At 54.0% G+C, this 114,347-nt stretch carries 110 protein-coding genes and 7 pseudogenes (1 of these 117 running past the window's edge); 58 read left to right on the top strand and 59 right to left on the bottom strand.

Annotation, left to right across the window (positions count from 1 at the left end):
* A pseudogene (locus tag D3261_RS03090) lies at window positions 1-617 on the top strand (integrase); the annotation flags it as partial.
* Between the two features lie 69 nt (window positions 618-686).
* Here the strand turns inward: D3261_RS03090 and D3261_RS21010 are convergent.
* Window positions 687-1,175: a halocyanin domain-containing protein gene (locus D3261_RS21010; protein ID WP_120068804.1), complete on the bottom strand. Its 489-nt coding sequence runs from the start codon at window positions 1,173-1,175 to the stop codon at window positions 687-689.
* 1,398 nt (window positions 1,176-2,573) lie between these two features.
* On the opposite strand from D3261_RS21010, the gene D3261_RS03100 reads away from it, so the two are divergent.
* From D3261_RS03100 to D3261_RS03110, 3 genes are all read left to right on the top strand, one after another.
* Window positions 2,574-3,311: a DNA-directed RNA polymerase subunit epsilon gene (locus tag D3261_RS03100; protein ID WP_120068807.1), complete on the top strand. Its 738-nt coding sequence runs from the start codon at window positions 2,574-2,576 to the stop codon at window positions 3,309-3,311.
* Between the two features lie 88 nt (window positions 3,312-3,399).
* Entirely contained in the window at window positions 3,400-3,798 is a 399-nt protein-coding gene (locus tag D3261_RS03105; protein ID WP_120069236.1) for a type II toxin-antitoxin system death-on-curing family toxin, read from the top strand.
* A 516-nt stretch (window positions 3,799-4,314) separates the two neighbouring features.
* Window positions 4,315-4,518 carry a DUF4177 domain-containing protein gene (locus D3261_RS03110; protein WP_120068810.1) on the top strand — a complete coding sequence of 68 codons (204 nt, stop codon included), beginning with the start codon at window positions 4,315-4,317 and terminating at the stop codon, window positions 4,516-4,518.
* Between the two features lie 1,751 nt (window positions 4,519-6,269).
* On the opposite strand, the gene D3261_RS03120 is transcribed toward D3261_RS03110, so the two are convergent.
* A complete protein-coding gene (locus D3261_RS03120) occupies window positions 6,270-6,584 on the bottom strand; it encodes a hypothetical protein (protein WP_120068816.1) in 315 nt (104 codons plus the stop codon).
* A gap of 131 nt (window positions 6,585-6,715) precedes the next feature.
* Between D3261_RS03120 and D3261_RS03125 the strand changes: the two genes are divergently transcribed.
* From D3261_RS03125 to D3261_RS03135, 3 genes are all read left to right on the top strand, one after another.
* Window positions 6,716-7,555, top strand: a complete 840-nt coding sequence (locus D3261_RS03125; RefSeq protein ID WP_120068819.1) for a bifunctional 2-polyprenyl-6-hydroxyphenol methylase/3-demethylubiquinol 3-O-methyltransferase UbiG — start codon at window positions 6,716-6,718, stop codon at window positions 7,553-7,555.
* 128 nt (window positions 7,556-7,683) lie between these two features.
* Entirely contained in the window at window positions 7,684-8,112 is a 429-nt protein-coding gene (locus D3261_RS03130; RefSeq protein ID WP_120068822.1) for a hypothetical protein, read from the top strand.
* A 378-nt stretch (window positions 8,113-8,490) separates the two neighbouring features.
* On the top strand, window positions 8,491-9,054 hold the full coding sequence (locus tag D3261_RS03135; RefSeq protein WP_120068825.1) for a GNAT family N-acetyltransferase: 564 nt from the start codon (window positions 8,491-8,493) through the stop codon (window positions 9,052-9,054).
* Window positions 9,055-9,207: 153 nt separating this feature from the next.
* Here the strand turns inward: D3261_RS03135 and D3261_RS03140 are convergent, their stop codons facing one another.
* The gene (locus D3261_RS03140) at window positions 9,208-9,801 is read right to left on the bottom strand and encodes a hypothetical protein (protein WP_147464903.1); all 594 of its coding nucleotides are present in this window, start codon (window positions 9,799-9,801) and stop codon (window positions 9,208-9,210) included.
* 902 nt (window positions 9,802-10,703) lie between these two features.
* Window positions 10,704-11,108, bottom strand: a complete 405-nt coding sequence (locus D3261_RS03145) for a hypothetical protein (RefSeq protein WP_147464904.1) — start codon at window positions 11,106-11,108, stop codon at window positions 10,704-10,706.
* A 142-nt stretch (window positions 11,109-11,250) separates the two neighbouring features.
* On the opposite strand from D3261_RS03145, the gene D3261_RS03150 reads away from it, so the two are divergent.
* Window positions 11,251-11,697: a hypothetical protein gene (locus D3261_RS03150; RefSeq protein ID WP_120068832.1), complete on the top strand. Its 447-nt coding sequence runs from the start codon at window positions 11,251-11,253 to the stop codon at window positions 11,695-11,697.
* A gap of 42 nt (window positions 11,698-11,739) precedes the next feature.
* Here D3261_RS03150 and D3261_RS03155 read toward each other — a convergent pair whose 3' ends face one another.
* From D3261_RS03155 to D3261_RS19615, 3 genes are all read right to left on the bottom strand, one after another.
* Window positions 11,740-12,195 (bottom strand): transcriptional regulator, encoded by a 456-nt coding sequence (locus tag D3261_RS03155; RefSeq protein ID WP_120068835.1) that lies wholly within the window; start codon window positions 12,193-12,195, stop codon window positions 11,740-11,742.
* Entirely contained in the window at window positions 12,192-12,566 is a 375-nt protein-coding gene (locus D3261_RS03160; RefSeq protein WP_120068838.1) for a DUF6516 family protein, read from the bottom strand. Before D3261_RS03160 ends, D3261_RS03155 begins: the two co-directional genes overlap by 4 nt.
* A gap of 225 nt (window positions 12,567-12,791) precedes the next feature.
* Window positions 12,792-13,226 (bottom strand): hypothetical protein, encoded by a 435-nt coding sequence (locus D3261_RS19615; RefSeq protein WP_147464905.1) that lies wholly within the window; start codon window positions 13,224-13,226, stop codon window positions 12,792-12,794.
* A 717-nt stretch (window positions 13,227-13,943) separates the two neighbouring features.
* Between D3261_RS19615 and D3261_RS03165 the strand changes: the two genes are divergently transcribed.
* Window positions 13,944-16,634, top strand: coding sequence for a DUF4367 domain-containing protein (locus D3261_RS03165; RefSeq protein WP_158589336.1), 2,691 nt, complete (start codon window positions 13,944-13,946; stop codon window positions 16,632-16,634).
* A gap of 154 nt (window positions 16,635-16,788) precedes the next feature.
* On the opposite strand, the gene D3261_RS19910 is transcribed toward D3261_RS03165, so the two are convergent.
* On the bottom strand, window positions 16,789-16,959 hold the full coding sequence (locus D3261_RS19910; protein ID WP_158589337.1) for a hypothetical protein: 171 nt from the start codon (window positions 16,957-16,959) through the stop codon (window positions 16,789-16,791).
* Between the two features lie 54 nt (window positions 16,960-17,013).
* Between D3261_RS19910 and D3261_RS20595 the strand changes: the two genes are divergently transcribed.
* Complete coding sequence (locus D3261_RS20595) at window positions 17,014-17,310, top strand: hypothetical protein (RefSeq protein WP_233553856.1); 297 nt, start codon at window positions 17,014-17,016, stop codon at window positions 17,308-17,310.
* Between the two features lie 168 nt (window positions 17,311-17,478).
* Here D3261_RS20595 and D3261_RS19620 read toward each other — a convergent pair whose 3' ends face one another.
* The 3 genes from D3261_RS19620 to D3261_RS03175 form a co-directional block, all read right to left on the bottom strand.
* A complete protein-coding gene (locus D3261_RS19620; RefSeq protein ID WP_147464906.1) occupies window positions 17,479-17,700 on the bottom strand; it encodes a hypothetical protein in 222 nt (73 codons plus the stop codon).
* Window positions 17,701-18,086: 386 nt separating this feature from the next.
* Window positions 18,087-18,833: an ABC transporter ATP-binding protein gene (locus D3261_RS03170; RefSeq protein ID WP_120068843.1), complete on the bottom strand. Its 747-nt coding sequence runs from the start codon at window positions 18,831-18,833 to the stop codon at window positions 18,087-18,089.
* The gene (locus D3261_RS03175) at window positions 18,827-19,708 is read right to left on the bottom strand and encodes an ABC transporter permease subunit (protein ID WP_120068846.1); all 882 of its coding nucleotides are present in this window, start codon (window positions 19,706-19,708) and stop codon (window positions 18,827-18,829) included. Before D3261_RS03175 ends, D3261_RS03170 begins: the two co-directional genes overlap by 7 nt.
* A 245-nt stretch (window positions 19,709-19,953) precedes the next feature.
* Here D3261_RS03175 and D3261_RS19625 point away from each other — a divergent pair, with 245 nt between their 5' ends.
* Window positions 19,954-20,499, top strand: a complete 546-nt coding sequence (locus D3261_RS19625; protein ID WP_147464907.1) for a hypothetical protein — start codon at window positions 19,954-19,956, stop codon at window positions 20,497-20,499.
* A gap of 422 nt (window positions 20,500-20,921) precedes the next feature.
* Here D3261_RS19625 and D3261_RS03185 read toward each other — a convergent pair whose 3' ends face one another.
* Both D3261_RS03185 and D3261_RS03190 read right to left on the bottom strand, forming a co-directional pair.
* Window positions 20,922-21,161 (bottom strand): amphi-Trp domain-containing protein, encoded by a 240-nt coding sequence (locus D3261_RS03185; RefSeq protein WP_120068851.1) that lies wholly within the window; start codon window positions 21,159-21,161, stop codon window positions 20,922-20,924.
* 83 nt (window positions 21,162-21,244) lie between these two features.
* On the bottom strand, window positions 21,245-21,481 hold the full coding sequence (locus tag D3261_RS03190) for a hypothetical protein (protein WP_147464908.1): 237 nt from the start codon (window positions 21,479-21,481) through the stop codon (window positions 21,245-21,247).
* Window positions 21,482-21,735: 254 nt separating this feature from the next.
* Between D3261_RS03190 and D3261_RS03195 the strand changes: the two genes are divergently transcribed.
* From D3261_RS03195 to D3261_RS03205, 3 genes are all read left to right on the top strand, one after another.
* Window positions 21,736-22,407: an RNA polymerase subunit sigma-70 gene (locus tag D3261_RS03195; protein ID WP_120068856.1), complete on the top strand. Its 672-nt coding sequence runs from the start codon at window positions 21,736-21,738 to the stop codon at window positions 22,405-22,407.
* The gene (locus D3261_RS03200; RefSeq protein WP_120068858.1) at window positions 22,404-23,096 is read left to right on the top strand and encodes a nucleotidyltransferase family protein; all 693 of its coding nucleotides are present in this window, start codon (window positions 22,404-22,406) and stop codon (window positions 23,094-23,096) included. Before D3261_RS03195 ends, D3261_RS03200 begins: the two co-directional genes overlap by 4 nt.
* 289 nt (window positions 23,097-23,385) lie before the next feature.
* Window positions 23,386-23,625 carry a hypothetical protein gene (locus tag D3261_RS03205; protein ID WP_120068861.1) on the top strand — a complete coding sequence of 80 codons (240 nt, stop codon included), beginning with the start codon at window positions 23,386-23,388 and terminating at the stop codon, window positions 23,623-23,625.
* A 1,291-nt stretch (window positions 23,626-24,916) separates the two neighbouring features.
* Here D3261_RS03205 and D3261_RS19915 read toward each other — a convergent pair.
* The gene (locus D3261_RS19915; RefSeq protein ID WP_158589338.1) at window positions 24,917-25,489 is read right to left on the bottom strand and encodes a hypothetical protein; all 573 of its coding nucleotides are present in this window, start codon (window positions 25,487-25,489) and stop codon (window positions 24,917-24,919) included.
* A 993-nt stretch (window positions 25,490-26,482) separates the two neighbouring features.
* Here D3261_RS19915 and D3261_RS03230 point away from each other — a divergent pair.
* Both D3261_RS03230 and D3261_RS03235 read left to right on the top strand, forming a co-directional pair.
* On the top strand, window positions 26,483-26,857 hold the full coding sequence (locus D3261_RS03230; protein WP_120068872.1) for a hypothetical protein: 375 nt from the start codon (window positions 26,483-26,485) through the stop codon (window positions 26,855-26,857).
* Window positions 26,858-26,886: 29 nt separating this feature from the next.
* Entirely contained in the window at window positions 26,887-27,438 is a 552-nt protein-coding gene (locus D3261_RS03235; RefSeq protein ID WP_120068875.1) for a hypothetical protein, read from the top strand.
* Between the two features lie 363 nt (window positions 27,439-27,801).
* On the opposite strand, the gene D3261_RS03245 is transcribed toward D3261_RS03235, so the two are convergent.
* From D3261_RS03245 to D3261_RS19920, 5 genes are all read right to left on the bottom strand, one after another.
* Window positions 27,802-28,176, bottom strand: a complete 375-nt coding sequence (locus tag D3261_RS03245) for a tautomerase (RefSeq protein ID WP_120068878.1) — start codon at window positions 28,174-28,176, stop codon at window positions 27,802-27,804.
* Between the two features lie 76 nt (window positions 28,177-28,252).
* Complete coding sequence (locus tag D3261_RS03250) at window positions 28,253-29,890, bottom strand: SLC13 family permease (RefSeq protein ID WP_120069238.1); 1,638 nt, start codon at window positions 29,888-29,890, stop codon at window positions 28,253-28,255.
* A 47-nt stretch (window positions 29,891-29,937) separates the two neighbouring features.
* Complete coding sequence (locus D3261_RS03255; RefSeq protein ID WP_120068881.1) at window positions 29,938-30,180, bottom strand: hypothetical protein; 243 nt, start codon at window positions 30,178-30,180, stop codon at window positions 29,938-29,940.
* Window positions 30,181-30,379: 199 nt separating this feature from the next.
* Entirely contained in the window at window positions 30,380-30,901 is a 522-nt protein-coding gene (locus D3261_RS03260; protein WP_120068883.1) for an Rrf2 family transcriptional regulator, read from the bottom strand.
* 159 nt (window positions 30,902-31,060) lie between these two features.
* Entirely contained in the window at window positions 31,061-31,237 is a 177-nt protein-coding gene (locus D3261_RS19920) for a hypothetical protein (RefSeq protein WP_158589339.1), read from the bottom strand.
* Window positions 31,238-31,329: 92 nt separating this feature from the next.
* On the opposite strand from D3261_RS19920, the gene D3261_RS19925 reads away from it, so the two are divergent.
* From D3261_RS19925 to D3261_RS03285, 7 genes and pseudogenes are all read left to right on the top strand, one after another.
* Window positions 31,330-31,479: a hypothetical protein gene (locus tag D3261_RS19925; RefSeq protein ID WP_158589340.1), complete on the top strand. Its 150-nt coding sequence runs from the start codon at window positions 31,330-31,332 to the stop codon at window positions 31,477-31,479.
* A 358-nt stretch (window positions 31,480-31,837) separates the two neighbouring features.
* Window positions 31,838-32,809: a DMT family transporter gene (locus tag D3261_RS03265; protein ID WP_120068885.1), complete on the top strand. Its 972-nt coding sequence runs from the start codon at window positions 31,838-31,840 to the stop codon at window positions 32,807-32,809.
* 218 nt (window positions 32,810-33,027) lie between these two features.
* Window positions 33,028-33,861 carry an antibiotic biosynthesis monooxygenase gene (locus D3261_RS03270; protein ID WP_120068888.1) on the top strand — a complete coding sequence of 278 codons (834 nt, stop codon included), beginning with the start codon at window positions 33,028-33,030 and terminating at the stop codon, window positions 33,859-33,861.
* 61 nt (window positions 33,862-33,922) lie between these two features.
* Window positions 33,923-34,267, top strand: a complete 345-nt coding sequence (locus tag D3261_RS03275; RefSeq protein WP_120068891.1) for an EthD domain-containing protein — start codon at window positions 33,923-33,925, stop codon at window positions 34,265-34,267.
* A gap of 1,248 nt (window positions 34,268-35,515) precedes the next feature.
* On the top strand, window positions 35,516-36,712 hold the full coding sequence (locus D3261_RS03280) for an ABC transporter substrate-binding protein (RefSeq protein ID WP_158589341.1): 1,197 nt from the start codon (window positions 35,516-35,518) through the stop codon (window positions 36,710-36,712).
* Window positions 36,713-37,446: 734 nt separating this feature from the next.
* Complete coding sequence (locus D3261_RS19930) at window positions 37,447-37,635, top strand: hypothetical protein (protein ID WP_158589342.1); 189 nt, start codon at window positions 37,447-37,449, stop codon at window positions 37,633-37,635.
* Window positions 37,636-37,712: 77 nt separating this feature from the next.
* Window positions 37,713-38,124: pseudogene (locus tag D3261_RS03285) on the top strand (CopG family ribbon-helix-helix protein).
* Here the strand turns inward: D3261_RS03285 and D3261_RS20290 are convergent.
* From D3261_RS20290 to D3261_RS03295, 3 genes and pseudogenes are all read right to left on the bottom strand, one after another.
* On the bottom strand, window positions 38,087-38,341 hold the full coding sequence (locus D3261_RS20290; RefSeq protein ID WP_199693916.1) for a hypothetical protein: 255 nt from the start codon (window positions 38,339-38,341) through the stop codon (window positions 38,087-38,089). The pseudogene D3261_RS03285 and the gene D3261_RS20290 sit on opposite strands and share 38 nt — an antisense overlap.
* Before the next feature lie 70 nt (window positions 38,342-38,411).
* Window positions 38,412-38,894: pseudogene (locus D3261_RS21015) on the bottom strand (putative manganese transporter); the annotation flags it as partial.
* A 311-nt stretch (window positions 38,895-39,205) separates the two neighbouring features.
* On the bottom strand, window positions 39,206-40,156 hold the full coding sequence (locus D3261_RS03295) for a metal ABC transporter permease (protein WP_120068896.1): 951 nt from the start codon (window positions 40,154-40,156) through the stop codon (window positions 39,206-39,208).
* Between the two features lie 92 nt (window positions 40,157-40,248).
* Between D3261_RS03295 and D3261_RS03300 the strand changes: the two genes are divergently transcribed.
* Window positions 40,249-41,082, top strand: coding sequence for an SDR family NAD(P)-dependent oxidoreductase (locus D3261_RS03300; RefSeq protein ID WP_120068899.1), 834 nt, complete (start codon window positions 40,249-40,251; stop codon window positions 41,080-41,082).
* A gap of 421 nt (window positions 41,083-41,503) precedes the next feature.
* Here the strand turns inward: D3261_RS03300 and D3261_RS03305 are convergent, their stop codons facing one another.
* Together D3261_RS03305 and D3261_RS03310 are read right to left on the bottom strand one after the other, a co-directional pair.
* Window positions 41,504-41,902, bottom strand: a complete 399-nt coding sequence (locus tag D3261_RS03305) for a HEPN domain-containing protein (protein WP_233553858.1) — start codon at window positions 41,900-41,902, stop codon at window positions 41,504-41,506.
* Window positions 41,895-42,257 carry a nucleotidyltransferase domain-containing protein gene (locus tag D3261_RS03310; RefSeq protein WP_120068902.1) on the bottom strand — a complete coding sequence of 121 codons (363 nt, stop codon included), beginning with the start codon at window positions 42,255-42,257 and terminating at the stop codon, window positions 41,895-41,897. The genes D3261_RS03305 and D3261_RS03310 overlap by 8 nt, the downstream gene beginning before the upstream one ends.
* A 712-nt stretch (window positions 42,258-42,969) precedes the next feature.
* On the opposite strand from D3261_RS03310, the gene D3261_RS03315 reads away from it, so the two are divergent.
* Both D3261_RS03315 and D3261_RS03320 read left to right on the top strand, forming a co-directional pair.
* A complete protein-coding gene (locus D3261_RS03315; RefSeq protein WP_120068904.1) occupies window positions 42,970-43,707 on the top strand; it encodes a DNA-directed RNA polymerase subunit epsilon in 738 nt (245 codons plus the stop codon).
* A gap of 705 nt (window positions 43,708-44,412) precedes the next feature.
* Complete coding sequence (locus D3261_RS03320) at window positions 44,413-45,282, top strand: alpha/beta fold hydrolase (protein WP_120068907.1); 870 nt, start codon at window positions 44,413-44,415, stop codon at window positions 45,280-45,282.
* Window positions 45,283-45,879: 597 nt separating this feature from the next.
* Here D3261_RS03320 and D3261_RS03325 read toward each other — a convergent pair.
* Together D3261_RS03325 and D3261_RS19935 are read right to left on the bottom strand one after the other, a co-directional pair.
* On the bottom strand, window positions 45,880-46,614 hold the full coding sequence (locus D3261_RS03325; protein ID WP_147464909.1) for a hypothetical protein: 735 nt from the start codon (window positions 46,612-46,614) through the stop codon (window positions 45,880-45,882).
* A gap of 83 nt (window positions 46,615-46,697) precedes the next feature.
* On the bottom strand, window positions 46,698-48,014 hold the full coding sequence (locus D3261_RS19935; protein ID WP_342764739.1) for a DUF4897 domain-containing protein: 1,317 nt from the start codon (window positions 48,012-48,014) through the stop codon (window positions 46,698-46,700).
* 407 nt (window positions 48,015-48,421) lie between these two features.
* Between D3261_RS19935 and D3261_RS03335 the strand changes: the two genes are divergently transcribed.
* Both D3261_RS03335 and D3261_RS03340 read left to right on the top strand, forming a co-directional pair.
* Window positions 48,422-48,988 carry a hypothetical protein gene (locus D3261_RS03335; RefSeq protein WP_120068913.1) on the top strand — a complete coding sequence of 189 codons (567 nt, stop codon included), beginning with the start codon at window positions 48,422-48,424 and terminating at the stop codon, window positions 48,986-48,988.
* Between the two features lie 359 nt (window positions 48,989-49,347).
* Window positions 49,348-50,385 (top strand): FkbM family methyltransferase, encoded by a 1,038-nt coding sequence (locus D3261_RS03340; protein WP_158589344.1) that lies wholly within the window; start codon window positions 49,348-49,350, stop codon window positions 50,383-50,385.
* A 112-nt stretch (window positions 50,386-50,497) separates the two neighbouring features.
* On the opposite strand, the gene D3261_RS03345 is transcribed toward D3261_RS03340, so the two are convergent.
* Complete coding sequence (locus D3261_RS03345; RefSeq protein ID WP_233553859.1) at window positions 50,498-51,757, bottom strand: flippase; 1,260 nt, start codon at window positions 51,755-51,757, stop codon at window positions 50,498-50,500.
* Window positions 51,758-52,136: 379 nt separating this feature from the next.
* Between D3261_RS03345 and D3261_RS03350 the strand changes: the two genes are divergently transcribed.
* Entirely contained in the window at window positions 52,137-52,364 is a 228-nt protein-coding gene (locus D3261_RS03350; protein ID WP_199693898.1) for a helix-turn-helix transcriptional regulator, read from the top strand.
* 212 nt (window positions 52,365-52,576) lie between these two features.
* On the opposite strand, the gene D3261_RS03355 is transcribed toward D3261_RS03350, so the two are convergent.
* From D3261_RS03355 to D3261_RS03365, 3 genes are all read right to left on the bottom strand, one after another.
* A complete protein-coding gene (locus D3261_RS03355) occupies window positions 52,577-53,083 on the bottom strand; it encodes a twitching motility protein PilT (RefSeq protein WP_120068918.1) in 507 nt (168 codons plus the stop codon).
* Window positions 53,080-53,448, bottom strand: coding sequence for a UPF0175 family protein (locus tag D3261_RS03360; protein ID WP_120068921.1), 369 nt, complete (start codon window positions 53,446-53,448; stop codon window positions 53,080-53,082). Before D3261_RS03360 ends, D3261_RS03355 begins: the two co-directional genes overlap by 4 nt.
* Before the next feature lie 300 nt (window positions 53,449-53,748).
* The gene (locus D3261_RS03365) at window positions 53,749-54,618 is read right to left on the bottom strand and encodes a universal stress protein (RefSeq protein WP_120069241.1); all 870 of its coding nucleotides are present in this window, start codon (window positions 54,616-54,618) and stop codon (window positions 53,749-53,751) included.
* Window positions 54,619-55,141: 523 nt separating this feature from the next.
* Here D3261_RS03365 and D3261_RS19630 point away from each other — a divergent pair.
* Window positions 55,142-55,438 (top strand): hypothetical protein, encoded by a 297-nt coding sequence (locus D3261_RS19630; protein WP_147464910.1) that lies wholly within the window; start codon window positions 55,142-55,144, stop codon window positions 55,436-55,438.
* A 56-nt stretch (window positions 55,439-55,494) separates the two neighbouring features.
* Here D3261_RS19630 and D3261_RS03370 read toward each other — a convergent pair whose 3' ends face one another.
* Window positions 55,495-56,661 carry an inorganic phosphate transporter gene (locus D3261_RS03370; RefSeq protein WP_120068924.1) on the bottom strand — a complete coding sequence of 389 codons (1,167 nt, stop codon included), beginning with the start codon at window positions 56,659-56,661 and terminating at the stop codon, window positions 55,495-55,497.
* A 230-nt stretch (window positions 56,662-56,891) separates the two neighbouring features.
* On the opposite strand from D3261_RS03370, the gene D3261_RS20950 reads away from it, so the two are divergent.
* From D3261_RS20950 to D3261_RS03390, 4 genes are all read left to right on the top strand, one after another.
* A complete protein-coding gene (locus tag D3261_RS20950; RefSeq protein WP_342764740.1) occupies window positions 56,892-57,029 on the top strand; it encodes a hypothetical protein in 138 nt (45 codons plus the stop codon).
* Window positions 57,030-57,417: 388 nt separating this feature from the next.
* Window positions 57,418-58,686: an inorganic phosphate transporter gene (locus D3261_RS03380; RefSeq protein ID WP_120068926.1), complete on the top strand. Its 1,269-nt coding sequence runs from the start codon at window positions 57,418-57,420 to the stop codon at window positions 58,684-58,686.
* A 435-nt stretch (window positions 58,687-59,121) separates the two neighbouring features.
* On the top strand, window positions 59,122-60,063 hold the full coding sequence (locus D3261_RS03385; protein ID WP_199693899.1) for a glutamate--cysteine ligase: 942 nt from the start codon (window positions 59,122-59,124) through the stop codon (window positions 60,061-60,063).
* Window positions 60,064-60,264: 201 nt separating this feature from the next.
* Window positions 60,265-62,187 carry an SLC13 family permease gene (locus D3261_RS03390; RefSeq protein ID WP_120068929.1) on the top strand — a complete coding sequence of 641 codons (1,923 nt, stop codon included), beginning with the start codon at window positions 60,265-60,267 and terminating at the stop codon, window positions 62,185-62,187.
* A 469-nt stretch (window positions 62,188-62,656) separates the two neighbouring features.
* On the opposite strand, the gene D3261_RS03395 is transcribed toward D3261_RS03390, so the two are convergent.
* A complete protein-coding gene (locus D3261_RS03395) occupies window positions 62,657-62,854 on the bottom strand; it encodes a hypothetical protein (RefSeq protein ID WP_120068931.1) in 198 nt (65 codons plus the stop codon).
* Between the two features lie 286 nt (window positions 62,855-63,140).
* On the opposite strand from D3261_RS03395, the gene D3261_RS03400 reads away from it, so the two are divergent.
* Together D3261_RS03400 and D3261_RS03405 are read left to right on the top strand one after the other, a co-directional pair.
* Window positions 63,141-63,608, top strand: a complete 468-nt coding sequence (locus tag D3261_RS03400) for a universal stress protein (protein WP_120068934.1) — start codon at window positions 63,141-63,143, stop codon at window positions 63,606-63,608.
* A 104-nt stretch (window positions 63,609-63,712) separates the two neighbouring features.
* Complete coding sequence (locus tag D3261_RS03405; protein WP_120068936.1) at window positions 63,713-64,132, top strand: universal stress protein; 420 nt, start codon at window positions 63,713-63,715, stop codon at window positions 64,130-64,132.
* Between the two features lie 178 nt (window positions 64,133-64,310).
* Here the strand turns inward: D3261_RS03405 and D3261_RS03410 are convergent, their stop codons facing one another.
* Both D3261_RS03410 and D3261_RS03415 read right to left on the bottom strand, forming a co-directional pair.
* Window positions 64,311-64,607: a hypothetical protein gene (locus D3261_RS03410; protein ID WP_120068939.1), complete on the bottom strand. Its 297-nt coding sequence runs from the start codon at window positions 64,605-64,607 to the stop codon at window positions 64,311-64,313.
* Window positions 64,604-65,320, bottom strand: coding sequence for a hypothetical protein (locus D3261_RS03415; protein WP_147464911.1), 717 nt, complete (start codon window positions 65,318-65,320; stop codon window positions 64,604-64,606). The genes D3261_RS03410 and D3261_RS03415 overlap by 4 nt, the downstream gene beginning before the upstream one ends.
* Before the next feature lie 453 nt (window positions 65,321-65,773).
* Between D3261_RS03415 and D3261_RS03420 the strand changes: the two genes are divergently transcribed.
* Window positions 65,774-67,045: an MgtC/SapB family protein gene (locus D3261_RS03420; protein WP_199693914.1), complete on the top strand. Its 1,272-nt coding sequence runs from the start codon at window positions 65,774-65,776 to the stop codon at window positions 67,043-67,045.
* Between the two features lie 30 nt (window positions 67,046-67,075).
* Here the strand turns inward: D3261_RS03420 and D3261_RS03425 are convergent.
* Window positions 67,076-67,806: pseudogene (locus D3261_RS03425) on the bottom strand (IS6 family transposase).
* 280 nt (window positions 67,807-68,086) lie between these two features.
* On the opposite strand from D3261_RS03425, the gene D3261_RS19635 reads away from it, so the two are divergent.
* The 4 genes and pseudogenes from D3261_RS19635 (at window position 68,087) to D3261_RS03445 (ending at window position 71,215) form a co-directional block, all read left to right on the top strand.
* Entirely contained in the window at window positions 68,087-68,593 is a 507-nt protein-coding gene (locus D3261_RS19635) for a hypothetical protein (protein ID WP_147464912.1), read from the top strand.
* A gap of 43 nt (window positions 68,594-68,636) precedes the next feature.
* A pseudogene (locus D3261_RS03435) lies at window positions 68,637-69,634 on the top strand (IS110 family transposase).
* A 501-nt stretch (window positions 69,635-70,135) separates the two neighbouring features.
* Complete coding sequence (locus D3261_RS03440) at window positions 70,136-70,735, top strand: winged helix-turn-helix domain-containing protein (RefSeq protein WP_120068947.1); 600 nt, start codon at window positions 70,136-70,138, stop codon at window positions 70,733-70,735.
* A 3-nt stretch (window positions 70,736-70,738) separates the two neighbouring features.
* On the top strand, window positions 70,739-71,215 hold the full coding sequence (locus D3261_RS03445) for a hypothetical protein (protein WP_233553860.1): 477 nt from the start codon (window positions 70,739-70,741) through the stop codon (window positions 71,213-71,215).
* Window positions 71,216-71,331: 116 nt separating this feature from the next.
* On the opposite strand, the gene D3261_RS03450 is transcribed toward D3261_RS03445, so the two are convergent.
* The gene (locus tag D3261_RS03450) at window positions 71,332-72,099 is read right to left on the bottom strand and encodes an aldo/keto reductase (RefSeq protein ID WP_199693901.1); all 768 of its coding nucleotides are present in this window, start codon (window positions 72,097-72,099) and stop codon (window positions 71,332-71,334) included.
* 482 nt (window positions 72,100-72,581) lie between these two features.
* Window positions 72,582-73,007 (bottom strand): helix-turn-helix domain-containing protein, encoded by a 426-nt coding sequence (locus tag D3261_RS03455; RefSeq protein ID WP_233553861.1) that lies wholly within the window; start codon window positions 73,005-73,007, stop codon window positions 72,582-72,584.
* 41 nt (window positions 73,008-73,048) lie between these two features.
* Between D3261_RS03455 and D3261_RS03460 the strand changes: the two genes are divergently transcribed.
* Entirely contained in the window at window positions 73,049-73,936 is an 888-nt protein-coding gene (locus tag D3261_RS03460) for an SDR family oxidoreductase (RefSeq protein WP_233553862.1), read from the top strand.
* An 842-nt stretch (window positions 73,937-74,778) separates the two neighbouring features.
* Window positions 74,779-77,400, top strand: coding sequence for a PAS domain-containing protein (locus tag D3261_RS03465; protein ID WP_147464913.1), 2,622 nt, complete (start codon window positions 74,779-74,781; stop codon window positions 77,398-77,400).
* A gap of 171 nt (window positions 77,401-77,571) precedes the next feature.
* Here the strand turns inward: D3261_RS03465 and D3261_RS19640 are convergent, their stop codons facing one another.
* The 4 genes from D3261_RS19640 to D3261_RS03485 all read right to left on the bottom strand — a co-directional run bounded on the left by D3261_RS19640 (window position 77,572) and on the right by D3261_RS03485 (window position 80,056).
* Entirely contained in the window at window positions 77,572-78,078 is a 507-nt protein-coding gene (locus tag D3261_RS19640) for a hypothetical protein (RefSeq protein WP_147464914.1), read from the bottom strand.
* 2 nt (window positions 78,079-78,080) lie between these two features.
* A complete protein-coding gene (locus D3261_RS03475; protein ID WP_120068963.1) occupies window positions 78,081-78,644 on the bottom strand; it encodes a signal peptidase I in 564 nt (187 codons plus the stop codon).
* A 118-nt stretch (window positions 78,645-78,762) separates the two neighbouring features.
* On the bottom strand, window positions 78,763-79,389 hold the full coding sequence (locus tag D3261_RS03480; protein WP_120068966.1) for a hypothetical protein: 627 nt from the start codon (window positions 79,387-79,389) through the stop codon (window positions 78,763-78,765).
* Window positions 79,390-79,426: 37 nt separating this feature from the next.
* On the bottom strand, window positions 79,427-80,056 hold the full coding sequence (locus tag D3261_RS03485) for a hypothetical protein (RefSeq protein WP_120068968.1): 630 nt from the start codon (window positions 80,054-80,056) through the stop codon (window positions 79,427-79,429).
* A 407-nt stretch (window positions 80,057-80,463) separates the two neighbouring features.
* Here D3261_RS03485 and D3261_RS19645 point away from each other — a divergent pair, with 407 nt between their 5' ends.
* Entirely contained in the window at window positions 80,464-80,760 is a 297-nt protein-coding gene (locus D3261_RS19645; RefSeq protein WP_147464915.1) for a hypothetical protein, read from the top strand.
* Window positions 80,761-80,955: 195 nt separating this feature from the next.
* Here the strand turns inward: D3261_RS19645 and D3261_RS19650 are convergent, their stop codons facing one another.
* From D3261_RS19650 to D3261_RS20600, 4 genes and pseudogenes are all read right to left on the bottom strand, one after another.
* A complete protein-coding gene (locus D3261_RS19650) occupies window positions 80,956-81,210 on the bottom strand; it encodes a hypothetical protein (protein WP_147464916.1) in 255 nt (84 codons plus the stop codon).
* Window positions 81,211-82,334: 1,124 nt separating this feature from the next.
* Window positions 82,335-83,809: pseudogene (locus D3261_RS03495) on the bottom strand (transposase); the annotation flags it as partial.
* Window positions 83,810-84,290: 481 nt separating this feature from the next.
* Window positions 84,291-85,052 carry an SDR family NAD(P)-dependent oxidoreductase gene (locus D3261_RS03500; protein WP_120069248.1) on the bottom strand — a complete coding sequence of 254 codons (762 nt, stop codon included), beginning with the start codon at window positions 85,050-85,052 and terminating at the stop codon, window positions 84,291-84,293.
* Window positions 85,053-85,369: 317 nt separating this feature from the next.
* The gene (locus D3261_RS20600) at window positions 85,370-85,549 is read right to left on the bottom strand and encodes a TRAM domain-containing protein (protein ID WP_233553863.1); all 180 of its coding nucleotides are present in this window, start codon (window positions 85,547-85,549) and stop codon (window positions 85,370-85,372) included.
* A 165-nt stretch (window positions 85,550-85,714) separates the two neighbouring features.
* Between D3261_RS20600 and D3261_RS03510 the strand changes: the two genes are divergently transcribed.
* Entirely contained in the window at window positions 85,715-86,083 is a 369-nt protein-coding gene (locus tag D3261_RS03510; RefSeq protein ID WP_120068972.1) for a hypothetical protein, read from the top strand.
* Between the two features lie 76 nt (window positions 86,084-86,159).
* Here D3261_RS03510 and D3261_RS03515 read toward each other — a convergent pair whose 3' ends face one another.
* Window positions 86,160-87,134 (bottom strand): aldo/keto reductase, encoded by a 975-nt coding sequence (locus tag D3261_RS03515; RefSeq protein ID WP_120068974.1) that lies wholly within the window; start codon window positions 87,132-87,134, stop codon window positions 86,160-86,162.
* 739 nt (window positions 87,135-87,873) lie between these two features.
* The gene (locus D3261_RS03520) at window positions 87,874-88,920 is read right to left on the bottom strand and encodes a zinc-dependent alcohol dehydrogenase family protein (protein WP_120068977.1); all 1,047 of its coding nucleotides are present in this window, start codon (window positions 88,918-88,920) and stop codon (window positions 87,874-87,876) included.
* A gap of 1,062 nt (window positions 88,921-89,982) precedes the next feature.
* Between D3261_RS03520 and D3261_RS03525 the strand changes: the two genes are divergently transcribed.
* Both D3261_RS03525 and D3261_RS03530 read left to right on the top strand, forming a co-directional pair.
* On the top strand, window positions 89,983-90,822 hold the full coding sequence (locus tag D3261_RS03525) for an SDR family NAD(P)-dependent oxidoreductase (RefSeq protein WP_120068979.1): 840 nt from the start codon (window positions 89,983-89,985) through the stop codon (window positions 90,820-90,822).
* Window positions 90,823-91,058: 236 nt separating this feature from the next.
* A complete protein-coding gene (locus D3261_RS03530) occupies window positions 91,059-91,991 on the top strand; it encodes an oxidoreductase (protein ID WP_120068982.1) in 933 nt (310 codons plus the stop codon).
* 104 nt (window positions 91,992-92,095) lie between these two features.
* Here the strand turns inward: D3261_RS03530 and D3261_RS03535 are convergent, their stop codons facing one another.
* The 6 genes from D3261_RS03535 to D3261_RS03560 all read right to left on the bottom strand — a co-directional run bounded on the left by D3261_RS03535 (window position 92,096) and on the right by D3261_RS03560 (window position 97,793).
* Window positions 92,096-92,776 (bottom strand): helix-turn-helix domain-containing protein, encoded by a 681-nt coding sequence (locus D3261_RS03535; protein ID WP_120069251.1) that lies wholly within the window; start codon window positions 92,774-92,776, stop codon window positions 92,096-92,098.
* A gap of 68 nt (window positions 92,777-92,844) precedes the next feature.
* Window positions 92,845-94,446, bottom strand: a complete 1,602-nt coding sequence (locus D3261_RS03540) for a spermidine synthase (RefSeq protein WP_120068985.1) — start codon at window positions 94,444-94,446, stop codon at window positions 92,845-92,847.
* Between the two features lie 114 nt (window positions 94,447-94,560).
* Window positions 94,561-94,911, bottom strand: a complete 351-nt coding sequence (locus D3261_RS03545; protein WP_120068988.1) for a pro-sigmaK processing inhibitor BofA family protein — start codon at window positions 94,909-94,911, stop codon at window positions 94,561-94,563.
* A 238-nt stretch (window positions 94,912-95,149) separates the two neighbouring features.
* On the bottom strand, window positions 95,150-95,596 hold the full coding sequence (locus tag D3261_RS03550; protein WP_158589345.1) for a GtrA family protein: 447 nt from the start codon (window positions 95,594-95,596) through the stop codon (window positions 95,150-95,152).
* 152 nt (window positions 95,597-95,748) lie between these two features.
* Window positions 95,749-96,957, bottom strand: coding sequence for an NAD(P)-dependent alcohol dehydrogenase (locus tag D3261_RS03555; protein WP_342764741.1), 1,209 nt, complete (start codon window positions 96,955-96,957; stop codon window positions 95,749-95,751).
* Window positions 96,958-97,286: 329 nt separating this feature from the next.
* Complete coding sequence (locus D3261_RS03560) at window positions 97,287-97,793, bottom strand: DUF192 domain-containing protein (RefSeq protein WP_120068991.1); 507 nt, start codon at window positions 97,791-97,793, stop codon at window positions 97,287-97,289.
* A gap of 284 nt (window positions 97,794-98,077) precedes the next feature.
* Between D3261_RS03560 and D3261_RS03565 the strand changes: the two genes are divergently transcribed.
* From D3261_RS03565 to D3261_RS03580, 3 genes are all read left to right on the top strand, one after another.
* Window positions 98,078-98,344 (top strand): hypothetical protein, encoded by a 267-nt coding sequence (locus D3261_RS03565; RefSeq protein ID WP_120068994.1) that lies wholly within the window; start codon window positions 98,078-98,080, stop codon window positions 98,342-98,344.
* A 1,174-nt stretch (window positions 98,345-99,518) separates the two neighbouring features.
* Entirely contained in the window at window positions 99,519-100,283 is a 765-nt protein-coding gene (locus tag D3261_RS03575) for an SDR family oxidoreductase (RefSeq protein ID WP_120068999.1), read from the top strand.
* Between the two features lie 10 nt (window positions 100,284-100,293).
* Entirely contained in the window at window positions 100,294-101,244 is a 951-nt protein-coding gene (locus tag D3261_RS03580; RefSeq protein ID WP_120069002.1) for an NADP-dependent oxidoreductase, read from the top strand.
* A 140-nt stretch (window positions 101,245-101,384) separates the two neighbouring features.
* Here D3261_RS03580 and D3261_RS03585 read toward each other — a convergent pair whose 3' ends face one another.
* Entirely contained in the window at window positions 101,385-102,755 is a 1,371-nt protein-coding gene (locus tag D3261_RS03585; RefSeq protein WP_120069004.1) for a diaminobutyrate--2-oxoglutarate transaminase family protein, read from the bottom strand.
* Between the two features lie 601 nt (window positions 102,756-103,356).
* On the opposite strand from D3261_RS03585, the gene D3261_RS03590 reads away from it, so the two are divergent.
* The 3 genes from D3261_RS03590 to D3261_RS03600 all read left to right on the top strand — a co-directional run bounded on the left by D3261_RS03590 (window position 103,357) and on the right by D3261_RS03600 (window position 105,724).
* Window positions 103,357-104,139 carry an SDR family NAD(P)-dependent oxidoreductase gene (locus D3261_RS03590; RefSeq protein WP_120069006.1) on the top strand — a complete coding sequence of 261 codons (783 nt, stop codon included), beginning with the start codon at window positions 103,357-103,359 and terminating at the stop codon, window positions 104,137-104,139.
* A 47-nt stretch (window positions 104,140-104,186) separates the two neighbouring features.
* Complete coding sequence (locus D3261_RS03595) at window positions 104,187-104,552, top strand: cyclophilin-like fold protein (protein WP_120069008.1); 366 nt, start codon at window positions 104,187-104,189, stop codon at window positions 104,550-104,552.
* A gap of 515 nt (window positions 104,553-105,067) precedes the next feature.
* Window positions 105,068-105,724, top strand: a complete 657-nt coding sequence (locus D3261_RS03600; RefSeq protein WP_120069011.1) for a helix-turn-helix domain-containing protein — start codon at window positions 105,068-105,070, stop codon at window positions 105,722-105,724.
* Window positions 105,725-105,806: 82 nt separating this feature from the next.
* Here D3261_RS03600 and D3261_RS03605 read toward each other — a convergent pair whose 3' ends face one another.
* Window positions 105,807-106,811 (bottom strand): alpha/beta hydrolase, encoded by a 1,005-nt coding sequence (locus D3261_RS03605; protein ID WP_120069013.1) that lies wholly within the window; start codon window positions 106,809-106,811, stop codon window positions 105,807-105,809.
* Window positions 106,812-107,221: 410 nt separating this feature from the next.
* Window positions 107,222-108,184 (bottom strand): oxidoreductase, encoded by a 963-nt coding sequence (locus D3261_RS03610; RefSeq protein ID WP_120069016.1) that lies wholly within the window; start codon window positions 108,182-108,184, stop codon window positions 107,222-107,224.
* 334 nt (window positions 108,185-108,518) lie between these two features.
* On the opposite strand from D3261_RS03610, the gene D3261_RS03615 reads away from it, so the two are divergent.
* Complete coding sequence (locus D3261_RS03615; RefSeq protein WP_120069018.1) at window positions 108,519-108,926, top strand: cupin domain-containing protein; 408 nt, start codon at window positions 108,519-108,521, stop codon at window positions 108,924-108,926.
* Between the two features lie 64 nt (window positions 108,927-108,990).
* Window positions 108,991-109,235 (top strand): annotated as a pseudogene (locus D3261_RS21020) (DUF2255 family protein).
* Window positions 109,236-109,475: 240 nt separating this feature from the next.
* Here D3261_RS21020 and D3261_RS03625 read toward each other — a convergent pair.
* The 3 genes from D3261_RS03625 to D3261_RS03635 all read right to left on the bottom strand — a co-directional run bounded on the left by D3261_RS03625 (window position 109,476) and on the right by D3261_RS03635 (window position 111,650).
* Window positions 109,476-110,099: a TetR/AcrR family transcriptional regulator gene (locus D3261_RS03625; RefSeq protein ID WP_120069020.1), complete on the bottom strand. Its 624-nt coding sequence runs from the start codon at window positions 110,097-110,099 to the stop codon at window positions 109,476-109,478.
* Window positions 110,100-110,186: 87 nt separating this feature from the next.
* Window positions 110,187-110,408: a hypothetical protein gene (locus D3261_RS03630; protein ID WP_233553864.1), complete on the bottom strand. Its 222-nt coding sequence runs from the start codon at window positions 110,406-110,408 to the stop codon at window positions 110,187-110,189.
* Between the two features lie 183 nt (window positions 110,409-110,591).
* Window positions 110,592-111,650 carry a glycosyl hydrolase gene (locus D3261_RS03635; RefSeq protein ID WP_158589346.1) on the bottom strand — a complete coding sequence of 353 codons (1,059 nt, stop codon included), beginning with the start codon at window positions 111,648-111,650 and terminating at the stop codon, window positions 110,592-110,594.
* A gap of 212 nt (window positions 111,651-111,862) precedes the next feature.
* Between D3261_RS03635 and D3261_RS03640 the strand changes: the two genes are divergently transcribed.
* From D3261_RS03640 to D3261_RS03650, 3 genes are all read left to right on the top strand, one after another.
* Window positions 111,863-112,498 (top strand): NAD(P)-dependent oxidoreductase, encoded by a 636-nt coding sequence (locus D3261_RS03640; protein WP_120069028.1) that lies wholly within the window; start codon window positions 111,863-111,865, stop codon window positions 112,496-112,498.
* Window positions 112,499-112,772: 274 nt separating this feature from the next.
* Entirely contained in the window at window positions 112,773-113,429 is a 657-nt protein-coding gene (locus tag D3261_RS03645; RefSeq protein ID WP_120069256.1) for a lactate utilization protein, read from the top strand.
* 72 nt (window positions 113,430-113,501) lie between these two features.
* A protein-coding gene (locus tag D3261_RS03650) for an MATE family efflux transporter (protein ID WP_120069031.1) crosses the window boundary here: on the top strand, window positions 113,502-114,347 show its 5' portion. The gene runs 675 nt beyond the window's last position; 846 of the gene's 1,521 nt are visible here — the first part of the coding sequence; it begins with the start codon at window positions 113,502-113,504; the stop codon falls past the right edge of the window.

Here is a 114,347-nt window from a genome sequence, read left to right on the forward strand (position 1 = left end):
GGGTCCGGGGAGCAGAGATCCTCCGCGACAAGAGCGATGACCGACGCCAGGGGCTTCACTGGGAAGACGTCCACCTCGAGGACCGCTACGTGACGGTGTTTGCGAAAAAGCAGCGCCTTGATGACCGAGGTCTTCCAGGGCCTGTGGTCTATCCCTTCGAGGCCTATCAGCGCGTTCTCGACGCTCCCAGTCCAAGTTGGCCGGTCTTTCCCTCCTTCCACCGGCCGACGCTCTCGCAGCTGCTTACGGAGACACTCACCGACCGTGGCTATACCGAGACAGAGATCGAGGAGACCAGAGAGGACCAGTCGCTCATTGAAGTCTGTGTTGAGATCGACGTCGCACCACCCTCGATCACGACCGACGCTGGACGGCACATTCTCAAACAGCTTTGTGAGCAGGCAGGTATCGAACTCGACGATGACGACGAGTATCTGATGCCCCATGGAGCTCGACGCGGTGCTGGTGAGGTTCTCGTGCGTACCTCAGGCCATGCGGCTGCTGCACGTGCGCTTGACAACTCTGAGGAAGTCGTCCGCGAGCACTATTCGCACATAGAGGCCGGCGAACTCGCCGACCAGATGACTGATGCCTTCGAAGAAGCCGATAGTCAATAATCTCTTTAGAAGGGTTAAATCCCAGAAATGTTTCGACTCATCCACTTAGCATGGCGTCCTCGTCAGAGGCTATTCCGTAGCTTCCGTCTCTGAACCCGGAGAAGTGACAATAATGGCACCTCGCATATTCTCTGAGTAGTGTCGGTCGCAGAAATAGAGTAATAGCCCACTTTTAGAGAATGTATGGCTGAACAGGCCGTTTTGTTTTGGCGACCCACTTCTGAGTGTCAATGTTGAGGTGCGCGTATTCTTGATATTGTGTCTTCCCCCTCGTCCGGTCCAGACCCAAGTGACAGTGGTTCCAGGCGAAATCTCTATGGCCAGTGGTGAAAACGAGTGGTAGTTTGGGCCGCTGCCAACTGTAATCGGAACGTGATCAAAGTCTGTCTTATCAACGATGTTGTCTGTAGGAGTCACATCGTCATCCCACCCCTCCGTGTCGTCGAGATACGCTTCGATTTGGCCAGGATCGGAGTGACCGAAACATCCTGTGAAGCCGATACTGGCCACGGACAACGTAGCGCCCAAGCTACCGCGAAGAAATTCCCGTCGGTCCATTGATGATAGTATAATATTGAGGTGTTGAGTTGTAGTAATCTTTGTGGGCTAGGCAACACATCACTGCTACTACTTGTTGCACGCTAATTGACGCCGCTGTTCGACAGTAATACGGTAAAATAGATGAGGACGGAGAGAACGCCGAAAACCAGCCAGGTCCAGTGGAATGCTCTGCGATGCTTGTGGTACTCGCGTGTCAAGAGGCTCATTCCGATGCTCCCGATCACGAGAAACCCAACTGCAATGCCGAGGTTCCCCAGAATACTGGTGAGTGTTAGATATCCTCGAAGTTCTCTGAAATAGAGTAGGCTTGAGACTAGCTCCGGTATTAGCCAGAGGGGTACTAACAAGCAACAGATTCCAATTAGAACCTCAATCCACCGGATAGGTCTCACTGCTGTATCGCTGAGTGCCTCGATGTAAATTCCTGTCCCACATCGGCCTTCCTTAGGTTGTGATACGGATCCACTTTGACTGGCTTCCCAGGTGTGTATCGTGCCGTGTCACAGATTGGCTGTTCTTACGAGCGGTGAACCTACTATGAGGGGAGTTTGCGTGCCTCTTCTAGACTAAGCTCTTTTTTACCTTGCAAGGGATTTTGTGGCAGCCTCATTAAACGAGTAGCGTGCAACGGCGACAATATCTCTCTGCAGTAGGAATTGGACTGGGTCTTTTCGCAGGATGCACGGGCAATGACTCAGAATCCACTCAATCATCTCCGACAAGTACGGAGCAAACACCGGTGGATACGTCCGCTCCACGCAAGGAACCGGCGACCATTACAAGTGCTGCCACAAGAGCGACTACAGGAACTCAGAATAGTACTTCAAATCAATCTCATTCATGCCCCGCGATGCTGCAAGTGGATCAAGCCGGGAGCACCACACCCTCAGACCCTCAACAAGTCATAGACTTTTCAGATCTTACTCCTAGGCAGCAACGCATATTTCGGAATGCGAGTTCCAGTGGAGGGGATCTCGTTCAAATTCCAAGTAGCATTGACGAAGCAGTCTGGGTTAAACATGATTTCGTCCGATATCAGAACCAGATCTACCCAGTCGCGGTGGCAGTTTGCTAGTGTTGGTTGGTCCAACCGAGAGAAATCACTCACGAACTCCACTCAGACACCTACTTCACGCAGCGCGAGTACTGATATCGGTCGTCTCGCTTTCACGAGAAGGAGGTCCCATCTTACCAAACAGTTGTTCCCATAGCGCGCTAAGCGTTTGGTAAGATGTTGAGGATAGAGGAAGCCGAGGTCATGTTGTGGTCGCTGATTCTTTAAGTGCTTCTGGCGATAAGGTATAGATACGAGGGAGGAACGCACTGGTTTCTCGGTGGAGGATTACTGCACATAGCCATGCCTTTCAACTACGAGTAGGCAGTATTGGCTGCGTAATGACCGACGAGGATGCTGGTGGATATTTACTCCCGACGGTCGAGGACCGCCGCCCGGAACTGCTCAGCGAACGCGAAATCTCGCCGCTCAGCCAGCTTCCTGGAGATAGTACTGTCTCGCGAGCTGATCTCCAGCGCGACGAAACCGTCCGGCGATGGGGGCTCGTCACCCCAAGTGCGACGCGTATCGGTCGCGCGGACGCACCCGAGCACGACCTCAGCGAGAACGTTCGGCGACTCCACGACGAACGTCATCCCGCGATGGCGGGCTACAGCCGGCGGGCTCACCGTCTCGAAAAACTTCGATTGACCCACGCATTGTGTAGCAGTCTGGATCTCACACCCTGGCAGCGCGATCGCGCCATCGGAACGATGGTCGATCTCGACCTCACCGCCTTCGGGAGTCAGCGCGCTATCCCCAAGGTCGCGCTCGTCGTAATCCGCCACGTCGTCGACCACGAACGCGAGCATCATCTCGGTCTCCACGACGACGAGTGGATCGCCGAACAATCGCCAGGGAAACTTGCAGCCCTCTACGAGCAGTTTCATTCGATTACCGATGAGGAATCGTTCACGAGCCTCTGCGAGAACCACGACCTCGATACCACCAGCCTCAATCGGCTCCGCCGAACGCTCGTCGACCAACTCGATGAACGTGACCTCCACGATGCGGTCTACGGCCGCAACCCATACCGTGACCCAAGCCTCCCGAGTCCCGAAATTCGCTCCTCGGCCTGATCTGATACCTTTGCTCGATTTCAGTCATCCCGCTGTAGCAACGCAACCGTCAGAAACTCCTATGCGAGCTCGGCGAAAAGTGATGAGTGTGACCGAGGACCTCGTATATCCCTCTGTACAGGATATCCTCGATATCCACGAGCAGATCGTCGAGGAAAGCGAGGTTACCGAAGCAGGTGTACGGTCCGAGAAGCCGGTCGAATCAGCTCTCCAGTACATTTCCGAGGGATTCTTCGGCGAGGTACCGACCTCAATCCACGAGAAAGCGGTTCAATTGATGCGGTTGCTCGTTGTGGATCACCCGTTCGTCGACGGGAACAAGCGAACAGCACTTCGAACGGTGGTCGTCTTCTATGTGTTGAACGGGTACACGTTTGAGTACGGTGACGAGGTTCGGGCACTCTTACATCGATTCGCAACCGACGAAGCCGGCGTGGATATTGAAACAGCAGCCATCTACTTCAGAGCATGTGCCCGCCACAACTGATTTGTGAGTCTGGGGTGTAAATCACGTAGAGATGGCATCAAGCGTAGATTCCTCGACGGACACTGATGATGAGGTCCACCAGTTGTACGAGCGATATCACTCGGCGACCACCGACGAAGAACGTCGCGAGATCGTCCTCGAGATTGGGCGACTCGACGCAGAGCGCCATGCCGACATCTACACTGCCCTCGAGACTGAGTAGTTCTCGGTAAGCGTTCCTCGTGTCCGTTTCTACTCTCTCGCGCATAGCGGATTCTTGCCCCCTCAAATATGCAGTAAAGCGGACCATCTTCTCGCCAGTCTGGTGGAAAGCTATACTCTTGCGCTAGGCAACCACTCGGAGATATCGTCAATTTACTTCTTGTATTACGCCCACAGTGGTTTGACAGTGCATGTAGAGCTTGATAGTGGATGTAGATGTACACCGGTCGTGCGAGTGGACGTTCAGCGGAATGGTGGCTAGCCACAAAGAGTGAAAAAGCAGATATATCGCGACTCAATTATCTACCATAATCTATGACTAAATGGGAGTACCGAATCGTCGATCTCGATGAGGGTGGATTCCTCAGAAAAGGCGAAGAGCTGTCAGAAGACATGCTAAACGAGTGGGGTGACGAAGAGTGGGAACTGGTTACTGAACTCCCTGGCTCGAAAACCGGACTCAGTGGACGGCCGGTTACAGTTGCAAATGCTCTCGTCTTCAAACGACCCAAGAAATAGAAATACAACAGTGGTGTGCAGGTGAATGCTCGGCAGGCTGTGGGGATTGTTACGTGAAAACTGGAATAAAGATGCCACCAAGTCCAACGAGTATGAGGACCAAGAATAGACCGCTCACTATGCGATAATACTTATCTAGCTTCTTTCCTCGATCTCGATAATAGCCTGTGAGCAATGTCGCACCCAAGAATACGAGCTGAGCACACGCACCGCAAACTCCGAAAAGGAGAGCCGAAATGGCAAGATTCTGAACGAGCTCCCAGCCGAGATGGTAAATCGCCACCAAAGAAGCACGAGCGAAGTAGAGGCCACTGCCAACACACCAAACGCCGAGGAAAGCGTCCTTCCACGAATCAGGGCGCATGGTCGTTATCGGAAGCATCTCCTAATATATGCACCAGAAACACCTCTGGATAGAGAGCAAAGCTTAGTCACCCAGCGCAGGCGGATTAATGAGTCGTGATTGTCGTTGGGTTCCTAGCGAGTTGATGCTAGTCAGATGGCTCACTAGATATCAACTACTCGTAGCTCGCTACATTCAACTATTTTTGAGAATTATATGGCCTGGTCACTCGCACTGGTCATTGTATTTCTATCCAGCTTGCTGAAGTTCACCGTGATCTTCTGTGATTGTACTATCTTGCCATCATGCCGACAGAGGGTTCCTTGATCTGGGTCAAATTGGTTCTCCTCACCTGAATAGAGATACATTTTCGCTCGTATCGTATGCTTTCCAGAGAGTCGCTGGTTGAGCTGAATCGGATGTCCATCTGCCACCAGTGACCCCTCCATAGGAGATGTTAGATAGGCCCCACCAAGTACGGTATCTCCCTCCTGAACGGCCAAGTAAACATCTTTTCCCGGTCGCTGACCATACGTCACTAAAACCGTATCCTGTGTCCATCCGATGGGAGGTGGTCGCCACTGCCAGAAATCGACATAATTTGAACTACATTGTGTATCGGTTTTGGTGGCTGTTCCTGAACTTGATTCGAATGCTGGTCCGGTACAGCCAGTCAGACTAGCAACAGCGGTTAGCGTAGTTCCGGTGAGAAACATTCGTCTGTTCACATTAGGTGGCGTACCATTGCTGGTAAGTGCTTTATGGGGCCCTCAAATCGATGTACAGAGACGCATAGCTCTGTATCGAGGGAGGGAGTGTATCTCAGCTGATGCAGCCATTCGGTGAACTTCACAACCCATCAAGCGTTCGTCTGATACCATCCATTGTTAGTTGTCCGATAGATTGTGGCTATTGGTCAGCGGAACGACGCCGATGGAATAATGTCCAAAGGGGACGATTTGGGTGAGAGAGGGGTCAGAAAGTCACCAACATGAGTATATTCACGATCCATACGAAACCATGCTCTCTAGCAGGATATTCCGCAGCGATGGCTGGAGGAACAACACTCCTATTCCTTCTTGGGAGAGCTTCTTCGTCCGAGAATCTCTCTACCCTTGCTCCGTTTACAGTATTACCGTTTGTTGCAGGGATGACGAATGGCTCCAGTGGCGGAAGCATTGGTGGAAGCATCTTGATAGGGGCGATCCCCGGTGTGACTGCCCTTTCGGCAGTACTTTTTGCCGAGAGATCCGGCGCTAGGTCGGACGAACTAACTCTTCCCGGTGGAATCGCACTAATGGGAGTATTTGGAATGCTTGGGTTAGCGGCATCTCTCGTAGGCCACGTGATTGGACTACCCATTCGAATTCTGTTTTCTTGAGACACAGATAGGAGCTATGTGGCGTCGTTATTCGACGACCGCTGCCGCCGCCCACACCCAGAGAAACAGTAGAACCGTCAGAAGGGCTAGAGCAGACCAGGTTGCCTGAAAGGCCTTTTTGTGGCTCTGGTATTTCCCGGTCAACAGGACTATCGACAGGGAACTGAACAATAGCAGTCCGCTGACGAAACTGGTTAGCAGCATTACCGTGAGCCCATTCAGCGTAGTGTATGGGTCGTGCAGGACGCCATCTACTATCGCGAACGTGAGCCATCCAAAAAAGAGAGTGAGCACCGTACAACCGACGCCAACGAGTGCTCCAATCCATGAGGTAGCTTCCATTTTTCAATTTCATCGACATGTAGGAGTATAAAGAGGGAGTATTCGGAAGAGGGGACTACACAACTCTATTCGCGACCAATTCGCTAAGTGAGCAGAACTTGCATGTGCCTTCCCATAGACATCATCTCAAGATGGACGATGCTGCCGACCCGTTCGCCGCACTTGACCCTGAGAACTACTACGATGAGTACGGTAACGAAGAATGGAAACGATTGCAGGCAACGCGAAAAGCGCAATTCGAATTCGAGAACACAGTGGAGTACCTGAACGAACATCTCCCAGACGGAGGGCATGTAATCGATGCCGGGGGTGGCGCAGGTCGGTACACAGTCTGGCTCGCAGAACAAGGTTACGAGGTGACATTAGTCGACCTAAGCGACGAACAGCGGCGAATTGCCCGAGAGAAGGTTGAAGAGCGAGATCTCGTGGAGCAAGTCAGTATTGAAGCAGGTGACATCCGCTCATTGACTGCTCCAGACAACACATATGACGCCGTACTATGCTGTGGTGGCCCGCTTTCTCACGTGGTCGACGCTGAGGAGCGGGCACAGGCAATCCAAGAGTTCTATCGTGTCGCAAAGTCAGAGGCACCGGTGTTTGTCTCTGTGATGGGGCGACTCGCTGTTCTACAGAGTATTACGAAAAGCGCTCCACACCTCTATCATCTTCTTCCGCATGTCGCTGAAACGGGCGATTGGTCTCGCGAGGTAGCGCGGAATTCGCTTACTGAGCCTGAATTCGTCGAATGTCATTTCTTTCGCGTTGAGGAACTCAGGCAGGACCTAACGAACGGCGGATTAGAAGTGCTAACGATAGCAGGGCTCGAAGGTATTGCCTCGAACTTCGATCACGATGTAGAGGAGGCCACTGACGACCAACAGGAGTCCCTCGCAGAAGTCGTCAAGAGGACACGAGAGGACCACGCTGTAGCCGAACTCTCGAACCATATTCTCGCCGTTTGTCGAGCATAGCTCTTAAAGGGCGAAAAGTGGCGCGAGAGTATCCGCGACATCGACGAATCCTTTCATCACCCGATGAGCCGCCCATCAGGGGTGGCAAGCTACCATCAGAAGATATCCGAGAACGGAGGTTGATCAGCATGACTCCCACCAACAATCACAGCAATGACGAGAACGTGCTACTAATGACGATTCGCGATGACGACGAGAACAGCTATCAGGAGGGCCGTGAGGCGATTGAGTCGCTTGCCCGCGATGAGCCAGTCAACCAGCCCGACAGCGTTACGTTCCCTAGTGAGGCCCAGCTAGCTCGAACGTTCAACGAGCGGACGCTAGAGCTGCTACGTACAATCACCGACGCCGAGCCAGGGAGTATCCGTGAAACTGCCCGTTTCGTTGAGCGTGACGTGAAGAACGTCCACGAAGAGCTGACTCTTCTCGAAGCGATGGGTGTGATCCAATTCAGGGAGGGAGACGGGTCGAAACGCCCGGTGTTCCCATACGATGAGCTCGTTATCACCATGTCGTTTCGTCATCGCTCAAATGGTACAGCTACCGCTGCGCCCTAACTGCTGCAAACAAGGCAAGAGATTGCTAATGAGGTCGTGCCCGGTGTGAGCTGATTACTGTCTTGCTGACACAATTCATTCGTGGCCTGGTTCTGTGTGAACTACCGGCGTCGAGCGAAAATCTTGCACACGGTTTCGTCGATTCTGTGTGCAAAACGAGGACAGGCGTTCTCGGTTCGTGCAACCCTCGTGACTGAAACTTGGTTCACCGGCTTGTCCAGACGAAGCATAATTTTATTACAAGTACATCCAAAGTAGCGAACAAGAGTTGTCCGATGACCTGTTTCATTTACTCCTAACCGACTATCAACCGGCTGCTTAGGAGAAGCCAGTACGTTCACGAGGAACCGACAGACGACCGCAAGAGCAAACACAACTATGTCAGGACCGACATTCATCGAGTGCGACCGCATCAACCTACAAACAGTCGAAGAAGAAGATATTGAGTTTCTTCAACGAGGTGTCAATCATCCAGATGTGCGACATTATATCGAAGCGTTTCGAACACCCGTAAATAGAGAGCAGTATCGTGAGACCTTCGAATCGATAGATAGTGACGAAGAGGGAGTTACCCTACTCGTCGTACCTGACGAAGACGAAAGCGAACCAATCGGCTCAGTTCAGCTATACCCGATTAACAACGCACGAGGATTTGCTAATCTAGGCGTTTGGCTCATGCCTGAAGTATGGGGGAATGGCTACGCAACGGAAGCCAGCGCTTATCTCCTGGATTATGGCTTCCAACAGATGGGATTGCATCGAATCTCTGCAGTATCAGATAGTCCGAATGAGGCGTCCACATCCCTCTGCGAACGCCTTGGGTTTGCTCACGAAGGAACCAGTCGAGAACTGGGGTTCTCTGATGGGGAATACACGGACTTAGAACGGTACGGGCTTCTCAGCGACGAATGGGAGGGTCCTGAAGAAATTCTCGGTCAGTAAAGCGGTTCAGTATTCGCCCTGAAGGTAGCTAAGCGTCTATCTTCAGGGGTCGAAGAATTGGAGAATAGATAGAATTGGTGTTCGGAGAGATCCCACCGGTCCTTCCACTGTATTGAGAGCGTCAGTCTCGATTTCCAATGGAGTGGTTGTTTCCTATTCTCCGACTCTCTCTTCTTCGACTTCAGCGTCTTGGGATACTGTTGAGGCTCCGAACTCGGCTTCGAGTGCCGCCGAGACCTCAGGGTCCGAGCCGCCGGTCGCTCGGCGCTCGTCGATGGCGTCATGGAGTCGATTGGCGACCGTGACGATATGGTCAGAAGTTGAGCGAGCATCCTCATCATCACCGCCGAGAATCCCGTAGAAGGACGGCGCTTCACCGATGAAATCGCGGCTCTTCTCACGACCGATGCGGTTGCCGTCGGCATCGACCGCCTCACAGGCTACCCGTCGGACTTTGCGCCTGTCGTCAGTATACCCGATGATTGAGGTGGCGTGAATCGTCACATCCCCGTACTCGTGCGTGGCTTCGGAGCGACCCGGCTCGAAGCGGTGCTCGGGGTCGGCGCGGGAGCGGATGAAGGTGAAACCGATAGTAAAGATCACTACCGCCGCGAGAAACCCGAACGTGACGAACCAGTCACCGAACTCCACCAGTCGTGCCCACACACCCAGTGCGAGAATAGTAACGAGGGTGAGTTGTTGGAACGGGCTCGTTCGCTCAAAGAACGCCTCGGCGTAGCGATTCACACGCCGTTTCATGTGGGACTCCCACTTGAGTACATCATTCGGTCGGTGTATCATTTTACCGTTCTTGTGCTCAGGGGTGAATAGGTCGCTTCTCAGGAGCGAAGTCGTAGTTGTCCCCTCACTACGATATTTGAGTCATTTGGGGTCGGCCACTTAGATAGAAATACGTTCCTGAACCGAGCCATCAGTTAGGCCAATATAAAGAAGAGCATGGCCGGATCCGACCTTTGTACGAACTCTTCAGTACTGACAACCCATTCAAGATCAATTCTGACATAGTGCCCCGGTGTATTTTGAGCCGAAAGAGTTCGCCACATCAGCTGAAATCAGCACTAGCCATTGAACCGATAGAGCCAGCTATCCGTCAAACTCGTCTTCACCCGCTTCACGCGCTGCCTTGGCGACGAATCGAGCTGTGGTCAGTCGTGGGATGAGGTCCGCGTCGGGGCTGGGGAAAGTATCTGTAGCAACGCGAGATTCGAGATCTTCGAGATACGCCTCGTCATGAACACGCTCAGCGGGATATGGACGGAGCGATGGCATACTGGCCTTTCCTCTGGCCTGGAATACAGGTTTTGCGGTGGTAAGGGTGCCGAGACTCACCACTGATGCGAGTGATTGGAGGTCTCTGCTCGTTCTATACTGCGATTTGGATATGGCTCGACAACAGCACGGCAGTATTTGTATGCCATCCTGTAGCGGGATCGGTGTCGGCTATGATCTACTGGCGAGTGCTGCTAAATTATTGTGGGTTTGATGGAACGGTTGGGGTCGGAAATGGTGGAGTGAAAGGGTCAGCGAATAGGCCGAACGTCATAGTTGTCCCCTAACTGCGGCGTCGAAACTGATATACTGTTGAAATTGGGAGGTGTATCCAGCATTGTTGCTAGCCCCAAAGAGGGCTATTTTCGTGGTTGAACGTGGATATCTTCGTCAGCGATAATGATTCGGAGTGCAGTAAGGTCAAGGCTAAACGTGAAATCAGTTCTCGTTCTCGTGCCATCGTCCAATACTACGAGCGCCATCAGTTCTGGCTCGAAATCCGTAAACATCAGTTCTTTCTCAAAGGTATGTTCGCTGTTCGAGGTCACTAACCAAGTGCCAGTAAAGTAGTTGCTAAAGCCGCCACCCTCGTCAGGGATTGTCGTAATCGAGAGGGTCACTTGATGCGGAGTGTTCTGGTTGTTCACCAGTGTGATGGGGACAGTTCCACTGCCGTTTCCGAATGGTAGGGAGTTGCAACCAGCTGTCCCTGCAATGAGAACCGGACCAATTAAACGGAGGAGACCCCGGCGGGAGTAGTTCATACTTGTAGCATAGTTCAGGAAAGGATATGGTTCGACTGGTCTTCCTCTTGTATTCCCTCAATACTGGTGCCGCTAGAAGAACACAGATCGCCGAGGACAGCGTTATATGCCAAGCAACTTGTCTTCGTATTAATCAACGTGAATGAGTGAGTCCGATTCTACCTACAGCTCAGCAGAGGAGAGAGCAATCCCAACGATAGGCGACGATACAACCTCTCACTGGTGGATAGCAGCGCTCCTTCCCTGTTTAGCCGTCTTTATGATGGTTTCAGTGACCGTGGCTGATACAGGTGGGCAGCTGGGGACAGTGCTGAGTCTGGTCTTTCTCGGGACTCTGGTCTTCTCGTCGTTTTTCACGTTCTCTGCGATATATATTGATGCAGATAAGATCAGAAAACGGGATTTAGACTGGTATCCTCGGTGGTGGGTCTACTGGCTGCTGGGAGCAATCCTCTCATCGCTGCTCATTTTATGGCTCATCGGGGTCACTGGCGCTATCGCGAGTCTACTCATGGGCATCAATTTCGCCCTGGTACCGATAGGGATCGGCTATGTGTATAGTCGAGTGAAACACGTTGGGTTGTCATGAGAAGTCTCTGAAACGCGGATTCAGACCACACAAAAGAAGATATCAGGCTGCAGCAGGATCGTCGGCGCTCTCTCCGCTCGAGGAGTCAAGTGAAACAGCAAAGTCGAACAGTATCTCGTCATATGGAACGACCGGTCGCTTTGCATTCCCATCGTTGACGAACTCGACAATGCCATAGGCAGCCAGTCTTCTGAGTTGGTCGTAGACGTTTTTCTTATCCCGTCCCACGATCCGAGCTGCTTCGCGGATACTCGCTGGCTCGTGCACATTGAGCGCTCGCAGGAGCGCAAGCGTTGAGTCAGTGAATACTGCAGTCGCGGTGTCCACATCCGGAAATGAGATAGTTGGATGCGAGGTTTCAGTCTCGTCACCCCGATCGTCGGACTCGACGGTCACACGCAGTGTTCGTGCCCACTCCTCCGAAACGGAATCCGGGTACGTTCCGGCGTGCTCCTCGCTCTCGGTCATGCGGTCGTCGTCGGTATCGTTCTCAGTCATATCTCGTACTCCTCTGGGCGTGGTCCAAACGGCTCAATTCCTGTTTCTTCGAAGAATCGCTCGTAGATGGCGGCCACTGAGCCGGGAAACTCGTAGTCGGAATCGAGGTCGCCGTCGACGTGTCGATGGTGCGTTCCATCTCCGTGGTCGTTGTCGTAACGGAGCATGGTTCCCTGTTCGGGACCGACTGGCCACTCCACATCGACAGATGGGTTGGCAGGATTGGTGACACCGTAGTGGAGCGCATAGCACGCCCCAGGTGGGTATCGCTCAGCGCTTGCCGGATAGATGAACTTGTATCGAACAAGTGCTCCCGCTTGTACCACCTTCCGTCTCTCGTATGCCACTTCTGGTGTCTCATCATCGGCCATCCTCTAGCCGTTGGTATGGACGCCAACGAATTAACTCCGTTGGTGCCCGCACCACCGACCTCAAAGGTTGACCGTCTACCGCCACACTAGTTGCTGAACTGACTGCTTTGGTCAGAATCGGAGCGCCGCCCTGAAAACCAGCAGCCTGCGGTAGGTTCTGCTGAAAGTGCGGCGCGGTTTTATCTTGCCATGAAGAAGCTCTTGAACCTGTGGGGCAGAAACCTGCTACGACATGCTTCTAATGCCGTCGGAAGTTATTACGATGGTTCCTGGGTCAGCTAGTGAGCCATCCTTGCTAATCTGAACCGGTCCGCCCATTGTCCCTCTGTTTTCGACCCAGACTTTGAGAATATACTTTCCTGGTGTACTTGCATAGACCTGAGGGTGAAGGGTGGTGCCGGGTTTGACTTCATACTTCTCGTAGAATACTCCAGTCTCATCAGTTAGCCTGACGCTGTCCTCTGTAGTTCCGTTGAATATAGAGCCAGTTGATGGTTTAGTGAGTACCACCATGATGATACGCTGCTTATTGGGCTGCTGGTCCCCACGATATTCTATCTTGAACTCGTCTCCTTGGATAGCTGACCTTGCCTGAGTGAGACAACCGGAGAATAACCCTATTCCTCCTAGTACAGTACAGAGGGCCTGTCGTCGCTGCATGGGTATTGTGACTCAGTGCTGGGGGTATGAGCTTTGTCCCCTCCTCAGTCCATGAATGGAGGTGTCCAAAAGGTACAGCATTTTAATGAGTAATTGAGATGCTTATGTCGATTACTCTACTGTCGAAAAGGTACTCGTTTCTGACTTCTTTTGTCCTATCTCAAAGATCGTGCGAGCAAGGTTACCCCACACAGCTGAATTTGAAGATTACGGTGGTATAAGCGGCCGATACAACTGAGCCTGGTATCCATTATCAATTTACAAATTCGCTAGAATAATTACTTATGATGGTGTAGAATGTTTTTCTTTTGTATGAAGCCGTGCGAGACAATTGTCAGACGAACCGCCGCCCTCGCCATGGTTGCTGTACTCATCGTGGGCGCTCTTACTATTGCACCAGCAGGCGTACTCTCTCAATCGGATGGTAGCGGAGTGAGTACCCCGACCCCACAGGATGATGGCGATTATGATTGTTCACAGTTCGATACCAGAGAACAAGTTGAGGCCGTCTTCAATCCAGATAACGACGAGTATGGCCTCGATAGTGATGGAGATGGGGTCGCCTGCGAAAGCGTAGGCGATAACCCGACGGCTGAAGGTTCCGGTAGCGCAGGCGCGAGTACCGCAAACACCACTGCTACTGCGACGGCCACCAGCACCGAAGAACCGACGGATACCGAGACTGAAACCGCGACGGCTACGTCTACCGCAACGGCTGTGGCGACGACCACAGCAGCCACAAGCGGCACCTCGACCGCAGTCGAGACGGACGCCGGAACGGCAACTGAGACCGAGACTGAGACTACCGTTGAAGACCCACAAGCGGCGAACGTCCTCCAGAACGCGACGGAGGCCTACGCCGATATTGAGGACTTCAACGCCACGCTCGTGACCTCCTCGACGTCCTCAAACGGAACGGTCACCGAAACCGAGAACACCACGCAGAAGATTTCGTACAGGCTTCCGAACCAGTATCGCGTCGAAACCCTCGCGCCTGAAAGCCAGGCGGGGAATGTCGTGGTTTCGAACGGTTCGAGCACCACGACCTACGACGCGGGAAACAACACCGTCCAGACGTTCAACACGAGCGACTACTCGGGTGGAATGAATGAGTCGTCCGCCTTCGGAAGTCTGACCGGCCTGACTGCCGACTCGAACGTCAGCTATGAGGGCACTGCGACGATTGCTGGCGAAGACGTCTACGTGCTCGCCGTTCGTCCGGACACCGAGCTTCAGGACATCAACGAGACGATCTACCTCGACCAAGATTCGTATTTCCCGGTTCGCGTCACCACCGAGAGTTCGTACGAGGTCGATAACGAGACCATCACCACGGAGTCGATGACGACTTTCCGTGATGTGCAGATCAACATCGGGCTCAGTGACGACCTCTTCGAGTTCGAGGCTCCCGAGGACGCCGAACGCCCTGACAGCGCGTTCGGAGCTTCGACCTACGACTCCTTCGAGGCAACCCAGGAGAACACCAACATCACGCTCTGTGAGCCGAGCGAGATCCCCGAGGGTTACTCGTTCGAGAACTCGACGGTCACGACGTTCGACGGCAACACGAGCGCGACGCTGCTCTACACCAACGGATCCGATGACCTGATCAACGATTCGCTCGTCGTCCGCGTCTCGACGCTCGGATCCACGAACGAATCGGCCACCACGAGCTACGGCGAGAACGTCACGGTCAACGACCAGAACGGAACCTACGCTGAGAACGATGGACAGGGCGTCCTCGCGTTCTCGACTGGTGACCGCCAGTACACGATCGCGGGCCCGTTCTCGCAGGACGAACTGGTCTCGATCGCCGAATCACTCGACTGTAGTGTCGACACCAGCACGAACACGTCCAGTGAAGCCAACCCGGACAGCGCTTACTACCAGGTGGACTTTGTCACCGGTGATTCGATCGAGAACCTTCGCGGTGATGAGGGGTACTACACATCTGACCGACTGATCCGGTTCGCTCACGGCAACACTGACAACGGTGTTACACGCGTCTCTGATGGTGAGTTCATCATCAACGAGACTGCGGCTGACCGGATCGAGAGTGAGGACATCTCGGTCGAAAACGGTACTGCGACGATCACTTTCAGTGTCACCGAGGGCGAATCGATTGAACTCACGTTGGCAAGCTACCAGAAGACCGGCGACGGCTGGTCTGCCCAGACCGAAGCCCAGCAGCGGTTTATCGATGCCGACACGCAGACGTTCGAGTCGGGGACGCATACCCTGAGTGTGGATCTGCCAGGGACGGATATCGATTCGACCGACGGATCGGAGCCCGTCGTCGTGAACGAGGCCGAGAACGACGATGGTCTCTCGGCTGCAGAGATCCTCGATCGCACTAACCAGTCCTACCAGAACGTCTCGGATATCACTGCAGACTACGCTACGGACTCCCATTGGAGCTACGACGGTGATCAGTACTACAGCAACAACGCGAGCGGGACATTCACGTTCAAAGCTCCGAACCAGACGCGATACGACTTCACGAACGGAAGCATCTTCGTGAATAGCGGGAATACGAGCACACTCTACAACGCGAGCAACAACAGCGCCACTGTCTACCCCAACTACTCCCCACACGGGATCGTCAACGGAATCGATAACCAGTCGTATCTCGGTTCGTACCTCGATCTGATCAACCAATCGAACACCGTCGTCTACGAGGGGACGACGACGGTCGAAGGTGGCGAGGCCTACGTCTTCTCGCTCACCCCGCAGTACGACTACGGGGCGTACTACACTGAATCGACCACGCTGTATCTCAACACCGAGACCTACCTGCCGCTCGGGTCAGATTACGCTGGCACCTACGGCAATGCGAGCAACGGGACCGATGACACCTACACAGTAAACACTCGCTACAGCAACCTGCAAGTCAATACCGGCGTCTCCGACGACGAGTTCAATCTCACCATTCCCGATGGTACGTCGGTGACGGACTACAGTTTCGGTTCTGTTAGCTACGAGGACTACGACTCCCTTGAGGAAACTCAACAGGACACTGGCTACACTATCCCGCAACCGACGGAACTCCCCGATGGATACTCGTTCGTGAACGCGACCGTCTGGACATACCCCCCAACCTCGTACACTGCCGGGGATCAGGTTGAGAACCTGACTGATGTCGATCTCTACTATTCAGATGGCTCGGAGACGATTGAGGTCTACATGTACCAGTTACCGGAGAACGACGTCTTCTACGGCTTCGGAACGAAGACGCCTATCAACGGACAGGCTGGCTACTTTGAGTCGCTTGGTGGCGGCTACAACTATCTCAACTTCGCCTGTGGCGACCTCGATTACTCCATCTACGGTCAGCTCTCACGGAGCGAGCTCGTGACCATCGGCGAATCGGTCAACTGTACGGCGGACGTGCCAACCAGTTCCGAATAGCACCACCGCCGGCCTTTCGTACGTTTATTTCAGCAATTACGAAGGGTAGGTAGAGAGAGAGTATTTGACTCTATCCTGCAGTCTCGACCTTCTCGTAGAATTCAGACCCTGACATCTCCCCGGAAAGTCGTTGAACCGCCCAACGGTCACTCACTCAGTATGTATACTCGACACAGTGTACCGCTTCGACCTCGATATCCACGAAGAGGGCCCATCCCCCGGTCTCGCCGGCTTTCCGAACCGTCTCAACGAACCACCAGAAGCGCTTTCGCTGGTTCTCATCACCGAAGGAGGAGAGATCCAAGTTCAACACGGAAAGAGCCATCTTCCACCGATGAGTTAGATTGATACTGGCTTGGATTGGCTCTCGAGTTATCCAATGGCGAACGAGCTGGACTCGATACTGGACACGCTTCGCTCTAAAGGCTATGATTCAGTCACACGTATTTATGACTGGTCCGAAGAGGCGGATGGGACTGTCCCTCTATCAAAGGAGCAACGTCGTGAACCCCAAACTGGATGGCGTCGATTCCTTCCACGAATAGAGAATGAAGCCGATCCGGAATTAGTTCCGGATGACCTTCGGTCGGTGGTCGAGGAACATGGATGGACGGTGCAACCACTGGGTCGTGAGGACGAGTCGGCCTACATTATCATTTCTAAAGATGGAGTGTGAGATCTTTGTCCGTGAAACAACTACTCAGGCACACCAGTGTTTCCGCAGGTTCCACAAGGGGAAATTGTATGAGGAGAAGTTGAAAGATAGTATTTAATATCTGTCACCATCCAGTGTAACCATCTCTCGATTCCACAATTCGCCTCGTGTGGATAACTAGCGGTGCTTTTAGATAGGGAGCCTCTTCCGGCGTGTGACATCCATCGCAACATTGAGTGGGATCTTCGACCACTCCCCATTCTCGCGGTATTGATTTGGGCGTAGGCCACTCCACACTGTGAGATAGTACGTCCCGGTTGCGTAGATATCATCACCATAGAGTTGGTAGGCTTCTCTCACTGTTTCACCCGCAGGAATATCCCGAGAGACCCACGTCGTTTCCGTACTCATCGAATTTCGATTTCGTCCCACTGTGACGTTGTTGCTCTCTGCGTAACTCGGTGAAAAGAGGGTGATTTCGGCCATCCCTGGTGTCAATGTTGCTCGCTGTGAGGCTGCGGTACTTGGCCGGGTGGTCGTAAGCGTGAGTACGCCAAATGGCCAGACGGCTGTACTCCGAACACTCACCGATCTCTGGGTGGGATTCCGGAGACTGAACGCGAATCGTGCCGGGCCCTCGACTGTTGCGTTTGGGTCTAGTGTCTCTACAGTGAGATCGAGGGGAATGGGTGAATCCCTTACCTGAACGTCGGAAACCCTATACTCGGCATCCCCTAAACATCCAGCCAGACCCACGACCGAGGCCACAGCGCCACTGCGTAGAAACGACCGACGATTCACTGAACTTCACCTCCAGCACGATCGCTCGCCAATGCGACGAATACATCTTCCATATCTGCATCAGCTTCACATCCCGCCTGTTCACGGAGTTCTGCCAGAGATCCTTCGGCGATAAGACGACCTTGCTCGAGGATTCCAGCCCGGTCACAAACGCGCTGTACCTCGTTGAGCGTGTGGCTCGAAAAGAACACGCTCGCCCCTCGGTCGTGTTCTTCCCGAATCACCTCTCTGATACGGCGAACGCCATGTGGATCCAGACCGGTAAACGGTTCGTCGAGGATGAGTAGGTCTGGAGCCCCAACGAGCGCCATCGCGAGACCGAGTCGTTGCTGCATTCCCTGTGAGTAGCCACCAGCTTCTTGATCAGCGGCATCGCTGAGTCCCACCCGAGTGAGTAGCTCGCCCGGGTCGTCATCCGTGCGTTTGGTGTCCGCAACGAATCGAACATGCGCTCGGCCCGAAAGGTCCTCATAAACGCCGAACCGATCCGGAAGAACACCCACTCGATCGTGGACTGCTACGACATCCCGAGAGTCGTGACCAAGGACGCGAGCACTCCCGGATGTCGGTCGGAAATAATCGAGAAGCAAGCCGATCGTGGTGGACTTGCCTGCACCGTTAGCTCCTAAAAATCCGTATATCTCATTGGACTTGACGGTGAGACCGAGACCATCAACTGCGATCGTGCGTCGATAACGCTTCGTGAGATCGGTCGTCTCGATAGCGAGTGGTGAACTCACCATGCATCACCCCGATTGAACGCGAGGTGAGCGAGACCGAGTGGGAGAGCGATCCATCCGAGGAGAATCACAACTCCGAGTGCGGGATGGAGATACCACGGTACTACCTGATCGGCGAATGCGGTATCGACCACGTAGGCGTTGACGCTCACACCATGGCGAACCGCGTAGACGGTATCAACGAGCTCGGCGGAGTTTCCCACACCGAATAGCCAGTTGGTCACCACGTCATAGGCGCCATCCGGTGTGAGACGCAACGCGAAGAACAATGGCCCACTTGCTGGCGGGTCATATGGGTCGACCGGGACCCCGGTGATGGCGCCGTAGATCGCTGGAACGAGTTGTTCCCAGAAGAGGGTCACCAAGAAAAATCCAAATACGGTAGTAGCCGCCACGACTGTTCGCTTGGCGACCGCCGAAACTGCAACGGCGACTGAAACCAGTGCTGCGACGTAGACAAGCGTTGTAAGAACGGTTCCAACGAAGAGCACTAGGGAGAAAACGCCGTGCTCGATAAGACCCACAGCACCGAGGACAATGAGGCCTACGAGCGTGATCGTCGCGACACCCAGAGTTCGCCCGACACTTTTGCCGAGGAGAACCTCCGAGCGGCGGAGCGGCAACGCAAGGAGGAACTTGATACTACGGGTGGTTCGTTCGCCCACGATCGACTGATACCCCAGCAAGAGTGCACAGAGAGGGAGGAAGATCAGCGTACTTCGCTGGATATAGCCGGCAGTGATCGACCGTCCGAGGGCATCATACGCATCATATGTGGGTTGAAATCCCCAGAGAACCAGAATCGGAACGAGAAGCCACGCAATCTTCGTCGTAAGAACCGTTTTCGCCTCTTTTCGAGCGAGCGGTCTCCAGCGCATGGAACCGACTCTCAGAAGAGTGTCATAAACACGACGATTCGAAACCAGGAGAACGACCCTACGGCAGTTAGTATGACCGAGGTGTTAGACCACTAGCGCTGTGTATAGATCATAGTGGCCTACAGTCGACCAATATTGTCTCGTCGATACGGCGCTTTTCAAGACTTTTCACTTTCATTTCAGCCATCAAAATGGCAGTTAGATAGTAGCAACTATCTATGCACGGAGAAACACGGTGGTAAGTCATGATACGAAGGACTGGAATCTGGGTGCTTGCTGGAGTCGTTGTTGTCCTTATTGTCGGCGGGGTAGTGGGAATACCGGGATTCAGCGGGTCAAACTCACAATCGATAGAACCACAGGGAGGAAGCCTCAACGTCACCGAATTCACTGTGTTGAACAGCAGTTGTGGAGACAGTTACTCTGGGATCGGAGTCATGAGAGCGAACGTCGTTGAAGAGCATCGGACGAACTACTCCATCGTCGGTACTATTCCCGTCCAGAGAAGCAACGTCTCGGCGGGCTTATCAGATGTTACCACGCTGGCCGACAGTTACGTCATCAACGTCACAAGCTCGGTCCTCTACGCGGAGCAAGACAGCAGATTGTGCGAAGCCCAGTACCGGATGAACTACTCTGTCCCGTACGGAGGCGACGACAGCTATACGCTTACCACACTCCACAACGGGGAATTTATCGCTCAGCAGAACAACGTGAAGTTCGAAAACGGTTCACTGACGAGCAGCAGTTACAACTTCGGCGTTTCAACCTTCTACAACATGAGCGCCTAGAATCGTTGGCTACGACGAGGACCGAGGACTAATTCCGGCGTTTCGATTTCGCCTCGCGAACGTCGCCACCATCCCGAAGCATATCAGGACAATCAGGACAAACCCGAACAGTATCCATCCCAGTTGGAGCGAACACACGAACGTACTGTTGCGTGACGAATGCGCCGCAATTATCGCAGTTTGGCATACGAAGGCTGGTTCATCCATTTCACATTATACTATCGGCTTCAAGAGACTGTAGCGACCGTGCTTTGTCACGGATCTCACTCTTTCGTACTGGATATCGAACCAAGACCTGTAGGTGGGTTTTGGTAGGTAGGACTCGGTGTTGTCTATACTGAGTAGCTACGTCCAGCACTACCTTGGGAAGTAGTACGTGGGGCAGTGATGATGCCGTGTATAGAAGAAGTGACTTGAACGAGTTACTTCGGTTTCCAATCCATTTTGATGGTTACAGACTCGCGGCTCCCTCGAAGAATTGAGGAACTTTCGCGTGCTCCGACTTCGAAGTTGATTGAGGAGGGTGGCTGTAGTGTGATCGTCTTGTTCTCGATATCAATATCGAAGTCGTCGCCGTTTTCGAGATTATCGGCTATCTGTCGAAGGTGTTCGGCGGCTTCTGCTCGGTCGTGTTTGTACTCGCCAATATTCTTCTCTGCCATCTTCAGCTGTTGCGGCTATTCCGGATTATAGCTGATCATTGCCATATTGGAAGGTTGTCTCTCGCAATCGTTTCATGGCTCGCTCAGTCAATCCAGCCTGGGCGAGTGCTTGGTGTATCATCATTCGTCCCGACATCTGCGGTCGTGTACCACTCGGCAAAGATCGTATGCGGAATGTAGTACTCTCGGTCCCGTCGGAGTAAGGTAATCCCCCGTGGTGAGATTTGGTCGACAACGTAGTGCTCGTCCTCGTCGTGATCGAAGAGGATGTCATTCTCAGAGAGTTCGTCCATCGCCAAAGGTCTCTCATCTGGAGCCATACGACCCAGTTCTCGGGGAGGATGCACAAGTAGCCTCTGAACACTCAGGAGAAACTGCAGAGTTGAGATATCCGAAAAGCAGGAATAAAAAAAGATAGAGTTGGTCAGAGCGTCCAGACGGAGGTATTCAAAAGGTGCTCCTCTTCATGCTCGTCTGGAGGAGGGAATTCGATAGCACGGGTGCTACGGTAGGTCAGCAGAAGTCCCGATAGCGACAACTATTTTGCTGTTACACACATTTGTGGAACTGTACGATGTTCGAACAGTGCGGTGAAACAGAGGTCAAAACACTCCTTGCCATTACATCTGGAGACTCTATCTCAGGTGTCGCCCGGAAGATCGGCGAGAACCGAGAGACCGTCCGTCGAGCCGTAAACCGTCTCGAAGATGCGGGCTACATCCGATATGACGATGGGTTATCCGTTGTTGACGACACCGTTCGAGAGGCGGGTCTCGCCTTTCTCGCCGCTGCAGCGAATGTATCTCCACCCACAATCTCCGAAGGCTATGTGCTCCCACAATTTGCAGACATGGAGTTCGCGTACACTGCTATCGACGCCGTCTACGTTTGGACTCGAGGTGGCTACCAAGTCGCTCGCAATGATACGGATTATCCGCTTTTCATTGCTATCCGCGAGTCGGATCTCGAAGATTGGGAGCACTTCTTCGAGCTGTTTGGAATTTCGACCGTCCAGGAACGCCAGTCACCCGACGAGGTCTCTGGGCCACTGCAAGTCGTCCTCGCACCCTGCGCACAGATCGACGCCGAAATGGTTGACGGACGGCCAGTCATCTCACTCTCAGAAACTGTTGAGTTCGCGCGCGAACACTACGCTACCTTCGAATCGGCACTAGATATCCTCGATCGGATGTACGACGACCTTGAGACCGAGGCGGACTATCACGCGACACCAGCCTCGCCATGAGCCAAGAAGAACGCAGTGAGGCGCTCATTGAGGTCCTTGCAGCCCTCGAACAATCCACCATCGATTTCGTTCTCGTCGGTGGCTACGCTGTCTCACAATTCGAGACCCGTTTTTCGACTGATCTGGACCTCGTCATTGCCCCCGAAGATACCGAAGCGGTGGTGACGTTCCTAGAGAACCATCACTTCGAACGGAAGAGCGAGCTCGAAGTACCCCCAGAAGAGACTATCTACAACCGCGAGATCGAACTCTTCGAGCGAACCGAAGGTCTGCCCCACCCGATCGGTGTTGATTTGTTAGTAAACGGATTGGGATGTCGCCAAACCGAAGCGGAGTGGTCGTTCGACTATCTCCGTGACCACAGCTCCACGAGAACTATCTCAGGTGGGACGCAGTCAACGACTGCTCCCGTCGCTGATGGCGAGGTTCTGGTAGCCGCCAAGCTCCATAGCGCCCGCAAAACAGACCTAGCTGACGTTCTCGCGGCTGTTCCATACGTCGAGTTCACATCCGTGGCAGCCCACCTTCATCGGGGAGACGAGGATGCGCTCCGAGAACAACTCGAAAGCGCACAGGAGTTCATCGAAGAAGGTGGACTGGATCACCGATTCAAGAGTATGTTTGGCCAGTCGTCCGCATCGCCCGATGATATCGACGCTTTACTCGAGTTCATTCGGGAACAGCAGTAGATCTCCTGAGTTGATGGATTATTATCGACTCTCGGACGTCGCCAGCAGCATCGATAGACGCTGTCTACTCCAGTGCAGGTTGCTGTGCTCAAACTCACAATCAAACACCCTGAAGTAAGATACTGGTGACTACGACGACTGAAGAGAGCTAATCCCGGCGTTTCGATTTCACCTCGCGAACGTCTTCACCGTCCCAGAAGTATATGAGAGCAATTAGGGTATCCTTGAATGGTGTCCATCCCAGTGGGTCGAACATCACTATTTTACCAGGCGCTAATTACTCGAACGTATGGAGTCAGATAGAGATGAGCGCGATATCATCTACGAAGCCACGTATGACGCTGTATGGGATGTGGCGAAGCGACTAGGCTACATCCTCGCTTTAGTCGTTATCGCACTTATCGCATTGCAGGGAGTAGTTTTCGCTGTGGCCGTTGCAGATGGTATAGCCATCATCATTGGGATATTAGCCCTTGCGGTCATGTTGACCTCGCTACACCGACTCGGAAAAGTCCTCAATTTATATTAGCAGCGTTATCGAACGACGAACCAGTAGACTACTACTCCGACTATCCCGGGAACGAGACCAACAAAGAACAGAATGCCAATGGCAACACCCCATTGCCATGCCCAACCACTGCCGTGTTTTTTGGCGTCTCTGTATACCCATCTCCCAATCAGATAACAAATGACGATGAGAATAGCCAGTAGAACGAATACTTCTGGTCCACCCGGCATACCTGGTATCTGTAGGGGGAGCATGAGGAGAGATCGTTTAGCGGTAATATTATTCTTGGGAAATTTCGACGTTCGAAAGAATTTCAGTCACATAATGTCCCCCAAGAGATTATCCGGGTCGATTCCATCAATATGACGTCTCTCGTCTATATTACTGGAAGTCCTTCTGGCGAGCGGTTTCCTGTTCGGCTTTCAACCCCATTTGAACACGAGCGCTGATGGTAGGGATGCTGCTGCTGATTGTACGAGAAGGACCGCAGACCACTTCTCAGCGGAGCCAGAAAACGGCGAGTGGTTCGAGGCCCACTGCTTGTCATATCGGGATAGGCGGGCACTACGATCTTCTCCATCGAGGCACAAACAGGAATCCTGTCTGAAACGGGGCGCGACTTTATCTTGCCGTGACAGTGTGATATAGAGTTATCAGACGGGATGATGAGGATTGGATATGGCTCATGACCGGGTTTCGGTTGATTCCCGCTGGTGGTACGCTACAGTTGGTATCATTGCTCTATTTTTTCTGTACGTCAGTGTGAGTCCGCTTGATTCGCTTCTTGCGATAATCCTGAATGCCGTTACCGTCGTTGGGTTAGCCCTTTTTTGGGCCATGGATATCCGGGTTATCCGCCGCTCTGAGGCGGCATGGGAGCCAAGCGCTCTCTATCTTATAGGTGTGATACTCACGCCGATCTTGGTTCTCTATGGGTATCGACGGTACCAACATGTTGGCTTGGTCTAATCGATACTTCGATGACTCGGTGCTTGAGTAGCTGTAGCTGATTCCGTTCGGTTGACTATCCGGGTGTTCGTAGCTAGCTGGTGGACTTTCAGGTGTCGTGTGGTGTGTCACAGATTGGCCGTTCTTACGCGCGCGTTAAGCCTTCTGTCGGCGAGTGCGGTGGTTGCGGGGATCGCGGGTGCTGCTGGGAATAGTGCTCGCGATTGGTGGGCTGTTCTACCTCCGAGGACGTGGCTCGCTCACGGTGATAGACAGCGACGGCGAACCACAGATGATGACCGAATTGGGCGAACGTCGCAGTTATCTCCTCACTACAATATTTGGGTCATTCAGGGTCGGCCACTTAGATCGAGATACGTTCCTGAACCGAACCGCCAGTTAGCCCCTCATAGAGAAGAGCATGGCCCGACTGCGGAGTGGTTTCGCTCTTGAACCGTATCATATTGGTACTGACGAGTTCGTTAGCTCCTTGTAGATTCGGTTGCACCGTTCCCCAGTTTTCAGTGTAGAGAGGGATTGAGAGAGTTCGCCATCCAACCCATTGCGGTTCAGACTGAGGATAGATCCCAAATCGATCCTGGAATTTCATCCGAGCTTGTATGAGAAGCAGGTACGACCGCTCGAAATCGGTTTCTGCGACCATATCTCGCAGGGACTTCGTATCCAACCCGTTTGTAGATATATTCGGGAATAGCTGCTGTTCAGGTGGCTTTGTGATGAGTCGCGCATAGTATGGCGGGTTGTCGTTCGGTCCAAGACCAGTTGCAACGAGACGGTCTGAAGGTCGGTTGAGTGTCCCAAACGCGTAATCTGCTTCTACAGATGACTGAATGAGGTTCCATCCTCCAGCAGCATTTGCGATGCCGGCTCCACAGACGAGTGCACCACCTGCATAGAGGAAATTTCGCCGTTTCATACAGGCTCTGTGGGATAGGTGACTGAAGTAAACTTTGACACACTTCCTATCGGTATCCAAATATCAACCTACCAGGCCGTACGAACCTTTGGCTCGATAACTCGTTGTCTCTCAACCTCTGAGAGATGACGAGAAGTCCCATGCTTAGAACACGGGCACTATGAAGAGCATTGAATAACCCACCAAGAGAGGTTTTGAGTTGGTGTCCGCTCATACTCGAGCAGCGATGTAAATCCCGAGATGGGTCAGTGCTCGAGCTACCACGTAGCAAATGCCAAACCACACAGCGTAGGTTGGCCGGTATTGTGCTAACAGGTAGTACAGGACGACAAAAGCGATCATCATTGGGACGCGGATCGGAAAGCTCTGTGCTCGTTCTCGGGCCTGGTCAGAGGTGTAGAAGCGATAGACAGGCCTTGCGCCGAGAATTAGACCGCCAACTGTGGCAGCTAAGTACCCAATAGCGCTAGCCTGTGCTCCAATTTGCTCATTTGGTGTTGATCCGAGTGCTAAGGCGAGCAACAAGACGAAGAGGACCAGGTACAGACCGGTCGCCAGGAGCCCTGTAAGGAGTGCCCGTGTTGTTCCGAAGTCTTGTTGGTCTTCATGGAAACGGCCATACCAGCGCTCAGAGAGGCTTGGCATGTAAAGTTCAATTCGGCGAATGCTGATTATTTAGTCGGTAATGATCTGCTGGTGGTGGGTTACCGACGGTGTGAAGAACCGGAGCGCTACCACGTCCACCTGCACGCGCTGTGTGAGATGCCGTTCGTGCATAGAGATCAGTATCTCAGTACTTACTGAGATATTAATGTTGATTATTCTACTGTCGAAAAGGTACTCCTTTTGAAACATCTCATCAAGTCGTGACAAATTGGATCTTAGAACCAGACATCATGTAGTCAACGAGAACATCAGGCTCATTCTGTGTGCATAGCTTGCACACAAACAGCAACCTTTAGATTCTTGTGTGCATAACATGCGCATAGGACGATGAGCACTGACCGAGAGACCCAGCGTGTCCATTTCCACTCGCCGGAGCACCTTATCGAACGCGTCGACGCGATCGCGACCCTCTTTCAGAGAGATCGGACGGATGTTCTCAACGAAGCACTCCGCGAGTACGTCGATGAAACGGCCAGTGACGACTCATTTCAAGGGATCGTCGCCAGCGAATACTATGAAGGCCGATTGGACTTCGAGATGGTCAAACAGCTCGTTGGCACCGATGCCGCCCAACGGTTCCGCCTCTTGAAGCGCGACCTCGACAGCGAACCACTCGACCTGTCTGCCCCCGACGACACCGATATCTACGACGGTGAAGGTCAATCCGTTGAGCCGGCCGATTCAAATGCCACACGAGAATAACCACCACATTCACTCTACATCCTTTCCCCATGCAGACCACTGTCGCCGATACGAGCGCACTCATCAGTCTCGCCGTACCGTCAGCTGACGCAACCTACGAGACGACAACTAATCCGGACCCCTTACAGCTCTTTTTCACCTCGTGTACTGTCCACGTGCCGACGCAGGTCGAGACTGAACTCCGGACTACCGCGCAGTATACTGATATCCACGCGGCTGCCGCGGCGAACGTTCTTGCGGCGAATGCTCACTACCACGTCGAGAATCCGCTCCAACGACCGGACACCCCGAGTTCGCTCCCCACGTACGGACTCGATGAAGGCGAAACTGCTGGAATCATCCTCGCGAACGCACGCGATGTCGATGGATTCCTGACCGACGAGTTCTCGGGAACGAACTTCGCACTCATCCACGCAGCGCTTACTGGGCCCCGGATCGTTCCCGCCCCACGTTTAGTCTGTGATTACGCGCGCAACGAGCACATAACCGCGACGGAGGCTCAACGACTGCTCTCGATCATGGGCCAGCATCGGAGCTGGGGGAGCAATCCGTACGTTCAGCAACTCTTGAACACGCTGTGACCCACGCAACGATACGACTCAGAGGTTGCATGGCTGGACGGTCTTGTGGTCGTTATCCTCTGCACGTTGAGCTGCATCGGTAAGGAGGTCCGATACCTCGTTGTGTGGAGCCTGTATCTACGTGGACTGGTTGGTAGAAACCTCAACGGCGTTCACCGCTATTCTGATGGATCAACGGTCGCTTGTTCTAGAAGATCCTGAAGCCCACCGGAGCTTACTCGTCCTTTACTCTCCAATCACTGGTAGATGGTTTGTGTCTGGCTTTTTGTCACTAGGTCAAGTTCGGAGAATCAAATCGCCTGAAAATTTGGAAAAGTTGGTTCAGGTGCGCCGAATCCAGGCTTTGCCTACTGGAAAAAATAACTACTCGTCTTCCCATCTACCTCCTACACGATCCATACCCATCATCGCTTCACCGGGGTGCTCGGTGAAGACGACCTTCATGTTTTCATCAGGTATCTCAAATCTATTCTCAACATACTCCATAACCGCGAGGGCAAACGCTCGCTTGCGTTCAAACGGTTGGCCTTCTCGAACTTCGGCATCAAGGAATAGGATGGGGCCAGCATTTGCTCGGCCGAGATGGAGTGCTGCCATCTCGTGCTCTCGGATAGTTATCGCAACATGTCCTGCGGTTGTCTCCATCTCTGCCGTATAGAATTCAGTAACTTGGTCCGCAAGCTCGGTCTTCTCAGTTGTCGATAGCGATAGGGTCGTATCGAATTGGAGCAATGGCATGGAATGAGTTCGCTCTTACCAGTTATACATATTTTGCTAATAATACTACTTCATAGTCTTAGAAGCAGTGTTGAAGCTACCAGAGCACCAATGGCCAAAGGAACTGGAACATCACCCAAATAAGTACCACCAGCACAAATGTCATAAGTAGGTTTAGTACTACTCCAGCACGGATCATCTGGTCTTGCTTGACGTACCCACTACCGAAAACGATCGCATTCGGCGGTGTCGCAACTGGTAGCGCAAAAGCGAAACTTGCAGCAATCGTTCCTGAGACCGCCAAAAACAATGCTGCTGGAAGGTTCCCCAGCCCAAGCGTGCCCGCAAATATTCCACCGAGCCCAATGAGAATCGGGGCAATGATGCTGGTTGTTGCAGCGTTTGAGGTCATCTCGGTCAAGAAAATCACAAGCAAAACAACCACGAGAATCACCAACAGTATCGGTGCCCCAACAAGCCCCCCGAACACCGTGTCGGCTATCCATTCGGTTGCCCCAGAATCAGCAAGAGCATTAGCTAGTGCTATTCCACCACCGAAGAGCAATAGCGTCCCCCAATCGATATCGACGAGTTCGTCCCACTCCATCGTATCAGCAAGTACTAACGCTGGGACGGCAGCCAATCCGATCAGAACGTAATAGAGGAGCCCCCCATGACCGCTTACACCGAGCAGGGTTGGACCCTCCCCACCGAAAAGTGTCGTGTAGACCGGAGCCGAGATATATGGTTGGACAAATGAGCCGAGGCCACCGATCACCCACAGGAACGCCGTTGCACTGAAAATGTAGACAACGCGCTTGCCCCGTGTACTCAATTCACCTTCCTCACGGAGATACTCTTGAGCCTGCTGACGAGCGCCACTCACATCGTCAATTCGAGGTGGGTAGAGAACGTAGGTGAGAAGGTACCAGATGATGGGCAGCGTTATTACAACGATTGGGAGTCCGACAGCGAGCCACTGGACAAACCCGATGTCGTAATTCAACGTCGAGCTAAGTTGTCCTGCGAGGATAGCATTCGGCGGTGTACCGATCAGAGTTCCAACCCCACCGACGCTTGCAGCGTAGGCGGTCCCAAGCAACATTGCTACCTGAAGATTTCTGAAATCGTCTTCCGTCGCAGCGACGCCGCTGTTGACTGATTCTCCCCCGTCTGTACTGACTGAAGAGTCGATCGTAGCGTTCGGATTGTCATCAACGGCTGAGATTGCTTCTCGACCGAGTACCTGAGCGAGGACACCGAGTGCGATCGGCATCATCATTGCTGCGGTGGCCGTATTCGAAACCCACATCGAAAGAAACGCAGTGGCAAGCATGACTGCGGCGACAAGCTTGCGTGGTGACGTTCCCATCCGAGCGAGTACTGACAATGCAATGCGCCGGTCAATGTCGTATTTCTGGAGCGCGTTCGCCAACATGAACCCTGCAAGAAACAAGAATATGATGTGGTCGGCGAATCCCGCAAGTGCTTCGTCCATGGTTGGATACACGCCAAATCCAGTAAGTAGGATTGGAACGCAGAGAGCAGTGACCGCGAGTGGAAGGGCCCCCGTTACCCAGAGCATTCCAACAAAAAACATCGTCGCTAGCGCGTACTGTCCTCGAATCGAGAGTCCACCCGGCGTTGGCGCAAACGCGATCCCTATTGTTCCAATGACCGCAACGGCGAACACCGCTATCATACCGCGTCGACCACTGAGTGCCGACTGTATCATTGATACAATACCCAGATTATCCATTGTAATAGTTGTTCCGGATGAAGTCAAAAGTTCCTGATGATTACTGAAACTTGGTCGTCGGTCAGTTCGGCGGTGTAAAGGTCAAATAACGTCTGCCGACGGTCGTATGAAAGAGCTCGATTCCCCCCTTCAAGCATTGAGATATGGGCTTGGAGAATTTCATCAATCTCTCGTTCAACCTCCCTCTGGCTGTACTGAGCGGCCACTCGCAAGAGTTCCCAAGCAGTAGGTGATATCGATGAAATATCTGGCGTCTCTGTAGCCATATCGGTTGTCACCCCTGTTTGTGCGGGGGGATGATGAGAATTATGAGATTGTTTTCGTACCATTATTGTGTTCAATAGACCTATCACCAACTATCATAGTTTTACTCCAGGGCAGTGATTGATCCTCTTAGCCCTGTCCAAAAGGTACTCTATTGATCCTGAAAATGTCTTGACTATGCCAGTAGAGAACAGGATCATTCTATTGGACAGGAGCTTCCATGCTGTCGGTCCTGATGATAAGTTTGTTGTCCGTGTGGATAACTCCCTCAACCAAGCCCGTGATCGCTAAGCTCGACTTTGGAGTAGGTCCGATGGTAAGGATATCATCTACACGAAAGTCCCGAACGGAGCCCTGAATGTGAACCTCAGCGCGACATTTCTCAGGATGCAGAACACATACAAGGTTGATTTCCTGTATAATCTCTTCTTCGGCGGGTTCGCCGTTGCAACTGACCGGAATCGATGCGGGCTCATCCATTTCCTGAAGATCAAGAGCATTGTAGGCATTTAAGGTCGGCTTGTACCCACCTCTTGGACCAGGGACGCCTTCAACCAGTTGCAGGGCTTTTAGGCTCTGCATCTGATTCCGGATCGTCCCTGGGTTCCGGTCTATCTGGTCGGCAATCGCTTTGCCTGTGACAGTGGTCTCACTCTCCCGTTCAAGATTAACTAGTTCCTGAAGAATCGACTTCTGACTCTGGGTCAGCTCAATTGTGGACATACAATCCGACAGGGGTTGAAATATTATAAACTTCTTGGCTACCCACCCTATTTAAAAGGTGTTGCGAAAATAGTAGATAGAAGTATATCGATCACAATTCTTTTTGGAAACGACGACGACCGATATGAGCAACTACACACCTTCGACAGGAGATCGTTCTCAATATAGGATCACGGCCGCGAGGGCGACCACGCCGACACGCCGCCCGCGCCGGAGCCAGCGGTGGATACCAATGGCGAGGCGGTCAAGCCGCGACCGGGGGTCCCACGCGGCGACCTCTACGAGGTCGCGTGACTCCCCGAGCAAGCGTTCGACCGGGTCGCGGGTGTCGTCCATAGCTGGTCGGACGACGGCGGCCAGCATGATTCTTCTGAGAAAGAGAAAGTGTGACCGATAGCGTCTCTGACTCGTCGGTTTTGGTCACGGTCATGGAATCGGTGTCGTCGCTCTCGGCACTCCTGTCGATGCTCACGTCGAACACCCCCGGCGTCAGCACCTCGACTGTCGTGCTCTCTGTGTCGTCGTCCGAGACGACCGTCACATCAAGCTCGCCGATGTCGTTCTCGGTCGTCGTGTAAGTCGTTTGAGTATCTTGAGATTCACTAGGTTCGAGAGTGACTCCCTGCGTGTCGACCACAGTCCCGTCTACTGTGAAGCGGACTCTGAGCGCTGTCAAGCAAGTCCTCGGCTCTTCTTTAAAAGTCAACGCAGTTGCACACTGTACAACGGCAGTAGTTAAAACATTTGATAAGATTTAATCCATCTCATCTCCGATTAGGATACAGGATATGATGGCACCAACGCTCTTTCATTTCTCTCCACTATCAGGTGAAGAAAGCCAGCTGAGAGAATTTGTCGAGGCAGTGAATACAACAGGTGCGCTGCGACGAAATTGTCATTTCAGTGTTAAATACGATTTGCGGGGGCGATAGCTCGATGGAGGCGATAGCGCCGATCGTTCTCGCCTTGGGGACTGGTGGGATCTTCGCGGTGGAGTTAGCGATCAACGGCCATCTTGGTGAAGAAGTAGAGAGTTCGATCGGTGCGGGTCTGATCTCCTTTTTCATCGGGAGCGTTGTTCTCGTCGTCGCAACGGTCTCCTTCGGAAGTCCGATGTCGTCGATCGACGCGTTCGGCCGAACGACGTGGGTGATGTGGACCGGTGGGGTTCTCGGAGCGGTACTCCTCGTCGCGTTGATCCTGTTGCTTCCGCGGCTCGGTGCAGCGACCACGGTCGGGCTCCAGATCACCGGCCAGATGGTAATGTCCGTCGTGATGGACCAGTTCGGGGTGCTCGGCGTGCCGGTCGATTCCGTGACGATCGGCAATCTCGTCGGGGTGATAGCGACCGTTCTCGGGGCAGGACTCATCGCACATGGCACGGCTGTCAGCACGTCGTCGGATACGACAGCCGGGTCTGCGACCGCGACTGGTGGTAAGTCGACGACGGGATGGCTGTCGAGTTCGACGGTAGTTCTCGGCATCGGCGCGTTGCTCGTCGGTGCCGCCACGCCCGTCCAGGCGGCGATCAACGCACAGCTTCGAGCAGCGATCAGTGGACCGCTGTTTTCCGGGGCGGTCTCGTTCGTCGTCGGTACCGCCGTTCTCCTGCTGGTCGTGCTGTGGTCTTCGGAGACGCGTCCAACGATGACTGGTCTCGGCAGCGCGCCGTGGTGGGTGTGGGCCGGGGGGTTCGCGGCCGCGTTCTACGTCGATTCGTCGCTGATACTAATCCCGGTGATCGGCGCGGCAGCGACGGTCGGATTCATCGCTGCCGGCCAGCAGATCACGTCCGTCGTCATCGACGAATACGGTCTGTTTCGAACCGCTAAGCGGGCGGCCACCCCTTCTCGTGTCGCGGGAACCCTGTGTCTCCTTTGTGGTGTCGCCCTCATCCAATTCGCGTAACCAAACGATTGGCGTGCGACGTTACTGACTGATACCGTGCAACGAGTCACGACGAGCAGCGAAGATGACTACCGGTTCTGCTACTTCAGCGACCACGGTTACCTTTGGTATGATGGACCAGTTGGTCGTCTTGCTGGATGATCGCGTGTTGTACAACGGCAGTAGTTAAAAAATTTGACAATACTTATCCCGTTCCTGACCCTCGTTCTGAGTAGGGTATGACAATATCAACGATCACTCGTCTCTCTCCATCGACAGGGGGGGAAGAGCGGCTGAGAGAACTCGTCGAGGAACAGACACGCAAAACGCGTAGAGAGCCCGGCAACGTTCGCTTTCTCGTCTATCGACGTGAGGACGAGTCGGGCGGCCTGGAGATACTCGCGGAGTATCGTGACGCGGAGGCGCTCCAAGCCCATCGACGGGCCTCACACACGAAGGAATTCACCGATGCCGTGGAAGACACAATAACGGAGGACGCGCTTGAGATCACGGAACTCATGTCCATCTCGCCGGTCGATACGTCGGCGGACGACGTTCGTGCGGGGGACCATGTCGGCGTCACCGTTCCCAACGTGGAGGACGCTACGGAATTCTTCGCTGACGCGTTCGGGGCGGTACCCGTCTACGACGTGCTCCCGACGGACGCTGACCCGATGGAAGGCGAGGACCCGGAGCAGCAACTCGGTTTGCCAGAAGGGGCCGCGGTCGTTCACATGCGCCTTCTGCGCATCGGCGACGGGCCGTGCGTTGAACTCTTCCAGGTGGCGGACACCGACCAACAGCCCGCACCGGGCATCGAGGACCTTGGCGTGACGCACCTCGGTTTGTACGTCGAGGACGTCGGGGCGGTCGCGGACCGGGTCGAGGAGGCGAACGGCGAACTGCTCTCCCCACCGCATCCACTCGCAGGCGTCGAGTCCGGCGACGGCAACGAGGGCGTCTACTGCCGGACGCCGTGGGGGATGCTCGTCGAACTCCTCACGTACCCCGACGGGATCGACTATCCCGACGACACGACCGTCACCCGGTGGCAACCATCCAGAGACCACTGACCGTCCGCCGCGCACGCACCGTTCAAACTACCACTAACGCAGACACTGACACCACCACCTTATGATCAAAATGACCATGTTCCTGAAACGAAACGCGGACCTCTCGCGGGAGGAGTTCGTCGAGCACCACATCGAAACCCACGGCCCGCTCTTTCGCTCGATTCCCGAGGCCGAAGAACACGTCGAGCGCTACATTCAGACCCATCCCATCGATCTAGACACAGACGCCGTCTCGAACGCCGACTACGACGGGACGGCCGAGATCTGGTTCGACAACGAGGAAGGGATGGAGGCCGTACTGACCTCGGAGACGTACGAGGAGGAAGTGTTCCCGGACGAGAAGACGTTCCTCAACCACGACAACACGCTGACCGTCGTGGGAGAGCAGACGAACATCATCGAGTAAGTCCAAGCACCCTGGAGTCGCGGTCCATCACATATTTTCGATATCTGATCAGCGACGGCTCAGTCATCGGATGTCTCGAAAACGCTGGATTTCGGTCCTATCGATCTGAGGGAGGTCACCCTCGCTAGTTGAGGTTCCTGAGCCGTTCGCGGGCATCGACCCCATCTGTTCGAGCAACTGGTGACCACGGCCGCCTTTCCCGAGGAAATGATGACCGGTACGCTCCCCTTCATTTGGCCGCTCGTCTACCTGCCAGTCCTCATCGAGATCGTCGCGGCGATGGTGAACGCCGATCTCAACAGCGGGTTGCTCGCGAGCGGTCTAAACACGGTCGTCATCGCCGGTGATGACTCTCACACACGGACTCCGCGCCGTCCTCTCCCTCTCATGGCCAATTATCGGTTGGTCGTGGTATCTGTGGGTCGCGGCAGCGCTTTTCGGTGTCGACATCGGTGCGTTCGTTCTCGGAGCCGGTGTGCGGCGCTTTGTCGGTTATTTTGGGTGAGAGAGCGTGTCATAGAATGATTTTCATGGTCATCAGCGGATATGAAGGCAATAGCTCCGAGAGTGCCAAAGCCGTCCTCAAAACACCTTTTGTAGGTAGAATCGAATTCAGGGAGCCGGTTCCAATAGGTCTGGATTCGCGAATGAAATGGTGTTCTCTAACTGTCTTAGAGCGCCGTGCACCCGGTGCACGACTTGTTAAAGCCGTTCCATTCTAAAACAATGCGCAGACTGACTATTGTGTGGGAAGAATTCTATGACACGCTGGGTGAGAAGCAAACCAGCGCCCCCTCTGCCTGCGAAAGCCCGCACAGCGCCCTATGGGCGCTAACAGGACCGTGAAGGTGGGCGGGCGCTCCGTGGGTACGCGGTCGGGCTTTGGCCGGCCCGGAGGGCCGGAACTCTTGAGCAGGGCTGTTGCGGTGGCGACGGCGTTTCACGTCGGACCCGGTAGGAGAGAACCGCGTGCGAGAGACGCGCGTGCTGAAGCATTCGTTAGGAGAACCTGTTCACCGTGAACGTTGCGGAAAGCTCTGTATTATCTCCAAAATTTTATTTGGGAGATCGTAAACGAAATGAATTCGACATTCCAGATGTTGAATTGACCATCCGACCACTGGACATCGAAAGGGTTTTGTATTGTTTAGGTCGGCCTAAATAACATGAGTTTAGATGAAAACAGTCCGAACGGGCCATTGGCTGATAACGACGGGACGAATGGTGTGGCCGGTGGATAGCTCGGAAATGAGGACGGGACGGCGTCGGTTTCTGCAGGCCAGTCTCATTCTCTCGGCGGGAGCGGTCTCCGGCTGTATCGGTGAGGGTGATGGAGGGGCGAATGGGTCGAGGTCAACCGATAGTACATCGAACGCGAACGAGTCCTACACCGTCGAGATGGTTCCGGTGGGCGAGGTCGAGTTCGAATCCGTCCCCGAGACGTGGTATTCAGGGCGGAGGAACGGCGACTGGGCGGATATGGGGCTCGCACTCGGGCAAGTAGATGGCTGGATCCCGGGCCCGCTCCCAAGCATGCTCTACTACGATGACCTTGGCTTTGACTTGCTCTCACGGTTTCCGGACGCCAGGTGGGTGAACGAACAGGCGAACGACCCTGAGCGCATTCACGAAGTCGACCCGGATGTCATCCTCCTCGATCCAGTTAACCTCAGGATTCGATGGGACTGGTCCGCACAGGCCATCGAGGATGTCGAACGCACCGTCGGGCCGTTTTTCGCTGCCATGGTCTACCGGTACCGCGAAGAGCTTGGATACGAGCCGCCGACGATGTACGAGGCCTTCGAGAAGCTCTCGATGGTATTCAAAGAACGAGAGCGATACGACGCGATCAAGGGAATACACGACGAGATGCTCGAAACGGTCAAGTCGCGGCTCCCGCCCGAAGACGAACGCCCACGACTCGGCTATCTCGACGATGGGACGAACCCACAGCAGGGCGAATTCGAGCTAGCGGCGTTCGGTGGTCGCGGGTCCGAAAACAAGCAATACCACGAACTCGGTCCGACCAACGCGTTCGATATCGAGGGAGGCGGATCCGAGGGATGGGTCGACTACGAGGGGCTGCTCGATGCCGACCCCGAGATGATAATCTTCCAGGACGGACTCATGTTCGGCTGGGAGTTCGTCGAGCGAAACGGCACTGAGCTGTCGTTTAACGCGGCGGCGTTTCAAGAGCGATTCGTGACTCCAATCGAGAACCACCCGATCGGCGGACAACTCACCGCCATCGAGGAAAACCAGGTCTACCCCGGTGGCATCGGCGAGCAGGGGCCAGTGACGAACCTCTACAACACCGAACTCCTCGGGCGTCAACTCTATCCGGACGAGTTCGGGGCGTTCGATCCTGAAGCCCCGCTTTCGCCCTCGGATGACGAGGAGCTCTTCGACCGTGAGGAGTTGTACGACATCATCGCCGGAGAGTGAGTTCGAAGAACAGTCGCTCCGATGTACTCGAGTCTGGGCGAAGTGGCGAACGAGTTCCTGAAGGGCACAGTTAGCCAAAGAGCGAGTAGTTCCCTGTTTTGGTGTTCACGCAACGCAGAGAACTGCTCGAAGAGGTGTTGAACACGGCATTTCTTGAGTGTTGGGCCAAGGGTACTTGACCGCTCTCGCACGCATGACCTGAGCGGTCATTTCGAACACACCCACTGCGACAGGATGTTCACAAGAGAAGCCCGTTATAGACCGCCCTTATGCAACAACAGGAAGTGGTCCGCCGAGAGCAAGTGATCTTGGATGTGCATGGTCCTAGACGAACCCTTGTGGAGTTGAAACAACACCCCGGAGGTCGAGTGTGCAGTCGTGCGCTCCGCTGTAATCCCAGTTGAACCCGCGTCTGCGATAGATGACCAGCACAGCCCTCATCGGCCTGCCCCCGGTTGTGGTCACGGCAGTATCCGCGATCGACAGGGTGTCAACCTGCTCGCAGTGCCCTCTTCAGAGTAGCGCTCGTTCAGTCTCACGAGTATTAGCAAGCTATTTGTGTGCTGCAAGCACCCAGCGCGTTTCTCCGAAGAACACGCCCAAAGATACCCTCTGCCCCTAACCCCCACCACAACGGCACAAACGTGAGAGCACATGATCGAATGGGAGATACGGACGCTTGCGCCCCCTATAAGTAGACACCTGATCGCCGACAGAACAGGCGAGGGGTTGATATGAACCCTGATTCAGGCAGCGACACCGAGCTGTTCGAGTTCTTCCTCCGTTCGCTCGGCACGGAGTTCATCAACGGTGTGTTCCTCGAGCAGTTCCTCGCGTTCTCGTTCAGTCAGTTCGTCGACCGACCCAAAGCAATGACACATTGCAACTCTCAAGACGAGGGGATGGGACAAAAACCCTGTTAGCACGCGTCTACACTCACCGTAATAACTCATATCGAGTCGGAACGCCCAACCGCCTGCGTCGGTATAGGATCGGTGAGATGCGCACCAGTTTCAATATCCCCGATGATTTGCTCTCGAAATTCGACCGTACCTGGGAGCACGAAGGGATGGAGTCGCGTTCGCGGGCCGTGCGGGAGGCGATGAGCGAGTATATCGAGGGTCATACGCAGCTCGAAGCGGTCTCTGGTGAGATAAGGCCGTGCTCGCGTTGATTACGAACACGAACAGACCATCGAACCGCTCCACGGCGTTCAACACGACTTTCAGGATGTCATCGAGACGACGAGCCACATGCACCGAGGTGAGTGGTGCTTGGAGACGGTCTTCTGCAGCGGCGAAGCATCGAGAATTCGCGAGCTGGTCTACCAACTTCGCGATTTCGATACGGTTGGTCGTGTGAAAGTTCTCATTCTCAGCTCGCAGGCGGAGGGTTGCCACCGCACCCACTGATCACTGGCACTGGGTCGTCGTCAGTGAGCCAGCCGCTCTCGTCCTGGGTATGTGTAGCGGTCTGGGTCATACAAATCAGGACGTGCATCTCGAAGATGTCTTCGCCGACATACTTTTTGTTATCTGTTTGATCAGCGTTGAACTTTAGTAATGCGTGCTCTCGTGCGAGTTGAACCGTTTTGTTCGGTTGTTTTCGCTTGTACTCCCGCTTCGGCATACCATCGGATAGGGACGCTCATGCGCTTGACGTTTCTCTTAGTAGCGAGCTATCATCACCACGAGGAACAAGTGGAGCGATACGCGCCGTCGGTCATCGGCCGACTGACCCGCTCGACAGCGCGGTCAACGCGCCCGACTCCGACCCCCAGAAGTCGATGGCGTAGCCGAACAGCACGCCCGAGACGAACGCCATCACGCACGGATAGAGTGCGGCCTTGGGTCCAAGCACGAAGATCACGAGCGCCGAACCGCCAGGAGTCGTGGTGAGCGTCGCCACGACCGTCCCGAAACTGATCGTCCCACGGATGTACAGTGGTATCGCGATGATCGCACCGCCACAGCCAGGTGTGAGTCCCACTACGCCACACGAGTGGCTGGAGCCGTTCGTTGTTCTCAAGGAACTTGACAACTCGTCCGCCGGTTCTGTACTGTAGATAGCCGAATATCTGGCCGGTGATCGCTACGAACGCCGAAACCTGAACGAAGCCATCGCGCATGGAGCCGAGGAGGATCTCGAACGCTCCTTGTGGGGTGAGCGCCAAAGGGATCATCCTTTAACTGGTTCTACATACTGCTTTCGGCGAGTAAATCGAGAACACCATGTCTGTTCGAAAATAGTTTCTATGTTCAGTATCTTCTGTACTGTTAAAATACCTATAACATTCCTCCTCTCAACATGATTGTTGAATAAGACTGATTAACAGTGGATGCTGGAGCGTGCGTATCGGTCGATGTCCGTGGTTCTCGCAACCCCTCAGATGGAGGCTTCCTCGTCAAGAATATATTCATAGTCGTCCGCTACTAAGTGACCGTCCAGCACATTACTGAGACGACAAACAGCCCTCAATGTGTCGATATTCAACTAGTCCGACGACGTTTGCGTTTCTTCGGTCGTGATGCTTCCGAGTTCGGAGGTCGTCTCTCCCGCTGCGGACTGCAGCTTGCCGATTACGACGCTGACGACGTAGATGGCGACCGCAACAAGCACGACAACGCCGCCAGCCGTCGCCCCGCCGTAGTACGAGACGGCAATACCGATGAGGACGGCCAGTTCCGCGAGGACGACCGACACGAGGAGTGACTGGGTGAAACTCCGGGAGAACTGGGCCGCACCGGCGACGGGCACGACGAGCATCGCCGCGACGAGGATCACGCCCATGATCTGCATCGCACCGACAACGACGAGCGCCGTCAGCATCACCATCACCCGATTGTACCAGCTCACCGAGAGCCCGGAGACCGCCGCCGCCGTCTCGTCGAACGTCACGTAGAGCAACTGATTCCGGGTCAGCGCCACCGTCGCCACGATGACGCCGAAGAGCACAAGCAACAGCGCGGCGTTCTCCGCCGACACCGTCGAGAGGTTCCCGAAGAGATACCGATTGACCTCGACGGCGAGACCGCCGGCGTTGATACTGACCAACACCGTCCCGAACGCGAAGCCCGTCGAGAGGACGATCGCCATCGAGACGTCGTTGTAGGCGTCGGTCGCCTCCGATATCAACTCGATCAGGAGTGCCGCGACCATCGTGACCACGATCGCGGTGAGATACGGCGAGACACCGAGGTTGAGGACGGCGTTGAGGAACAGGCCAATGGCGACGCCGGCGAAGGCCGTGTGGGCGAGCGCGTCACCGATAAGCGCGAGCTGTCGATGGACGAGAAAGGTCCCGATCAGTGGGGCCATCACGCCAACGCAAAGCCCGACCAGTATCCCGATCGTAGCAGTAGGTAGGATATCGCTGTAGCAACCCCTGTGCGTGCCACAACATGGAAGGGAGAGAAACAGAAGTATCCGGGTCCAAGTCAGGATCTACAACGACACTTTGGAGCAGTAATCGGGTCTATACCCGACTCTATCCGATAGCGAGGTTTAATTGATTGATCGATCAATCGTTGTCCGATATGGAAGGAATCCGCGGAAAGACTGTGGTCGTCACGGGAGCCGGATCAGGGATCGGACGAGCGTCGGCACAGCGTTTCGCTGCAGAGGGCGCGAACGTCGTCGTATCCGATATCGACGAACAGGCTGGTCATGAAAGCGCTGCTACTATTAAGGACGCAGGTGGTGACGCCCTCTTCGTCCCGGTCGACGTCGCCGACACTGCGTCGGTCGAGCACATGATCGATGTTGCGGTCGAAACGTATGGTAGTCTCGATTTCGCGCACAACAACGCGGGGATCCTCACCGATTTCGCCGAGACGACCAATATCACGGAAGGACAGTGGGACCGAATCCTCGCTATCAACCTGAAAGGGGTTTGGACATGCATGAAAGCCGAACTTCCGGTGATGACCGAGCAAGGTCACGGTGCGATCGTCAATACGGCCTCCGAAGCTGGACTCGTCGGAATGGGCGGCCTCTCCAGTTACTCTGCCGGGAAGCATGGCGTCGTTGGATTGACGAAATCGGTTGCACTCGAGTACGCGAGTCGTGATGTTCGAGTCAACGCGATCGCGCCCGGGCCGACGAAAACCAATATCCAGTCAGGACTGATCGGAGGAGACCTGCGTTCGATGTCACTCCGACAACGGCTCGGTGCAGGCGTTCGGCTGCTCCAAACCGTAATTCGAACGATCCGAGCGGAGTACGACACATCGGCGATACGTGACGTACCGATGGACCGCATTGCCGATCCCGAAGAGATGGCAGGTGTGGTGGCGTTTCTCTGCTCACCTGATGCCTCATATATCACAGGTCATACACTTCCCGTCGACGGAGGGCAATCTGCCGACTAACTATTGGCTAACTTTTATTTTTGGACAAAGGGGCAGTTGCGAGCGTTTTTCACCCACCCTGCAACGGCGCATGTATCTCTCAGTGCTGGGAGTGGCGACCACTGGGATACTCATAGGCTGTAGGGAGGATGAGGGCAAACAAGGTTGATCTCGGTCGCCAGCGTTGGCAATGCTCTACTTGGCGAAACGAGCTAATGTCCTGCTAGATTCAGATTACAACAGCGCAAAGCGTGCTGTTCTCGATCTGTATTCGCCATACCGATCGGGAGGAGGCGTAGAAATGTACCTCCAAGAGTACTGGCACAAGCTAGTGTGAGTGCTCTCCTGAAGCCATAGTTCTAACTGTCTAAAAGGTACTCCTTCCCAAGAAAACAGGCCAGTCGAGAAGTCCCGATGTGATCCGCACGTTGCTCACGAGGAACTAATCAATCAGATGGGGCACTAAGGGATTCCATCTTGGCAACGAGGTTCTGTGTTCGGGAGTAAAGAGCGCCAACGTTCTCATCAAGTTCATCGTACCGTAGTCAGCTTGTTGGCGAAGTTCCGAGAGTTGGCTAAAGAATCGACCATCGTCCCGAGAAGCATCGCCGACAGCGATGACTTCCGAGCCGAAGAGCGAAAGAACTCCTCCATGAGATGTAGGGTCGAATTCACGGTCATAGAGGACAGCTTGAACGGAGTGAAATGCAGCATAATAGAGTCGGTTTATCACCGCCGCATCTGAGAGGTCAGCATCTTGGGCTTTGGCAGCATCATCGAGTGCCTGCTGGGCTTGCTGAATTTCTCGGTCGACAGCAGCGTCTCTGTCGTCGTCAGCCATACGATTGTCCCTCGGAGAGAACGTTCTGAATAAAGGGGTTCTGTTCCCGTTGATGACGCTCGAACGTGGTCTCGGAAAGAATATGCAACTCGATCGCAGGGCCGTACTCAAGCATCACATCGAGAGCGATATCGCGAAGCGACTCTTTGAGAGGATCTCGGTCATTCTCGTCGATGACAACCAGCACATCGACATCACTCGATCGTCCGTGAGCCTCACCACGAACAGTCGAACCAAACACGTACAGCTCGATTACGTCGGTGCCGTGTTTGGACCGTGCGCGTTCGCCGAAGGCCGCCGCTGCGTCCGTATGGGCGTCGTCGGACAGTGGCTTGCGTGCGGCCTTCCCGCTCATCTCTGGAGGAACATAGGTGTCGAGGTCATTTATATTTGCTTTCCAGAGTGACTGACCGAGCGTGAGCTTCTGAGTAGAGGACTGAACCCGAAGGAAAGTCAGCGGTTACTCGTTCTTTGCTCTCTAATCGCGAGCAGACCACCTCGACGATTCGTAGTCAACTCCTTCAAGTTCGAAAAATCGGGGCCAGTAGAAGTCCGGTGGCTCAATTCCAGCGCACTGCACCCGAGAGCTTACTCAGTAAGAAGTCGTTCCACGCGGTCGGCGACAGATAAATCCACGTGGATTTGAGGTCCGCTCGCATAGATCGAGTGTGCTCAGCCTGCGGTACTTCGTGTGTGAGCAATGCGGGACAGTCTCTGCGTCGCCGGACGAGCCACCTGGATGCGACGATTGTGGGTGGGAAATACTGAGAGAAATCATTCACGAACTCCACTCGGACACCTACTTCGTGCAGCGAGAGCATTGATGCTGGCCGTCTCGCTATCACAGAAGGAGTTCTCATCTTACCAAACGCTATCTCTCACAACGCGCTAAACGTTTGGTAAGATGTTGAAGACGGGCAAAGTCGGGGCACATTGTAGTCGCTGATTCTTTAAGTGCTTCTGGCGACAGAGCGTAGATACGAGGGAGGAGCGCGCTGGTTTCTCGGTGGAAGATTACTGCACGTAGCCATGCCTTTCAACTACAAGCAGGCAGTACTGGCTGCCTAATGACCGACGAGGATGCTGGTCGGTATTTATTCCCAGCGATCGAGGACCGTCAGCCGGCACTGCTTAGTGACCGCGATATTTCGCCACTCAGCCAGCTTCCTGGGGACAGTACCATCTCACGAGCCGACCTCCAGCGCGACGAAACCGTCCGGCGATGGGGGCTCGTGACACCGAGTGCGACGCGTATCGGCCGAACCGACGCACCCGAGCACGACCTCAGCGAGAACGTTCGGCGGCTCCACGACGAACGCCATCCCGCGATGGAGGGCTACAGCCGGCGGGCTCACCGCCTCGAAAAGCTTCGATTGACCCACGCATTATGTAGTAGTCTGGGTCTCACCCCATGGCAGCGTGATCGCGCTATCGGCACCATGGTCGACCTCGACCTTACCGCCTTCGGAAGTCAGCGTGCCATCCCAAAGGTCGCGCTCGTCGTGATCCACCACGTCGTCGACCGCGAACGTGAGCATCATCTCGGGCTTCACGACAACGAGTGGATCGTCGAACAGTCCCCAGAGAAACTCGCAGCTCTCTACGACCAGTTCCACTCGATCACCGACGACGAATCGTTTTCGAGTCTCTGCGAGAACCACAACCTCGATACCACCAGCCTCAATCGGCTTCGCCGAACCCTCGTCGACCAACTCGACGAACGTGACCTCCACGATGCAGTCTATGGCCGCAATCCCTACCGCGATCCAAGCCTGCCCAGCACTGCGATTAGCTCCTCGGCCTGATTTGATGCCCTCCTCGTTGATTCGCTGAAATAGTTCTGGCGACCACTCTCCATCGCGCATCGCTTGCACGAAATCGCCGCCAGCGCAGGAGCAACGGAAGCACAATCGAGAATACATCCAGCGATCAGATCGATAATGGGCAGAGTCAGTCATCCCTCGGTGAACTCACGTGACTACAGTGGCTGGAAACATTGAGTGCCCTGATCTTTCTGCCGCTCGCACCCTCTATTAGTGCTGACTACCTTTCCGTCGATCTGGAGGGAAACTGTGGTTTCCCAGCCGTCCGTAGATTGATGATTGAATGACCGCCTTCTTTTCAGAACTGACTGAGATAGGTAACCGGATATTCTTTACAGGTCTCGCCAGCTTCTCCCCTTCAACCACGTCGGTTCTCGTGGTAGATTTTGCACATCGGAGTCAATCGCACGTGCTGTTCGGGTGACTCACTGACGGATTGATTATAGTAAAAGATAATCTCAGCAGGTCGACTAGAGTAGCACGGCGTCACAACGCGTCCGTGACGCGAATCTTGCACATGGATACAAGCAATCGATGTGCAATGAGAGAGAATCGATTCTCTCGACGTGAAAACCCTGTCCAGTCGCTGTATTTCTAGTTGAGATATCTATCGCCGAGTCAAAGAACAGAAGCGAATCAGTCACCACTATCTACGTTTAATAGCACATAACTCTATTCGGTATTCAGATGGGAATTTATCATTCTCAAACTGGAAGACAGGCACTTGAAACGTGGTACAGTAAAGGAGTTGATCAGCTAAACATCGATATTGAGGAGCAGTGGATCGAGACGCGCTATGGCGACACTCACGTTCTTCTCGCAGGACCACAGGATGGGCACCCGGTTATTGTGTTTCATGGAGGCAACACCACTGCCCCGATGGTGCTTGAATGGTATACTGAGCTGGCGACCAGCTACCGACTGATAGCGCCGGATACCGTCGGCCATCCGGGCAAGAGCGCAGAGACACGACTTGACCCACAGAACGACAGTTACGGTGAATGGGTCGTAGATCTCCTCGACGCGTTTGACCTCTCGATGGCTTCCATGATCGGGACTTCCTATGGAGGGGGGATTGTTTTACGGACTGCAGTACTTGCACCCAATCGGATCGAACACGCTGCATTGGTTGTCCCAACCGGATTTGGAAGTACGTCTCTCCTTTCACTGGGGGTGCGACTCGGACTCCCCAGTATACTGTATCGAATTTACCCGCATGAATGGCTGCTCAATCGAGTTCTCGCCGTCTTGGCTACCCAATCTGATCTCGATCCAGTCGTACGAAACACAATTGCTGCGTCCCTCCGTTACGTAAAACTCGAACGGAAGTTTCCTGAAGCCGATGCAAGCGAACTCATTGGCTTCGAGGCACCTACTGCCCTATTCGTAAGTGAAAATGACCCGCTCTTTCCGGCTGATCTGATTATTCCTCGTGCCCTCAAGCGCCTTTCCAGGCTCACACGCATCGAGATAATATATAATGAAAAACACCTCCTCTCACCGGCAGCACAACGAAAGGTAGGAATGTCGATTGATGATTTCTTCCGACACACCTAGTCCAAAGTATAAATCTATTCGCTACGAGGTAGCTATTGTGAGAGCTACTCGAAGATAGTCTGTCTCCCTCTGTTCGGAAGCTCTACTATCTAAACGGCTTTGTTGGCAAGCAAGTGTCTCTTTACAGCGGCCATTGGATTTTAGCATCCATAGAAATTCCACAGCAGTTTCAGTACGTGCGTTTCACGCACGCAGTCAAAAAAAAAAAGATACCGAGCGCCTCACCGTACTCGTTACGCTACCGCGCGAGTTCACTCCACGACGGTTCTCAGCATGAAACGCCGTCGCCACCGCGACAGCCCCGCTTAGGAGTTCCGGCCCTCCGGGCCGGCCAAAGCCCGACCACGTACCCACGGAGCGCCCGCCCACCTCCACGGTCCTGCTCGCGTCCACAGGGCGCTGTGCGGGCTTTCGCAGGCAGAAGGGTTGTCGAGAGCGCCGACGGCAACACCTCATCGGTGGTCTTGGCGTCCCCCGCAGTGGATGGCCGCTAGTTCGCTTTTCACCCGAAATGGTCAATGAAGCGCCGCATACCGGCTCCGAGGACGAACGCACTGATGCCGATCTAATAGTTTGCACTTCCCTCTATCGTCAGCATCAGTCGTCTGCGTTATCGTCGCTTCCGTCGTCGTTGTCGCTATCGCCTTCATCGTCACCGTCGTCACCGTCGTCATCGTCGTCATCGTCGTCGCTGTTTGTTTCTCCACTCGGGCTATCTGTTGTGCTTTCATCGGTTGGTGTCGATTCGGGTAGCGGGGTGTCGGTCTCTGATGTGTTCTCTGTTGATTCTGAGGTGAGCTCCGGGACCGTCTCACTGACCGTCAACGCGTTCAGGCGCCCCTCGAGTTGCTCGATACTGCTCGCGTTGGTGTACTGTGCATTGAACTGTGCCGCCGGGAGGCTCACAGCTGCCGCTTGCAATCGGTCGAGGGTTTGGTTGATTGCCTCCGCTCTAGTCGCCACCGATCCGGTATCACCTTGGGACGTAGTACTTCCTTGATCGGCAGTCCGCTGTGAGTTCTGAGTTCGGCTTTCGAGGTCAGTGACCCGATCTTCGACTTGCTGAATACCAGTGGAAACGATCCTGACTCGCTCTTCGTCGGTCGTGGCTCGTGCGAGTTCGCTATCCAGGTTCGTCCGCTCGATTTCCCCATCCAGTAGAGCACGCTCGTTCGAAATGGCACTGACGAACACTGCTCCCGGCGCGCCGGTCGAGTTGTTAGCCTCCGTCGCCGGAGCCGATGGCGTGCTCGGCTGACTGAACGCCAGTCCTGTTGAGAGGGCCAGTACCCCCAGCCCAACGACAAGGACGAATACTGCGGTTCGTTCCACTACCAGCCGGCGAGGGAGCCCACGGAGTCTCGGACCATCCCCTCGATTCGAGTCGGTTTGAGTGCGATTTCGTGATGTCATGCTCACTCCCCCTCCAAATTCTCTTCTGTGGTGTCCCCAGCGTCATCGGGAAGGGACAGGACGTTCTCACGACCGAGACGAAATCCATCAACAGCTCCTTCGTCTCGAAGTTGGCTGACGACCGAGCTTGTTTTGGCATCCGTCCATCCGAGTTCGTTGACAATGTGTTGTTGCTTCGCGCGTCCGCCCGCCCGTTCGAGTACCGCAAGCACCTGCTCTTCGTTGCTCAGTAGCTCTAAGTCCGGCTCGCTATCAGCTCCCTCGTCTGCAGGCTGTTGAGTTCCACTATCCAAGTGGGTGGTAGTGTCTTCGGACGACGGCTCACTGCTCGCTCTGCCGGGATCCTTCCTCTTTTTCGCTCCGGCTGTGAACCCCTCCGTTCGCCACCGTCGAACCCCCAAGACGAGGGCGAGGCCCCCTACGAGCAACACGAAAGCGACGAGGCCGATGTTCGCCAACGGGAGACCGTTCTCGGTGGCGGTTCCATCGCTTGGCCCGCCTTCCGCTCCTCCGCTGGTCGTGTTCGCTGCTGGGTTCGAGTCGATCACCTCGACGACGATTCCGCTCTCGGTAAAGTTGACCGCTCCCGTCCACGTGGCCGCATTCGGCTGCTGTTCGGTTGGATCCGGCTGGAGGGTTGCCACCTCATAGCTAGCGGGCCAGTGCACGGTGAGGCGTGTCGAATCATCGAGTGAGAGACCTGCGAGTACCCCATCTACTCTGAGACGGTTGTCACTCGTCGCTGCGAAGTTTCGCCAGAGGAATTCGTAGGTAACGATCCCAGACGATCCGTTACGGCTGGCGTGCACGCGAACGTCTGTAACGCTCATCTCTCGGCCGGTGGTGCTCTCGGCCGCAGCACTCACTTCAGCCATCCGCTGTTGGAAGCGTTCTCGGTAGAGACTCGAATTCGAGCTGATATCGGTTTGGAGTTGCTCGAACGCGGCGGTTTCGTTCGCACTACTGAGGTCGAACCGGTAGCTGACGGTCCAGATTCCCGACCCGTTCGCTGAGAGGGTAGCGGAGAGAGCGGTTTGCGTCGGGGTAGTATTCGGTTCTCGGAGCTGTCGGAGTTCGGACTTCGGTGTGTTCGGCCCGGCCCCGCTGCTCGCTTCGGCACTGGTCGCTCTCGTGGGTTCGACCGAAGTGCCACCCGCAATACCGACCAAGAGACAGCAGAGAATGATAGCACCTGTCAAGAGCCGTTGGGGATTCAATTGCACGGGTTTGTGCTGGTCACGAGGAGGGGTGATTCTAAAGGGGTTTCTACTGTTCCACGGTTCGACGGCCGGCGACCGCTTCGGACCCAGTGTTCCCACTCGAGAGCGGGAACTAATTCGGGAACAACTCGGTTTAATTGGGGCTAAATGGGCGCGAATGGGCTTGATTCGTCGATATTCGGGATAACTATCTTCTGACTTGATTACCCTCCCGGATAGAGGGATGACTGCGGCAGCACGCCGCAGACCCGACCAATGATGCCACGACAAACGGACCGCGTTCGCCTCCTTCCCACTCAGACTCGGGGGAGCCTCGGCTCGACCCTGTCGAGCAGCTCTGCCCCGCTGACCTCTGGCCCTCGCGCACGAGGGATGTCTTCCCCGAGTTCGAGTTCGGGAGTGGTGACGACGTGGTTGGTGGTACGGTCGGAGCGAGTCCCGTCGCAGTTCTCGCTCGATGCGAATACGGGACGGGACGCACGCGGAACCACAACCTCAGAGAAACAATGAACTTCAACACGAAACCCACCTTCGGAAAGGTCCTGGTGGCGGTAGTGGTCGCACTGACGGCCATCGGGATGACGATCGCCCCCGCCGTCGCACAGGACGACGACGGTGACGACACCGGCATCGACGTACAGGGCGAGGACACTGACGACCGCGACGACGACGCTGACGATGATGACGACGACAACGACGACGCGAATGAGAGCGACGATGACGACGACGGGCTCGATCCGCCTGAGTCAGATGATGATGCTGACGACGATGCGGACAATGATAGCGATGACCGCGACGATGACGCCGACGACGCGGCGGGCGACGACGCTGACGACGACCAGGAAGGTGACGACCGTGATGACGACGCAGGGAGCGAAACCGACGACGCCGACGACATCTACCAGGGGCCCGGCGACGATGACGACGGCGACGACGTTGACGCCGACGGTGACGGCCACGTCGACGAGGACGACGAGGACATGGACGATGACGACGACAGCGACGGCAACAACCTTGACGACGATGACGACGGTGCCTTCGACGAGGACGACGACCAGGAGGGTGACGACTAACCCCACCTGAGCGAAAGCCCTCTCCGATCTAGCACCGTCTCGCCGGGCCGAGAGCACCCTGTCCGCCTCGATATCGGACACGATGCTCGATCTCGGCAGCGACGCATCCAACGGGGCAGAGCATCGGGTGAATCCCGCCGACCAGCGGCGGGGCTCGCCCGCTTCATGCGGCGATAGACGACGCACGACGGATTCGCACTCGAGAGCTGGCGGTCACGACAACGGTCACCCACTCCACCACACCCATGACACCTTCAACTGAAAACGCGCCCTGCGAACACCAGGGAACCAAACTCCACTACCGGACCGAAGCTTCCCTCCCGAGCTCGGGTGACCTCTCTGCGGGTCTCCTTCGACGAGTGAAGACGGCCGTTTCCTCCCCGGGGAAGGTCGCCGACGTCGCGTCGATGGTCCACAGCAAGGCGGCTTACTTAGCCGAGCAGCGCCGTTTCGGCGAACTGCTCGGGTTCCTGGCTGAATCGGCCATCAGCTGGAATCCCTACTATCACTGGAAGGTCTCCGGAGCTACCAGCCGGTACATCACGAAGGAACTCGACGGCTACCGGATGCTCCTCGACCCCCACGACACCGGTATCTCTCGGACGCTCCTGAGCTACGGCACGCACGAGCAGTGCTCGACAAGCGCCTTCAGACGGGAACTCCAGCGCCTGAAGGAGGATGTCGACGGGGAGATAACCGCGCTCGAACTCGGTGCGAACATCGGCTACTACGTTCTCTTGGAGGCGAGCGTTCTGGGCGAGCGCGCACGTATTCACGCTATCGAGCCTGCCCCGGCGAATATCGAACTCCTCGAGCGGAACGTCCGGCTGAACGGCTTCGAGGACGTGGTCGACATCGAATGGTGTGCGATCGGTGAGACCGTCGAACCCGTGCATCTCCACTTCGACGAGTCCTCAAATCGACATGGGGTCCGGCGCTCACACGAGGCGCTCGGCGATTCCACCGGGAACGTGGTGAGCGGAGCGAACACCCTGGTGAATGCAGCGGTCCCCAGCCAAGGAGCACTCACCGTCCAGCAGACGACCGTCGACGAGTACCTCGCCGAGCGCGACATTCAACCGGCGGCCGTCAACGTCCTCCGGATGGACGTTGAGGGATACGAAGCCGAGATCTTCGAAGGGATGACCAGCGTCCTCGAAGTCGACTCACCCTTGGTGATCTATCTCGAGTTCCACCAGAACTACCTGAACGAGGCACCCGCCGAAGCCGTCGTGACCGCGCTCGCCGAGAACGGCTTCGAGATCGTCTCCGCGGTCAACGAACGAGCCGCCTCGATCGGTGACGTTCCACGCTGGTACGGCCACCAGCTGGATATCGAGACGTTCGAGGACCTGCTCGCCGAGGACCACTACGTCGAACTCGTTCTTCGGCGGTAGTTTCTCGCTTACCTGTCATCGGGAATGTATCGTCTCACGAGAGGGACTCGTATCGGGAGACGGCGCTCGATGAGGTTGAGTGGGATTCGGTCCTCGGACTGCAGACAACCCGTTAGCGCGCGACAGCTACCGTCAGAACGGCGTCGAGAGCAGCGAAAACCGGCAGCGAGAGTGGCGTAAGCGTCACCACTTGTGAAACGACCACCATCGCCGGGAGCAGGGTTCCCGGAAGTACGATGAACGTCCTCACCGACCATCGCGAGAAGGGGGTGATATCGCACACGTACCAGAGGATCGCGAACGCGAATCCGTTCAGGGTTATAAACGAGACCGCTGTCGCCGTCGCGGCCCCGACCAAACCGTAGCGAGGGATCAATACGACGTTGAGAACGATGTTGAGAACTGCCGCAGCGGTGTTGATACCCAAGATGACTCTCGTGTACCCGAACGCTGCGAGCGTATCCTGTGCTCGTCCGTACGCTGCACTGACGAAGAACCCGGTCGCGATGAGCCACAGCGCCTCGCTTCCGCCCGCATACGCCTCCCCGAACACTGATGAGACGATATCCGTGGGGAAGGAAACGAAGAGAAGAAACAGGGGAAACCCAGCGATGAACACCCATTTGGTCGTGACTTTGTAGATGCGCTTTATCTCATCGTGACTGTCCTCCGAATCGAGCCGAGAGGTCAGTGGCATGTAGAGAAATCCGAACGAACTCAGAATAACTGGCAGCCCGGAAGCGAGTTGGTAGGCAGGGTCATATAGACCGACGGTGGTCGTGTCGGTGAAATAGCCGAGCATCAGCGTGTCCATCTCGCCGAGTATCTTCGAAACCATCGCGGAGAGAACCAGTGGAATCGAAAACAAGAGGAGCCGCCGCGGGTGGAGCGTGAGTTCACCGCGGAGCCTGAGTAGTCGATTCAACAGGAGATGGATCACGACGACCGTCGCGATACCGGCGATGAGGTACGCGTATCCCACCCCAACGACGCCGAATCCCACGCTCAACAGCACTCCGACGAGGACGAGCCGGAATCCGTTGTAGAACAAGTCACGAGCGTAGGTTCGATAGATCGTGTTTTCGAGCCCTCGGATCGCGCCGGTCGCTAGACGAAAACCCACGTTGAACGGGATGGCGAGAACGAACAGTGTGAGGAGGAACCGAGACTCCGGCGACTCGAAGAGTAGTCCGATGGTCGTCGAGCCGCTGCTCAGGAGGGTGAACACGAAGATAGCTGCGACAGCAAGTGAGAGCCCCAATCCGGTGAGCCAAGCCCCACGGACGTCACTGATGTGCTCGAATCGAGAGATGTACCGCGCAACGCCCGGATTCAAACCGAGGAGTGCAAGTGTCGTACTCAGTGCCAGCACGGAGAACCCGAGGGCGACCTCACCGTAGGCCGCTGGTGGGAGAACTCACGTGACGACAATACGCTCAACCAGTTTCGATGAGGAACCCAGTATCTCCCCGATGAGCATCAGACTCGCGCTTGAAGCCAATGCTGAGAGGTCGGTTGTCGAGTCACTCACGTGCTGCTGTCCTCATGCGCGCTGTTCCTGCCGACCGAGTTTAGTGAATACGGTTCAGCGTGACCGATGAGTGGGTACTGACTGGGCTGCACCGAGAATTTGAGGGTGATTCTCTCGATTTGTGAATTTTTGGGCTTTTCGTCTTGAAATCGCAGGATTTGTTCTTGAATTGGTTGTCCACGTTGAGACTGGTCTGTACTATACACGGACGAAGTGACCAATGCAGAACGATCTCAAAGTTCGACGAGCAGAGGACGACTTGACGCAAAAAGATCTCGCAGAGGCTGTTGATGTATCCCGTCAGACGATCGGAGCAATCGAAGGCGGACGCTCTAGTCCAAGTTTGGCTCCCGCCTTTTTCTCTCAGAGCATATTGGTTATTCTGTTGAAAATCTCGATTCGCCAACAGCCGGAACGTAGCAATTGGCAGATTCTCCCACTTCTGTAGACGATCAGGTGTCCGTCTACAGGGGTCGAAAAGTCTGAGAATCGCCAGACCCAGCGTACCCGGAGAGACGTGACGAGATGTTCTCTGCATTGAGTGTGCTAGTCTCATCTTCTGTTGAGCCCTCCGGCACCAGAGGATCGGAGTATGAAATTCTACAAACCACCTAACTAGTGATAAGTCGATTTAGGAAATCGGGACTACACTTTACATGGTTACCGATACTCCGAAATCGTTCGGTAGGGCACATAGAATCCGATGTCGTCGATCCAGGCTGATAACCATTCATCAGCGGTTGGTTCATCGATCTTCCCAGCGTCAATCGTGGCCAACAGGACGCCGACTGAACCGACGACTGTCACGCCCTGTTCTTTGGCGAATGACCGGGCGTCCCCATCGTCGGTCAGCAGCTGTCCGTCGTGTGCGTCCGCCACAGCGAACGCCTGTGCTTCGTCGGGATCGAGATGACTACTGACCACTGCTTCACGGTTCGCGACCGCTTCGGAGATCGTCGTCACGGGAATCTCCTCGTCGAGGGTATCGAGTGCAGACTGGAGATACGGATGCCCATCGACGCCGTCACGGAGTTCCTTGCGCACGACTGGGACCGTACAGATACCGGAGAGGTCTGCAATCACCCATAGTTGGTCGACATACGCGAAATTCGAGAGAACAGTCGTGTTGAGGACGCTCGGATGGATTGGAACATCGCCACCTGTCATTTCGTGTGTGACTTCTCGCCATTCATCGATTCCTCACTAAATTCGAGTTCTGCCGCAGCCTCAACCTCGTAGGTCGCATCCTCTTCATCTACTAGCCCAAGACGGAGTTCGACGTCATGGTCACGGAGGATATCTCGCATCGTCCACCGGTCGACAGCAGCGAGTCTCGCCGCATCACCGAGCGTAACCCGCTCACGTTCGTACAGAGCAACCGCAGCTGCAATGCGCTCGTTCTCGTGATCTTCGAAATACTCACGGACGAACTCTCGGAGGGCGTCGCTCTTCCCACCGAATACACCCGCCTCAACAGTCCCCTCAATGAGGAGGTCAAGATCGTCCGGGTAGGAGCCGGTGATTCGAGCCATCTGTCTACACGGATCTACGCTTTCATACTATTTATGAACTTCGTCAACTCGAAGTGGATTCTTCCTGTGCATTGGACAGTCAGTCTCAACTTCCGCTATGAGTTTGTCGAGTCATACACCGGCCACTCGATATATGCTCGTCGGGCAATCTGTTGAAATACCATTCGCCAAGATTCGCGGGTTGGAGGCACTAGTCCAGTCGAACACGTTCTGCTCAAGATACGTCTGGATATTTGCGAATGACGACTGTGAACTGCCACTGAGGAGAGCCTCCTAGCCACTCATCTTCCCACAGCGAGTTTATTCCTTGAGCGGCCCTCGAACAGTCAATACTGGTTGATCGGCCCGACGAACGACACTTGTCGCAACACTACCCATCACCAACCGATCGAGTCCTGTCCGCCCGTTCGTTCCAAGAACAACGAGATCCATCCTTCGATTGTTTGCGTACTCGGTGATCTCACGCTCGGGCTTCCCTTCGCGAGTGACTGGAACGAGATCGACGCCCGTCTGAGTAGCTTGTATCCGGGCCTCCTGGAACACCGATTCATTCTCCCGCTCAAGGAAGTCACGAAGAGTCCCAGAACTTCCGAAGCGGCTCTCTATGACGTAGAGTGTGTGAACTGTAGCATCGAAGGTGGTCGCGAGTGAGAACGCACATGACCTCGCGTGACGGGCGCTTTCGCTCCCATCTATCGCCACGAGAATATCCCGAATCTCGGGTGCAGAATCCAGTTTCCGTGCCCGGACCGTAAGAACGGGAATCGGCGCAGTCTGGGCCACTTGCTCGGCAATCGACTCGCGCAAGAACCGGGAGAGTCGCCCACGAGCGTGCGCACCCAAGACAACGAGATCAATATTGTTCGTACCGATATATCCGAGAATTGCGTCGGTTGGATGGCCGGATCTCGTCGACGTCTGCACGGAAACTCCGCCGGATTCACACGCTGCGCTGACCGTGTCGAGCGTCGATTCGGCGGTCTCTTTCAACTTCGATTCGATCTGCTCCGAACCAGACGCGTCAGCCACGTCCTGAACAAAACCTCCGTCTTCGAGCACGAACAGGGCATGAATCTCGGCATCGGTGGTGTTCGCGAGTATTTGCGCATATTGCTGTGCACTCTGGCTCGCGTCACTTCCGTCTACAGGAAGGAGGATGTGGTCGAACATATAGTACCTACGCAACCAGTCCGAAAAGCCGTTCCGGCGAAATATCACCACCAAATGGTTGTACCTGTCCACGAGAGGGTCTCTGGCTCGATGAGAATGTATACACCGAGTCCAATGAACATGACTGGAATTCAAACGGGATCAACCTAGTCGATGACGCCTGCAGTTTGCGGGAGATCGGCAAGGAGGTAGCCGATTCCGAACCAAGTAGCGATGAGCATCGCAAGGACAGTGAGCATCGCCGAACTGGAGAAGCCAGAGATGCCTTTCGCTGGGGAGATATTGCTCCATGGTTCAGGGGCAATCAGGGTAACTACGATGGTAATTGCGGTCGTGTCGGTAGACAGCTATTTGGTGATAACCAGGACGACTACTCCGTGAATGATGAGAAAGACGACGGCCATATTGGGCGTGATCCCCGCCGTCAGCATCGTCTGCAAGACTGTAATGGGGAGAAAGGGAAGCATACCACTTTGTCAGGCGGGGGAGTAAAACCTTTGAATAAGTTATACAGTGGTTTTCAGTGAGTAACACACAATATGTAGCGTGGCTATTAGTGGATATGCACCGTCCACCCCCTTTCGAAAACTGGCCGCTCTGGAAATACTTCGGGGGAATTGTACTCGGCTCTCTCGTCGTTACCGGGGGATTTCTGTGGCTGGGACCCCTTCAAACAGATGGAGTAACGCCTCAAAATGCGTTCATAGCTGGATTGCTGTTCATCGCCATCACGCTTGGAAATTTCTTCGTTGGTGTTGGATACCTGAAAGCACTCCGGTACACAAATTCAATACTAAAAGACGAGAAACTCTCGAAATAAGCTGTCACCAGAATCATTTGATGAAAATGAATATTTGATTGGTACCGGTAGGTCGGTCACACGATAGGAAGGACGATGAACGAGAGATACGAAAGAATAGTCGCGACTGAGGGGCCGATAATCCAAAACGAGACGAACCGTACCACTGCTGACGGATCAAATAACTCGCTGGCATCTTGGAGATCTTCGGCACGCTCTTCACCGATGCCCGGTAGCTCTTCGTCTGTTTCTACCGTTACAGCGTTCACTGATATACCGCCTTCGAGCTCACCGCGCGCGAGGTCAGGCATAGTCGCGGTGCGTGTCGCTCGCCCCCATCCCAGCCCGACGATGGTCATAATCGTCGAGAGAGCGAGACTGATCGGGATACCGAGCCACGAGGCGACTGTTGTGATGGTCGCAGCGACCACCATGACGATCGTTGCAGCCATCAGTGGCAGATCAGTCAGTCCGTTTCCAACGGATTCCATCGTACGTCGAGCAATCGTGAAGGCCCCAACCCCGATAGCGATGGTTCCAAGCCCGACTCCCCAGCTCGGACCGAGGAAGCCGCCACCGACCAGCGGCGCGACAGCGTTCGCGATGTTGCTTGCTCCTGCACTGAACGACATATAACATGCGATGAGAAAGACGAGCGTCGTACTGAGAAGTTCGCGTGGCGTTGTCCCAGGACCGAGTTGAGGCCGGGGGACGAGTCCCGTTGAATCGTACGTGATAAGCGGGCCATCAGTCTGCTGGATGGCAAAGAACCGGTCCAAGTGTGGATAGAGGTAGCGACCGATCACAGTGCCGCACCAAAAACCGATAATTGGGGCGATAACCCACCAGACGACGATTTCGCCCATCACAGCCCAATTCAAGGAGTTCGTCGCGAGCCCGAGCCCGGCAATTGCGCCGACCGCCGTCATTGAGGTCGAAACGGGGACGCCGTAGATGTTGGCGAACAACATCCCCAACCCGATGAACGAGAGGACGACAATACTCGCCTCGATCGAAAATGCGGTTTGAGGAACGATCTCGCCGCCAAGCGTATCGATCACGTTCCGACCGACAGTCCATCCACCGAGAAAGACAAAAACGGTCATCAGAGCCGCAGCAGCAGTTTTGTTGATGACTTTCGCCCCAACCGACGGTCCCCACGCGACACCGGTCGATGAGCCGCCAATGTTGAACCCAACGAATATCGCTGCCACCAAACCACCAACGAGAAGGAGGGAAACCATACCAAAGGCCACTCGCTAGATACACATACACATTCCGAATCTAACCTCGTACATTGCTATAAGTTATTTGCGGCATTTGATGGAGGGTAGACCTTACGTAGCATATGATTTCGCGTATTCTCGTTCCAATGGATGATTCAGAGATGGTTAAATAGGTGTTTAAGTAGCCATTGGAAGCCCATCCGAGCGCGGAAATTACGGTGTTACACGTGGTCGGCGAGCCGTCAGGGATGATAGGCAAGGCAGTGGGATTAGCGCTTGCAGATAATATCCAACAGGCAGCTGAGGACGCTGCAGAGGAGGTTCTCGCGGAGGCGCGGGAAATTGCCGAGAAGTACGATTCTAAAGCCGACATCCATACCGGCTAAAGGGAAGCCTAGAGGAAGTGTTCGTCAAATGGGCAAGAAATTTCGATATAGTCGTTATGGGAAGCCATGTGGGATCATTAGCGGATAGATTGATCGTGGAAGATATTGCGAAAACAGTGTTTTACCGATCTCCAATCCAACTGACCATCGTCCGATGACCACATCTGAGTTATTATTCTTGGAGCGGCATTGAAGGCTAACTAACCTGGGTGGACTACCCGAGTACATTCTTCGTGAAGCATTACCTTATGAGGGATAGCCATATATTAGAAAAAATCAGCCTCAACTACTCATAGCGTCTCGATGTGAGATTGAATAGGTTGATAGGAACCACATTCAATTATAATAAAGCGTTATCTATAGGACTCTCCATGACTAACGGGCGTGGATGGCTGGGATCACTCTTCTCCTCATAGCTGGATTGCTCGTGGCTGCATTTGTTGGATACAACATCGGTGGGTCCTCTACTGGCGTTGCATTTGGCCCTGCGGTCGGAAGTCAAATCGTCGGAAAACCCCTTGCGGCTGGATTGTTCACCCTGTTCGCGCTGTGGGGAGGCTGGACTGTTGGCCGACACGTCATCGAGACAATGAGCGAGGGCATCGTCCCAGCAAGTCAGTTTACTCTCGCTGTGAGCATCGTTGTATTGTTTTTCGCCGGCGGGGCGTTACTGATCTCGAATTTCTTCGGTGTACCGTCTTCGACATCGATGACTGCCGTGGGAGCCATCGCAGGGCTCGGATTAGCGACTGATACACTTAACGAACAGATCATGTTCGGTATCGTGTCCGCATGGATCGTTGCACCCCTCATAGCACTCTGGAGTGGTGTACTCATTGGGCGTTATATCTATCCATACCTGGATGCGCGGGTGACATTCACCCGATTTGAGGGAGGACTGTACTACTTTGATCGCTCTGGGTCGATCCCACGACCGCGACTCAACCAGAACGCCACATTCCGCGACCTTCTCGGAGCGGTCGTGGTACTCGCAGTGTCGTGTTACAACGCTTTTTCGGCAGGTGCATCGAACGCAGCAAATGCAATTGCACCACTCGTCGGAAGTGGGTCTATCACTGCGAGCCAGGGTATTCTATTAGCAATTGCCGCCATCGGCATTGGTGGATTTACGATCGCTCGGCGTACTCTAGATACCATCGGTGAGGGAATCACGGATCTGCCGATTCTCGCGGCGCTGATCGTCTCACTCGTTGGAGCAACGATCATCACTATTCTCTCGAATCTGGGTGTGCCCGCGAGCCTCGCGGTGAGTATGACGTCGTGTATAATCGGTCTCGGATGGGGTCGGTCATCACGGACAGTTACCATCCCTGAAGCCGCTGAAGCGGCGATCGAAGGAGAAGGTGGGCCTGATCTCAATGTAGGAGCACTGGCCACAGGTCGTGAAGCTGATTCTGGCATTACACCTGGCCCCACTATCGGAGAGGTTGCATCAGGGGAAGCAGAAGCACGTCAACCCCCATCAGAAACTAGTCAGGAACACGTCCCACCGATTGGCGAACCAGGAAGGAACGAAGTCGAGGAAGCGCCCGAATTGTTCGACCGATCAGCGACAGGTCGTGTCGTCTTTCTGTGGTTGCTTACACCCACACTCTCGACTATCGGGTCCTATCTTGTGTTTAGCATTTTTCTCTAAATATACGAACTTCACATCTGTTTTATTCAGAATTGGGTCAAAATAACTCAGCAAGAATCCTCACTACAGCTTAATCAGGTTTGACAGCATAACACCTGCATAAGTTACTTGTATATAGAAACCATTGAGGATACTATACCTCATGATGTGTTAGCTCAAGGGTGCATTCGGATCTCCATTGGTAGAAAATTAGGCGACCCATGATATCCTGAGTTGCTCAATTGGCCAAGTTGTAGAGTGCTCGGCCAGATCGCGAGGGTGATTTGCATGAAAATAGGAGTTGAACTAGAATACTAAGTCATTGACGAATCGGGGCGACTGACACCCGCTCAGGAATTACTTGCTACGCACGAATACGTCACGCACGAATTCGTCGACTCGCTTCTCGAAATCCAAATTCCACCAGTCGAAACTGTCGAAGAGCTCCGCAAGGAGATGTACTATATACTCTCTCCTGTGCTCGAGGCAGCCAACCGGCAGGGCAAACATCTCGTCCCCCTTGGGACACCGATCACCGAACACGGGCTTCCGAGCATTACCGAACGTGGCCACCTGCTCGAACGTCTCTATGGAGATGAACTCACATATGCAAAACATTGTGCTGGGACACACGTTCACTTCGACAAGGGCCGTGTCGCCGAACAGCTGAACCTCCTGACGGCGCTTGACCCTGCACTCGCTCTCGTAAACTCGTGCCCATACTACGATGGAAGGCGAGTAGCGAGTTCAGCACGCGCGTCAATGTATCGTCTCGGTGCGCACTCTCGATTCTCGCGGTATCGTGACCTGTGGGCCTATGTCGATGATACCACGGAATGGAACGCTCGTATCAAGACTGAATTCAGAATACTCCGTGCGATAGCTCATGAAGTTGGTATTGAAGAAGAAGTGTTCACGGAGCATTTTCATCCGGAAAACGCCGTTCTGACACCGGTTCGCCTCCGTGAGCGGTCACCAACGGTTGAATGGCGCGCACCAGACACGGCACTTCCCAGCCAAGTAGTTCAGTTGGTTGGTGATGTTGCCACGCTGCTCTCCCAAGTCGAAGAGAAAGACCTCGTCATTGGCGAACCTGGCATCTGGGAAGACCGAATCGGCATTCCATCATTTGCTAGGCTCCGGAAGCTGAGCGCAAGTGCTATAGTAGACGGTTTGAACTCTGAGGAGGTACGAACCTACCTTACGGCGATGGGCTTCGAACTCGAGAAATACCACCCACTCTCCGAGCGTGTTGAGAAAGGTCGCTCTCTGACTATTGAAGAAGCTCGAAAGATACGCCTTGAGAGCGCACATCTACTAGAGGTAGATGTAGAAGGACTGTTGCCTGCACAAGATGAGCTCCCGAAGATGGGCAACAAGAACGAAGTAATTGACTAAGCTCTAGCTGAGGACACATATTCGACAAATTGACTCATCTAAACGAGAGGGTGTAGCTTCCCTTGGGCATAAACTGTACTCATAGGGGTTACTTCATGCCCTTAGTCATAAAAAGCAAAATGGGATAACACTCGTTTACCAACCCCCGATAACCACTAGAAGTGTTTATAGTGGGTGCTCTGTAACCTATGGGTACTATCAATGACTGCAATCATACTACAATCTGCTAACGCGATCCCTCCGGTTACACCAAATATGCTGGTGGTATTCCTGGTGATCATCGCTGCTATCATTCTATTTGTGACAGAATGGCTTCCGATTGATGTCACGGCAATCGCGATCATGGTTGCGCTTATCGTCCTTGAACCATGGACCCAAATTTCAGCCGATGAGGGTATTTCTGGATTTGCTAGCTCGGCGACGATTACTGTGTTAGCAATGTTGATACTCAGTGCTGGAATTAGTCAAACTGGTGTTGTGCAGTTAGTTGGTCAGCGAATTTCGAACTTCGCTGGAGAGAATCTACAGAGGCAACTATTGGCCACAGTAGGGGTAACAGGCCCTGTTTCGGGGTTCATTAATAACACTCCTGTTGTTGCAATTCTCGTCCCGGTCATCTCGGATGTCGCTCACAAAGGAAAGACAAGCCCTTCGAAGCTCCTCATTCCTCTATCATATGCATCGCAACTTGGCGGAATGCTCACTCTTATCGGAACATCAACGAACATTCTCGCGAGTGATACTGCTGGGAGTCTCAGCTCAGAATATCCAGCTCTCCATGCGTTCAGCTTCTTCGAGTTCACTCAACTAGGTGTCGTAGTACTACTTGTTGGTGGCCTCTATCTGCTTTTCATTGGTCATCGTCTTCTCCCTGAGAGAGTCCCTCCCGAAGAGGACTACGTAGAGGAGTATGCGATACAAAACTATCTCTCGGAGCTCGTAGTACGGTCTGACTCCCCATTGATTGGGATGACCGTTGAAGAAGCAGATGGCGAAACGGAATCCGGAACGAATATTCTCCAACTCATCCGAAATGGTGAGCAGTTTACCGAACCACTCGCTCAGAAGGAAATTCGTGATGGAGATATCCTTCTTGTTCGTGCGAGCGGGGAGGCGCTCCGACAATTCGCTGAGGCGGAATCACTCGCGATCGAAAACTCTCTCGAAACTGACGAAGAACTCGAGCCAGGAGACCAAGATGAACAGACGATTGTAGAGATGGTTATCCCATCCAGTTCGCGACTTGTTGGGGAAACACTCACTTCCTCCACGTTTCGCCAGCGTTACGATGCGAATGTGCTTGCATTTCGTTCTCATGGAGAGGTAGTTCGCGACCGACTACAAGATATTACGATCAGAGGCGGCGACACGCTACTCATCCAGGCTGATTCAAACAGTATTGACCGCCTTGCTAGAAACAACGATTTCATTCTTGCTCATGAGGCTGACGAACCGAACTATCGAACCGAAAAAATCCCACATGCAATCGCTATCATGTTTGGGGTGGTGGGGCTCGTCGCGATCCCCTGGCCAGCTCTCGGGAACGGGCTTGCAAGCCTTACAGGAGTTCAATTGCTGTCACTTCTCGGTGGGCTTCAACAGGATATTCTCGTGACTTCCCTTGCAGGCGTCGTTGCAATGGTTGTGGCGGGTGTGCTCAGACCCGGGGAAATCTATGACTCAGTTGACTGGAACGTCATCTTCCTTCTCGCGGGTGTCATCCCCCTTGGAGTTGCACTCCAACAAACGGGAGCAGCGATGTTTCTGGGCCGAGTCGTTGCCGCAAGTGCGGACTTTCTGCCCGTGCTACTAGTGCTCTGGCTCTTCTACATTGCGACAGGTCTCATCACGGAAGTGATTTCGAACAATGCGAGTGTTGTCTTGATGATTCCCGTTGCAGCCGCCGCAGCAACAGCAATTGATGCGAATCCGTTTGCCTTCGTGCTCGCTGTAACCTTCGCTGCCTCTACCGCCTTCCTTGGCCCAATTGGCTACCAGACGAATCTCTTCGTGTATGGACCTGGTGGGTACAAATTCTCCGACTATTTCCGAATTGGTGCCCCCCTCCAGATACTACTTTCCATAACTACGGTACTCGGTATCGCTTTCTTCTGGGGGGTATGAAGAGATCGTACCAGTTCTATCCATTAGGGTAATTGGTTCCGGTATCCCTTTGCTCTGGAGTCGTGTGCCGATTTTAGTATAGTCACTCCTCTATTCTTCCGTTCAGCAGAATTTACCCTCTTTCGTCAGAGAGGCTTTCGAGTGTTTCAGCAGGGTAAAAGCGAGCATTACACTCAGTGCATTCACCTACATATCTGATCGAAGAATTACTCTCGCTACCATTGCCGGGAGAGAGTTCAGTCCGAACAATCTCTCCACCACACTCCGTACACGGGAGGTCGAATTCTGTTACCATGCTTGCGTCAACCCACATTCTCTAATTACATATAATCACCTCATCACCAACGCCACAACAACTCGTAAACGACTAATAAGTTACAGAGAGGTGTTTCCCTATGGATGCTTACTGTAGCCACAGCTAGGAGATTTAATCGAAACAGTACAGAGAACGAGTTACGTTGTAGAAAGGCTAAAAGTCGTGTTCGAGGTGGTCCTGAGCAGCCTTCTGGATGATTATTGTGTCCTCCCGAACTCGAACGAACACTTCGTCTCCGATGTCCATACCAGCGACTGCGAGTTCGTCTTCATGGAGATTTACATGGACGTTATGATAGTCACCGTTTTCGTCTTTTGCTCCGCTTGGACTGAGCTTCTTTTTGCGGGCCATGTTTAAGTTGGCACGAACTTAGTGGTAACATCCATTTAAGCCTTATGAAGGGGTTAGTGTGAGCGTTCGTCTTCACTGTAGAGACAGGCTCTTTTAGCGCTCAAAGGGTATATTTAGTGAGACCAATATCTGCTTGGGACGTGCTTGCCTGTTATTGGTAAACTCTCGATGGGTGATTAGGGAGGCTAACCCAAGTGAAAACACGGCTATGAAATTCGTGAACCAAATCCCGGTGGAAATTTTAGCGAGGAAATAGTTATCGTGTTGAATCGCTTTTATATGCAGTATGTCGACCACAAATCTTGCAGACGAGCATATCTTAGTGCCGATTGATGGAGCGGTCGCTAGCGAACACGCCCTCGAATACGCTACCCAATTCCCTGCCGCAGAAATCACACTGCTGACAGTCATCGATCCATACGACATTGACCCCGTATCCAGCGGTTTGCAATCTCCTGTAGGTAGAGCGGGTATGCCTGGTTACTCCGAGGAATGGTACCAAAGAATCAAGGATCAGGTCTCAGAGATGCATTCCCAGCTAGTGGAGCAATCTGGACTCGACAAGTCCACCGTATCAACCCTCATCAAGTTCGGATCTCCAACTCGTCAAATCGTTGCTTGTGTCGACGAGCACGAAATAGACCACGTTATCATGGGAAATCGAGGCGAGGATCGCCTGTCGCGGATACTACTCGGAAGCGTTACCGAAGGTACCATCCGCCGTACTACAGCGGTCGTGACCGTTATCCAGTAAAGCTACTCAAACCAGCACTAAAGCGAGAACTCCACTCAGCACGTTATCAAACAACTATATAAGTTACACAAAGGATTTATTTACGATTCCATTCTACCTAGTGTATGATTTCCCGTGTTCTCGTTCCGATGGACGATTCAGAGATGGCCGAAAGAGCACTCAAATATGCTATAGAGGTCCATCCAGATGCTGAAATCACCGTATTGCATGTAGTGGGCGAGCCCTCAACGATGATGGGGAAAGCAGTAACATTAGCTCTCGAAGAAGACATTCAGCAGGCAGCGAAAGATGCCGCAGACGAAATTCTCTCTCAGGCGCACATGATCGCCGAGGAATATGATATCCAGATCGACACCGATGTTGGCTGGGGGAGTCCGGCAAAAGTAATTGTCAAACGGGCAAAAGCGTTTGACACGGTCATTCTGGGTACTCACGCGGGGACGTTAGCGGAAAGACTGTTTGTTGGGGATGTGGCAAAGACCGTGTTTCGCCGGTCTCCAGTTCCAGTGACTGTGGTTCGATAAACGCTGCAGTGTTATTCGCTGAACCACCCCGAAGACTCGTAAGTGGTGGATAGTAAGTTGCTCACTCATTCGCAGAAACCCAATCTGTATAAACCTGGCATCGAGCTACCTATTCTCAATACGAATCGGGACCCCGAAATTCGGACATGGGTAACCCTTTCCTGCCATTTCAAGTCAATCAGAGAAAGAGCAGCGAGTAGATCAAGAATACCCCGATGGCAACAGCGTATCCGGGAATCACGTATCGATAGTCACGGTTTGGAATCACCCGTACGCTGTATGGCGCCACCACTGCGGCGAGGAAGGATCCTGCGAGGATCGATGGGAGTAACATGAAGTTGAGGTCCACACCGGCTGCCTCAACTGCAAAGTACATCGCGATACCAACGAGTGAGGCAAGTCCTTCCGAGAGAGATGAAATAGCTGCTGCTGCTTTCTCGTAAACCCCAGCATACAGCTGACCCATCGTCGTCACAGGACCGAATCCACCGCCGCAATACCCTTGTTGAAGCCTGCAAGCGCTGCAAAGCCAACCAGCAGATTGGGTCGATATTCGGCGGCTTCGGCGGGTTTGAAGTGCTCACGAAGCAAGGCTACAATCGCCATTACGAAAATCAGAACTGTGACATAGGTGTTGATGATCGAGCTGTCGAACTGAATAGCGAAGTATCCGAGCAGGACTGATGCGATCGTCCCGAGCGCTGCCACCCCAGCAATGAGTGCCACGGCTTTCGTTTCGGCTCCAAGTGGGTCGAAACCGAAGACTAGTAATAGAACCGGCGAGAGAGCCGTCCCGAATCCCATTCCGGCCGCCGAATCCATCGTTTCGAAAACGAACGCAAGCAGAACAACCGACGGAATGAACGAACCGAACACTGCTGCATCAGGCGTTGGTAGGTCGAGCAGTGTGACGATCACTCCAATTGTTATCACATAAAGACCGGCCAACAGCCCAAGCCGTTTCAGTGTCTTTGGCTTGAGTTGGAGCCGATCGCCCATTGGTAGCTCATTGATCGCCCGTGCAGCCGTGCCTGTCACGGTAGAGTCACTGGAGCTCGCTTCCGTCGATGTGGAAGGAGTACTCATCCCACCACCGCTGGTCTCTGCCGATCGTGTATCTGGTCCGCTCATGTGTGAGTCCATAAAGTCATGTGTAGCCACTGCTGATAAGCCTTGGTGGTTTTTCATGGCTATCTCATAACTTATAGAAAGATATATTCTCAGTCATCCCTATAACACGGCTATGCCGATCACCAAACGAGAGAGGGCACAGGTGAGTGACCGACGTGATATCGTCAGCAGTGTATACGAGATATTAGACGAAGCCGCCCCATACGCCTACTGTGTCGATGATTTCTTCCGAAATGCAGGACCGGGGGGTCCTGCCGAACACGGGCTACTGGAAGCGTTCAAGCGAGCCGTCCTCTGGCAAATGTCGAGAAAGCGTTCGAAGGCACAAGTCGAGAGCGCACTGGAGACACTCGTCTCTCGTGGTGAAGTCGAAAAACGGGTATTATTGCAGGACGGTAAACTAGTCCCCCACTACCGAATGAGATCACCAGACGGACGGCAATTGTAGAGTGCTCACGTCATACCTTCTCACCAATGTATACCTCCATTCATGGAAGATAGACACTCGTGATTGATCTAGTTGGACAAATCGGATTTGGAACCTTCAATACGCCGATCTCGCGGCTCGTCCTTGCGGGTCTTCTGGGACTGTTCTTGGGTCTCGAACGCGAGTGGTCGGAGAAACCAGCAGGGATCCGAACATTCTCGCTGATTAGCTTGCTCGCTGCGGTTTTTTGGTTACTGGGTCAACCCTGGTTACTCGTCATCGGTGGGCTGCTCGTTATCGTCTTAGGTGCCATACTGGCTACTGACGGCTTGATTCGCGATAATGTTGGATTCTCATTAACGACCTCTGTATCGATGTTGGTTGCCTATGGGGTCGGCGCGCTTGTTGCTGCCGACTATCTCAAAGAAGGTGTCACCGTCGCTGTGCTCTCTTCGTTACTGCTCGTGCTCAAACGTGAACTCCACCATTTCGCCAACAATCTTTCACGAAAGGAACTTCGCTCAACGACGGGGTTCGCTATTCTCGCGTTCGTCATCTATCCGTTGCTTCCCACTGGCGAGCTACCTCTCAGGCTCGGCAGGTTCACGGTCGCGATCGAGCCACGCGTAATCTGGCTGATGGTTGTTGCTGTTGCAGGTATCGGTATCATCAACTACGCAGTCGTGACGACCTATGGCGGTCGTGGAGTCGCCGTTACGGGATTTATGGGCGGGCTCGCCTCCTCAACAGCGGTAGTTGGAACGACGCTTGATCAAGTTCGCAGACGCGAGAATGCGAGTGCCTACGCGGTGGCAGCTATCTTACTTGCAGACGCGGCGATGGCACTCCGTAACCTCCTCATAGTCGTTGGGTTCACCATTACCGATGGCTTGCTATTTGGTGCGGCGATCCCATTGGCGATCATTGTCCTTGGAGCGTTCGTTATTGCGGCTCTCATCGCCGACTGGGGCGAGCCGCTTGAGATCAATCTTGAAAGTCCGTTTTCGCTCCGCAACGCACTCAGCTTCGGCGCGATCTTCGCCGTTGTCCTAGTCGTGGGTGGACTTGCAGAAGCACAGTTCGGTGCGGCGGGTCTCTACATTACGGCGGCACTTTCGGGATTGGTTTCGAGTGCCGGCGCGACTACATCGACAGTTGCACTCTATCGGACAGGTGACGTACCACCCGAGACGGCGATCCTTGCGATCCTTGTTGCAACCCTTTCGAGCATTTTTATCAAAATCACGCTGACATCTACTAGTCCGAATCGCCGTTTTGCTATTCAAGTAGCGCTTTGGAGCGTAGTATTGATGGGTCTTGGCACGGTCGCAGCAGTGATGATTACTCTATTCTAAATACAAATTTCTATCCACGGCGCTGTCTAGTTAAGCCACCTCTGCTGGGATCTGGCCGTTGAGCGCTTGATTCGGTCGATCGTGGTTGTAGTAGTGAACGAACCGCTGGAGCCAGCGACGAGGGCTGGCCGGACCGCTGTTCCGGACGGTATAGAAGCGGTCCGTCCGCTGTTTGAGTGTCTGGAACCACCGCTCGATGTGGTTTCTACCGCGATACTCCACCTGACCGCTCAGTCCCAGTCGGGACAGAGCGGTCCGATATCCGAAGCTGTCGACCAACAACTCCGCCTCTAAAAGGTCGTGATGGTCGGCGAGACGTGAAAGGAACGCCGTCCTCAGAACGCTTCGCGTTCTGATGTGCTGCACGAGAGCTCCGCTCTCGTGAACGCCGCGGGGTTCGTCCCACGGCGGCTGAACAACTCCACGTTGAGAATCACCAGCGAATCCAGGTCGATCGCGGCGTAACACCACCGCTACTCCGTCCCAATCTGGATCGCCGTCTCGTCAACCGCGACTCGCCGCGGAGCAATCCGCGGCGGGTCTGCTTGATTCTCGGCGAGACGATGCGTCCAGTCCCAGACCGCTCCGTGCGAGCGATCAACGCCGAGAAGGTTGAGGATCGCGACTGTTTCCCGCAACGAAAGCCCCGCAGAATGAAGACGGACGGCGAACGCCCTGACGGGCGTCGCTGTCCGCTCTCGGTCCCAACAGTCAGTATCTTCCGCCTCGAATGCTTCACCGAGCAGGTCGCTGAGTGGCATGAATCACCAGCTCTTCGACTGCTCGCTCTTAACTAGACAGCGCCCTATCCACAGTTTGATAGGAGACCTGACGTTTACCACCGGAGCCGTAGCCCGCCACTCTTATGATTTTCCCTCAAAGAGCCTCAACCCGTCAGGATTTCCATAGGTACAATAAGGAATTGGTCGAGCACCCAGTCCAGAATCCGATAGTGACTCTATTCAATGACCGAGCGGGTGTGAGTTCTGAGACCCCCGATTAGACTGAGCCGTTGGTCACTCTTTTAAGTCATTGTGCAACATGATCGCCGCGCAAGCGGACTTTGTCCTCTTTGATTCGGTCGATCATTTCGTCCTGGAGAGGATACAGTCCCTGCTCGGTGGGCCCAAACCCGACTATGGATTCGAGCCTTGCAACGAGGTCATCGTTGAGGTCCATGTAAGCGGCGTCATCTTCGACCAAAGCGACGGTGCCGACCCGCATATCGTTGATATCGACAACGGGTTTCCCCTCGTCTTCTTTGGTGAACTGTACTGCGATACCAATCGGTACGTGTTCAGGCGGCTATCAACCTATTGCCGTTCGAATGATTCTGATTCACCGACCCCTGTCAGTAGCTTAGTGGTTGACTCGATGGAAATCCTGCTACTCCATGAGAGCGTGAGAAAAGCATGGGACGCAAGAGACCGACCTGTCAGTCGTGCCCGAGAGCACGCGTGGTTGACTGGTCCAAGTGCGAAGGAAGCCGAGTCTTGGGCGCTACAGCCCGACTGGCGCGCCTCGCGCCAGTCGGGAAAGCTCGCATAGGTGCTTCTCTTCCTCACGCACCGACATCCCGGAGTGAGAACCAATGTATCTCGGCATAGACATCCACAAACGGTACGCACAAGTCGCTGTCATGAACGAGGACGGACGGATCGTACAAGAGGTTCGCGTCGAAAACGCGAACCTCGATGAACTCGCCAAAGAGTACGCTGGCAGCGAGGCTGCGATCGAAACCACCAGCAACTACTACACCATCCATGATACTCTTTCAGAGTATCTGGATGTGACTGTCGCTAATCCAGCCAAGCTCAAACTCATTGCGAATTCGGACAAGAAGACCGATCGTATCGATGCTAAGGAACTCGCACGAATGGTGCGGCTGGGTTCCGTTCCCGAAAGCTACGTCCCAAACGACGAGATCCGAGAGTGCCACGCACTCGTGCGCGGCCGACAGAAGCTAGTTGAAAGCCGGACCGAGTACGCCAACAAGATCCATGGCGTACTCGCTGATCACGGCATCACTCGCAGGGTGAAACCAGTAAGTGTGAAGGGACGAGAGTTCCTCCGGGAACTCTCGCTCCCCACACCATGGGACGCGCTATTGACGGCTCATCTCGAAGTCGTCGAGACCTCACTGCTGAGATCGAGCGTCTTGAAACCACGATCGAAGAGCGCGCTGGGTCTCTTCCGGAGACCCAGCTGCTCATGTCGATACCGGGTGTGAGCTACTACTCGGCGCTGATGATCTACGCCGAAGTCGGCGAGATCGACTGGTTCGACAGAGACAAAGAAGTCGTGAGTTACGCGGGACTGAACCCGGTGATCCGCGAGTCTGGCGATTCGCGGTTCAAGAGCGGTATCTCGAAACGCGGACCGAGCGGGTTGCGCTGGATCCTCGTTCAGTGTGTAAACGTCGCCGTCCACAAATGTAAGGAAGAGTACCTGAGCCGATTCTATAACCGCTTAGCGAGCCGCAAGAGTTCGAAGGAAGCGATCGTCGCAACCGCCCGGAAGCTGTTGGTGTCTATCTATCATATGCTGGACCGAGGGGAGGTGGACGACCCGCCAGGCGTGAGTGCGTGAGGGACGCCGGACCGGCGTCCCTCACTGGCAGGGAACTGCGGTGGTGAGCAGCGGCTATCTCTGAAAACGCACCAGCAGCACCGGCCGCAGAAGGATAGACAGCACCGTATTCCAGCGGTTCTCCTCTCAACGGCAGCAATAGTCAGTCCTCCCAAAACAGCTATATCGATAGTGGTGGTTTGTTCAGCCAGCAGGATTTCCATAGGTGCTGACAGGAGTGGGAGAATTTTTGGATCTACAGTTCATGGTCTCTTCCCACTAAGCGAGGACAAGAGGCCTTCTCCTCTGGAGTAGTATTGGAGGTCGAATTTAGGACAGCGGGATAACGACTTCCACCTAGAGTCTGCCTGTGCTAGCCGGTATGCAGTCGGAGTTCTGTTCAGATTCTCAGGTCACGAATATATACTATCCAAAAGGTACTCCTTCGCGTCGTGAATCAAGATCAATAACTATAGCAGCATCAGGAACAACTATATTTTCGTTGAGAACGGAGGAGAGGATATGGTAGATAGGGACCACGTTTGGGATGGCGATATTAACGAGACCGTCGTCAAGGAGTGGAAAGACGAGACGACACCGTTCGAGCGGATTCGTGAGGTGCTTCGCTCGACCACTCACCCGCAATATGCGAGCCAACTCGCCGAGCGGGCCCGTGTAAGCGAACCCACCGCCCGGAAACACCTCGAAATCCTCGCCGAAGCCGGCCTCGCCGAGACAGTCACGACGGGACATGGAACGCAGTACAAACGTTCACCTCAGACGGTCGCTATGCAACGTATCAGAGACCTACACGCGCAGCTATCGCGTGAAGAACTGGCGAATGGAATCCGAGACCTCCGGGAACGTATCCACACTCATCAAGAGGAATACGATGCAACCGACCCCGACGACTTGGCACTCCAATTCGCTTCAACTGATGATGCCGAGTGGGGTGTCGTCGCAGAGTGGCGCGCACTTAAGAGAGATCTCGATGTCGCTCAGGCCGCTCTCGCGCTCTATGACTTCACTCCTGATTCTGATAATCGGAGTGGCGTCACCCATACCGATCGGGGAACTCACGGAGCCTTCGCCCGTGAGTCCGGGTTCGGAGCATCGGTCTGAGAGATGAGCGGTTCACCTTCCTATGGGATCCCCTCAGAGGAGCTAGCTGGCGGTGTTGGCGCTCCCGATGCAGCGGACATGCAAGCGATACGAAACCTGTTTCTACGTGAAGAACCCCTCGTTGAGGAGGCTGTTTTCGACTCAGCTCTCGCTCCCCGCGAGCTTCACATCCAGTTCACTGATGGCATTGGGGAGGCAAGCTGGTCGCGATTTGACATCACCTGGTATACGACCGGGGCATATCGATTTCATCACGTGGACGAAGACGGTGTCAGCTGGCGCTTCGACCGGCATCCGAACGACCATTCACCCGAAAGGCACTTTCATGAGCCTCCAGCGGCAGCGTCCAAGACAGCCCAACAGTCGTGCATCACGGTCGAAGAGCCTCAACTTGTAGCTCGGGCAGTGCTGAACCTCTGGCGGCGTGCCTACGAGACAGATTCGGTGGCGGAACTGAACAACGCCCAAGATCCGCCATAGACAGTACTTCACTCGTAGCTTAGCACACATTTGTCGTCGAAGATGGGTGACGAGTATCCTAAAACTGCGACGGATACATATCGATGCCCGCAACGTGGGACAACGTTCCGTGCAGCTCACTCCGGAAACAGTTCCGTTTCGCGCTCAATGTCGTCGATCCGGGTCCGTTCGTTGGTGGAGAGCTGTAGTTCGGCAGCGTCACGGTTCGCCATGAGATGGGCTTTGCTGGACGCTTTCGGAATCACGACGACATTGTCCTTCGCGGTGAGCCACGCGATGCATACAGCTTCCGGGGTCGTGTCGTGGGTTCGTGCGATATCAACCACTTCGGAGATGTCGCCTGCTCGTCCGTTCGCGAGTGGCGAGTACGCGACGAGGGTGTAGTCATTGGCCTGTGCGTCGGCAAGGGCGTCGGTGGGCTGGAAGAGTGGGTGATACTCGACTTGATTGGCAAATATCGGCGCTTGCAGGTGCTGTCGGGCTTCCTTGAGTTGGGGTACCTCGAAGTTCGACACCCTTATGTGATGTACCGAGCCACGGTCGACTAGCTCCTCGAACCCTTCGAGCGTACCTTCAGGGTCGTACTCGCCTCGCGGGCGATGAACGTAGAGCAGGTCGACGGAGTCCATGCCGAGTCTCTCGAGGCTATCGGTCACGGACTGAACGACGGAATCGTATCCGAGCTGGTCGATCCAAACTTTGGTCGCTACGAAGACGTCCTCGCGGTCGATCTCAGCCCAGCGTATCCCCTCGCCGACAACCGATTCGTTGTCGTAGACCTGCGCTGTATCGAGATGTCGGTATCCGGCCTCGATCGCGAGCGTAATTGATTCCGGGTCGCTAATGCCCATGGTTCCGAGGCCAACCGAATCAAGTGTATCCATGCGTCAGTGCCAGTCGATTACGGGGCTGCATAAAGCGTGTCCTCCGAGAAGACGCGCCATCGTCCCGAGTCTGCGGTATTGAAATACACGCTGTCTACTTCCTGACACACTGAGGCCCGCCGAAGTTTACTTGTCCTTTGCTCTCTAATCAGGAGGAGCTCTCTCGGCTCTTGCTGACATCCTCTTTTTCTCATGAACCACAGGGAGTCACTGACAGGGTGTCAGCAACCATGTGGCTATTGACAGGGTCATAGTATACCATTATTGTTCCTACACATTCAGTGTCTAGAGATAGGACTTTGTCACTAAGGGCTGACACGCCATCTCCAGTGTGGGCGCAACAATTTTCTCACCGAGTCATTTGATGCACAAAAGGATGTGGCTGGGAGAAAATGATAAGGATAGGCGATAAGTAGAGCTATTTCGAGGTTTCCAGTGAAGCATCACTGGTGGATCTCGTGAAAGGAATGATTGCTGACTTATCAATCCATTTCGTTGGAAGTCTGAGCGTCCTCTGGGTCCCAGCCGTGTTTGTCGATCCAAAGGCCGAGGCAGCCGAATACGGGTCCAAAGTCAAGCAGCTTCTCGGTCGCCGTATACTCAACTCGTGGTGGAATCTCGTCGTACGATTCCCTCCTTACGAACCCTGTGTCGGTTAACTCTTGTAATCGATTCGTGAGTGTCGTTGGAGGCACGTCAAGTCGGTCGCGAAGCTCGTTGAATCGCCATGGGCCACTATCCAACGCGAACGCATGGAGGACATCCAGCATGTACGCTCTCGACAAGTAGGTGAACAGAGCAGATTTCTGCATATCTCTTGTTTGAGGGATCGATACCGATGCCGAGATCGTTTCTCCGATCTCTGAGAGGAGGTCATCCTGATTTGAATCGCCGTCGAGCCGACTCACAGATTTACTATTACAGCTGTAGCAAATACAGTTATTGGTTCGTGCAGCAAAGCAACGCCCAGCTCTGGTCCCTGCTGTTATCGGTGGGTCTTGACAATTCATTATCGTACCGACCAGAGAACTCACTGCACATGTCGAACGATAAATCTGAATCAGATTCCCAGTTCGAATCTAATACGGATCTGGGGGATATCGCGCTGGTCACCGGCGCAAACAAAGGAATTGGATATGAAACCGCTCGTCAACTGGGAGAGCATGGTATGAGAGTCATCGCATCAGCACGCGACGAACAACGCGGTGAGGACGCAATAGAGGAACTCCGAGAGGACGGTGTGGATGCACAGTTCGTTCAATTGGATGTAACTGATGAATCCTCGATCAAAGCAGCAACACAGCGTATCGAGAGCGAGTTCGGACACCTTGATGTGTTGGTGAACAACGCTGGAGTCTATGCTGAGGACGACGCTAGTGGAATCAGCACCGAGGTACTGCAATGGACATACGAGGCCAATGTCTTCGGCGCTGTAGCTGTGACACGAGCGATGCTTCCCCTGCTGCGCCAGTCGCCGGCAGGCCGAATAGTCAACGTGTCGAGTCCGTTAGGATCGATGGCGATGCTCTCCGACGAGGAGATTCCTATCGGTCATCTCGAAACGCTGTCGTACTGTTCGTCGAAAGCCGCGCTGAACGCAATCACAGCCATTTTTGCTAACGAACTGCACGAGGCGAGTATTTTGGTCAACGCCGTTTCACCTGGGTACGTCGCAACGGATCTCAACGATTATGAGGGTGAAAATAGCCCCGAAGAAGGCGCGCGCGCCTCCGTAGAAGCGGCTACCTTATCGGATGATGGCCCAACCGGACAGTTCTTCAGCAACCACGACCCGACGGGACACTCCCTCAGTGACGACGGAAAACTACCATGGTGATGGATTAGTGATTACTTATCAGCTGGTGAGTTGAGAGAAATCGATCAGGAACGAAACCACAAGTGAGCGATACCGACGACCATATTGTCTTTCCGGAGTTCATCAGTTCACATATCGACCTCTTCGCCAAATACCAACCCCTGTCAGTAGCCTAGTGATTGCTGACAGGGGGGTCAGAATTTTCGAATCTACAGTTCATGGTCTCTTCCCACTAAGCGAGGATAAGAGGCCTTCTCCTCAGGAGTGGTATTGAAACTCAAATTGGTCGGACAGAGGAATAGCGATCTCCATTAGGGATCTATTGTTGCCGACCGGCACGTAGCCGGACATCCATTCTCCTCCTCAGCTCATAGATTGAGGTGTCGAAAAGGTACTCGTTTTCACCCGTCTCAGTCGCTCTGGCTCGTTTAGGCTACGGCAGAGAGCAGAGCTATTCGGGCTGGGGATTCCACTTCTCGCCGTTGTCTTGCGGTTCATAGCCCACCGTCTCGTGGACGTGTTCGGGGTCGTCGACCCATCAACGGTTGTTCGCACTCATACCATAGAAGGGCTCCCACCCGACCGTGTCGCTCTGCAAACAACATTCAATGAATTCAACCAGGTCATGCGTGGAGTATTAGAGCCCTTCATCCAAGCGGTCTATTCGTCGTGTTCGTCGCTCTCTCGTTCAATGGTTTCATCATCAACGCCGCGTCGGCATCACCGCACCGGCGGTGGTAGTCAGGCCGCCGGCACGCGCCGATATGGACCTCATAAAAGCGCACAGTCAATCGATCTCAGAACCAAGGATATCCGCCTTCGAAATAACCTTACACCAGTGTTCTAATATTAGAGATGACAGGATGATGAAAACAGAGACGATCCGCGTGCTCCATGTCGATGATGAGCCAGGATTCGGCGAAATGGTGGCGACGTTTCTCGAACGCGAACACGACGCCTTCGACGTGCAGACTGCGACGAGCGCTCGGGAGGGTTTCGAGTATCTCACTGAAGCCTCCGAGAGCATCGACTGTATCGTGAGTGATTATGATATGCCTGAGATGGATGGCCTCGAATTCTTAGAGAGCGTCCGCGAGGAACACCCGGATCTCCCGTTCATCCTCTTCACTGGGCGCGGTAGCGAGGAAATCGCGAGCGAGGCTATTACTGCGGGTGTGAGCGAGTATCTCAACAAACAGAATGGGACCGACCAATACTCCGTGCTTGCTAACCGTATCGATAATCTCATCTCTCAATACTACGCTGAACGCGAACTCGAAGCTACCAATGAGCGCGTCCGCAGCCTCTATACAGACCTTACCGATGCGATCTTTGCGCTCGACATGGACGGAAGCTTCACCCACCTCAACGACCGTGCCGAGGAACTTCTCAAACGCTCCGAAGAAGAACTACTCGGCAAATCCATCGAAGGCGTGTTTCCTACAGGGGAAGGAACTAAGATCAAATCGAAGGTCCAAGAAGCGTTCTACACGAACGAGCCAACGGAAATCGAGGAGTACTATCCTTCGATGGATGTCTGGCATCGTATTCGGGTGGTTCCAACTACAGATGGCTTGACAGTTCATGTGAGAGATGTGACTGAGAAACGGGAACGCGAACTGAAGGTTCAGCGCCAAAGCGAGCGCTTGCGAACGGTACTTGACGGCCTCCCGATCGTCCTGTTCACCGTTGATGAGTATGGTACCATTCTTCTCTCGGAAGGACAAGGACTAGCAAGCATCAATTTGGATCCGGGTGACCTCGTGGATGAATGTGTTTTCGACCTTTATCCCGAAACGCCGATCGCCGAAGACGTCAGTCAGGCGATCAACGGCGAGAATGCCTACTCAACGGGAACGTTCGACGGTCGTTACTTCGAAATGTGGACTCAACCCGTCGAAAACGGGGCCGAAATAGAAGACGAGGCGATCGCCGTCGCGATTGACATCACCGACCAGAAGACCTACCAGGACGACCTTCACGAAGAGGAAGCCTTCGTTGAGAGTATTTTTGACGCGATTCCGGATGTCCTGTATGCGTTCGATCAAGAGGGCACATTTCTACGGTGGAACGAACAGCTATCTACCGTGACAGGGTATTCCGACGCTGAAATCGCCGAGATGCGTCCCCTGGATTTCATTGCAGATGAGTACGCTGAGGAACTCGAAGAGGCGAGTACAGCGGTGTTCGATGAGGGAGCCGTCACTACTCACCAGGTGAAATTCGTCACGAAAGCGGACGAACACATCCCGATAGAATCAACGGCGGCACCAATTCTGGACGAGGCTGGAAACGTTGTCGGACTGACCGGCAGCGGTCGGATCATTGCGGACCGCCGTAGACATGAAACCTACCGCCGTCGGCTCTACGAGACTACTGCCTGCACCGATTTGACAACTGATGAAACCATCGAACGGATGCTCGAACTTGGGTGTGAGTACCTCGGGATGGAGTCAGGCTTTCTCACCAATATCGAGAACAATACCCAACGAATCGTGAAATCGAACAGTCCGCATGAGGCGCTTCAATCCGGAAACGAATGCCCGCTCTCAGAGTCATACTGTCGAAAGACCTTCGGGATGGACGAGTTACTGACCGTCGCACATGCGGAGGAGTCGGGCTGGGAGGATGACCCAGCCTACGACCGGTTCGGTCTCGAAGCCTACGCCGGGACGAAACTCACGGTCAAGGGCGAGCCCTACGGAACGGTATGTTTTGGGGACCGATCTCCCCGCGAGAAAGGGTTCACGGCGGTCGAGCAGTTATTCGTCGACCTCGTGGCTCGTGGAGTCGAAAGCGCCCTCGAACACCACAAACACGACACCGAACTCGAACAGCAAAATGAACGGCTACAAGAATTCGCGGGAGTGCTCAGCCACGACCTCCGCAACCCGCTGACGGTCGCGAACGGTTTCCTCGAACTAGCACGTGAAACCGGCGAAGACGAGTATTTCCATCGGATCGGGACCGCTCACGACCGAATTGCCGCGATCATTGAGGACGTGTTGACGCTAGCCCGACACGGAGAGACGATCGGCGAGGTACATCCAAATGCGCTTGAAGCGGTCGCTATCGAAGCATGGGAGAACGTCGAGACTGATGATGCAGAATTGGTGATGAGTGGCGATCTCGGAGAGATTAATGCAGATAGCAGCCGACTCAAACAGTTGTTCGAGAACCTCTATCGAAATGCTATCGAACACGCCGGCGAGGACATCACGGTTCGAGTGGGACGGTTCCCCGCCGGGTTCTACGTTGAGGACGACGGGTCAGGGATCCAGGAAACCGACCGCGATTCGATATTCGACTCGGCGTACACCACCAGCGACGAGGGGACTGGCCTGGGACTCTCGATCGTCGAGACCATTGCGACAGCTCACGGATGGGAGATCAGCGTTGGCGAGGGGATCGATGGCGGTGCTCGGTTCGAAATTCAAGTGGGAATGACACGTGGCGGGTCTGATGGTTTCTCGTTGACTAACTGAACTGGTAGTTCGGGCTTCATTATATTCAGTTCACCCTCAATTCAATTACAATGGGTCGAATCAGAGTGAGTGGGGCTTTCTCAATCTCGAGAAATTCGTACGTTTCGAGCGTACAACTACCGAATAAGAGTGTGCTCTGAGGAAAACCGAACGGAGAATCCAAGCAGGCGTCTACGAGGAAGCTGTCGTCTTCTCGGCCTTGGGCGAGGCCTCAATAGCGATACTCGTCGTTGACGGTGCTTCGATTGTCTCTGTGGCTTTCGTCGTGTTCTCCACCGTGGTTGATGCTTCGGTTCCCCTCACGGTTATGGCCTCATTCGACGTGTTGATCGAAGCGTTGGTCGTCGTGTTTTCCGTCACAGTTGATTTTGTCGGTGTTTCGGTTTCGGTGTTGGTAGTCGCTACCGTGGTTGTCGCGGTCGTTCGCGCTTCGGTTGTGTTCGTCGTTCCCGACGTGTTCTCGACCAGCGACTCGATTCCCGCGGATTCGACTCCCGTGCCGTTGTCCGTTTCTTGGCTCACGACAGTCGTCGTAGCCTCCCATTGGCCGGCACTCGCGGCCACGACTACCCGCTCCTGATCGGCGAGTTGGGCGTGAGTGACCGTCCCACCGGCGAAGCCCAGCACACTCGAAAACACGAGTGCCGCGACGAACACCGCAGTTTTGAGCTTCGTCACACTCAGTCGTCCCCCGAAGCGTCGCTTGATGTCCTCTGGCGCTCCCGGTAGGAGTTCCGCGCTGCGATCCCGAGGTCGTAGAGTTCACCGAGAATGAGCGCTCCCAATGGAAGCCCCACTAAGAGTGCTGCACCCAGTCGAGTGCTGGCGAACACGATGACGTGGCCGACGAGCGGGATCGTCAGCATCACTTCCCCAACGAGTTTCGAGGCCGGCACCGTCCCAGGGTCGCGCTCCTCGTTGGCGTCGCCCTTCGTGACGAATTCGGTGTCAGCACCGGTTCCGGACTTTTCGACCACTCGGTGGGTGATGAGTTCCTCGGAGGTTCCACCACGTATCTCGGCGCTTTCGCCCTGGTAGAAGGTGATCACGTCACCCTCCGAGACCGCCGAAGGAGAAACACTGTTAACGATCACGATATCGCCCGCCTGTATCTCCGGGCTCATGCTCGACGAGCCCACCACGTAGCTGTTCTCGGCTCCCAGCGCCTGCGGCGCGATAAACACCGCGAACGGCGCTACCGCTGCGACCAGAAGTACCGTTCCGAGGACCTTTGCGACCGTCAAACGGTCGGGTACTTCTAGAGAGGAACTCACGACTCGTTACCCAGCGGGATTCCCTGACGTGGTCTTCGTCTACGGTTCATCATGTTGCTGGAAGCTTGTGGCACGCGCTCGTTCTGGATTATCCTTGGGTCTGTTCGTCCCGGAGGAGGCGGAGGGTCAGCTCGAAACCGATCGAGTCAGTCATCACGTCGCTGTTGTCTTCCTCTTCGGGGAGATCGATCGAGAGCGTGAGTGGAACCGTTTGATTCCCGTTCGGGGCGATATCGACCCCGTTGAGGTACTGAATGTTGCTCTCACCGACGAACGTTTCGTTGATGGGCATCGGTCCGATCGTCGCTATCGGCCCGTCCCCGATTTCGAGCGTGAACAGGGCCGTGTCCCGGAGTTCGCCCTGGTCGGGGGTGTCGTCGCCGGCTTCGGCCTCGGGTTCGGTGATGCCGTTTTCGGCGTTGGTGAAACTCCCCTCGGTGATGAACACACCCAGCGAATCGCTCGCGAGGTCACCAGCATTTGTTAGTTGGGCTGTCTGAGTCCCCTGATTCCGGATCGAGGGGAAGTCGAACTGGGCGGTTTCGTCGCTGCCATTGACCTGAAGGTCGATACTGCCGGCAGTCGCGTTGAGGTTCCCGCGTTCGTCGTCGCGGAACTGGGCCCAAGTATTTGCGCCGATGGCGCCAGCAACGCCAACTGTTGCGACACTACCCAGCATCCGCCGTCGTGTCAAGAGTTGTTTGTCGTCTGTCATTATATAGTGAGGTCGTGGTTTTTGATTGATTGCCGTGCTATCCCTGAGTCTGTTCGTCTCGGAGGAGGCGGAGGGTCAACTCAAAGCCAATCGAATCGGTCATTACGTCGCTGTTGTCTTCCTCGTCCGGCAGGCTCATCGTGAGCGTGAGTGGGACCGTCGCACCCCCGAACGGGGCGATGTCGATCTGATTGAGATATTCGATGTTGTCTTCGCCGAGCAGCCCCATCTCGTTGATGGGCAGTGGCCCGAGCGTTGCAGTGGGGCCGTTCCCGATCTCGATCGTGAGTTCGGCGGCGTCCTCGAGCTCACCCTGGTCGGGAGTGTCGTCGCCGGCTTCCGCTTCGGGTTCGATGAGGTCGTTTTCGGCGTTGGTGAAACTCCCCTCGGTGATGAACACACCCAGCGAGTCGCTCGTGAGGTCGCCTTCGTTGGTCAACTCGGCCGTCTGAGTCCCTTGATTCCGGATCGAGGGGAAGTCGAATTGGGCGGTTTCGTCGCTGCCGTTGACCTGAAGGTCGATGCTGCCGGCAGTCGCGTTGAGGTTCCCGCGTTCGTCGTCGCGGAACTGCGCCCAGGTATTTGCACCGATGGCACCGGCGACGCCAACGGTTGCTACACTACCCAGCATCCGCCGTCGTGTCAAGAGCTGTTTGTCGTCCGTCATTGTGTTGTAGTTCTGATTGTTGGTTGTCGCGTGACCGCAGACGGCTCACCGACCTCGGTCGTTGGTCGGTGGCCGCCTTTCGTATCATCAACCAACGGACGAATACACATGAATCGAAGCACTAAATGGCTAGAAAAAGTATTGACTATCATTTAAGACAACTCGATTTGAGTTTTTTGGGATTCAGTCGCATAGCATATTCTATGACCTTTTCGAGAATAACCGGAAGGGGGTTCTATACCTCAGGAGTCACCAGAAGTTTGGAACATCTGCGTCGTTGGTAGGGTCGAACAACACTCGACGGTCTCTGAATTCGAATCATCCATTTGATTTGGGAGTGACTGGTATCGTCACAACAGTATGTCGTCGTCGCTGGTGGTGGTCCCGCAGGCTGTGGAGTCGCGATAATGACCGCCAGATACAACCTAGAGACCGTTGTCTTCGACCGAGGAAATCGGCTCTCCGCCGGTGCGTTCCTCAAGAACTGTCTCGGCTTCTCTGGTGGCATCGGCATTCAGCGGTTCTACGAACTGATACACGACCATGCTCAGGAAGTTGGAGCCGAACTCGCCTCGGCGAACGCTTCCCGACATTCGTTGGTTCCTGAGACCTCTTCATCAAGCCACATACCGTTGAGAGCGATGTATGCATCAGTTCCAAACTCAAGGGTGATTTCTGCAATGGACGTCATCGATTCGTGGTAGTCACCAGCCATGAGTGTGTGCGTAGAGGGATAGATAGTGTCCGGGTCGAGTCGCGCCATATCTTCTTCTGAAACCACCGAGGATTATATCGATTTATTCCAGAACCCTTCATCCTACAGTCGGTTCTGGCTGGAGCATGACGTGCTTTCATCTATCCATGGAGAGGGTTTCTCAGCGGTCAGTCGGCCTTGTCGTTCACAGTGGCGCACCTTGTGCAGTGAAAATCAGCCAGATGATGAGCTGTGAAACACCGCTCAGTAACAGCCAGCCCGCGAAGATTCGCCATTGACCGTCTCGAAGATGCCATCCACCTGCGATGATTAGTCCGAATGCCAACGCCATCCCGAACGTCCCATATGCGAGCTGTTGAGAGATGAACGCGCTCGCAAGAAACACTGCTACCCCAACTGGTGACTCCCACTCACGAGCCGCTACATTGGTTCGTGCCATGAATACACAACTTGAGTTAGTGAACTAAATTTTTCGTGCCATGAATCTGACCGCTGTATAGAGCTAGTTCTCCGTCGATTAGTTAACTATCAATTCTTCGAGATTTGTAGCGAGTGCTGTGCTGCTTTGATTTCCATATGGTTCTCGCGTAACTCTGAGGGCTTAGTTAGTTTTGCAGACATCAATACTTATCGTGGGTGCATTGATATGGATCGAATATGGGAGAGAGTGGTCGCTCTTCTCAACCATCTACAACATGAGTGCCTAGAATCGTTAACTACGACGAGGGCCGAGGACTAATTCCGGCGTTTCGATTTCGCCTCGCGAACGTCGCCACCATCCCGAAGCATATCAGGACAATCAGGACAGACCCGAACGGTATCCATCCCAGTCGGCGCGAACACACGAACGTACTGCTGCGTGACGAATGCGCCGCAGTTATCGCAGTTTGGCATACGAAGGCTGGTTCATCCACTCCGCATTATACTACCGGCTTCGATAGGCTATAGCGACCGTGCTTTGCCGCTGAACTCACGCTACCGTGTCGAATATCAAAATTTCGAAGGTGACCGCCCACCGCCGCAGTAATTGGTGAACTGACTGCTATGGCCAGAATTAGAGGAGAGGGGCCCTGAAAACCAACAGCCATCGGTAGGTTCTACTAAAAATACGGCGCGGCTTTATCGTGCCATGCTCTTTGGATTCACTACCGCTGAATAGCAGATACTCCGATGGCTACGGAGAATGTCCCATAGAGGAGGGCTGCCCAAGCTAGTAGGTTGGTGTAACTGAAATAGATAAAAAGGCAGCCGATGCCACCGACCATGAGACTTGTAAAGAGGATAACGTGGCCGGGGAGGCGACCAAACAAGCTCGACATAGATGTTGGGTATGGGTCTGATTGCATTAATTCTCTGCTAATGATTACTGCGTTGTCTGATGGCGGGTAGGTAGCTGCTCAATGCACGGATCGAGTGTTCGTTTCGGCTCTATTGCGGCAGTGATGAACGGATACCGATTCATCTCGGGGCGATTTCTCAGAATCGGACGGATGCGAGACGAAATAAAGCGACGCTGAACAGTGCCGCCGCTCACGAACCGCGCGATCACTGTAGAACCGGGGGTCAGTCAGGCGGATCAAGACCGTAGCACTGCTTGGCGACGGTCAGAAACTGGTTCGCATCCACACGCGGTAAATACGATGTGTACTCGCCGTCGAGGGCGAGCTTCACGAGGAGATCTATGAGTCGCCAGGCGTTGTAGAGCACGCACGCGAACGCGAAGTTGAAGAACCGATAGTCGCGCTCGGTCGAGGTGGTCCGCACCATGAAGTGTTTCTGTTTCTTGAAGCCGTTCTCAATACCCCAGCGGTGGCGATACCACCGAATCACCCGCTCGATCATGTGGATGAACGCCTTTCCGTCCAACTGCTGATCGTCGGCATCACGCGCTGTCACGTAGGGGTGGTTCGTCTCGAAGACGACGGTCTCGGCTGTGTCCACCTCCCCGCCTTGCGCTTTTCGATATTTTCTTCGCGCTGGATGTCCGCGAGCAGCCGCGAGAATGACATCCGCTCGCTCGGTTCGCCCTCTACATCCTCGAACCCCCACTCGCCGCACATCTCCGCCCATACTTCCGAGAGGCTGTCATCTTCATCATCGTCGTCCGAGTGCGACCGCCGTGGGAGGTAGATCTGCTTGCGTGTCGGTGAACCACCGTCGGATTTCTCCTCGGTGACGTGGAAGCGTTTGCCGTTGCGGTACATCCACGAGATGGTGCCGACTTCGTCACTGCGCTCGAAGATGCGCGTGGGGTTCAGATAGTGAACGTTGTACTCCTCGCAGGTCTTCTTCACGGGCTTGCTGTCGAACTCCCGTTCCATCATCACGAGGTCGAGATTCGCCATCTCGGTCGTGTGTTCTAACAGTTCTTCGACGATCCCGTCCTTCGACTGTCCGCGCACGCGCGGGATGGCATCGAGTACGAGCGACACGTCCATCCCGACGATCTCGAGCACGGCCCACTGGTAGTAGTCGCTGCCGTCTTTGTAGCCGAGGATGTCATCCTCGTGGCCTTCTATATCGCCGGTGAACGGGACGCCCTTCGTGACGTCGATGGCTGCCCAGAGATTCCCGGTGAGTTCGCCGTGCTGGCGTGCGCGGGCGATCAGCATCCGCGTCGTATTGCGAAGCATCGAACGGATCTCTGCGACCGAGAGCTTCCCGATCTGGTAGCGGTGGGTCGATCCCGTGGGAATCCGCTCACGTGTTGTATCGAGCGAGAACGACGCCGGGCCGCTGCGCGCGTACATGTCCTCGCGCATCCCCATGTAGACGTGTTGCTCCCAGAAGGCGCTCTCGTGGATCTGCCAATTCTGGCCTCGCTTGAGCGCGAAGGCGTCGGTCGCGAACGGTTTGGCCTGTTGCCACACTTCGTCGGTCTTCTCGGCGATGATCTGGTGCTCGGGACGACGGTCGACATCCGACCCATCCATTCGGACTGTCTCGATTCGGTCGGGGAGCGACACCTTGCAGGCGCACGCGACGGTGACGATGCTGTCAGCGCACTCCTGTACCGCCTCGCGAAGGTTCACGCTGAAGAACTGGGGTCGTTCCACGCAACCCGCCTCGGCGAAACCAAGGCTGACCTCGTTGGCGGCGTCAATATTGACTCTCACACCGCTCGACCAGGATGTCGCTTCTCCGGGTCACGACGGGGCAGAAACCCAGCACGGGATTGAAACCAGCTGACCGGACGGCCGTACTGACCATGCCCGCGTTGTTGCGACAAGGTAAACCCAGTACGGGATTGAAACTTTGAACACGTCCGTTTCCGTGTATCCAAATTCGTCCGTCGCGCAAAGGTAGAGACCCAGCACGCAGAAACCTCGTAGAATGGTCATTGAGAGTATCGAAAAGGTACTCCTTCCGGCCAAACTAGCCAATCACTCTGTGGTCTATTGCTAGCGACTCAGGAATTACGAAATCAGGGACCGAATCATATTATGAATTGAGAGTCAAGTCGTAGTCACTCGGTAAACATACCAAGTATATGCTAAATATACAGCAATCGCTGAATGGTTACTGGCTCAGATAGCCGCCTTCAACGCCGAGTGCTTCGCCAGTCACGAAAGAAGCCTCGTCATTGCAGAGCCAGCAGACAGCGTCCGCAACCTCTTCAGGCGTTCCAAGTCGGTTCATCGCGTGGCGCTGTTCTATATGCTGACGCGCCTCGGAGCCCTCGGGCATCGAATCCTCCAAGAGTGGAGTGGCGATGAAACCCGGGCACACGGCGTTTACACGAACGCCGGTCTCTGCATTTTCAAGTGCGGCGGTTTTCGTCATCCCGAGCACGCCATGCTTGGCAGTGACATACGCGCCGCTGGTTTCGAAGCCTACCTTTCCGAGTACTGAAGAGTTGTTAACAACAACTCCACCTTTGTCTTGGTCGCGCATCTGGGTGACCTCTGCTCGGAGGCAATTGAACACCCCAGTGAGGTTGACATCGATCACTGCGCGCCACTCATCCGGGTCGTAGTCGGCGAGCGGGACCTGTTCGCCGCCAACACCGGCATTATTGAACGCATAGTCGAGCCGCCCGAACTCATCAACGGCTGTCTCAACCATCGCCTCCGCCACGTCGGCGTCGGTGACATCGGTTTCGACGAAAATTGCATTCTCACCGTCCTCTTCGATCGTTTCGACGGTCGCCTCTCCACCTTCGACATCAAGATCGGCCACCACAACTTGTGCGCCGCGGTCGGCGAACGCGAGTGCGGTCCGCTCGCCAATACCGGACCCACCGCCCGTTACGAGTGCGACAGCATCTTCGAATGCTACCATATCTGAAATAACGGGATGACCAAGTAAATAGCTCATGTGAGAGTGCGTGACGGAAAGCCACTCATCGTCAATTGTGATGTTCTAAGTTGGGAGCTAGTATGTTCACTCCTCCACTGTCAAATCCTCCGCTGCTGCGTATTCTGCGAGTGCCTGCCAATTATCGGTCGGTGTGATATAGGGAGTCACCATTAACGCAGGAAGTATACCCACGATGGTGGAGCAAATCCAAAACATAGGCTGTATCCCCGTTTGTGAACCCCTCATATGCCAAAAGGATGGCCGTATCCTCCTCATTTGTAAAACCCATATTCGAAGTACTATCCTCGTCGATCTTTCGTTTTATCCCCAGTCATGGAATCTGGTTCGTGAATTTCTGCGGACGCAATGTTTTGACGTGCGTTTTCGATCTCGACAGTTACTTCATCACCTGGACGGGCTCCTGGAATGACCAGGACGTAACCCCCGTTCGACTTTCGCGATACCGTCGCCTTGGTCACCCAGCGACTCGATGGTTACCTCTCAGATATCCACACTCTTGACCGGCGGATCCTGCTCATCAGGCTGGTTCTGAGGCGATGCCGATGATGATGGTGACTCAGGGCCCTCCAACAATGCAACTCGATAGGTTTTGTCTGCAGTGACCGGTTCTCATCGATCTCCGAGTGATCGACGATGGCGAGTGCGTCGAGCAGCCGAGCCATGAGATCGAGCTGGTTGTCGGTCTGTGTTATCGGCTCGATTGTGTCGGTGTCATTGATTCGGAGCCACGCCCGAACCCACTCGTCGCTCCAGAGGTCCTCCTCGAAGAGGGCCTGGTGATCCTCAGCGTCGCTGCGAAGCGCCTGGGAAATTTGGGTAGCATGGTCAAGATGAACATCAACATTTCAATGAGTAGTTGGGCGATTTGTGTCATTGAAACTACTGCCGAAAAGGTTCTCCTTTCGAACATCGTAGTTTTCTGGTTACAGAACGATAACGGTCTTTGTAAGATTAGCGTGAGATTTTATCTCGCATTCTATATAGTCATTTGATATTAAAAATAGGAGCTACGCCTGCCAATTGATAGTTATCAGGAATTTCGAATTCTTGCTGAGACAACTTGACTCGTTACTCGTGTCCCGCAACCGGTAGCGGTTCGTAGGGTTCTTCCAAGTATTTGAGATCCGAATCGGACAGATCGATTTCTAAGGCTTCGACGGCATCCTCCAAGTGCTCCACACTGGTCGTCCCAACGATAGGCGCATCGACAGCATCCTGATGAAGCATCCACGCTAACGAAACCTGCGCCATCGTTATCCCTTTGTCTTCAGCGATTTCCTCGACGTGGTTGTTGACATCCGGGCCACCACCCATGCGGTACTCCTCATGCCAGTCGGTCAATCCCTCACCGCGGGTGGTCGCTGTCATCTCCTCGTGTGGGCGGGTGAGATATCCCTGAGCGAGTGGACTCCACGGAATCACACCAATACCCTCTTCCTCACAGAACGGGAGCATTTCGCGTTCCTCCTCGCGATAGACCAAGTTGTAGTGGTCTTGCATCGTACCGAATCGTTCGAGACCTAACCGATCACTCGTATGCAGCGCTTCAGCGAACTGATGTGCCCACATCGAGGAAGCTCCGAGATACCGCACTTGGTTGCGCCGCACTGCGTCGTTGAGCGCTCGTAGTGTCTGCTCGATCGGCGTGTCGTAGTCCCAGCGGTGGATCTGATAAAGATCGATCGTCTCCATACCAAGCCGATCCAAGGAGTTCGCTAGTTCCTGCTCAATAGTCTTACGCGACAAGCCGGTGGCGTTCGGGTGGGGCTCATCTTCTGGTGGGAAGAAGACCTTTGTCGCAACGACTTGCTCGTCACGATTGTAGTCCGCGAGTACGTCCCCAAGAATCGATTCCGATTCACCGTGTGAATAGGTGTTTGCGGTATCGAAGAAGTTGATACCGAGATCGATCGCCCGTTCGATGATCTCACTGCTCTCCTCCTCATCGAGTGTCCAGTCGCTCCACCCTGTGCCGAAGCTCATGCAGCCGAGGCAGATGCGACTGATCTCCATTCCGGTCGAACCAAGCGTTGTGTATTCCATGATCGCAACCAGTGAGAGAAACGGGACCGATTTACTTGGCCCTGATGTTATATAGAAACCAATACCAAACCACTTCAATGGTTGCTATCTAGCTACTACTTTGTTTCGTCTCCGTATGCACTCTGTGCTATCTAGAAAGCTTACTTATGGGCCCGAAAGCTTGAGAGTTACAGTATCACATATCTCCAGAGTACGGAACAATCAGCGTTTCAGTTCAAAGGAATGTCGCACGACGGTTCTATTCGACACAAGGACACGACAGAGCGGGGTTTCGGCTACAGTCGAAGAGAACGCTACGGTGGGTTCCGAGCACTGTCCGACCCAAGAAGCTGCTTCGTATATCAGCAGCGATGTTCCATAGATACTCATCAGGGGTAGGCGGACAGTTACTCATTGTCCAGGCCTGCCGGAAGTCGGCCAAGAGAGCGAGCGGCAGCAGTGGTCCACCCAAGATCGTGGCGAGTGCAATGGCGATACTGAGCGGTTGGCTAGGTGGAAGGAACACGAACATACCGAGTATCGCTATCCAGATGCTGATACCCTCGGCAATGGCTGGTCGCCAATTCGTTGCTGGTAGGTGAGTGTCTGACTTGTTTGTCTGATGCATTTTATCTATTGAGTCCGATTTCATAGGATTTCTCGTAGAGAATGGCTGATTTGTCGCCCGTTTCTCGACGAAATAATTCGAATTGAGTTGTACTCGTATCGAACGGCGGAAGAGTGAGATGGTGAGAGTGCTCTATCGGTCGAGTTTCACCATGACCTTGATCGCCTCGCGGTCGTCCATCGCCTGATAACCCTCTGGGACACCATCGAGGTCGACGGTTTTCGTGAAGATCGGCGACGGATCCAGTGTGCCCTGCAGCACATCCGCCATTAGTTCGTCAGCGTAGTTGCGGACCGTCGCGGGACCGCCAGTGAACGAGGCATTGCTGAAGAACAGCGGCTCAAGGAACGCGGGGTCCTCGACGTGCGGGACGCCAACGTAGCCGATGTTCCCGCCGGGTCGAACCACCGCAGCGGCAGTCTCTAGTGAAGATTCGGCACCAACGCACTCGATGACGTGGTTCGCACCGCCGTAAGTGAGCTCTTGGACTTCATTGATGGCTTCATCGCCACGTGAGGAGACGACCTCAGTCGCGCCCAACTCGCGAGCGAGGTCGAGGCGGTCCTCGTGGTGACCCACCGCGATGATACGTTCCGCACCGAGACGTTTGGAGGCGAGTACACCACACAGACCGACTGCGCCATCGCCGATGACGACTGCTGTGTCGCCTGCCTCGACCTCAGCACTGACGGCACCGTGATGCCCTGTCGCCATTACATCTGTCAGTGGCAGCAGTGATTCAAGGGTGTCCTCGTCATCGGCGTAGCGGTCGGGAATACGGACAAGCGAACCGTTGGCGAGCGGAACACGAAGTTTCTCGGCCTGTGCTCCGCCTATCCCGCCGTCGGGTCCGAGAAAACCAGCGTTGATACACGCAGACTGGAGTCCTTTGCGACAGAACTCACACTGGCCGCAGCTCAACGAGAACGGGGCGAACACCCGGTCACCCGGTTCAACATTGCGGACCTCTTCGCCGGTTTCCTCAACGATCCCCATCGGTTCATGACCGACAGCCAGGCCTTCTTCCGGGTTCTCGTGTTCGCGGTAAAACCAGAGATCCGAGCCACAGATTGCAGTGTGAGTAACCTGAATGACTGCATCAGTCGGTGCCTCGATGTCGGGATCGGGCTGTTCTTCGATACGAATGTCACCGGTACCGTGATAGGTTGCAGCTCTCATCTTATGTCCATAATGAGGGATGGGTACAACATGAGACTGATGCTATCCAAAAAGCGTATTTATATACTGGTCTGTGTCGAGCGTCGACGAGAGTAACTGACGCTCGCCCCAACGGAGGAGATTCGACATTGGAGGCCGAGAGATATCGAGTTCTTATGCGAGTTCTGCGATCGAGATCTGGCACGGGCTCTCGTAGTAGCTACGTGAAATCACAAGCGTGAGAACCTCGTGTTGGCGGTCAGTTAGACCATACTTAGGCAATCCGTCTTTTACATATTCATTGAGTATAATAGAGATGAGTTCTAATGGAATCCCGAATTCCCTACAACGGGTTTGAAACTCATTGAATGTTCAGGGTATCATCCACCCTTGATCTCACCGCTATTTCTTCGCTTGAGTGTAGCCTCGCCAATACCAGCATTTACCAAACAGTTTGGACAAGCATACACGCGATGGGTCTCATCTCCGAAAACCTGTTTGAAGCGTTCAGATACGTGTTCGTTGCAGTTCTCACATGTTGCCATAGATCAACATAGACATAGCTATCATCTTGGATTCGGCGCTAGCTGATACGGTGTTTTAAGTATGGAATCGTGGTGATCTTTTTAGATTATTACTTGAATGAGTGCAGTCGTGGTCTCGTCTCCAAGGCATAAGAGGGTGACAGCAATTAGGACCCGGTTCAAGTGACCAGTGGTTACTGATTGACTTCTCTAGCGACATGGTGGAATCATGTGCTACCCCACTAGCGACCGACTATATCAGTCGTTCGACACTTGCAAGCGGTGACTCAATGTCATACCAGAGAGACACGCGGGGATACCTGTCGCCAAGAGTAATTAGTCCCAAAATAATCAGACAAGCGCTATATGAATACACTATCATATTAGCACTTTTTCTATGACGTCTCTTCGCGTTGATATAGATGATGTCTAAGCAAAGGTGTCCAACTAGTTCAGTTAACAGCGTGCCTACTACGTCCTTTAGTATTGAGGTGGTTGCAGCGACGGACACGAACAATAGATTCGGCTCTGAGGACTCAACACAAGGAATAAGTCAGTTATGAACGGTCTTGGTCAGAAGACGGCCGTTGTAACTGGCGCTGGGTCAGGAATTGGACGTGCGTCGGCACGGCGCTTTGCCAACGAAGGAGCGAGAGTTATAGCCGCAGACATCGTTGAAGAGGCAGGTCGTGAGACGGTTGCGAGCATTAGAGAGGCCGGTGGTGAGGCAACGTTCGTCAAAGTCGATGTCTCTGATAGTGAAATGGTTGAGCATATGGCCAATGTCGCGCTCGATACCTACGGAAGCCTGGATATTGCTCATAACAATGCCGGAATTCTCACGGATTTCGTGGATGTCACTGGTATCGAAGAGAAACGCTGGAATGAACTCATTGATGTTAACCTGAAAGGAATTTGGAATTGCTTAAAAGTTGAACTTCCAATTATGAAAAAGCAGGGCAGTGGTGCAATTGTCAACACGGCTTCTGAGGCCGGACTCGTGGGTATGGCGGGCTTCTCTAGCTATACAGCTAGCAAGCATGGTGTCGTCGGATTAACGAAATCAGTCGCACTTGAGTACGCCAAACAGGGTATCCGTGTCAATGCGATTGCACCTGGACCGACGAAAACGAATATCCACTCTGGCATGCTTGGTGGGCCTGGAGCCTGGTCGTCGGCGTCCTTGAAAGCGAGCATTTGGACAGCCATTAGATTGACCCGAGCTATGATTCTGCCGAGATGGGCCGATTTCGATGCGTCAGTCATGCGGGACGTTCCGATGAACCGTTTCGCCGACCCCGAAGAAATGGCTGGTGTGGTGGCGTTTCTCTGTTCATCTGATGCCTCGTACATTACTGGCCATACCATGGCTGTTGACGGGGGCCGCGGTGTCGACTGACAATCAACTGTGTTCGAATGGCTACTTATTTAGTCTTCTAAAAGTTGCCCCGCCTGCTGTAGAGACTTTCAGCCAGTAATGTTTAGCAGATCAGAGCTCGGATGGAAATGTCTAAACCCGGAAGCAAAAGCGTCTAGTACTATCGATTTGCGTATCTGGAACAGTAGAGCGGGATGTATAAACAGGCGAACAGATTAGCATAATATGTATATCTTTTTGCAGCGTTTATACAGATAATGTCTGAGCACAACAATCTCTCAGATGCGGTCGTCGTGGTGACAGGGGCAAACAGCGGTCTCGGGTTCGAGGTGACGAGAGCCCTCGCCGAGCAAGGCGCACATATCGTGATGGCATGCCGGAGTATCGGACGCGGCGAGGAAGCAAAACAAGAGATCGAAACAGGAATTCCAGAAGCATCGCTGACGGTGCACGAACTCGATCTCGCCGATCTCGATTCGGTCGCGGCGTTCGCCGAGTGGTTCAAGTCGGATTACGATGAGCTCAATGTGCTCTGCAACAACGCAGGCGTGATGGCCATCCCACGGAAGGAAACCGAACAGGGCTTTGAATACCAGTTCGGCGTGAACTACCTCGGTCATTTCGCGCTCACCAGTTATCTCCTCCCAGTTATGGAGCAAACCGCGGGGGAAACGCGTGTCATTACACAAAGTAGTGTGGCACACCGGAACGGCGAGATCAACTTCAACGACCTCCAGGGCGAAGAGTCCTACAGTCCGTGGGATGCGTACGGACAGTCGAAGCTCGCGGATCTCATGTTCGCCTATGAACTCGATCGACGGCTTCGCAAGACAAATGCGGATATAAAGAGCATTGGCTGCCATCCTGGATGGGCAGCGACGAACCTCCAGCGGCGCGGTCCCGAACAATCGGGTTCCCGACTCCGTCTTTGGATGATGACTCTCGCGAACGCCGTCATAGCCCAGAGCGCCGAACGTGGTGCGTTGCCGATGATATACGCCGCGACTGACTCGGATATCAATGGGGGCGACTACGTCGGTCCCGATGGGTTCCGGAACATGCGCGGTTCTCCCGAAGTTCAGGGGTCGAGCGAGCGCTCCTATGATGTGGACACTGCCCAGCGACTATGGGACGTTTCCGAGGACCTTGTCGGAGTCTCATTCGGATCGCCGCTACTAGTAGCCAATTAGCGGAAGATAGCCTCTTTCAAAGATGCGGAGCATAGTTTCGATACTGAGTACTGAATCCAGGTTTGTCTAGATTCTCAAAGTTCTCAAAAATTCGACTTAGAACATCACTGGGCAGTCATAGGACTTGAGATATATCTCTCGGCGACCGTCTGGCTGATCAGTTTGTGTTCCGCTCGACGTAGCAGATCTGAGACGGCGGGTGCGGAGATACCGAGCTCTTCTGCAACAGCGGCCGTTGAGGCTGTTCGTGGTGTATCGTAGTATCCGAGTGAGAACGCGACTCTAATCGCCTCGTATTGTCTGTCGGTCAACCCGAACTGTGCCCGCTCATCAGGATGGTCGGGATCTGAAGAGATGTTGAGGAGTTTGAAAGGTATCTCAAATACTTGGCAACGGTCCCTTAAGGTGCTGAGAGCGTCGTAATCGGCGAAGACTTTTTGCTCAACCCAGCCCTCTCCGGTCACTGTTGCTTCCATCAGCGCTCCCTCAAATTCGGTTGGGTCGTGCGATTCCGGGAGATTAGTATCTTGCTCAACGACAACCTGATAAAACCACCCATCTGGTGTTTGCCCGACTGAATTCACCTCAACGATCTCTGACTGGTCACCAACCGCATCGTCAAACGCTTCTCGTGCGTCCGCTTCGATACTACATAAGAAGAGATACTGTGACCCCTTAAGCGGAATTATTTGGGAGAGTGAGATCTCTCGGTTCGGAAGTGACTGTGCTAGTTTGACCAGGGGAAATGACTCAGACGGCAAGAGAATCTCTGCAACGATTGCCATGCTCATCATTTAGTGCCAGATCATATAACTCTTGTTCGCTTCATATAGTCACTTCCTACGCTGCATTCTCAGCTATAACCTTTGACGTCAAACCCTAATGATCTTGGCATAGATTCGTTCGTTGACAGTGATCTATTTGTCTCTTGAATCACATATCGCTGACCCGCCATCGGATCCATCAAACTGTCAACAGGTGCACGATCGTCGTACAATATAGGTACGTCGGTAGTGTCTGGTGGCTGGCGGTAGTTTTGTATTTCTGCTTGGAGGTCAATTCCAATGTCCTGTTGAGTGTTTCGAGCGAGGAGTTCCGTTTCGGTAACCCTCAAAGCGTTTTTCGTTGCAACGACTTCGATGTTCTGCACAACTCCTCCTTGTGCAGTTGGGAAACTGTACATCTGTGGGAACTCTTGTGCTATTGTTTTGTACTCGGCCCGGTAGAAGCTCGATGCTGGACCGGTTGGTGCGGAAATCAAATTGGCGAACAAAATCCCGTTGGCCGATAGATGATCGTTCGCAAGTCCCATGAATTCCCTTGTGGTCAGCTCAAATGGTACCTTGTCCTTCTGATACGCATCGAGAACGATCAGGTCGTACGTCCGGTTTGTCTCCTGAAGGAACTGCCGTCCACCGACGTTGTAGATATTCAGGTGCTCTGACTCCTCAACCGAGAAATATTGCTCAGCTGTGTCGATGACTTCCGGGTCTATTTCAGCGACATCGACAGTAACGTTGTAGTCATTGACGAATCGTTTTGGCCCAGTGAATCCCCCGCCACCGATGAATAGCACGCGGTCAATGTCATCGTTGAGCAACAGAGGAAGATGGAAATAGCGTGTATAATCGAATACGTGCCGCTGTGGGTCGTTGAGATCCATTGCGCTGTGTCGCTGCCCATCGAGCAACAGTGTTCGTGTATCACCGCGATCAGTCACCTCTAATTGTTGATAAGGTGTCTGTGTTTCATAGACGATATTCCCTTGGACGCTGACGCCGGCCAGCCCACTTCCTGCCGCCCCAATGAGTAAGAGTGTAATGAATCCGCTTGATATCACTCGATCTCTGTCAATACCCGGGCTCAGAAGTACAACCGCGGTCACGACCGAAACGAGCCCGAACACAAGCGCGATCTGATTGATACTCAGCCATGGGATGAGAACGTACGTTGTTGCGAACGCACCAACAATACTTCCAACTGTGCCGAGTGCGTAGACACGACCCGACACCTCTCCCAGGTCATCTTTTGTAGCGAGTTCGGCCGCATATGGGCTTATATACCCAAGTAGGTACGTTGGAGGTCCGAATAGGAGAATAATTGCAGGCAGCGACGCGAAGCGACTCGGAAGTGGAAGTGCTGCGGTTGACTGCAACATTAACTCTCCCAAGAAAATTAGCCCTGCAATGTACGCAGCTGTGAGAAGGAACACCCGTGCCATTCGGTTGACCGTAGCCTCCGTGGCTGCCTGTTGCCCACCACGGTGATACCCATAGCTGAGCGCTGCAAGGAAGACACCAATGATGCTTCCCCAAGTATAGATGCTACTCCCAAACTGGGGCGCGATCATCCGTCCAGCAAGTATCTCCAAACCCATGCTGGCAACACCTGAGACGAACACCGCCAATTCCGGCCGCTTCCACGAGGAAACGGCGAGCAATTGACGTCCACTCATTTTACTCTGAGGAAAACCGTGCCTTCATTAACTGTGCCAGGTTTCATACTCTCTCCTGTGGTTTCCGAAAGATCTCAGAATGTGTTCTATCTCCACTCTGAATAACGGTTTGATCTACCGAATAATAAACTGTTGGCTGGTAGCAATTAACTGCCGGATATTTTCGTAAATCTGGTCAACAGTAAGGTGACTGATCATATCATTAACTGGTCGGGCAAACTCAATTCCACCGAATGAGAACATCACGAGCAGTATGGCACCAGGGATTCCAACAAGTGCCGAAACGGCGACAGAAAGCGGCGTCAAGGCGATCCCGGCTCCGAACCATTCCGCTATCAACAGAACAGCTACTCCACCAACCGCATTCCCTGCAAGTGTTTTAAGGGCAGCAAGAATGCGCCGGATAAACACCATCCCAACTACTAAAAGAACTGACCCCACTCCGAGTTCAATTCCGGTAACCATACGGAACCAACCGGCTATCTTGTAAAAAATGCTCTGGACAGACACTGTGCCAAAACTCTTAATTTATATATTGAGTTGTTTATCATAATTAAGAGATCATTCGGGCGATGTTCGGAGGGCGAATGACTCCATTGCCTTGACATAGTCGGCGCGTTTAACTGCAACTCCTCAGAAAAGACGTATTTGAGTGTTTAGTATTGATCGAACCTAGCTCTATCATAAATGCAGACCTCACTGGTTAGACTCGCCATGTAAATAGGCTCTCTGCGGTGTAGTTGACAACCATCGCGGTACTTATTCCGATAAGATTGGCGAGAGTTGGCCAGAGGTCAGCGTTGAGAAGCACTACGGAGTAGTCGGTACTGTGCGTCAACAAGTACAAGATACTAAACGACACGAGAAGGCCAACAGACCGTACGAGGTTCGATTTCACCCAGCGCTGTACAACCGCTCTTATATCCGGCCTGCCCTCCCTGCTGAAAGTCCATCGGTCATTGATAGCAAACATCGTCGATATCGACACTTCTGCTCCGACCGCTTTGGCGAGAAGCGGTCCAACACCGAAAAGTGCTGTGAGCAGTGCAACAATAACTGTTTCAATGGCTGCACCGACAGCGCCGACGGACAAAAACTGACCAAGGCGGACTCGATGAGCAAGTACAGTAAATCGAGAGTCTATGGTCACTGTTCTCCTAATTTCGTTTTTACTTCGCTAAAGCTTGGTGGTTGAGCGAACAAATATCCTCTATTATCAACCCTTTCAGACGTTCTGACAATTTCACATTGAGTTGTACATCTATATCAAATACGATATATAATAGTATTTGATTGACTTCTTTATATAGTCTCTGTGTCCATCACATACCTGTAACGGGCTTCTTTATTGAGGACATCCTCCCATGCTTCGTTCACTTCATTTGCGTCAATCATCTCGATCTCTGGGTAGACACTGTTTTCTGCACAGTAGTTGAGAAGTTGTTGTGTCTGGGGAAGACCTCCCGTAAGTGAGCCCTCGTACTCAACTCTACTGTAGTTGAAGATGTTCTGGTTGAACGATACTTCCTCGGCCGGGATTCCAACCTGAGTGTATGTCCCGTTCGGCCTTACTAGTGGAAGATAAGCTCCGAGTTCGTAGGAAGCGGGAATCGTCGATAGCATGTAATCTAGGGTTCCACTGTAGGGTTGGAATGCCTCAGGTGAATCCACTACCACCGCTTCCTCGGCTCCAAAGCGACGGATGTCGTCAACTTTGTCCTCAGTAGTAGTGAACGCGTAAACTTCTGCACCCTTTGAGACTGCTAACTTCACCGCGAGATGTCCGAGACCGCCGATACCGGCGACACCGACTCTGTCTCCAGACTGAATCGAGTTGTTGAGTAGAGGCGAATAGGTAGTGATACCCGCACAGAGCAAAGGCCCAGCTTGCCTGAGGCTCAATCCATCAGGGATCTCGAACGCGTAGTCCTCTTGGACGACAATATTATTGGAGTAACCACCTTGGGTAATGCCAGTTGGTGACAATGGATCTGGGAAGCCGTACGTGAACAGCACGTCTTGGGAGTATTGTTCCTCTCCATACGTCGAAGCACACTCGCCACGGCAACCAACCATTGTACCGACACCAATTCGGTCGCCAGTTTCAAACTGGGTAACACTGTTGCCGACCTCCGCAACGATGCCCGTCATTTCATGTCCCGGTACCTGTGGATACTGCTGAGGACCCCAATCACCTCTTAACTGGTGAATGTCCGAATGACAGATGCCACAGAATTTTATGTCAACGAGGATGTCGTTCTCTCTGAGGGATCTTCGTTGGAACGTCCACGGACTCAGGTGTCCTGACTCGTTACGAGCTGCATAGCCCCTAGAGGGATTATTTTGGTCTCCACCCCCCTGTCGGTTATTGTTCGCTGAGACTGTGCCCGAGCCGGACAGTAATGCGCCCCCACCGAGAACAGCGGACCCTCGTAGAACGTCTCTTCTTGAGCTTGGCAGTCCGTCCATCAGCTTTGACTTTTTATCTGACATCGTGGTCTTACGGTACATTGACAGATGGTTTGTAGCTTCCAATTTTCTTCACGAGAATCGCTTTTTCCCCGTTAATAGTATCGGTAGCTTCATCTTCACCTGTTTGAACCCAGTATAATTTTGGGCACTTCGTCATTTCAGTTCTTCCCTAGCTGGTAAGTCTGTTTAAGTACCTGTGATGGAAACGATGGGTCCGCGAAAGAAAGAGACGTCCTGGACCAATACAGACTGGACTCAGGGAGTACTTCGAGGATGAATGACTGAGCAAGCGGCCGTTATGTGAGACACAACTACCAACACCGAGTGTTATAGGCACATTCGCTATGTGAATCGATAGAACAGTCATTTTACTCGATCTGGACCTGATCGCCGGAGTTGATTCCATTTCGAGTCGTCCAACCTCGTGGAACTTCAAGAATGTATTGCGCTCGTCCAGTACGCTGGATTGACTCACCGTTCTGACCCGGGTCCGGTGCTGGAGCGCTCTCAATGGTGTTGATACGACCGTTAGCTCCGATAAAGATGATGTCAAGCGGGAAGTCCATCTCCCGCATGACAAAGGTATGCTGTGAAGCGGAGTCGTAGGTGAACAACATGCCAGAACCGTTTTCGAGTGAAGCGGTGTTCGAAAGCCCGATGTACTGTTTCAGGTAGATGTCAGCAATACGGACATTGATGACACCAAGTGTGTCGCTATCGTTGTTTGTGATGGTGACCGTGGTCCGTTCGTAGTTATCAGGCGTTCCGAGAAACGCTGCTGGTGGGGGAACAAGACCAGTAATCATTGCTGCGATAATAATTAGCGCGAGTACCGCCATTAGACCGAGGATATTGAGCACGCGCTGGAGTACCATAGTTGCATAAAAGATTAGAAATAGCCTAAACGTTCTGCTGAAAGGGTGTAGTCTGCACTCAAGAGGGTGCGCTGGTTCTTAGTAGGAGATATACTTGAGATAGCAGGCCTGCAGATGCACTTAGAGAGTATATCGGGTACTTAAATGCGCTTTTCAATAAGCGTCGTATCCTTGGAGGTGGGGTTCCAGTTCTATAGTAGAGTGACCTTCCGGCATAGAGGTTACCGCTACCGCGACAAATGAACGTTCCCGTGTCAAACAGATGTACAAAGCTACGAAAAAACATGATCGATAGCATCTCACTTGCAAAATTCAATGATAAACAGCAACGGATAGTCGCACATCTTTACAGTAGATTGGATGGAAAAGTATATTTCAAATCTAGACAAATCGCTGCGGAGCTTGGCCTTTCCCCCAAAGAAGTTGGAGCGAATATGGCTGGGATACAAGAGCGCGACGAGGATCTCAACCTTATCATTGAGAAATGGGGGCGGTCGAAGAGTGTGACCTGGAAGGTAACTGCCGCTGAAAGCGATTCGGCAGCCAGCTGATTCAATGATAGGATTGTGGCCGCACTTACTAACATCTAAATCTGAACAAGCCGAAGGATTGCAATTGACAAGGCGAAAACATTTCGTGTATAACAAACTTGCTCGGAGAGACCGGTGCTATGACGGATAGATGAATGACATCACACGAGATGAAATCACTCATAGACAATGATCAATAGAAGAAGGTACCTACAAGCGTTTGCAGGGGTCCCACTCGTCGCCGCTGGAGTTTCCGGTTGTCTAGCCAATGAGACGAGTCAAGCCGTTCAACGGGCACTAACCGCTCAGCAACTCGGTGAAGCGTGGTCCTACACCGAAGGCGGGTCACCAACTGCTTTAGAGAATGGAACGATCACCGCTAATTATCGCTCTGCTAACCCATATATACGTACTGTTAGACTCCGTTTGTGGCCATGCGAGGGTGAAACACTTGATGCACTTGGTGGCGACTGCTCATTGGGGAATCTCCCGGATCAGATGCGGGCTAATCAAAGCGTCATGACTGCGGATAGAGCGCTTGGTGAGACTACCTTTCTATGGTGGACTGAGACCACCACTGACATTGAGGTCGTTATCTCAGACCATGTGTTCCGTCTCACTCATACACCAAGTAGCGAAACAAATACCGATACCACCCAAGAGGTACCTTCAACGGACGCTCGTATAGGAGAGATAACCGATATAGCTCAACGGCAAGCGGACAAACTCTCCAATAGCTCCACAGACTAAGGTTGCTTCAGGTTTACCATCCGTCGGATACGTATATGTAAAAAGTAGTGATTCGATACTAAAGCGACTAGTTGACCGTACTGTTTGGGTTCTCTCTCTCTAGGCGTAAGTAGTTCCTTACCTGTATAAACGAAAGTACGCAGGGTTGGGTCTCAATTTGATAGAGACGGAGTTTTCATCTCCAAACTTAAAGCTACAAATGAGCCATAGTGTTAAGTATCCGAAATATCATCAATATCCATCCTAGTATATGGCTTCGTTTAATCTTCGGTACCAGTGTTATGATGGACCGAGAAGGCCCTTGGGAGTATTCGTATATTTGGCTCGGTACCGTAAGTATGCGCTCTCTTGAAGTAGCCCAATGGATGTCTTAGCGACAAGATTATTTAAAAGCGCTTTCCAAATAGCACAACCCAAATACGTGTACCGAGTTTTCGTTCAGTTGATGACAGCAGATTTCGGCTCCGAACTCGACGGACAGGTTGCGATCGTCACCGGCGCGTCGTCCGGCATCGGCGGCACGACAGCGGAATCGCTCGCGTCGCGCGGGGCGAGCGTCGTGCTCGCAGCCCGGCGGGAGGACGAACTCACCGATCTGGAGGGCCGTATCGAGGACGGTGACGGCGAGGCGCTCGTCGTTCCGACCGACATAACCGAGGACGACGACATCGATGGCCTCGTCGAGGCGACGCTCGACGAGTACGGCCGCATCGATATCCTTGTGAACAACGCCGGTCTCATGCCGCTCGCGAACATCGCGGAGGCCGACAGGGAAACGCTCCAGACCACCATCGATGTAAACCTCAGTGGCCTGGTCAAACTCACCCACGCCGTCGTCCCCACAATGATCGAACAGGGCAGCGGTCATATCGTAAACCTCTCGTCGGTCGTGGGCCGGTTCCTCCAGCCGAATAGCGCGCACTACAACGCGACGAAGGCGGGCGTCAAAATGTTCGGTGACTCGCTGCGGCTCGACGTTGCCGAGGAGGGGATTCGCGTTGCTACCATTGAACCGGGCTCGGTTGACACCGAACTCCTCGACCACATCCCCGACGACGAGGTTCAAGCAGGTGTCAAGGAGCACGTCGGCTCGATGGAATCACTCGCCCCAGAAGACATCGCGCGAACGATCACGTTCGTCGTCACCCAGCCCGAACGCGTCGACATCAACGAGGTGCTGATCCGGCCGCTCGACCAGGTCCAGCCGTAACTCTCCAACAATGAAAGCAGTACGTATTCACGAGTTTGGCGAGCCAGAAGTTCTCCAATACGAGGATGTAGACGAACCGGACCCGGCTTCCGACGAAGTGCGTCTCCGTGTGCGCGCTGCCGGCGTGAACCCTGTCGACTGGATGACTCGAAAAGGCATGGTAAACGAACGGGAACTCCCCTGGACGGTCGGTTGGGACGTGGCTGGGGTCGTTGATGAGATCGGCTCTGCGGTGAACGAGTTAGAGGTCGGCGATGAAGTGTACGGTCTCGTGGGATTCCCAAGCGGGGGCGGCACGTACGCGGAGGCCATGGTGGCCCCTGAAGCGGAGCTTATGAAGAAGCCCACATCGCTCTCGTTCGAGGAGGCTGCTGGCATGCCAATGGTGGCCCTCACCGCATGGCAAGCACTGCAAGCTCTCGAGCTTCAGACAGGTGAACGAGTTCTCATCCACGCCGCGGCTGGTGGGGTTGGCCACCTCGCCGTCCAGTTCGCAAAGCAGCAAGGCTTCCATGTCATTGGCACCGCCTCGGGATCCAACGAGGAGTTCCTCCGCGAACTCGGTGTCGACGAATTCGTCAACTATCGTGAAGAGCGCTTCGAGGAAGTGCTTGAACCAGTCGACGGAGTCGTCGACGGTGTTGGGGGGGAAACTTTTGATCGATCTCTTGAGATCCTCGATGAAGGGAGGATCATCGACAAGCTTCCAAGTCCACCTACGTCCGAGCAGAAGGAGCTGGCGAACCAACACGGCGTTCAAGCAATAATGACAAACGTTCACTGGGATCGCGAATGGTTCGGTGAAATTACTGAATTAGTCGAGAACGGGGCGATCTCCCTAACGCTCGACACGGTTATTCCACTTTCACAAGCGCAGGAGGCTCATAGACTGAGCGAAGAAAAACACGCTCAGGGGAAGATCATTCTTAGTCCGGAAAACGAGGAATCCGGGTCGAACTAGGCTGCTGGCCACAAATTAGGTCAGCGACGATTCCTTATAGATAGCGGTTCACGGTAGTCAACCACCGATTCGATGGCGGCACCATCACCGCTGCCGTCCTTCGCTGAGGATTTCTCCGGGGAGCTGAGCGGGTAAGGGGATCAATCGCCAAGTGTCGCCACAACACCCGCATCGAACCGCGTTCCAACATCATCGACTTCTGATTCTGTGATTACGAGCGGTGGAAGGAAGCGAACCGTCGCTCCCTCTCGTCCACCACGCTCGACGATCAGCCCTTTCTCGAAACATTTTCGCTGAATTGCTTCAGCGAGGGCGGCATCCGTCGGATAACTCCCGTCCGAGTTTTCTGCTGCACTTGGATTGACAATCTCCACACCGAGCATTAGTCCTCGTCCGCGCACTTCAGCCAGAGAAGGGTGGTTTTCGGCGGTTGATTTGAGTCGCTGCCGGAGCTGCTCTCCGACTCTGGTGACATGGCTTGGAACGTCATTCTCAACGATATACTCAAGTGCGGCGCGTCCAGCAGCCATCCCGAACTGATGGCCACGAAATGTTCCCACATGAGCCCCAGATGTCCACTCGTCGTAGCGTTCGTGATATACCAAGACTGACAGCGGAACACCGCCGCCGACAGCCTTCGAGAGGAGAATCGCATCAGGAATGATATCCGCGTGCTCGAAAGCGTACATCGACCCAGTCCGTCCGATGCCCGTCTGGATTTCGTCCACGATTAGCGGGACGCCATGTTCGCGAGTGATTCGACGCATTGACTGAAGCCACTCGTTAGGCGCGGGAACCGATCCACCCTCCCCCAGAACGGGTTCAATGATCATCGCTGCGGGGTCTTCAATGCCGGATAGCGGGTCGGAAAGCGCGGTTTCGACCTCCGTTGCGAGTGCCTGGTGCTCCTCCGGTCCACCAATGCCGAGAGGGGGCCGATAGCTGTTCGGATATGGAAAGTGATGCACGTGACCGGGAACTTCGACGTGTTCTCGTGGTTCGACGTCGCCCATCAGAGCAAGCGATCCCGCGGTCATCCCGTGGTAAGCACCACGGAAGGCTAGGACATCGCGGTTGCCGGTCGCGGTTTGCATGAGCTTCAGCGACGCTTCGACTGCGTCCGTCCCTGCTGGACTGCAGAACTGAACTCGAGCGTGCTCGGCGAACTCGTCGGGAAGCGTCGCGAACAATGTGTCGAGAAACGCGTCGCGCACAGGTGTCGTTAAATCGAGCGTGTGGCTAGGACTCTCACTTTCGAGCACTTCTTCGAGTGCATCAACGACGGCTGGATGGTTGTGACCAAGAGGGATCGACCCCGCACCAGCGAGGCAATCGTAATAGCGATTCCCCTCAACGTCGACAAGTTCTACTCCCGATGCCCGTTCGACAGCCATCGGGAGATATCGTGGGTAGGTCCGAGCGTTCGATTCGCGTGAGCGCTGTCGACCGAGATACGCTTCGTTTGATGGTACTCCGTCGGCTTCCGATCGGCGGTTAATTTCGTTGGTCATGGATATTCAGTGGTCAGTTGGAGTGGTCAAGCGTCAATTGAGCGAGACGATACGACCGTCTTTCCCCAAATCATGGGGTTGTCATGCTACTGCTTAGGATAGTTATGAAGCTCCCTGGTCGATCTCATAACAGATACGGTGCGAAGCGCTAGCCCGTGAATCAAGTGTACTGGCATCCCACCCAGAGCGTTTTTGTTTGCGGTGGCGGTGCCTTGACCGTGTCGAGCAGCTTGCAATAGCGACACCACTGTACTTTATTCATTGGTACGGTAACCTCTACACTCTCGCCCTAGGGTTGTAATTCGTCGATATGTGATGGCTGAATGGAGGTGGCGGCACGTAGTTCCCACTTGCAGAGACACTCCACTGACACCAGTTCTTGCAACGGCTGAGAGGCGTATCAGTTCGGCGCTATATCAAAAGTACAATTAAATGGGGGCGGCCGACTCACCTACCAATTGGTCCCGAACTATCCATTCACAACTGTGGCATCTGGAAATTCGTCTAGGCAAAGATTCGTTATCGAGCTCGAGGTGCTATTTAAACATAGCTTAAGAAAAGCATCGGCCTCAAATGCTCACAGAGCCACCATTTAGTTGCTATGTCAGCAGACCTTGAATCTGAGCTACTGAACGGAAAGACAGCCATTATCACCGGGGCAAGCAAGGGTATCGGCAAGGCCATCGGTGAACTTTTCGCCAATGAGGGAGCTTCTGTAGTGCTTACCGCACGCAACGAAGAGACCCTGAGCGAGACGGTAGACGGGATCACAGCCGATGGTGGAGAGGCTATCGGAGTCGTTGCGGATGCTGCTGATCCCAGTTCACCGGAGATGGTGTTCAACAGGGCGGTTGAGGAATTCGGTCAGGTGGATATCATGGTCAACAACGCTGGCTTCGGCGAGATGGTCTCCATTGAAGAGACAACGGATGAGCACTTTGAGGAAGTCCTTGGAGTCAATCTCTTCGGCGTCTTCCGTCATAGTCGCGAGGCAGTTCAGCACTTCCTACCGCGAGATGAGGGTGTGATCATAAATGTATCGTCAGTGAACGGTAATACACCTGTCAACGGCGTCTCCTACACCACCAGTAAAGGTGCCGTGAACACAATGACAAGGAACCTGGCCATGCGGTTCGCTGGCACTGGAATCCGCTGCAACGCGATCGCGCCCGGAGTAACCGAAACCGATGCTGCCGAGGCGTGGAAGAACGGAGAGCAAGAAGGTGGCGACGAGATGATGGAAGTCACGGAAAAATATGTGAATTTAGATGTCCCCGAAACGAAACCTCTTGATCAGGCATACGCCGCACTGTATTTAGCGAGTGACATGGGTAAGGCAGTATCCGGTCAGATCCTGCAGATCGATAACGGTGGATGGCTCTAGGTGGAACACTATGAACGACTAATGGCGAGCCACAAAATATCATAGACATGGAGATGCAACTGACATTCGGGGACGTGGTACTGGAGGGGACCTTACTTGAAAACCCGACGAGCCGTGACTTCTGCTCTCTGCTACCACTCACATTAACGCTCAGTGATTACGAAGCGACGGAGAAGGTAAGCGATCTCCCGAGTCATCTATCGACTGTTGACGCTCCAGACGGTATCAATCCAGATATTGGCGACATCACATACTATGCCCCCTGGGGAAATCTCGCGATATTCTACAGAGACTTCGACTACGCATCAGGACTCGTCAAGCTCGGTCACATCAAATCAGGGACTGAGATACTGGAGGATGTGAGCGGAGAGTTCACCGTCATTATTGAAGTCACAGATGAGCAGACGTCTTGACCGCTTTCTTATCCGACCCACCTAACTACGATAGTCCATAGGGACAAAGCACACACCGTTACGGGAGAAGGGATGGTCCTCATACTGAAATTGCTTCAGAGGCAGACCCTGAGAGACCGATTGTTAATAATTCCCCCTTGCGAGTTTCCATGATACAGGAAATCCGAGTCCAGGCTAGAATCAGCCATAGCTCAGACCAGATATAATTCAGCGCCTGACCGAATGGGGCGATGTTTGAGGACTCCTACATCCAACCCCATACATACTTAAACAAACTATAACAATAGCATCGAAGCCAAGCCATATGAGGTCCAAATCGGACATGGAACAAGCAATGGATATCAGTAGGGACCGTTCAAACCCCTCTACCGAGGAATCCGAGGCACACATAGTGGCAAGCATTCGAATCAACCCCGCATTCAGTACACGAGAAAAGATCCACACGGCGGCAAACGTCCCGCCCAGACTGAGCGGTTATATTTCATGGTCCACCCGCTCAGCAGCCAATACATAGTATGACGGTCACAACTAAATTTCTCCTCAGCGGACCTTCCCTCCCTCTTATTAGTCTCGCGGAATTGCTTCCATCGGGCCGGATCGAGTGCGTCGATGGTCTCTGTCTCGAACGCGACTCTCGAGTCTTTATTATTTATCTCGACACAACTGGCGACATCTCGACAGATGACCTGACCGCGTTTGAGGAGGTCGTCGACGCGACAGCCCTCGGTCGGTCGAGTGGTAAAGACGTCTACCGCATCACGGTCAAGTTGGATGACCTCATCTCGGAAGCTTTCGCTCCCGAAAGGTTCAGTACGTCACAGATGGCACCGACGGTCGTTACACCGAAAGGGTGGTACGAAAAGAAGCTTTTCGAGTGCGGTGGGGCGTTCGATGGGTTCATCGACCGCTGTGAGGATTACGGTATCTCGGTCGAATGCATCTCTATCGAGCAAAATTCCGCGTCAACCGGTGAATCATCACAGTACGGATTGACTAGCCGGCAATACGAAGCACTGACTCTGGCTATCCACCGTGGGTACTTCGAGAGTCCCCGACAGACCTCAACGAAAGAGCTGGCCGAGGAGATGGGCATCTCGCAACCCTCGATGTCGAGTCTCCTCCGCCGCGGTGAACGACAACTCCTCAATTCAACGCTCGGCTCAAGGCAATAATGGAAGCTAGATGAAAAGCACTCACCATCGCGTCACACCTCTGAAAGGCTCTCATTGGCTTATCTGTAATCAAAACGTTTGATCACCCGATGGTTCGGTCGAGAAATCGAGCGATGGCTGCTGGTCCTGCTATCGGGGTTCCCCTTATTAGCCGTTTACCAGTGGCACCCTCGTCAACATGTGTTGTCTGGCGAATCGATTGGGCAGGCGTCGGCTCTGCGGTGAGGCGATCCATCGCGTTACGCTCGGAATTGAGTTCCTCGCCCTCACGGACGAACGTATGGTCCACTCCGTACAGTTCATAGAAGGCAGCATCGACACTGTTCTCGTCGAGTGTCTCGAACAACCGTCGACTGTGTTCGACCGGACAAAGTCCGTCTTCTCGCCCATGTATGAGGAGCATCGGTGGGCTCTCCAGTGACACGTGCGTAATTGGACTTGCTGTCATATACGCGTCCTCGCGTTCGGATTTCGGCCCGCCGAGCAGGAGTGACGCCGGATGGGATTGATCGTCGGGACCACCCGAGAAATCCGTCGGCCCGTACCAGGAGACGACAGCCTGAATAGCGCTCGATTCGTGGGGCGCCACCGACTTCTCGAAGTCGGCGTCAGGGAAAGCGTCTCCTGCGAGGTCCGTGACGTCGTCGACGACCCCTGCGAGGAGAGCGAGATGGCCACCAGCCGATGCTCCCCATGTCGCGATTTGGGTCGCGTCGTAGCCGTACTCCTCGGCGTGTGCCCGGAGCCATCGGATCGATGCCTTCACGTCGACGAAATGGTTGGGGAAGTCGCCGCGCGGCACCGGATTCTCGGGGTCGACCTCGAACGGTAGTTTGGCCCCCTCAGGTATCTCAGAGAGCCGGTAGTCCACACTCGCGATGGCGATTCCCATCTCGGCGGCATATCGCTTCGGGTCTGGGATGTTGGTGCGTGTTTCCATTATCCACCCCCCACCGTGAAGATACACGACAAGCGAGGGCGCCTCAATATCAGGGACGTACAAATCAAGCTTGAGTTCGCCAGCGTCGCGGTGGGCATACGTGATGCCCTCGTACACCGACACGGCGACGTCATTTTTTCCCAGCATCGATAGCGTCCTCTGGCGACGTCATACGATGGCCACCTGGTTCCCCGTAGTCGTGAAAGCGTCCGGAATTGTGAGTGTACAGTCTGGGGCGGTAGTCGATCCGTTGTGGCGTACTGTTTCGATTAGTGATATGTTTCCAGTATCTATCATTCTGATACGGGAGACTATTGGGAGCCTATTTTGTTCATTCTAACTCTAACCTGCTAGTATCTACAAGTAGCGGTCCGCATTGGATTGACAAAAATGAGAGATGAAGCACCTTTCAGTCAGATGATCTCCAAGCGGACATTCTGGGATCGGTCTTTGATAGAAGTATCATACACTATCCCGAGCGCTTCGAGGCTCAAATTGAATTCAGTCATGATGCTCAGTCTGATATTGGCGTCTTCGTTCTAAAGCCGAGTATAGCTCTAATTCGGTCCAGGGAGTTCGAATGAAACGCCAGTGAGGTCCTCAGACACGTCCCAAAGGCGGCGGGCGAGTTCCTCATTGTAGGAACGCTCGCTCGATGGCTGGAGCATCGGGTCACCACGCATATTCATGAGTCCATCAGGGCCGACGTATTCACCACCCTCGATGCCAGGGTCAGTCGCAGCATAGACCATCGGCTCTGCACCACGTTCGGCACTCTGGGCGAGTATAGCGTTCATGAGGCTCATCAACCGAAGATCGAGGCGAAACCCACCCTGTTCGGCGCTGTAGTGCACGAGATTCGTCGTGGAGGCACCCGGGTGGCAGCCTAAGCTCTTCACGCTGGCTTTCGCGACGTGGAGGCGGCGGTCGAGCTCGTACGCGAAGAGGAGATTTGCGAGTTTCGACTGTCCGTATGCATCCCACGCGCTGTACGATTCCTCGCCCTGAAGATCATCGAAGTCTATCTCGCCGTTTCTGTGCCCAACGCTACTCTGCATGACGACACGTGACTCGCCCGTGGTCTGCTGCATGATCGGAAGGAGGTGGGCGGTGAGCGCGAAATGACCGAGGTAGTTTACGCCGAACTGGTACTCAAAGCCATCCGCCGTTTCTTGCCGTGGAATAGCCATCACACCTGCGTTGTTGCAGAGCACGTTGAGCCCATCATGTGTCGACTTGAACCACTCAGCGAACGCCGCGACCGAATCGAGATCGGCGAGGTCGAGTTCGTGCACCGTCAGCGATGCTCCCAGGAATTCTGATTCTATTTTTTGCTTTGCTTCCTCGCCACGTTCGATGCTCCGACATGCCATTACGATATGTGCGCCTTGCTCGGCGAGGGCTCTCGTCACCTCGAACCCAAGTCCGCTGTTTGCACCTGTGACTATGACTGTTCCAATGTGAGTAGAGGCACTTGGTACACCGTCGGTTGAACCGTTGTAGCCATATTTCTCAGACATTATCTATATCGACGTTACAAGATGAGATATTGGTTATGCTATCCAGTTAGCCCATATAAGTAGTAAAAAGTTTTTCCACTTCGGAGTCGTCTTCTTTACTCCCTTTTTGGCTACCTGACGGGAGCGTTCTCACTTGCGTAACGGTTGGCTACGCTGTTCACTTGTCGCAGTGAGTGCTGTTACTACACTTTGTATGAATTTGCTTTGTCCAAGTGAGTAAATTAGAGATATGACGGATCTATGATCGGTCCCACTCAAGATCACTTGAATGGGTTTACCCACTAGCACAGAGACCAAATCGTAGGGGGATCTAAATACAGATGAGGAAAATAGAATGGAAATAACACACGGCGCGTCACTTCCGTCTTACGAAGGGCCCAGCGACTACTTCACTGGAGACGTTCGAATTGACCCCTTGTTCAATCCACAAGATGAAGCCCGGGCTGCCGCAGCGAGCGTCACGTTCGAACCGGCTTCACGCACTGCATGGCACACTCACCCAATAGGGCAGCAGCTTGTCATTACGAGTGGTTTCGGACTTGTCCAGCGCGAAGATGGCGCGATTGAGGAAGTTCGTGCGGGCGACGTCGTCTGGTTTCCAGCGGACGAAAAACACTGGCACGGCGCACGACCGGAAAAAGCCATGACCCACATCGCAATCCAAGAACAACAGGATGGAGAGGCCGTCACATGGCTTGAACAAGTCACCAACGAAGAGTACAACCCGGAATCGAATAACTGATCGAGCGCCATACAGCTGAACCGTCATCCAACTATATTCCGCGAATTTCGATGTGAGGGCAACGATGAGTACATGGACAGAAGACGATCTCAGCGCCATCGCCGAATCCAACGACCTTCACATCGCCCCATTTCGGGAGGATGAGGAAACCTACGGCACTCCAACGTGGATCTGGTCTGTTCGAGTCGATGACGCCCTCTACGTGCGTCCTACAACGGGCAGGACTCCAGTTGGTATCAGGCTGCAGTACGAGAGAATGCGGGCCGAATTAAGGCCGCCAACATGACGAAAAAAGTCATCTTCCAATAGGTCGATGGCCCGATCAACGATTGTATCGATGATGCTTACCGAAACAAGTAGCAAAACAATTCGTATTCCGAAGTTGGGAAGGAGGATTATCTGTTCTTAAGGAGTGTCGAAAAGGTACTCGTTCGAGACATCTTTCTTCGCAATTTATAGAGCAATAACAGCTCCCTTTGAAAATGAATGAATACGACTGCTAATTTCTATCCAGATACCGCCTCCTCAACCAAGCGGTTCTGCCTTCGGTTAGTCTGCTTTTGGTTCGTTTAGCAGTGCTGGGAGGATTATGGCATTGAGGATTCTACGTCCATCTTCGATCGCTTCCTCGTCTCCAAGACATACTTTCCGCATACGAGACGTAGAGATGACATGCATAATTGCGGTTGCAAAGATGTCTGCATCGATATCCCGAAAGGTACCCTCCTCGATGCCTCTCTCAATGATGGTGATCAGAGTCGCTCTGAGATGGCGATAGTTCTCCATGTGTAATTTCTGATGGTGTGGGTAATGCTGTGCCTGTGAACGGAGTTCAATGAGTACCATAACGAATGCCCAGTGGTCGAAGTCCTCGATGTCTGGTCCATAGAGAAATTGCTGAATATAACTGTGTAGTTGTTGCTCGGGGTCAACATCATCCCCGACCGCGATACCACGCTCGTATTCCGCCAGCAGATATTTGAGGACCGCCTCAATGAGGTCATCTCTTCCGTCATAGTAATGATTGATGAGCTGGCGGCTCTTTCCGAAATACTCGTCGATGTCTCGAACACGAAGGCGACTATACCCGTGTTCGCATAACGCACGAGCGGTCGCTTGCATCAGGTCCTCGTAGGTGTCGTCGGGGATCTGTGGTTTACCGGTTGTCGTCATATCGAGTAGTTTCGTTCGAGGAGGTTAATCCAAATAACGATGGGGGATGTTCAGCCCAATCATTCATTGAGCTTACGCAAGGGGCGTTCATGCCTCCCCAGTGATCTCGTCCCACAGTAAGGGGTATTCCTCGATCCGTTCCCATCCCTCTGTTTCGTTGACATCCGCTTCCACAATTATGAGATCGTCGAAGTACTGGTCCAGTACTTCGCGTTCCATTGCGAGTGGTGGCGTGCAATAATCCTCCTCAACCCACAGCGCCTCTCCCGTCTCCGGGTCGAAGCGGAGATCGTTCAGTGATTTCGTCATCGCTCGACCGTACGGGTTCATCCGTTCGATCTCACTATTGTCGAGTCGCTTTCGGAGCGCGGGCAGTCGGCTGAATTTCGGGTGGGCCCGAACGAATCGATAAGCCATACCTATTCTATGAGGGATTCAATAATAAACGCGTGGCAATCCTTCGAACGAGGTATCTGGAGCACCCTGTCTCGATCAGACGATGGATAGCCCAGTAGGTCCAATGTTAGGTCCTCGACGACCAGGGAATGCTGAAGAGGGCTCCTCCCATTCGATGTCGAGTCGTTCCCATGTTTCACCTGCATCGTCCGACCGATATATCCCCCGATCTGTGAGGGTAAAGAACACCCCTGGCTCATCGTCGTTCGTTGCGAGAACGGGGACAACCGTCTCTTCAGGGTTCGGCAGGCCTTCCTGACACTGTGTCCAAGTTCTATCGGATTCGCGGCGGTAAATGTACGACTCGGAGACCTTAGGTACATGTGCTGTTTCGGGACTCGCTGCTGCGCTCACGAGGACACGACTCGGGTCCCCAGGATCGACGGCGAGTCCCCACAAATACTGATGATCGAGGCCATCGTTCGGCGTCGTCCACGTTTTTCCCCCATTGGCACTCTCATAGTACCCGTGTCCAGGGAAGATAAACCCTAATCCATCGGCTGCATAGAGCCGGTCCGGAGCATCGGCGTGCATTGCGATCGTATGGGCGTCACGCGGGCTCCCAGGAATTCGATCGGTCCATGTCTTACCGCGGTCGGGCGACTGGACGAATGCACCTTGTTCAACCGAGACGTATACTTGGTCGGGATTGTTCGGGTCGGTTTCGATCCAGCGGACATGATGAGTCTCGGGTCGTGGTGGATACGACCAATCCGGTTCTGAATGGAGGTCGGTCAATCCGGACTTTTCGGTCCACGTTTCACCGTCGTCCTCGGAGTAATAGATCGTACTTGGTTCGGTTCCAACCCACACACCTCCCCTTCCTCTAGTGTCCCCTCTTCTGTCCAAGGAGACCGATGTGACCCGTTCATGGGTGATCACATCCCCGATGCTTGACCAGCTCTCGCCACCGTCCGTCGTCCGCCAGAGACCATCCTCAGTGGTCCCACAGAAAGCGAGCTCCGGGTCCTCGGGGTCGGCCGCGACAGCACGTGGATACTTGCCGTGGAGGGCTGTCTCGACCACCCACTGATCCTCCTCTTGCGTTGCTGTGAGGAGCTGATCGGAGACTGTTGCATAGATCCGTTGGGCCATACCAGTACAATGAGAGATAGAGAACAAGTAGTTTTCCATTCGGAAAACGAGATGTGAGATCTGCAGATGTGGCACGGGAGTTCAGAAGATACATAAGCGCGTTTTCCGAACGGAAAACACGTATGGATTTACAACGATTCTGTCAGCAGAACCACCCTCGAGGAGAGGCCGTAAGCGGAATAATGACGAGTACGAGCGAGGGGGACTGATCGATGAAGGTAGTAGTCTTTGGAGCCACGGGACGGTCGGGACGAAGGGTGGTCAAGCGAGCGCTCGACGAAGGCCACGCAGTGACAGGGATCGCTCGAACCCCATCGAAAATGGAGCTAACCCACGCGCAACTCACGCTGGTACGGGGTGATGTCTTGAACTACGATTCGTTTGCGAATGTGTTCGAGGGACAGGACGCGATCATTTCCACTGTCGGTAAGGGAGAGCGGTTCGGTAGTGTCGAGTTGTACTCCGAAGGCATCGAGAACATCATTCGAGCAATGGAAACCTACGGCCTTTCGCGTCTCATCGCCATTACTAGTGGAGGCACATACCCTGGCTGGGACAGGAAGAATTCGATTTTCTACGAATTGCTTATCAAACGAGTCTTGCTGAGAGGAGAGTACACTGACATGAAGCGCATGGAAGACCGCATTATGGACACCAACTTGGAGTGGACGGTCGTTCGGCCGTCCGGGTTGACCGACGAGGAAGGAACCGGGGAGTATCGGGCGAAAGTCGGCTACAGTATCCCGGAGAGTAATACGACGACGCGGGACGATCTGGCCAAGTTCATCGTTGACGAGCTCGAGTCTAATCAGTTCGTGCGGGAAGGTGTCGCGGTCGTGAACGTTTGATATTAACCCACAACGGCACGTACTACGGAACGACCTATCTTGATCGCGAAAATGATATCGAGACGTTGCTTGAACCGCTTCGACGTTCGGAACCGACCGGTGTCGAGCGCTAATCCATGGATATCACTGTCGAGATAGACCGGCTCTAACGTCTCTTACCGGAGGCAGGTCTATATTGTGATAAGAGGGATTTCAGTCGCTACTATCCGAGGATGAGATGGTTCAATCCCGACACCTATTTACCGGTGTTTTCCATACGGAAAAGTAGATGAAAATGTCCGACCCGAACGCTAATCTGAAGGACACGATCTCGTATAGTAGTTCACTAGACGAAGTTCCATCTGATGCCGTGATCGAGACGACTGTAGAAAACCTAGAGGAACGGGGATTCTCGGTTGTCGTCACTGATTCAGCTGGCGAGGCCCTAGAAACGATCCGATCGCGAATTCCTGCCGACATGTCCGTCATGACGGGTCATTCGAACACTCTCGATGAGATCGGATTCATCGAATACCTCATGGATGGCGACCACAATTGGGAGAACCTTCGTGGGGAAATTCAGCGCATCGAGGACCGAGAGGAACGCCAACGTAGCCGTCGAACGGCACTGACAGCGGACTACTTCTTGGGCAGTGTCAATGCGGTCGCTCGAACTGGTGAACTGGTCGCAGCGGATCACGGAAGCGCGCGCATCGGTGCCTATCCCTACGCTGCTGAAAACCTCGTACTCGTCTCGGGTAGCAACAAAATCGTCCCCGACCTCAAGACGGCGAACGCTCGTCTCGAAAAGGTCGCGTATCCCCTGGAAGAGGCCCGAGCGGAGAAGGCTTACGGCACGGAGAGCTCCATTGGCAAACAGCTGATCTATCGACAGGAGATCATCAGGGGCCGAACAACAGTCGTCTTGATACGGGGACGATTCGGGTTCTAACATACTTCTAATGTACATGAGACGTAGCCTCCAGCAACTACTCGAACCGAGACGACACTATAGAGAAATACTATGAGCCGAGGACCGGGCCGCGATCGGTCGGTCGACCTCGTCGATGGCGCGTTGGTGAAACCACTCATCGTCCTCTCGATCCCGATCGTCCTTACCAATCTCCTGCAAGTCGGCTACAATCTCGCGGATACCTTTTGGGTCGGGCGGCTCGGCCAGGCGGCGGTGTCTGCAATCTCGTTTTCGTGGTCGATCATTTTTCTCATCATCAGTCTCGCGGCTGGCTTCACCGTTGCGGGCACAGTACTAGTCGCACAGAACAAAGGCGCAGGGAACGAGGACCGGATCGGTCATGTTGCGGGTCAAACAATCTCGTTCATCGTATTGCTGTCCGTGATTTTGTCGGGCAGTGGATACCTCTTCGCGCCGAACATGCTCCAGTTGGTCGGCGCGATTCCCGGAACAGAGGAGTATGTCTTGTCGTTGGAGTACACTCGGACCATGTTTCTCGGCATTCCGTTCGTCTTCGCATTTTTCATCTTTCAGTCGTTGCTACAAGGATGGGGGGATTCTCGGACGCCGCTGTATCTCATGCTGTTTGGGGTCATCCTCAACGTGCTCGCCGATCCCCTCTTTATTCTAGGCTTCGAGAACAACATCCTCTTTGGCGTACTCGGACTCGAATCGTTAGAAGAATCGCTGTATACGGTGACTGGATTCGCTGGCTGGGGTGTGCAGGGGGCCGCGCTAGCGACAATCAGCTCGCGGGGGATCGGAGCCGTTCTCGGTATTTGGCTCCTGCTATCCGGACGCGTGGGGATCTCCCTCTCGCTGGCTGATTTCAAGCTCCGCTCCAAGACCGTCCGAAAGATCATCGAAATTGGAACGCCCGCAAGCATCGAACAGAGT

This window comes from Halococcus sp. IIIV-5B, from assembly GCF_003602035.1.
GTDB lineage: Archaea > Halobacteriota > Halobacteria > Halobacteriales > Halococcaceae > Halococcus > Halococcus salsus.

What these genes read in the sequence shown, in the direction of transcription:
- D3261_RS21010 (WP_120068804.1), bottom strand. Translation starts at nt 1,175, where the DNA reads ATGGACCGACGGGAATTTCTTCGCGGTAGCTTGGGCGCTACGTTGTCC.
- D3261_RS03100 (WP_120068807.1), top strand. Translation starts at nt 2,574, where the DNA reads ATGACCGACGAGGATGCTGGTGGATATTTACTCCCGACGGTCGAGGAC.
- D3261_RS03110 (WP_120068810.1), top strand. Translation starts at nt 4,315, where the DNA reads ATGACTAAATGGGAGTACCGAATCGTCGATCTCGATGAGGGTGGATTC.
- D3261_RS03120 (WP_120068816.1), bottom strand. Translation starts at nt 6,584, where the DNA reads ATGGAAGCTACCTCATGGATTGGAGCACTCGTTGGCGTCGGTTGTACG.
- D3261_RS03125 (WP_120068819.1), top strand. Translation starts at nt 6,716, where the DNA reads ATGGACGATGCTGCCGACCCGTTCGCCGCACTTGACCCTGAGAACTAC.
- D3261_RS03130 (WP_120068822.1), top strand. Translation starts at nt 7,684, where the DNA reads ATGACTCCCACCAACAATCACAGCAATGACGAGAACGTGCTACTAATG.
- D3261_RS03135 (WP_120068825.1), top strand. Translation starts at nt 8,491, where the DNA reads ATGTCAGGACCGACATTCATCGAGTGCGACCGCATCAACCTACAAACA.
- D3261_RS03145 (WP_147464904.1), bottom strand. Translation starts at nt 11,108, where the DNA reads ATGAACTACTCCCGCCGGGGTCTCCTCCGTTTAATTGGTCCGGTTCTC.
- D3261_RS03150 (WP_120068832.1), top strand. Translation starts at nt 11,251, where the DNA reads ATGAGTGAGTCCGATTCTACCTACAGCTCAGCAGAGGAGAGAGCAATC.
- D3261_RS03155 (WP_120068835.1), bottom strand. Translation starts at nt 12,195, where the DNA reads ATGACTGAGAACGATACCGACGACGACCGCATGACCGAGAGCGAGGAG.
- D3261_RS03160 (WP_120068838.1), bottom strand. Translation starts at nt 12,566, where the DNA reads ATGGCCGATGATGAGACACCAGAAGTGGCATACGAGAGACGGAAGGTG.
- D3261_RS19615 (WP_147464905.1), bottom strand. Translation starts at nt 13,226, where the DNA reads ATGCAGCGACGACAGGCCCTCTGTACTGTACTAGGAGGAATAGGGTTA.
- D3261_RS19910 (WP_158589337.1), bottom strand. Translation starts at nt 16,959, where the DNA reads ATGGCTCTTTCCGTGTTGAACTTGGATCTCTCCTCCTTCGGTGATGAG.
- D3261_RS20595 (WP_233553856.1), top strand. Translation starts at nt 17,014, where the DNA reads ATGGCGAACGAGCTGGACTCGATACTGGACACGCTTCGCTCTAAAGGC.
- D3261_RS19620 (WP_147464906.1), bottom strand. Translation starts at nt 17,700, where the DNA reads ATGAGTACGGAAACGACGTGGGTCTCTCGGGATATTCCTGCGGGTGAA.
- D3261_RS03170 (WP_120068843.1), bottom strand. Translation starts at nt 18,833, where the DNA reads ATGGTGAGTTCACCACTCGCTATCGAGACGACCGATCTCACGAAGCGT.
- D3261_RS03175 (WP_120068846.1), bottom strand. Translation starts at nt 19,708, where the DNA reads ATGCGCTGGAGACCGCTCGCTCGAAAAGAGGCGAAAACGGTTCTTACG.
- D3261_RS19625 (WP_147464907.1), top strand. Translation starts at nt 19,954, where the DNA reads ATGATACGAAGGACTGGAATCTGGGTGCTTGCTGGAGTCGTTGTTGTC.
- D3261_RS03185 (WP_120068851.1), bottom strand. Translation starts at nt 21,161, where the DNA reads ATGGCAGAGAAGAATATTGGCGAGTACAAACACGACCGAGCAGAAGCC.
- D3261_RS03190 (WP_147464908.1), bottom strand. Translation starts at nt 21,481, where the DNA reads ATGGCTCCAGATGAGAGACCTTTGGCGATGGACGAACTCTCTGAGAAT.
- D3261_RS03195 (WP_120068856.1), top strand. Translation starts at nt 21,736, where the DNA reads ATGTTCGAACAGTGCGGTGAAACAGAGGTCAAAACACTCCTTGCCATT.
- D3261_RS03200 (WP_120068858.1), top strand. Translation starts at nt 22,404, where the DNA reads ATGAGCCAAGAAGAACGCAGTGAGGCGCTCATTGAGGTCCTTGCAGCC.
- D3261_RS03205 (WP_120068861.1), top strand. Translation starts at nt 23,386, where the DNA reads ATGGAGTCAGATAGAGATGAGCGCGATATCATCTACGAAGCCACGTAT.
- D3261_RS19915 (WP_158589338.1), bottom strand. Translation starts at nt 25,489, where the DNA reads ATGAAACGGCGAAATTTCCTCTATGCAGGTGGTGCACTCGTCTGTGGA.
- D3261_RS03230 (WP_120068872.1), top strand. Translation starts at nt 26,483, where the DNA reads ATGAGCACTGACCGAGAGACCCAGCGTGTCCATTTCCACTCGCCGGAG.
- D3261_RS03235 (WP_120068875.1), top strand. Translation starts at nt 26,887, where the DNA reads ATGCAGACCACTGTCGCCGATACGAGCGCACTCATCAGTCTCGCCGTA.
- D3261_RS03245 (WP_120068878.1), bottom strand. Translation starts at nt 28,176, where the DNA reads ATGCCATTGCTCCAATTCGATACGACCCTATCGCTATCGACAACTGAG.
- D3261_RS03250 (WP_120069238.1), bottom strand. Translation starts at nt 29,890, where the DNA reads ATGATACAGTCGGCACTCAGTGGTCGACGCGGTATGATAGCGGTGTTC.
- D3261_RS03255 (WP_120068881.1), bottom strand. Translation starts at nt 30,180, where the DNA reads ATGGCTACAGAGACGCCAGATATTTCATCGATATCACCTACTGCTTGG.
- D3261_RS03260 (WP_120068883.1), bottom strand. Translation starts at nt 30,901, where the DNA reads ATGTCCACAATTGAGCTGACCCAGAGTCAGAAGTCGATTCTTCAGGAA.
- D3261_RS19920 (WP_158589339.1), bottom strand. Translation starts at nt 31,237, where the DNA reads ATGGACGACACCCGCGACCCGGTCGAACGCTTGCTCGGGGAGTCACGC.
- D3261_RS19925 (WP_158589340.1), top strand. Translation starts at nt 31,330, where the DNA reads ATGGAATCGGTGTCGTCGCTCTCGGCACTCCTGTCGATGCTCACGTCG.
- D3261_RS03265 (WP_120068885.1), top strand. Translation starts at nt 31,838, where the DNA reads ATGGAGGCGATAGCGCCGATCGTTCTCGCCTTGGGGACTGGTGGGATC.
- D3261_RS03270 (WP_120068888.1), top strand. Translation starts at nt 33,028, where the DNA reads ATGACAATATCAACGATCACTCGTCTCTCTCCATCGACAGGGGGGGAA.
- D3261_RS03275 (WP_120068891.1), top strand. Translation starts at nt 33,923, where the DNA reads ATGATCAAAATGACCATGTTCCTGAAACGAAACGCGGACCTCTCGCGG.
- D3261_RS03280 (WP_158589341.1), top strand. Translation starts at nt 35,516, where the DNA reads ATGAGGACGGGACGGCGTCGGTTTCTGCAGGCCAGTCTCATTCTCTCG.
- D3261_RS19930 (WP_158589342.1), top strand. Translation starts at nt 37,447, where the DNA reads ATGAACCCTGATTCAGGCAGCGACACCGAGCTGTTCGAGTTCTTCCTC.
- D3261_RS20290 (WP_199693916.1), bottom strand. Translation starts at nt 38,341, where the DNA reads ATGCCGAAGCGGGAGTACAAGCGAAAACAACCGAACAAAACGGTTCAA.
- D3261_RS03300 (WP_120068899.1), top strand. Translation starts at nt 40,249, where the DNA reads ATGGAAGGAATCCGCGGAAAGACTGTGGTCGTCACGGGAGCCGGATCA.
- D3261_RS03305 (WP_233553858.1), bottom strand. Translation starts at nt 41,902, where the DNA reads ATGGCTGACGACGACAGAGACGCTGCTGTCGACCGAGAAATTCAGCAA.
- D3261_RS03310 (WP_120068902.1), bottom strand. Translation starts at nt 42,257, where the DNA reads ATGAGCGGGAAGGCCGCACGCAAGCCACTGTCCGACGACGCCCATACG.
- D3261_RS03315 (WP_120068904.1), top strand. Translation starts at nt 42,970, where the DNA reads ATGACCGACGAGGATGCTGGTCGGTATTTATTCCCAGCGATCGAGGAC.
- D3261_RS03320 (WP_120068907.1), top strand. Translation starts at nt 44,413, where the DNA reads ATGGGAATTTATCATTCTCAAACTGGAAGACAGGCACTTGAAACGTGG.
- D3261_RS03335 (WP_120068913.1), top strand. Translation starts at nt 48,422, where the DNA reads ATGAACTTCAACACGAAACCCACCTTCGGAAAGGTCCTGGTGGCGGTA.
- D3261_RS03350 (WP_199693898.1), top strand. Translation starts at nt 52,137, where the DNA reads ATGCAGAACGATCTCAAAGTTCGACGAGCAGAGGACGACTTGACGCAA.
- D3261_RS03355 (WP_120068918.1), bottom strand. Translation starts at nt 53,083, where the DNA reads ATGACAGGTGGCGATGTTCCAATCCATCCGAGCGTCCTCAACACGACT.
- D3261_RS03360 (WP_120068921.1), bottom strand. Translation starts at nt 53,448, where the DNA reads ATGGCTCGAATCACCGGCTCCTACCCGGACGATCTTGACCTCCTCATT.
- D3261_RS03365 (WP_120069241.1), bottom strand. Translation starts at nt 54,618, where the DNA reads ATGTTCGACCACATCCTCCTTCCTGTAGACGGAAGTGACGCGAGCCAG.
- D3261_RS03370 (WP_120068924.1), bottom strand. Translation starts at nt 56,661, where the DNA reads ATGGTTTCCCTCCTTCTCGTTGGTGGTTTGGTGGCAGCGATATTCGTT.
- D3261_RS20950 (WP_342764740.1), top strand. Translation starts at nt 56,892, where the DNA reads ATGATAGGCAAGGCAGTGGGATTAGCGCTTGCAGATAATATCCAACAG.
- D3261_RS03380 (WP_120068926.1), top strand. Translation starts at nt 57,418, where the DNA reads ATGGCTGGGATCACTCTTCTCCTCATAGCTGGATTGCTCGTGGCTGCA.
- D3261_RS03385 (WP_199693899.1), top strand. Translation starts at nt 59,122, where the DNA reads ATGTACTATATACTCTCTCCTGTGCTCGAGGCAGCCAACCGGCAGGGC.
- D3261_RS03390 (WP_120068929.1), top strand. Translation starts at nt 60,265, where the DNA reads ATGACTGCAATCATACTACAATCTGCTAACGCGATCCCTCCGGTTACA.
- D3261_RS03395 (WP_120068931.1), bottom strand. Translation starts at nt 62,854, where the DNA reads ATGGCCCGCAAAAAGAAGCTCAGTCCAAGCGGAGCAAAAGACGAAAAC.
- D3261_RS03400 (WP_120068934.1), top strand. Translation starts at nt 63,141, where the DNA reads ATGTCGACCACAAATCTTGCAGACGAGCATATCTTAGTGCCGATTGAT.
- D3261_RS03405 (WP_120068936.1), top strand. Translation starts at nt 63,713, where the DNA reads ATGATTTCCCGTGTTCTCGTTCCGATGGACGATTCAGAGATGGCCGAA.
- D3261_RS03415 (WP_147464911.1), bottom strand. Translation starts at nt 65,320, where the DNA reads ATGAAAAACCACCAAGGCTTATCAGCAGTGGCTACACATGACTTTATG.
- D3261_RS19635 (WP_147464912.1), top strand. Translation starts at nt 68,087, where the DNA reads ATGATCGCCGCGCAAGCGGACTTTGTCCTCTTTGATTCGGTCGATCAT.
- D3261_RS03440 (WP_120068947.1), top strand. Translation starts at nt 70,136, where the DNA reads ATGGTAGATAGGGACCACGTTTGGGATGGCGATATTAACGAGACCGTC.
- D3261_RS03445 (WP_233553860.1), top strand. Translation starts at nt 70,739, where the DNA reads ATGAGCGGTTCACCTTCCTATGGGATCCCCTCAGAGGAGCTAGCTGGC.
- D3261_RS03450 (WP_199693901.1), bottom strand. Translation starts at nt 72,099, where the DNA reads ATGGATACACTTGATTCGGTTGGCCTCGGAACCATGGGCATTAGCGAC.
- D3261_RS03465 (WP_147464913.1), top strand. Translation starts at nt 74,779, where the DNA reads ATGATGAAAACAGAGACGATCCGCGTGCTCCATGTCGATGATGAGCCA.
- D3261_RS03480 (WP_120068966.1), bottom strand. Translation starts at nt 79,389, where the DNA reads ATGACAGACGACAAACAACTCTTGACACGACGGCGGATGCTGGGTAGT.
- D3261_RS03485 (WP_120068968.1), bottom strand. Translation starts at nt 80,056, where the DNA reads ATGACGGACGACAAACAGCTCTTGACACGACGGCGGATGCTGGGTAGT.
- D3261_RS19645 (WP_147464915.1), top strand. Translation starts at nt 80,464, where the DNA reads ATGACCGCCAGATACAACCTAGAGACCGTTGTCTTCGACCGAGGAAAT.
- D3261_RS19650 (WP_147464916.1), bottom strand. Translation starts at nt 81,210, where the DNA reads ATGGCACGAACCAATGTAGCGGCTCGTGAGTGGGAGTCACCAGTTGGG.
- D3261_RS03500 (WP_120069248.1), bottom strand. Translation starts at nt 85,052, where the DNA reads ATGGTAGCATTCGAAGATGCTGTCGCACTCGTAACGGGCGGTGGGTCC.
- D3261_RS03515 (WP_120068974.1), bottom strand. Translation starts at nt 87,134, where the DNA reads ATGGAATACACAACGCTTGGTTCGACCGGAATGGAGATCAGTCGCATC.
- D3261_RS03520 (WP_120068977.1), bottom strand. Translation starts at nt 88,920, where the DNA reads ATGAGAGCTGCAACCTATCACGGTACCGGTGACATTCGTATCGAAGAA.
- D3261_RS03525 (WP_120068979.1), top strand. Translation starts at nt 89,983, where the DNA reads ATGAACGGTCTTGGTCAGAAGACGGCCGTTGTAACTGGCGCTGGGTCA.
- D3261_RS03530 (WP_120068982.1), top strand. Translation starts at nt 91,059, where the DNA reads ATGTCTGAGCACAACAATCTCTCAGATGCGGTCGTCGTGGTGACAGGG.
- D3261_RS03535 (WP_120069251.1), bottom strand. Translation starts at nt 92,776, where the DNA reads ATGGCAATCGTTGCAGAGATTCTCTTGCCGTCTGAGTCATTTCCCCTG.
- D3261_RS03540 (WP_120068985.1), bottom strand. Translation starts at nt 94,446, where the DNA reads ATGAGTGGACGTCAATTGCTCGCCGTTTCCTCGTGGAAGCGGCCGGAA.
- D3261_RS03545 (WP_120068988.1), bottom strand. Translation starts at nt 94,911, where the DNA reads ATGGTTACCGGAATTGAACTCGGAGTGGGGTCAGTTCTTTTAGTAGTT.
- D3261_RS03555 (WP_342764741.1), bottom strand. Translation starts at nt 96,957, where the DNA reads ATGTACCGTAAGACCACGATGTCAGATAAAAAGTCAAAGCTGATGGAC.
- D3261_RS03560 (WP_120068991.1), bottom strand. Translation starts at nt 97,793, where the DNA reads ATGGTACTCCAGCGCGTGCTCAATATCCTCGGTCTAATGGCGGTACTC.
- D3261_RS03565 (WP_120068994.1), top strand. Translation starts at nt 98,078, where the DNA reads ATGATCGATAGCATCTCACTTGCAAAATTCAATGATAAACAGCAACGG.
- D3261_RS03575 (WP_120068999.1), top strand. Translation starts at nt 99,519, where the DNA reads ATGACAGCAGATTTCGGCTCCGAACTCGACGGACAGGTTGCGATCGTC.
- D3261_RS03580 (WP_120069002.1), top strand. Translation starts at nt 100,294, where the DNA reads ATGAAAGCAGTACGTATTCACGAGTTTGGCGAGCCAGAAGTTCTCCAA.
- D3261_RS03585 (WP_120069004.1), bottom strand. Translation starts at nt 102,755, where the DNA reads ATGACCAACGAAATTAACCGCCGATCGGAAGCCGACGGAGTACCATCA.
- D3261_RS03590 (WP_120069006.1), top strand. Translation starts at nt 103,357, where the DNA reads ATGTCAGCAGACCTTGAATCTGAGCTACTGAACGGAAAGACAGCCATT.
- D3261_RS03595 (WP_120069008.1), top strand. Translation starts at nt 104,187, where the DNA reads ATGGAGATGCAACTGACATTCGGGGACGTGGTACTGGAGGGGACCTTA.
- D3261_RS03600 (WP_120069011.1), top strand. Translation starts at nt 105,068, where the DNA reads ATGACGGTCACAACTAAATTTCTCCTCAGCGGACCTTCCCTCCCTCTT.
- D3261_RS03605 (WP_120069013.1), bottom strand. Translation starts at nt 106,811, where the DNA reads ATGCTGGGAAAAAATGACGTCGCCGTGTCGGTGTACGAGGGCATCACG.
- D3261_RS03610 (WP_120069016.1), bottom strand. Translation starts at nt 108,184, where the DNA reads ATGTCTGAGAAATATGGCTACAACGGTTCAACCGACGGTGTACCAAGT.
- D3261_RS03615 (WP_120069018.1), top strand. Translation starts at nt 108,519, where the DNA reads ATGGAAATAACACACGGCGCGTCACTTCCGTCTTACGAAGGGCCCAGC.
- D3261_RS03625 (WP_120069020.1), bottom strand. Translation starts at nt 110,099, where the DNA reads ATGACGACAACCGGTAAACCACAGATCCCCGACGACACCTACGAGGAC.
- D3261_RS03630 (WP_233553864.1), bottom strand. Translation starts at nt 110,408, where the DNA reads ATGACGAAATCACTGAACGATCTCCGCTTCGACCCGGAGACGGGAGAG.
- D3261_RS03635 (WP_158589346.1), bottom strand. Translation starts at nt 111,650, where the DNA reads ATGGCCCAACGGATCTATGCAACAGTCTCCGATCAGCTCCTCACAGCA.
- D3261_RS03640 (WP_120069028.1), top strand. Translation starts at nt 111,863, where the DNA reads ATGAAGGTAGTAGTCTTTGGAGCCACGGGACGGTCGGGACGAAGGGTG.
- D3261_RS03645 (WP_120069256.1), top strand. Translation starts at nt 112,773, where the DNA reads ATGTCCGACCCGAACGCTAATCTGAAGGACACGATCTCGTATAGTAGT.